Origin of the sequence: Corynebacterium sp. ES2794-CONJ1, assembly GCF_025660615.1 — a bacterium.
GTDB lineage: Bacteria > Actinomycetota > Actinomycetes > Mycobacteriales > Mycobacteriaceae > Corynebacterium.
In genome coordinates, this window is record NZ_JAOTIM010000004.1 from 1 (window position 1) to 115,343 (window position 115,343).

Sequence of the window (115,343 nt, forward strand, 5' to 3'; positions counted from 1 at the left end):
CATACAACCTAACACCACACAGCGTCAAATCGCACCAAGCTCATGCACCACCACGACCAACCCTGGCCGCAACGACCCACATAAAACTACACACCCCACACCAAACACACAAATCCCCAGCACACAACGGGTAAATGCTAGTTACCTACGCGTTGTATTTCAGCTCCCAACCTTTGGAGGTTCTCTACAAACTGAGGGTAACCACGATCAATATGGTGCACGTCGCGAACCTCCGTCGTTCCCTCGGCACACAACGCAGCTAGGACAAGGCCAGCGCCAGCACGGATATCCGAAGACCACACAGTCGTTGAACTTAGTTGCTTTACTCCGCGCAGAACCACATGGTGGCCATCTACTGTGGCATCTGCACCCAGGCGCAGTAATTCGTCGACAAAACGGAAACGCGATTCGAAGATATTCTCGGTAATGACGCTCGTTCCATCAGCGACGGTAGATAAACCAATTGCCATGGGCTGAAGGTCGGTGGGGAACCCAGGAAAAGGGAGAGTCTGATAATCAACTGCGCTGGGTCGGCGGTTCATGGTCACTCTAAAGCCGTGTTCATAGGATTCGACCACAGCTCCCGCACCTTTCAACTTTTCCAAGGCAAGGTGAAGATTTTTGGGATCAATGCCTTCTACAGTGATATCGCCTTGAGTCATGGCTGCTGCGTACGCCCAGGTTCCTGCCACTATGCGGTCGCCAATAACGATATGGTCAGCAGGCTGCAGCCGCTCGACCCCAGTAATGGTGATGGTTGAGGTACCTTCTCCGGTAATATCCGCACCCATTTCACTTAACATGCGGCATAAGTCGACAATTTCGGGCTCGCGGGCAGCGTTATGCAATATCGTCGTGCCTTTGGCTAAGACGGCCGCAGTCAGGATATTTTCAGTCGCACCCACGGAGGGGAAATCCAGGCGGATATCAGCTCCGTGCAGACCACCAGCTTCGGCGACTACAGCACCGTGTTTGATAAAGGTTCGTGCGCCCATCTTTTCCAGCCCAGACTGATGCATATCCAGAGGTCGCGATCCAATGGCATCCCCTCCAGGTAGTGCCACTACGGCGCGACCACACCTGGCGGTGAGAGGACCCAGGACGCATACTGACGCGCGAAAATGTCGCACCGCGTCGAAGTCGGCCTCGGACGACAGTGTAGCGGGAGTAGTGATACTCACCGTGGAGCCGTCAATACTGAGGGTGCAGCCCAGCCCCTCGAGAACCTCGCCCATGAGGGGAACATCGAGGATTTCAGGGCAATTTCTAAGCACGGTGGTCCCCTCAGCGAGCAATGCTGCCGCCATAAGTTTGAGTACGCTGTTCTTCGCACCGCTGACGCTCACTGATCCACGGAGAGTTGCGCCACCTTTTACCAAAAATCGATCGCTCACAAGGCCTAAGCATACTTAATTTGCGGGTACTGTGGAGATATGGCTGTTCACTTGACAAAAATATATACCCGCACCGGCGATGACGGTACGACTGGTCTGTCAGACTTCTCGCGGGTACCAAAAAATGATCCGCGATTGGTGGCCTATGCCGAGTGCGACGAACTCAACGCACACCTAGGTCATGTGGTGGCGCTCGCCTCCCTCGACGAGAAGATTCTGGACATAGTCAGACGTATTCAGAATGAGCTTTTCGACGCTGGCGCTGATCTGGCTACACCTATAAAGGAGGATTTAGGCTACGAGCCTTTGCGAATAACGCCCGACTATATCAGCCGTTTAGAGGCTGATTGCGATCACTTCAACGAATTGCTTGCACCCTTAGATTCTTTTATTCTGCCGGGAGGAACTCAGCAGGCAGCACTTATGCATATCGCACGAACTGTATGCCGACGAGCTGAGCGCTCTGCATGGGAGGCGGTGGAGGCCTATCCTGACACCACATCCGTCATGCCCGCGAAATACCTCAATAGGCTCTCAGATTTGCTGTTCATCTTGTGCCGATTGGCCAATCCCGACGGCGACGTGAAGTGGGTCCCTGGCGGCAAGCGCGAGGGCGCATAACAAAAAATGCCACCCCAAATCCTTTTCGGGGTGGCTTCATTGTGTCTTGCTTTAAGGTAGAGCACCGATGCGCCGAGCCGCGTTGACGGCCTCATAGCGGGTGTGTGCACCGAGTTTGCGCATAACAGAACGCAGATAGCTCTTGACCGTTTCGGCACCAATACCCATTTCCTCAGCGGCCTCAACATTTGTATGCCCTAAGGCCACGCACGAGAGTACGTCTATTTCACGCGCAGACAGTTTCGTCGTTTGCTTCACTCGCACGGGAGCAACCATTTGATCGCATAATTCCTCTAATTCGGCCCGTAGAGTCTCATCGTCTAGACGGTTAGCGAGCATTCGTAATTTCGAATGGGTCGCACGGATTTGCTCCCACTCCGCACCATTCATCATGCGTCCCTTGGTAGCGCCTCCACGCAATCCCTCAGCGCGCCTTGAGGATGTATTAATAGCAAATTCTTGCTCGAGGCAGCGAGCTGTCATTGTCACCTCTTCGATGACCTTATCGCCCAGTCGCACCGGTGAATGCACACCGACATAGAGCACGCCGCGTACCTCACGGTTAACAATGACTGGTACTGCCACCACAGAATGCAGGCCTTCGTCGTAGATAAGGGCATCAAGCTCGTGGGAAATGACCGTCGCACGCGTGTAGTCCGAAACTCCAACCGGACGCTTTGTGGTCAAGACCCGACCGCCCACTCCAACACCAGGCTCAATGACGAGATTCTGAAGCGCAGGCGTTCGCAGACCAACCCACTGAGTGATTTGAAGTCGATTGTCCGGCGTAAGCGCCGCAAACATTGTAACGGGAATGCCAGTTGCAGTCTTCAGCGAGGCAAGTGCCGAACGAACGGCATCTTCATCGTCTTTCAGTCGCTGGGTATCCACTGCTAACCTCCGGTCTTTCTTGAGAGATAAGGAATTTTTCCTTAGCTGATCTATTAACCGTTCTCGAACGCCCAAGCGGTCGGGGGTAAAAACGAACCGCTCACTGTACCGCCGGGATCGGCCATAGATATGGACATCCAACCACCCCCGCAGCGCGCGGGTTAGAGCCGCTTTTCTTCGAAGACTGGAAAGAAGTCCAGCGAAATTATACCAATGTGGTGGGGGTGAGGTAAAGGCACCCGCATGTCCGAAATTTTCCGATGCGCGGAGAAAATTCACAAAATGGGGGTAGAGATTGCCGCCTAACTGTGTCCATTCGCCCCTTAATGGGTGCCTTTTTCTAAGTTTTCTTTAAGCCTAAATATCATTAGTTTTTGTCATATATTCGGCTGTATTACTTGACACTCACGAGCAAAATGGCTGAGAACTGAGAATTTAATCCAGATTTACCCACCCCCGCCCAGAACTCACTATGCCCTCTTTGCCGCGTCAATTCCCTTGATAACAGTCGGAAGGGAACGGGGGTAGATTTTGTTTAAGTTTCTCCTAAAAAACGGACATTTTTACTTTTATTTAACGATAGCAGTTCTGATTATTGAGATAATTTGCACATTCTCCCAATGAAAATAAATGCCTTAGCAGATTTCATAACTGTCTAAACTAAGCGTATTTATCGAATGCAATAACTACCGCCACAACCTTCTCCTGGCATGAATCAGCAATATCAGCGTTGACAATCGCGTTCAATGAATTAATCTCTACACTGGTAGCTGTCTAATTTACTAGATGATCGAAAGTATACGGTAGACACAGCGGTCTATTGATTTGCTATAGTGGAGCCCTATGAAGACGTCGTTCTTTTAAAAATTTAGATAACAGTACAACCGAAATTTAAGGACTAGCACGCAATGGCTAAAATTCTGAACTCAATTCTCGACACCATCGGTGACACACCACTTGTACGACTAAACCGATTGGATAAAGATCTGCCAGGTAACGTCCTCGTCAAGCTCGAATTTTTCGGGCCTGCACATTCTGTTAAGGATCGAATCGGCAAGGCTATTATCGACGCTGCGGAAAAAGACGGTGCCCTGAAGCCAGGGGGCACAATCGTTGAGGCAACGTCGGGTAATACTGGTATAGCACTCGCCATGGTTGGCGCGGCTCGCGGCTATAATGTCGTGCTCACAATGCCAGAAACAATGTCTAACGAACGCCGCGTTCTCCTTCGCGCCTACGGCGCCGAGATCATCCTCACTCCTGGTGCTGCTGGCATGCAAGGGGCGGTAGATAAGGCCAACGAAATCGTTAAGGAACGTGAGGGGACGATACTAGCCCGCCAGTTCGCCAACGCCGCCAACCCTGAGGTTCACCGCCGCACTACTGGCGAGGAGATTTGGCGCGACACCGATGGCAACGTCGATATTTTTGTGGCCGGCGTCGGTACTGGCGGTACCGTTACAGGCGCGGGCGAAACTCTGCGCAAGCATAAGCCGGACATTCAAATATACGCGGTCGAACCTGCTGCTTCGCCCCTGCTGTCTACTGGTAAAGCCGGCCCCCACAAAATTCAGGGATTGGGCGCCAACTTCATCCCGGAGATTCTCAATCAGAAAATCTACGATGACGTCCTAACAGTCAGCAATGAAGACGCTATCGCCGCCTCCCGCGAGCTCAGTGCTAAGGAAGGAATACTCGGCGGAATCTCCGCAGGCGCAAACGTGAAAGCCGCCCTCGAACTAGCCGCGCGCGAGGAAAATCGCGACAAGACCATTGTGACTATTATATGCGACTTCGGTGAGCGTTATGTCTCCACCGTCCTCTACGACGATATCCGCGACTAATAACGATCCGTCGCCCCCGCCCCACGGTCTACACGTGGGGCTTTTTATATCATCTTATCGCGGGCACTGCTAGGCTCTTATTTACTATGCTAATTACGCTCATATCCCGGGTTCGAGAGGATCTTCGCAATGCGCGCGAACATGATCCGGCAACCCGAGGCGATATCGAAAACGCCCTAGTTTATTCGGGACTCCACGCCATCTGGTCGCATCGGATTGCGCACTGGCTGTGGGTGCGAGACATCAAGGGTCCTGCTCGCGTCTTGGCGCAGCTAACCCGGTTCGCAACCGGGGTCGAGATTCATCCAGGAGCGACTATCGGCCGTCGATTTTTCATCGATCACGGCATGGGTGTCGTAATCGGTGAAACCACAGAAATCGGAGAGGGCGTCATGCTCTATCACGGCGTAACTCTCGGAGGGCAGGTACTCACTCAGACCAAACGCCATCCCACAATCGAAGATAATGTCACGATCGGCGCTGGGGCGAAGGTTCTCGGACCTATCACGATCGGAGAAGGTTCGGCGATTGGCGCCAACGCGGTGGTAACTAAGGACGTGCCAGCTAAGCATATTGCCGTGGGAATCCCAGCGGTAGCACGGGCTCGTCGCGATGAGGAGTGCATAAAACTCGTCGACCCAGACACTTATGTTAAAGGCGGCAATTTTGTGATTTAAAGGTGGTCGTTCAGCTCGTAGCCGAACGACCATTGTCACTAATTCACGTGATCAGCGTAGGTTTCCCGATTCTTGGAAACAAAATGGGCAACCGCAGAGCAGCTCGGCCTAATGGTGAAACCTTGGGCGATCGAATCATCCAGTGCACCCTTGATCAGCACCTGAGACAGACCGCGCCCTTGGAAGTCAGGGAAAATCTCCGTATGGTGGAAATTTCTCCGCTCGGCGATCTGCCGGTAATCAGCCAGACCGATGAGCGTCGTGCCCTCCATGAGGTGATACGAAGAATTCTGAGAGTCGTGAACAACGGTGAGGTTTGTATTATTAGTCATACGCCTATCCTAACCAAAATGATCCCCGAGCGCTTTTGCACTCGGGGATCTCATGGTGGCACGGACCAGGATCGAACTGGTGACCTTCCACTTTTCAGGCGGACGCTCTACCGACTGAGCTACCGCGCCACTCCTCATATTTCTATGAGAGCGACCCTGACGGGACTCGAACCCGCGACCTCCGCCGTGACAGGGCGGCGCGCTAACCAACTGCGCCACAGGGCCAAATATATGACGTTGCCCAAACAGCGTGGAGACTGTCTGTGCAACGTCTAAGTACTTTACAGGGGTCTTTGATAAGCAACAAATCAGCACTACACAACCCTTTTTTTCAGCAATACAGCCTTAACCATCCTGCGCTTCCTAGGCTAGCACCAAAGCAAGATCATGGTTTCGGAATTCCAGTGCTCCAGCTAATAAGGTTCTACGTTCCTTAATGCCAATAGCGGCTCGTCCATCGCTGGCATTGAACTTCAAGGGCTTATGAGACCTTCAATCTGAGGGCAACCGAGCACAAAAAAGAGAACACTCAATGAGTGTTCTCTTTTTTATCCTGCGACCCTGACGGGACTCGAACCCGCGACCTCCGCCGTGACAGGGCGGCGCGCTAACCAACTGCGCCACAGGGCCGTAGAGCAATCCTAGGTTGATAAAATATGCTCTGGTACTCCCAACGGGATTCGAACCCGTGTCGCCGCCGTGAAAGGGCGGTGTCCTAGGCCCCTAGACGATGGGAGCATAGCTAGAAACTGATTCGACATAAAGCCGATTCGCTGTTGCCAGCTCCAACAGCTTAAACGATATTGTTACGGCAGTGCAAACTCGCACGCCAGATAGCGTTTTATCGCGTTGCTTGCCTGGCGTTGATCTCACTCAAACTACCCCTGCCGACAAGAGCAACACAATGATCGCAGCCCAAACTGGGAAGCCCTACTACCACTCACCCACCTCTTCTCATAGCACTTAAATCGGAAGACTACGATTTTCACGCGCCACAAACCCTTCCTCTACAACCTGGATTGCTCCCTCCACATCGGCGGGTTCGGATAGCTCGTCGAGATACTTGTCTTGAGGTCTTGGATTCCATATCGTTACGTATGCGGCCACACGTGGATCTCGTTGGATCTCAGAGTAGCCCTTACAACTCCACATTAGTCGTGTCATACAATTCCCCCAGGATATAGGCGGAACCGCCCGATCCCCATCTCTCACTAGCGCAACTTTCCGTCACCATCCCGATTCCGCGTTGCGCGCAGTCAAACTTTTACCCCCCAAAATGCCTAATTAAGGCGACAAAGATTCTTCAAACTCTGCGCATCGACCTCTTAACGGTTAAGGTAACTGTCATGAGTAAACGAACTAAACTAGTGTCGCTGCTGGTCGGCACTAGCCTCGTGATGGCGAACATTCCTGTAGCCGCAGCTACGGGCCAAACATTTGAGGTAACCGCCCAAAGCACGGTAGCTGACATACAAGCCGCTATTGGCAACCCCGATTACGATCTTGTTAAGTTCGTTGAGGATGCCAACTTCACCCAGGGCATCGTAATTAACCGCGCGGTCGATCTTGAGGTCGAGGATGGAGTCACTCTGAACTTCAATCTCGCATCGGGTACAGGACTCACCTTCCAAAAAAGCTCTACTTTCACCAACAACGGCGTGGTCAACTTATCTTCAGGATCCGGCTACGGAATTCAAATCAAAAACTCGCCAGGAGACATCGTCACGTTTGTCGGGGACGGCAGGGACGACTCCAGTATTAATATCGGCCCTACATCCGGATATGGAGTCGATGGGCAATTTATGCAAGGCAGCCTGGTCATGCAAGGAACCACGTTAGACATTGCTCCAGGTTCCGCTGCAAGAGAGGGCGCCATGATATTCACCTCATTCAGCGGAAATTCTGTTCACTTCGAAGATTCCAATGTCACGCTGGCCCACACCAACCCAGATTCCGCTGAGCGAGCAGCCCTTCAAAGCACAGTTCCTGTCACTTTCAGGGATTCTGTGCTCGTTTCTGACACAGCGAAAGACTACAACCTTTCGGTGTATAATGGGTGCAGTTCGCCGACCGACTGCAACGTATCCCTAAATTTCGAGCGGTCCGATGTGGAGCTAACCACCCTTGAGAATGCTAAGTCCGCAGGATTTTGGATATTTTCGAAACCTTTCGTATCTATAAACACAGCTAATAGTACTGTCAACATCACAGATAGCTCAGTGAAGAGCACTTTGCTACCTAAGGGCAGACTCAAGCGCTCTTATCAAGACTTCCAATTTCAAGATGCACTCTATAACATCTCGAACAGCACTGTTATTGGTGGCTCTTTCGGCGAGGATGATAAAAAGTCAGGTAACTCATCCCTCAACATTTCAGGTGACTCATTGGTGAGTGTTCCAGGATTTTCCAGTGATGCTTCTGACAACGCCGGCAACATCAACAACGCTATAGACACCATCATCGACGGTGGAAATAATCGTTTACCTGCAGGCCTGAGAGCTAGAAATTCTAAAGGCCAGGAGCTCACAGAGTTCGTCTCAACAGGAAGCACGACCGACGGTTTAGGCATGAACTGCTCGGCTGACTCCTACTGGTATGAGGTCAGTACCGAGAATACTGATGGCAAGAAGCACGTCTGGGCCCCCAAAGTGACTGTAGAGTACTACGAGTCTGAAACGAGCCCGACCGTCCTAGCAACGAAAAATATGATTGCAGGGTCCATCGTTGAAGAAACTCTCAATTCTTCCGAAACTGACGAAAAAGCCGATGGCACACCGGTTCCCATCCCTGACACTGCTCCTACGGGCTTCGAGAACGAGTTCTACATCTTCGATCCGGTGACTCCAGAGCCAAGTACCTTCATCCAATCAGGCGACGATGCCACCGCAGTGTGCCAAAATACAAAAGTTGCTTTGCGAGTCAAGGCCCTCGACATCATACCTATCATGGATGTTGACACCGAAGACTTAACTGTAAATGTCGGCCACGTATTCGATCCAGCTGAGGGCCTCCTAAACGTCCCCGATGGAGCGACTGTCGAAGTTATCAGCGAAGCTGATACCAGCAAGCCCGACCAGGTAACCCGCACTGTAAAGGTGACGTTCAAAGACGGATCCTCCGTAGTGAAAGTAATCAACGTCACCGTCATTGGCGACGACCCAGTAGATCCTCCCACGGATCCGACCGGAAGCTCAACCGGAGAAATCGTGGGCCTCGTGATCGGAATTATCAGTGCGATCATTCTGCTTATCAATATTCCAGCGATCATCAATTTCTTCCAAAGTCTCTTCCAGGTGCCAGAACCCGCCCCGGCTCCTGAAAAGCCCATGAAGCCTGGTACGCCCAAGGGTAAAGGCATCCTAAAACCTGGTCTCGCAAAGTAGACACTATCCACTACTGAGTTCCTGGCTCGAACGAAACATAACTAAGTGCTCCTCTCCTTCTACGGAGTGGAGCACTTAGTTTTAGTTTTGATCTAGTGTTATTGGCGATCATGGATACCGTGACGCACCACTCGGGCTCCGCATATACTGATGATCTATGGCCCGTCGAAGGGATTCGCGCAACGTAACTGGAACTGTCCAAAAAATGCCGCAAGCGTGAAAATAAAATATCCAGCTACCATATGGTAGCTGGATATTTTGTGGGCCCTCCGGGGCTCGAACCCGGGACCTGCGGATTAAAAGTCCGTAGCTCTACCAGCTGAGCTAAAGGCCCAAAGCACTAGGCAACCCTAGCGACTCGAATATTATAACGCATCACTTCAATTAAAAGAAACCGCTGCTTAAGCTATAAGAACGCCCCTTCCCCACGCAATTGGGAAGGGGCGTTCTTATAGGAATTATTTGCGCATAGTGCCGGTTTCAATGAAACGCTCGTGGAAGGATAGAGCAGTCTTGAGATCATGCGGGGTTTGCATGGTCTTGCGCTCCTTAGCCACGCGTAGAGCACGCTCGTAGTATTCCTCGAGCAGCGGACGATAATCCGGGTGCGCAATGGCAATAACCTTGCGCGCCCGCTCGGTTGGGGCTAGACCTCTCAGATCAGCGTAGCCATATTCGGTGATGAGAACCTTCACATCTTGCTCGGTGTGGTCCACGTGCGAAACAAATGGCACGATTGCCGAAATAGCCCCACCCTTGGCATCCGATGGGGTGATAAAGGAGGAAATAAAGGCATTGCGGGTGAAGTCTGCGGATCCGCCAACACCGTTCATGATGCGAGATCCGGCCACGTTGGTGGAGTTAACATTGCCGTAGATATCGGCTTCGATTAAACCATTGGTGGCGATGAGGCCAAGACGGCGCACAACTTCAGGGTGGTTGGAAATCTGCTGCGGGCGCAGGATGAGGTTCTTCGCGTAGTTCGACGCTTGCTCATTCATCTTGTGCGCATATTCTGGCGACAGCGAGAAGGAAGTAGCGGAGGCGATCGTCATCTTGCCGGCGTCGATAAGATCGACCATGCCGTCCTGGATCACCTCGGTGTAGGCCTGAATATTTTCAAACTTGGAATCGAGCAGGCCTGCCATCACGGCATTCGGCACATTACCCACACCCGACTGCATGATATAGCCGTCATAGCTGAGTCGACCAGCCGCTACCTCGCCCTCGAGGAAGTCCAAAAAGTGGCCGGCAATCTGACGCGATTGATCATCGATGGGCTTGAACGGAGCATTGCGATCTGCGTGGTTAGTCTCTACAACCGCGACCACCTTATCGAGGTCGATATCGATATAGGTGGTACCAACGCGCTGACCAGCCTCGGTAATAGGGATAGGCTGGCGGTTCGGCAATTTGTTGATGCGGTAGATATCGGCCATACCCTCGAGTTCGAGGGACTGCCAGGAGTTCACCTCAATGATAATGCGGGCAGCATTATCGAGGTATTCAACATTATTACCCACCGACGAGGACGGGACGATATGTCCTTCCTCGGTGATGCGTACGGCTTCGACGATGGCCACATCCATGGGCCCAAAGAAGCCCTGCTCAACATACATTCCAGACTCGGAGAGATGATAGTCTGCATAAAGGGTAGTGCCGTCATTAATCTTGCTGCGCAAGATGGGATCGGACTGGTAAGGGGTGCGGAATCGCAGTGCATTGGCCTCGGCCAGAACACCGTCGCAATCGTCGGCGGTGGATGCGCCCGTGAAGAGATCAATCATGAATTCATCGCCGCGCTCGTGGGCTTCTTTCGCGCGACGGGCAATGGCACCAGGGAGAGCCTTAGGGTAGCCGGCACCAGTGAATCCGGAGATGCCCACGTGGTCGCCGTGGTTCACGAATTGTGCAGCCTCATCAGCTGTCATGACCTTGCTAGCCAACTTGGCATTAGCAATACGTTCGTTCATTACAATCCTCCTGTGTACCCCCATACCCATCATGAGCACGGGGGATAAAATAGGTGGCACCCCTTCACGCTAAATGCAACATTTTTCAATAAAGGTGACGCCAGTTACCCGTCCTACTTTACCCCTAAATGGAGAGCAATTCGCGAAACCCGCCCCCCAACCCCCAACGGTGGTTAAGCCTGAAGCGTTTATGACAAGATAGCTGCTGTGACTCTCTCAATCGGATCCATTACGCTCAATTCTCCCGTTATCCTCGCACCCATGGCGGGGGTAACCAATATAGCCTTTCGCACCCTATGCCGCGAACAGGAGCTAGCTCGCACTGGAACCGTAGCTGGGCTGTATATATGCGAGATGATCACCGCACGCGCACTCGTTGAGCGTAACGAAAAAACGCTCCATATGACCACCTTCGGACCCGATGAGAGCCCCCGCTCCATGCAGCTGTACACCACCGATCCACACGACACCTACCGTGCGGCACGAATGATCGCCGATGAAAACCTCGCCGACCATATTGATATGAATTTCGGCTGTCCGGTCCCCAAAGTGACCAGGCGCGGTGGTGGATCTGCCCTCCCCTATAAGCGGCGACTCTTTGGTAATATCGTCGCGGCTGCGGTTAAAGGAGTCGAAGGAACCGATATTCCCGTGACGGTGAAATTCCGGATCGGCATCGATGATGAGCACCACACCCATATCGACGCAGGACGCATTGCCTACTCTGAGGGCGCTCAAGCCGTGGCTTTACATGCCCGCACAGCAGCGGAACGCTATTCGGGCCATGCTCACTGGGATGAGATCGCCAGACTAAAAGAATCGCTTCCCGAAATTCCTGTCTTAGGTAACGGTGATATCTTTAAGGCTCATGACGCGCAGGCCATGATGGAGCAAACGGGCTGTGACGGCGTGGTGGTGGGCCGTGGCTGCCTCGGACGCCCCTGGCTCTTCGCCGAATTATCGGCCGCTTTAAATAATAAGCCCATCCCACTCAGCCCTACTCTCGGCGAGGTAACCGAGATCATTACCCGCCATGCAGAATTACTCATAGCCCACGACGGAGAAACAAAGGGGTGCCGTGACCTGCGCAAACATATGGGCTGGTATTTCCGAGGCTTTCCGGTGGGCGGCGAGGCTCGCGCAGAACTGTCGCGCATTAGTACGCTGGCGGAGTTGCATAGCGCTCTCGAACCCTTCGCGGATTCTCCTGCACGAGCCCTCGACTCGGAGGGGCCACGGGGGCGCCAGGGATCACCGGCGAAGGTGGTGCTCCCTGAAGGCTGGCTCGATGATCCCGAGGACGAATCAGTACCCGAGGGCGCAGATATTATGCACTCTGGCGGTTAAGTTAAGGCTTTAGTCCTCCCCTCGGTCTGGCGATAGACTACGTGACGTTCGATAATCTCAAAGCCCATTTCCCGGTAGCGCCGGACCGCGGGCTCATTATCACTTTCAACATAAAGGATCACTCGTTGGGCTCCCTGGGACACGAGGTGCTGCAGACCCGCTGCGACTAGTGGCCCACCGAGGCCACGCCCGCGCCCAGCGGTGGCGAGGCCTACCACATAAATTTCTCCCGGAGCACCCTCATCGAGGTTGCCGTGGCGCTTGAGCCAGTGGAAGCCGATGAGCTCGCTCCCCTTTTTGAGCAGCAATACGTCTTCGTACCGAAACCACGCCGCCGATCGCGCGGAATCGAGGCGGGTCTGATCCCATCCACCCTGTTCGGGGTGCCAGTCAAAGGCCTCATTATTAACGCGTAGGAATTCTAAGTCACCGAGGGGATCATTGGGCTGCATATGCTCAAAGCGAAGTCCGTGCTCAAGCTTAAAGGAAACCGCGCCAGCCAAATTTTCGCCATCGATTTCCATCACCAGCAGCTCTCTGGTTTTGTTCAAATTAAGTCGCGCTGCGATCTTCTGGGCGGGGGCTAGATCTCCATGAGCCCACATTTCGTGTATACCTCTAGCGATCTGTTGCCCCACACCTCGGTTGCGAAAGACAGGTGCGACGAAAAACTCGGCGACCCCCTCCTCATCGGTGATCACTAGCCCGGCGCGCTGATCGTCCACCCGAATTTCTTCCAAGTCACCGGGCGCTTTACCCTCAAGAATGCGCATATACCCCTCTGAGATGGGGGCAATATGATCGTGGGCATAGACTTCTTCAATGAGGTCTTTCAGCGCCGAGTGATCGGCTTCTGTATGGACACGGTGTACGAGGTTTTCGTTGTGGGTCATAGACCCTACCTTAATTGGTGTGGCGCGCTCTGTGTCATTCTGTCATGATGATGAGGTGCGTGCTCGTTATCTTTTCCTCATCAGCGTGGTAGCAGCTGTGCTTTTAGCATGGGCCGGTGACACAGCGTTGGCGGCACGGACTGAGCGGCGGCTAGCGGAACACCTTCCCGCCGGCACGGAGGTTTATGTTGGCGGCTTTCCCTTCGTGGGCAACTATGTCAGGGAAGATATCCCCGATATGTATATCGCTTTTAATGATATTAATTATCCGCCGTGGGGGTTGCTGCGCATTAGTCAGAATTTTCTTGGGGTTAACACCACCGTTGAGCGCCTAAATCAGGGTGAGCTTGCGGGAAGTATGGCCAAGCAAGTGCGTACTCGGATCAACGTGGATGCGGTGAGTATTGGAGCTGCGCTGGGTATTCCCGATGTGGAGCTCATGCATCCTTACGATATTTCGCCGAGAGGCGGAGACAGTGCCGAAGTGGTGTTACGTGGCACGCCTGAGCAGATCGGCCAGCGCTACGCGGTGCTGGCGCACATTCGTTTGGATAATGGAGTTTTTCAACTGATTCCGCATCACCTTATCGACGCCCCTCCTGGGGTGGATGCGGAGCTTCTCGCACCCTTTAGATGGTCTTTTGATACCCGGGAGTTACCTTTACCGCAGCAAGCGGATGCTGTCGCCTACTCTGGGGGCTCCCTCGTTTTTGAATGCACACAGCGAAGTGTACCCGTTGAGGTTGGGCCTTTATACCCGAATATCGAAAAAGCGCAGTACTAACCGCACCGCCGACTCGGGGCTAGCGGGAATTTTCTTCGGTGGAGAGTAGATATCGAGGGCGCTGGGGACGACGCCGAGGTGTACGTGATCGTATTCGCCCGCAAATTCGCCATCAACTTGAAAACTTTGCGGGGCATCGCAGTGAATATCTACGGAATCAACGTTGTCAGTGACAAAAATACGGCTGTTAATCCAGCGCTTTATTGCCCCTGGGAGCGCGATCCCGAGCATCCTCATCACAGCAAAGACACCGACTACTCCATCGAGGCTACGAGCTCCGAAAAGACCAATTCCTAGCGCGAAAGAGGTACGCGGATTGGTTACCACGGGGAGGGGGCCTAGATAAGTCCATGGGTGTGTATTGGACGCCATCACAAAGGGCAACCGTTCACTGTATATAGCCCCGTCCAAGGTGCTGGCTTTTAGTTTGATACTCGGAGGATAGCGGCGAGTGGTATTCCACACGTGGAAGGCGGCGCGTAGATAGCGCAGCGGGGTGGCGGCGAATCCGCTCCTGCGCACTCGCTCCATTTTCTCGATCACATCAGCGTCTAATCCGAAACCAGCGTTGACTACAAACCATTGATCGTTCCAGGTCCCTAGATTGAGTTTTTCACAGGCTACCGCGCGATCATGGGCGAGTAATTCGGCTAAGACCTCAGCAGCCTGGATCGATTCTGGTGGGAATCCCAGGGCGCGGACGAAGACGTTGGCAGAACCAGTGGGGATCATTGCGACAGCTGGTAGCTGCTCTGGAGGGCGTTGACTACCAACTGGGCCTAAGAGGCCGTTGACTAATTCGTTGACAGTCCCGTCGCCGCCGACGCCAATGACGACGTCGGCATCCTCCCGCGTGAGGCCGGAGCAAATATCTCGGGCATGTCCTGGGTGGTGAGTGAAACGCGCCTTAAGCTGGAGTCCTGGAACCGCGAGTAACTTAGGAATAATATGGCGAAATATTTCCGAGTTTTGAGTCGTGGAATTAGGGTTGACAATGATCAGCGCCTTCATGACCACCACAATAGTCTTCAGCACCCGATTTGGTAGGCTAATGCCTTATGAATAACCCAGATCAATCTGCATCTATGTCTCTGTCTGGATCCGAGGCGGTCGATCGCGCCGCCGAGCAGTGGAAAGATTGCGCCCACCGCAATATTCCAGGACTTGGGGATCTTCCTATCCCAGACGATACCGCCAACCTCCGCGAAGGCCCCAGCCTTAACGATGGATTGCTCGCACTGCTGCCACTGGTCGGGGTATGGCGTGGCACTGGGAAGGGCATCGACGAGACTGGAACTCATTTTGAATTCGGCCAGCAGCTCGTCTTCTCCCATGATGGCGAGAATTATCTCGGGGTTGAATCTAAGATGTGGAAAACCGATGACATGGGCGAATCTTTGGGGATTTTCGCTCGTGAATCTGGATTTTGGCGCATTAATCTTCAAGACGAAATTGAAGTAATTCTCACTCATAGTCTCGGCGCCGTGGAGATATTCTATGGTGAGCCCCTCAATGAGCGAGCCTGGCAGATCGAATCCGCTTCCACGATGGTAACCGCCACGGGGCCGGGAAAAATGGGGCCTGGAAAACGCCTCTATGGACTTATGCCCAATAACAATCTGGGTTGGGTAGATGAGCGCCATGTCAATGGTGAGCTCACCCCTCGTATGTCCGCGGAACTAGCCCGCGTCATCGGCTAACGCCGCGTGGCCTTCTCGATGAGTTTGCGCACCTCGGCCTCGTTGTCGGGGGCTACAAGCTCATCACCGTTGAGCGAGCGAATGCGCGCTCCGCGGCGGACTGAACTGATGAGCCACACGCTATCAGCCTTATAGAGATCGTCGAGGGTGATCTCGCGCTCCCCGCAGCGCCACCCTTTTTCTGTCGCGTATTCAAAAAGCGCCTGTTGGGTAGTGCCAGGCAGAACATTGGGGTTAGAGCTTGGGGTGCGAATCTTATTTCCGCGCACTGTTATTAGATTGCTCGTGGCACCCTCCAGCACGATATCCCCATCTGTATACAGCACATCGTCGTAGCCATGAGCCCTAGCCCACCGTAGCGCCGCCATAGTTGCGGCATAACTGAGTGTTTTTGCTCCACCGGCTAGCCACGGGGCATTCTCAGGATTGGTGATCACAAAACCTCGCGGAGTGGTCAGCACTGCCACACCCTGCTCGCGCTGCATAATGACCTGCTCAGAAACTGGGTTGACGGTCAGCCATGCACTCGGGATCCCCGTGCTCGCGCGCCCCCGGCTGAGGGTCCAAGTAATAGTGCCTTCGACCTCCGTGCCCCATAATTCGGCGGCCTCTTCGGTTGCTCGACGCCAATCTTTTTCAATCGGATGGGGCAAGTCAAGGAGTTCTGCCGAGCGGGTGAAGCGGCTAAAATGCCGATCGAAATTGCGCGGTTTTCCTTTACGCAGCAGCACTGTTTCAAAGATGCCATCGCCGCGGGTGACGGCGGCATCATCGGCGTAAATAAAGGGGAGATTGATATTATGGTTGCGGATCGAACCTCCGAAGGGTTCGATCGCGAGCATCAATGGAGCGGGAATTGTTGCCATGAATGTCACTTTAATCGCTACCATGGGTTTATATGAGTCTTTCTTCCCCTCTACTTTCCCTCCCTGGCGCCCAAGAGTTGCCCGATGCCCATCCAAGCTGGGCGCACGTTGCCTGGCATTACGGAGATCCGCTGTCTGAGCAGCGCTATTTGGAATCTCAAGCCTTCGTCGATCGCTGGCAGCGCGGGGTCGTAGAAGTTGCGGGGCCTGATGCGAATGAATTTCTCAATAATTTATTATCCCAAGAATTTCTCAACCCCACCCCCGATACCTACCTTAGTGCGCTCGATCTTTCCGCCCAGGGCCGCATTATCAACCAGATGGATGTGCTCTATCACGGGGGTGTTTTCTACCTCGATTCCGCGCTCGCCGAACAGCTCTACGACTATTTACACTCCATGATCTTTTGGTCTCAGGTAGAGGTCACCATGAGTGACAAGAAAGTACTTTCCGTCTTCGGCGGTTATGCTGGCGCGCATCCGCACCGCCAAGGACCATTCGGGCGCACCGATGTGCTTATCGACTCCGCCCTTTACCGCGACGTGGTCGACGAGGAGCTGCGTGGCCGGGGCTACCAGCCTGTTGGACTCATGGCCTATGAGGCGTGGCGGGTGCGCCACGTCATGCCCGACGTCGCCCAGGACCTCGATGCAACATCCATTCCCCATGAGTCTCCTCACCTCATTGAATATGCCGTTCACCTCAACAAAGGCTGCTATCGAGGGCAGGAAACTGTCGCTCGGGTGGAGAATCTAGGCCGAAGCCCTCGAGTCATTGTCATGGTTCACCTCGATGGTTCGGCACCCGAGCTACCCGCCCCAGGTATGGATATTGCAGGCAGCAGGCGCACGGTGGGCCGAATCGGTACTGTTGTGCACGATTGCGACTATGGTCCCATTGCTTTAGCTGCGATCAAGCGTTCGGCTTTAGATGGTCCCCTCAAGGCTGGCGAGTGCGCATTGTCAGTTGATCCAGATAGCATTCCGCCAGAAAATAACGACCAGGCGGGCAGGCGCGCAATCGAGCGCTTACGCAACCCTTTTTAAGCAGGTCGGGGGCTTAGCGGGACAAAGCGCGATAAAAAGGCTATTCTATGTGAATAGGACACACGTTTTTTTAAAGCCAATGGAGCTCTCCCCACCCCGGGGATTCTTGCTCCGCTTATACCAAGGGGGTCATGCCATGGGTCGCGGTCGCGCGAAGGCAAAGCAGACCAAGGTTGCACGTCAGTTAAAATACAGCACTCCAGAAATGGATCTGGATTCTCTCCAGCGGGAGCTGGCGCGAAAGCGGGAAGAGCGCAGAAATAACGGGGACTACTCCGATTATCCTGATGATCCCGAGTGGACCGAGAGATAGACTAAAAAACCCTCAGCGCTCCCTTTATGCTAGAAAGGGAGCGCTGAGGGTTTTTTAGTGCTCGCCACTTAAGATAACGTAGCGATCATCATCGGCAGGACGGATCTGTCCGAGCACCCATGCATCGATGTGACGGGCTGCGAGAATTGCGAGAGCGCGGTCAAGATCTTCTGGCGCCACCACGGCCACCATTCCTACGCCCATATTGAAGGTTTTCTCCATCTCAGCGACCGACACCTTACCCACTCGTTGGATGAGGCGGAAGATGGGGCCAGGAGTCCAGGTGGCGCGACTTAATTCAGCGACGAGGCCGTGCGGGATGACCCTCTCGAGGTTCGCTGCGAGGCCCCCTCCAGTGACATGGCAGAAGGTGCGGATCTCACATTCGTCAATAAGCGCGAGGCAGTCTTTGGCATAAATACGGGTGGGCTCTAATAGCTCCTCGCCTAAGGTGCGATCGAGTTCCTCAACGAAACCGTCAAGCGGTAGCCCGGCTTTATCGAGCAAGACGTGACGCGCGAGCGAGTAGCCATTGGAATGCAGCCCCGAGGCTGCCATTGCTATCACCTGATCGCCGGCGCGCACGCGATCTGGCCCCAACAGATCGCGGGCTTCAACGACCCCAACTGCGGTCGCCGAGACATCATATTCCCCAGGTTCCATCAACCCGGGATGCTCGGCGGTTTCACCACCTAGAAGAGCACAACCAGCCTGCACGCAGCCCTCCGCGATCCCCTCAACAATTTGGGCTACATGCTCCGGCACTACTTGGCCAACGGCGATATAGTCTTGTAAAAAGAGCGGCTCTGCTCCACAGACGACGAGGTCATCGACGCACATAGCCACAAGATCAATACCGATCGTATTGTGGATATCGAGAGCTTGAGCAATAGCTACCTTGGTTCCTACTCCATCTGAGCCGGCCGCTAAGATAGGCTCCTCATATTTTCCTAAGGCAAAAAGCCCCGCAAAACCGCCAAGGCCGCCGCGCACTTCGGGGCGCGTGGCCCGCTTGGCCAGCGGGGCGAAAAGCTCAACGGCTTGATCTCCTGCCTCGATGCTGACTCCCGCTGCTGCGTAGGACATATTATCGTCGCTCATTATTCTCCTCTATCTTCGGTGCCACCACACGAACCCCGTTTAATGGCAGATACTAATTCAGCATTAATATTTCCCTTGGGCAAACCCAAAGAATAGTTCCCATCGAAACAGGCTATACATAGATCCTGCGACGGCTGATGCGTCGCCGCCACCATCCCCTCCTGGGAAACAAAACCCAGAGAATCTGCCCCTATAGCCTGACAGACGCTAGTGACCATTTCGTCAACACCGGATACCACATTGGCGATTAATTCCCCGGGGCTCGCGAAGTCAATGCCATAGAAACAGGGCCATTTCACCGGCGGTGACGCGATACGCACATGCACCTCGCTCGCGCCTGCCTCGCGGAGCATGCGAATGAGGGCACGCTGGGTATTCCCGCGCACGATTGAATCATCCACCACGATTAGTCGCTTGCCTTCGAGAACCTCACGGAGAGGGTTCAATTTGAGTCGAATTCCTAGCTGGCGCAGAGTTTGGGAGGGCTGAATGAACGTTCGGCCCACATAGGCGTTTTTAACGAGGCCCTGACCAAAGGGGATGCCAGAGGCTTGGGCATAACCCACGGCAGCTGGTACCCCCGATTCTGGAACAGGAATCACTAGATCCCCATCAGCGGGCCATTCTTTAGCCAGTCTTCGCCCGATCTCAAGGCGTGCGGCATTCACGGAGCGGCCATTGATCACTGAGTCAGGGCGAGCTAGGTACACGTACTCAAAGACACAGGACTTTCTCTCCCCCTGGGCAAAGCGCTCGGAGTGAATTCCACTGGCGTCAATGGCTAGCAGTTCTCCGGGCTCGATATCGCGAACAAACGACGCACCCACGATATCGAGCGCACACGTTTCAGAGGCCACGACCCAACCGGCATCCAACCGCCCTAAACACAGCGGCCTAACCCCCTGCGGATCGCGGGCGGCATAGAGCGTTGTGCCATCGGTGAAGGTTAAACAAAAAGCACCCTTGAGCCTAGGCAAAAGGGTGCGTGCAGATTCCAGAAGGCTGGTGCGCTGGGAAATACTATGCGCTAATAAACCCGTGATGACATCGGAGTCGGAGGGTTGCGTCGCCTTATCAACCAACCTCATCGCGTGGGCTTGATCGAGCAGGTCTAGGTAGTTGACGATATTGCCGTTGTGCGCCAGTGCGATATCGGTGCCATCGGGGGCAACCCGAAACATGGGCTGAGAATTTGCCCACGTCACCCCGCCTGCGGTGGAATAACGGGTATGCCCGATGGCCACATCACCGTGGAGGGACTCTAAGGTTTGTTCATCGAAAATCTGCGAGACGAGTCCGAGATCTTTGAATACTACTACTTGTTGGCCATCGCCGACCGCAATGCCCGCGGCTTCTTGGCCGCGATGTTGTAGGGCAAAAAGCCCGAAATACGTGAGTTTTGATACTTCTTCGCCTGGGGCCCAGACTCCGAATACCCCACACTCTTCGCGAGGTGCGGATTCTGATAAATCATCATAAGCGCTCATAGGCGTCTTTTTATCTGCCACTTAGACAATGGTAGCCGATGCAGACGCCTTGCACGGTCACCTAGCAGAAACTTTCACAATGGGTAGGTACCCACTGATTTCTTGTGCCCGTGTGCCTGAGGCGGAAATCCTCGGATTATCTGCGAATTCTTCTAAACCGCACGCCAATCTTAACCACGTCTTGGGGTCCATTTCTACAATATTTGGTGGTGTGCCACGGGTATGGGCAGGGCCTGGGATGCACTGGATAGCAGCAAAGGGCGGCACCCTCACTTCCACCGATGCCCCGGGGGCGATGGTCTCAAGCGTATACAGTGTGGCACGGCAGGCTGCTGCTAGCGCGGCTCGTGGCGGCTGTTGGTCAGTGGCTTCGATAATCCACGAGTAAATAGCCATGACGGCCTCACGAGGAGGTGGGAGTTTTCTTGCCATCTCTAGGCCACCAAGATCCACACGGCAATCAGGTGCAAGGTAGCGGCGATTACGGTTGCAAGATGAAAATGCTCGTGATAGCCGAAAAGTTTTGCCTTCCTACCGGGCCACTTAAGCGCATAGAAGAGCGCACCTAAGGTATATACCACTCCCCCTGCGGCGAGGAGCCATATGACCGTGGGGCCGGCAAAATCTAAAATCGCCGGAATGATTGGGACAGCCGCCCAGCCTAGTCCGAGATACACTACCACGTCGAATACCTTGTAGTGCGGAATAAAAGTCAGCAGCACACTGATGAGCGCCGCTGCCCAAATTCCATAAAGCATCCAGTGCCCGGGCAGCGTAATGACGACAACGGGGGTATAGGTCGCGGCGATAAATAAGGCGATCGTTGCATGATCGGCGGTCTGCCAGTAACTCACCGCCCGAGCGCTGCGCCACGGACCTCGATGGTATGCGGCCGAAATTCCGAATAAAGCGACGACCCCAACCGAATAAATTGTGACGGCTAGGCCAATCGGCCATGGGTGGTTGATCCATGTATAAGTGGTGAGAACGGTAACAGCAATACTGAAGGCATACGCGGCATAAAAATGATAGAGGCCACGCGCGGCGGGACGATCCCCGCGGTCTAATCGCCATGTAGTGATGGGCACCAGATTATCGGCCGACATGAGTCCTGCTTTCTTCTTTTAAACTACCTCCTTCGATTAAAGCCGCCACCACGGCATAAAAACAAGGCACCGGCAGAAAAAACCGGTGCCTTATCTTTAATTAGGCTACAACCGAGTTAGCCCCAACTGCGTGGCCGAAAAGCCGTGGCAGTGTGTCAGACCACGCCTCTTTAAGCTCAGCAACAGGGATGGAGAATTCCACATCATGCTGGCGAATATTAAGAGAACCGCACCCGCAAGTATGACCAATCTTCACGCAAGGAATGCCTAATTCACTCGCCCGCTGTTCCACGTCCTCACCCCGCGAGGTAGCGACCACTACGCGCGACGCCGATTCCGAGAATAGCGCCGTGAATAGATCCAACTCCACAGCACTTAAATCAATATTAAGACACTTTGGGGAGTGAATGGCTAGTTCGGCGAGGCTGGTGCCCAATCCGCCTTCCGAAAGATCATGCGCGGCAGTAACAAGGGAAGTATCGGCGAAGAACTCTACCAATTTTTCCTCATTTCGCAGATCAATATGAGGGGGAAGTCCATTAAGGCCCGCACCTGAAAGCTGCTGCCATATCGAGCCACCGAATTCATCGAAAGTTTCCCCCAACAGATAGATCTCTTCCACCTGATCAGTAGGGCCTAAACGATTGGGGATAGAGTGCTCGACATTGTCAATCACTCCTAAAACACCCACGACGGGGGTAGGCAGGATGGCTTCCGAGCCGGTTTGGTTATAGAAGGAGACGTTGCCGCCGGAAACGGGAACTCCCAGCTCCTGAGCACCATCGGCTAGGCCATGCACTGCCTCTCGGAATTGCCACATAACTTCGGGATCCTCGGGCGAACCGAAATTTAGGCAGTTTGTGACTGCTACCGGTCGAGCACCAGTAACTGCGACGTTGCGATACGCTTCAGCGAGAGCAAGGCGAGCACCTGTATTCGGGTCAAGCTTGGTATAACGCCCAGAGGCGTCAGTAGAGATAGCCACACCGCGCTTTGTTGCTTCGTCAATACGCAGCACTCCAGCATTGGCGTGCTGGGCCTGCACGGTATTGCCGCGCACATAGCGATCGTACTGTTCAGTGATAAAAGCTCTCGAACACAAAGCCGGCGAGGCGATCATATCCAGCAAAACCTGGCGCATCTCGGCAGCCTCGCTCGGCTTTTTCACCCCGGTGAAGCGCTGGATATCGTCCTGGTCGGCGGGGCGGGAGAAGGGCCGCTCATAGACCGGGCCTTCGTGGGCGATCGTATGAGCTGGTGCGTCCACCACCACCTCGCCGCGATGACGGATGATGAGGTGTTCGCCATCTGTCACCTCACCGATCTCGGCACAGGTGACATCCCAGTGAGCACAGATCTCGCGGAAGCGCTCCACATCCTCGGGACGCACCACGGCACACATACGCTCCTGAGACTCCGAGCACAGAATCTCGGCGGCAAGCATATTGGCCGCCCGTAGCGGCACTGCATCGAGGTTGATCTCCATTCCACCATCTCCGGCGGCCGCTAGCTCTGAGGTCGCGCAGGACAACCCCGCACCGCCAAGATCCTGGATGCCCACAACCACACCTGCCCGGTATAGGTCGAGGCAGCATTCGATCAGCACCTTCTCTGCGAAGGGGTCCCCCACCTGAACGGCCGGCAATTTCCGCTCAGCCCCCTCCTCAAAGGTATCGGAGGCTAAAACTGAGACACCTCCAATGCCGTCGAGCCCGGTGCGCGAGCCAAAGAGCATCACTTTATTGCCTAAGCCCGAGGCGAAGGCAAGTTTTAATTCATCTACCTTGAGAGTACCCACGCACAGGGCATTGACTAAAGGATTGCCAGCATAGGATTCATCGAAGACGGTTTCTCCACCAATATTGGGTAAACCCAAACAGTTGCCATAATGGGAAATACCGTCCACTACACCTGGTAGCACCCGCGAGGTATCAGGGGCATCGGCGGGGCCGAAGCGAAGCTGATCCATCACTGCAATGGGGCGCGCTCCCATGGCCATAATATCGCGGACGATACCTCCAACCCCCGTCGCTGCACCCTGATGCGGCTCCACATAGGAGGGGTGATTATGAGATTCGACGCGGAAAGTCACGGCGTTACCATCACCGATATCAACCACACCGGCGTTCTCCCCGATGCCGGCGAGAATCTTCTCGCTCATTTGTTTCGTGGTGGTTTCCCCGAAGTAGCGCAGGTGCACCTTTGATGATTTATACGAGCAGTGCTCCGACCACATCACCGAATACATTGCTAATTCGGCATCGGTGGGGCGCCGCCCCAGAATCTCTTTGATTCGGGCGTACTCATCATCTTTGAGACCCAGCGAGGCGTAGGGCTGCTCGAGATCTGGGGTGGAAAGGGCATGGTCCACGGTGTCATTAAAAGTAGTCATGAAATTCTCCTCAATATTCTTAAGCACCAATGGATCCAACAGCGGAGAGGAATAATTCCAATCCGTCGACCGAGGGGCCTGTTAACGTTTCGATGGCGTGCTCTGGGTGAGGCATCAACCCCACCACGCGCCCATTGGCACTCGTGATACCGGCAATGGCATTGATGGAGCCGTTGAAGTTATCGGTATAGCGGAAGACAACTCGGCCCTCTCCTTCGAGCATGTCTACGGTGTCCTGTGACGCTTGGAAGCGACCTTCGCCGTGCTTAGCAGGGACGAGGATGCGGGAGCCTTCGGAGAGTGTATTCGTCCACGCAGTATCTGCACGCACGACCTCGAGGTAGGTATCAACGCAATGGAAATGCAATCCTTGGTTTCTCGTCAGTGCGCCAGGGAGGAGGTGAGCCTCGGTGAGGATTTGGAATCCATTGCAAATTCCCAGCACAGGCATGCCCTTAGCAGCCTGTTCGATGACTGATTGCATCACAGGCGCCAATGCCGAGATCGCTCCACTACGCAGGTAGTCTCCATAAGAAAAGCCTCCAGGCACAACCACCGCATCGACTCCCTTGAGATCGTGGTCTGCGTGCCAGAGGCTTATGGCTTCTGCGCCGGCATATCTCACCGCGCGTGCTGCATCGACATCGTCGAGTGTGCCAGGAAAAGTAATAACTCCGATCTTCGCGCTCATTACTGGGCTGCTCCCGTGGCTGCTTCGAAAACGATATCGAATTCTTCGATCACAGTATTGGCCAGCAAGGTTTCGGCCATATGCTCAAGCTCTTCAGTACTAATATTCTCGTCTACCTCAATTTCGAAGCGCTTGCCTTGTCGCACATCTGTGATTCCCTTTATGTTCAGGCGTCCTAGCGCTCGAACAACGGCTTGGCCCTGGGGATCGAGAATCTCCGCTTTGGGCATAACATTTACTACTACACGGGCCACCTTGCACGCTCCTTGGCTATCGGCGTTCAGTACTATTTTCCAAGGTGTGCCAGAGCGCACACCACGGGTGAAACTTTACCCTGTGCGCTGGAAGTATGAGCCATTTTTTCCCAAAGATCCTCACGCCCCCTATTCACCATGTCACAAGCGAACGAAGAAAACTCTTCCAGTGGCGATCTTGGGAGATGAGTTGGCTACCGCAGCGAGGGTAAAACGGATACCTGTTCACCCCACCGCGAATGAGCTATTAACAAACTTTTAGCCAACCACAACCCAACCACAATCAAACCCAGTTTCTGTCATTTTTATGACCAGCTTGAAAAATATGCGGATTCTGGAAGATCTGGGCATTATAGGCAGCGTGGGATAACGCACTTTCTATATCCAGATAAGACCTACAAACTGGGCCTCTACCCACAATTACGCTCACCTCGTGGTGGGCCACCTCGTTGCCAGCATCAGTATGGAGAATATCAGCCTCGTCATTAACTCCCCATATGGTGCCAAAGCCCTTTTTCGCGCCCTTGATCAGAACCTTCTGAAGGAACGGTCAGTACCGACGATTGAGCAAAAAAGTACCCGCACTCTTAATGAGTACGGGTACGTTCAACTATTTTTCGAGGCCGGTGGCCTGATTAATAAGCCAAGCGTATTCGAAGGCGGATTGCCGCCATGATTCATAGCGGCCGGAGACGCCTCCGTGGCCGGCCACCATCTCAGTTTTCAACAAGAAGGTGCCACCGGTCGCGGTCTCGCGCAGCCGGGCGATCCATTTCGCAGGCTCCACGTAAAACACTCGGGTGTCGTTAAGTGAGGTGGTAGCTAGAATATTGGGGTATTTTTGGGGCGCGATATTCTCATATGGCGCATAGGAAGCCATATATTCATAGACTTCTTGGCTCTCCAAGGGATTACCCCACTCTTCCCACTCTCCCACCGTTAAAGGTAGCTCCGGCTTCAACATGGAGGTCAGGGGATCAACAAATGGCACATCGGCCTCTATGGCGCAAAAGCGATCGGGAGCCATATTTGCCACAGCGCCCATGAGAAGACCGCCAGCGGAACCACCATTAGCTACCAGCATCTCTGGCTGAGTAATACCCTGTTCAATGAGGGCATCGGCTACCGCAATGAAGTCCGTAAAAGTATTCATCTTGTGCAGGATTTTGCCGGTGTTATACCACTCGCGACCCATTTCACCACCGCCACGGATATGGGCGACCGCGAAAATCATGCCTCGATCGAGCAGTGATAGGCGGAGCACGCTAAAGCCGGGCTCCATGCTCGCCTCATACGAGCCGTATCCGTAAAGCAAGGTGGGGTTTGGGCGGCTGATATCCATATCGGCACGGTGGACAATGGAAACGGGAATGGCAACTCCATCTGCAGCTTCGACCCACATCCGCTTGGAAATATAGTTGCTGCGATCATAGCCGCCCTCGATCTCCTGTTCTTTCAAGAGAGTGAAGTTTCTACTTGCTACGTGGTAGTCGAAAAGCCTAGAAGGGGTGGTAAAGGAGGTATAGCTCACCCGCACGACGGGAGCCTCCCATTGAGGATTACCTCCGATGCCGACGGAGTAGAGTTCTTCATCAAAGGTGAGCTCTCGAAGTTCACCAAAACTAGTGTCACTGATCTCCATAACCCCGGCGCGTCCTATACCACCTGAGCGGTAGCCCACAAAGAGGAAATCGCGGTAGCAATCCACCCCATCGATGCGAGCGCTATCATTATGAGCAATCAATTCCCTGGCTGTGCCGAAGTCTAGGGGTTGGCCGACTGGACTATACGCTAGGGAGAAATTGGGGCCGAAAGCATTGTGCGTGACCACCCACATATCGTCACCAGCTACGACGGCGTGGTCAACTTCGTATTCGATATCGGCTTCGCGGGGTCGAATGCATACAAATCCCCCCTCGGGTTCGTGGGAATCGAGGTACCAGGTCTCAGAGCTAGTACGCGAGCTCACTCCGATAATGAGATATTTTTCGCTGCGCACTGAGCCAATACCGACACTAAAACGTTCGTCATCCTCGTAAAATACGCGAACGTCTTCGTCTACAGGGCTTCCGATCTTGTGGCGCCAGATGGAATCTGCACGCCACGCCTCATCCACGCGGGTATAGAAGATATACTCCTCGCCAATCCAGGTAGCGCCATAGTGAATGTCACTCAGAGTATCCTCGAGCAGCGTCCCAGTTTTTAAATCTTTAATGCGCAGCGTAAAGCGCTCGTCTCCCTGGGTGTCGGTGGAGTATGCAAGGTAGCGGCCACTCTTGGTGATGCTGGTGGCACCGAGAGCAAAAAACTCCTGTCCGTCTGCGAGCTCATTCAGGTCCAGCAAGACTTCCTCGCCTGGCACCTCTCCGGTATCTGGAATCACGGGTGGCGTCCAGGTGTCGGCACCGGGGGTTACGCGGACTCGGCAGGAAATGCCGTAACTTTTTCCTTCTTCGGTGCGCGAATAATACCAATGTTCACCCATGCGCTGGGGCACCGACATATCGGTTTCTTTCACTCGCGCCTTGAGCTCGGAAAAGATAGCTTCGCTCAAGGGAGTCAGATGCTCGGTGTGCTGTGCAGTATAAGCGTTTTCAGCCTCGAGATAGCTAATGGTCTCAGGATCTTCTTTTGCCCGCAGCCATTCATAGTTATCAACAAAATCGATTCCATGAACAGTGCGGACTATGGGTTTTTTCTTAGCAACAGGGGCATTCATAGCCCACATAGTACTGCCCTGAGAGCTGGAGATGAATTTATCAGGCGCTCTCGCCCAACCACTCGCTAAACTTCCGGCCCGTAATCCGCTCAAAGGCCTCGACGTAGCGTTCCCGCGTTGCCTCTATAACCGAGCCGGGCAAGGATGGCGGAGCCTGGTTGGAGTCGGTGGACCACCCCGATTTAGGCCCGGTGAGCCAATTGCGCACAAATTGCTTATCAAAACTAGGCTGCGCTTGACCCTCTTGGTAGGTGCTGGCTGGCCAATAGCGAGAAGAATCAGGGGTGAGTACTTCGTCGGCCAGCACTACGTTGCCATCGGCATCGAGACCGAATTCAAATTTAGTATCGGCGAGAATAAGTCCCTTTTCCAAGGCTAATTCCGCGGCACGTTGATAGATCGATATTGAGGCGTCGCGCAGTTCTGTGGCGCGCTCAATGCCCAAACGAGCTACCACGCGATCGAAGGACACATTTTCGTCGTGGTCGCCCTTTTCCGCCTTCGTCGCTGGGGTGAAGATGGGTTCCGGCAGGTGGGAGGCCTCGACAAGCCCTGCAGGCAATTCAACGTCACATATTGAACCGGCATTCTTATATTCGCTTAAGCCCGAGCCGGTGAGATACCCGCGCACAATACATTCAAAGGGAAGCATCTCAAGTTTGCGACATATCATAGCCCGACCCAGAACATCTTCAGGGATTCTCTCATCATCGATAGCTCCCACCACGTGATTGGGGAAGTCAATATTGTCGAAGAAGTACATGCTCATCGCTGTGAGCACCCGGCCCTTATCAGGGATCTCCGAGTCCAAGACGTGGTCATAAGCGGAGATACGATCAGAGGCGACAAGCAATAAGGTCGCCTCATCGATCTCGTAGATTTCACGTACTTTACCTGCGGAAAGGTGCTTATACTGAGAAAGTTCAGGGCGCATGTAGATTGAGTTTAGACCCTTTCGAGCGCCGCTGCTAGTTAACCTGGAAAGATTCAGATTATCTTATACTCAAGCTATCCCTTGGTATCCTAAGCGATCCCGCCAATGGCCTCGTATCCATTAAAACCGGGGATGTGTCATTCTTAAAATCTCACCATAGGCCTAGTGCAACACCGCAATAGTAGCGCGAGGCCTGGCATCGTAAAGATCCCAAATGCTTGATTCAGCCAGCTACATAATTCTGTAACCGCACCGGTGAAACTAGATGGTCAATAGATATAAAAAGCATAGGAGGTACACCCTATTTTATTTCTAGGGGCACCTCCCTGCAGCTAGTGTGCGGCCTATAGGATTTCTGCTGGTTGGTATTGCCGCGAATCCGGGTATCGCGCAACGAGCTCATTCACCCGCGCTATCACCCGAGCTGTTTGCGATTGCGACGCTCCTATGAAGGCATGACGGTCAGCTAGAGCCTCCTCTAAGGCTTTGACATCGAGAGGGAAACGCGGATCCTTCGCTAAGCGTTGCACGAGGTCCTGTTCGCCTCCGTGTTCTCTCATATTGAGAGCTACAGCCACGGCGTGCTCCTTGATGAGCTCGTGTGCTTCCTCTCTACCAAAGCCAGTTTTCACCGCTGCCATGAGGATCCGAGTGGTGGCTAGGAAAGGAAGGTAGCGTTCAAGTTCTCGATCGAGCATCGCTGGAAAGGCTCCGAACTCTTCGAGGATTGTTAAGAAGGTTTCGAACATCCCGTCGAGAGCGAAGAATGCGTCAGGGAGTGCAACCCTTCGCACTACAGAGCAGAACACATCTCCCTCGTTCCACTGCTGGCCCGATAAGTCCGCGACCATGGTGAGATATCCGCGAAGGATCACCTGAAGTCCGCATACTCTCTCACATGAGCGGGCGTTCATCTTGTGGGGCATCGCAGAGGAGCCTACTTGTCCCTCCTTGAAACCCTCGGTTACGGTCTCGTTGCCAGCCATTAACCTAATGGTATGGGCAAAGGACGAAGGTCCAGCCCCTAGATGCACCAGCGTAGAGACGGCGTCGAAGTCGAGGGAGCGAGGGTAGACCTGACCGACCGAGTCGCACGTGCGCGAGAAGCCCAAATAATCGGCGATGGTGATCTCAAGAGAGGTAAGTTTGGCCTCGTCGCCTCCCACCAGGTCGAGCATATCTTGCGCCGTTCCCATGGGGCCTTTTATGCCCCGTAAAGGATAGGTATCTAGGAAATTCTCGGCTCGCTCAATGGCAATCAGCATTTCCTCCGCTGCGGTTGCAAACCGTTTTCCGAGAGTGGTGGCTTGAGCAGCGACGTTGTGGGAGCGTCCAGCCATAACAAGACCAGCATATTGTTCTGCCCGCTGGGCCAAACGGTGGGCAACAGCCACCGCCTTAGACAGCACAATTTCGAAGGAGCGATAGACCTGTAGCTGTTCGACATTCTCGGTGAGATCTCGGGAAGTCATCCCTTTATGAATATGCTCATATCCCGCTAGAGCATTAAATTCCTCGATCCGCGCTTTGACATCATGGCGTGTTTTCCGCTCACGGGCTGCGATCGACTCAAGATCAACGTTGTCAAGGACACCCTCGTAGGCGGCAATTGCCACTGCTGGGATATCTACGCCCAGGTCGCGTTGGGCTTGCATCACGGTGATCCACAGCTGTCGCTCCATGATGATTTTTGCCTCAGGGCTCCACAGATCAACCAGCTCTGCGGAAGCATATCGGTTGGATAGGACGTTTACAATATTTGTTTTTTCAGCCACCCCATCATGATATTAGATCGTCGATAGGGATGTACGACGAAACCTAAAAGTCACCAAATAAGCACAATTAGTATGTGGTAATGGCACAATACAGAAACCCAGAAGGCCTCCGCTTAATGAAGCGGAGGCCTTCTATCTATCGGAACAGGAGAACAAAATTTTAGCTACTGATTCTCTCCTAGTTTCGACGACGGCGTGCTACCAGTAGGGCACTTGCCCCTAAGAGAAGGAGCACGAGTGCAATACCGAGGAGCCAGAACACAGAGGCGCCAGTCTGAGCCAAGGCGGACATCCCTCCCTTGCTTTCACCATTTTTATCACCTGGGTGGGTTTTCTCAATGCCCTTCTTAGTATCCTTGTCGATACCCTTACCTGGCGTTCCCGGCTCCGCTGGGGGATTGGGTTTGCCAGGTATCCCTGGAATAAACGGCAAGAACGGAATCAGCGGTGTTGTTCCCGGCTCGCTTGGCACTCTGTCATTGGCGATATCGCCGAGATCAACATTCTTAGCTTCAGTGCCGATCGTTATCGGAACGGAATTGTTTGCTAGGACGAAGCCACTCGGCGCCTTTACCTCAACGAGCTCGTAGTCACCTGGCTTGACGGCGGTAAACGAAATCAACCCTTGTGAATCGGAGGTCGCTTCAGCGATCACCGAGGCCCCTTGGCGTAATTCGAATTCCGCCCCCTCAAGTGGCTTCTTGGTATCAGCGGCGATCTTCCTCGCTGTCACCATTGTTGGATCGTTCTGTACCGGATCTAGCTCGATAGGGTCACCCTTTTCAGAAATCGTCACCGTGATGGCCTGTGCAGATGCGCGCCATCCAGCAGGTGGGGCGATTTCCTTGATCGTGTACTCACCGTATGGAATGGCCTCGAAGATTACTTCTCCAGCGTCATTGGAGACGGCGGTTCGGATGAGCTCGCCCTTTGCATCATGGATTCCGAATTCGGCACCAGCTAGTGGTGCGCCATTCGTCGAGTCAACCTTCATGAACTTAATTGACCGAGTGATTTGTTCGTTCGCAATATTGCCCAGATCCACAACCTGGCCATGCTCAACTATAGAGAAGGTGTACTTCTCTTGAGACGTTAACCAGCCTTCAGGGGCCTTGGTCTCACGCAACTCATAGTCACCATAAGGAAGCTCAGCGAATTCGATATTGCCATCGTTATCACTTGTGGACTTATCGATAACATCATCGATAACCACACCATCCTCGATCTTGCGTAGCTCGAACTCAGCTCCGCTCAAAACGCGGTTCTGATCAACTGCATCGACCTTTTTGGCTCTGAAGCCTCCGCGAATGAGGTCATTGACAATTTTCCCGTTGACGCCCAGTTTCACTATTTCGCCCTGTTCGGTGATGCTCACTGGCCAAGCATTCCTTTCCTCTTCTGGAAGAAGGTAGCCAATGGCGGGTGTGATTTCTTTGACTAGGTAGTCACCGTAGAGCAAATTATTGAAGGAAACTTCACCTCGTTCGTTGCTCCGTTGAGTATCCACAGGTTGATCTTCGCGAATACCGTCTTGGTCCTTCTTGTAAATACCGAAGGTCGCACCAGAAATTACCTTCTCAGTTTCGGCCTCTACCTTGGTGAAGGAAGCAGATCCGCGAATCTGGTTGTTGGTGAGTTCGCCGTAATCTATTGGATCTCCAACCTCAGTCACATTGACCACCAACGGTTCTTTCAGAGGTTCGTACCCTTCCAATGGCTCCTTTTCAACCAGAAGGTAAGTTCCGAATAGTACGTCCGGGAAGGTAATTTTTCCGTCAGCTTGCGAGGTGGCGGTATAGGACGGTTGCTTTTCATAATTCTCACGCGATGTGTTGCTTTCAGCGCCGTCCAGATTTTTGTACAGTTCGAAGACGACTCCCTCTAGCGGTACCCCTGAATCAGACACCTTAGTGGCGGTGATAGTACGGGTGATTGGGTTGTTTACAATATCGCCGACTTCGTATTCGAGTCTTTCCGAGTTGATTTCTACTGCCTCGTGAACAATATTCGGATCTGGAATCCTGTAGCCAAGAGGAGCGCGAGTTTCGAGGAGCTGATATTCTCCCCACTCCACGTTGTCGAATGTGGCGACTCCCTCGGCATTGGTCACCGCAGTCTGTGCGGGGTCAGCATAGGATCCATCCTCAAGCTTCTTGGCGAGCTTAAATACAGCTCCCTTCAGCGGATTCGCAGGCGATGCGTTGTCGACCTTGCGCACGGTCACGGTACCAGGAAGCCGGTCATTGCTGACCTCTTTAATGATCGGATCAATCGTATTATCGAGTCCAACGATCACTTCAGTATTGTCGAGTTTCTTATATCCACGTGGAGCTTCAACTTCTTCCAACGCGTAGGTGCCAACGAGGACATCCTTGAAGATGAGCTTACCATTAGCGTCGGTGCGGCCATTCACTTGAGGGTAGCTCTTGTGAACTAGATTAAACTCCACGCCTTCAAGTAGAGCTCTTGAGGTCGCGTCAGTTTTGATTATCTTCACGTCACGTCTCGCGGCCAAACCAGCATTGCGAACCGCCGTACGTGATTGAGGATTCAGACTAAATTCTGCCGTCGCTCCCTCGAGATTGACGTCACTGCAGGTCTTTTCTTTTGCAGTAAGGCAAACATCTTGAGCATCTTGAGTCCAATACTGTGCAGGGTCGCCCTTCTCGAAGACGATATACCGACCGTCACCTCGGTTAAAGATGTCGTGCGAGTACTCACCCTGTTCGTTCGTCGAGCCCTCGATGCGCTGACCGTTAGGATCAAGTGCGTCTTCTCCGTTCGCTTCTTTCAAAACCCAACGAAGGTTGGCAACGCCCGGTTCGCCGTCATCTTGGACTCCGTTAGCGTTCACATCGTTGAATACCTTGCCGGACACTATATATTTCAGTGCTTCCACATAGACTTGGTTTGCTTCAACATAGTTATTCCCAGCGCCCGAGAGTGCCACCGACATGACAGCGCGATCGCCGTAGTTGAGAGCCTTAGTTGCTTCACTGAAGGGGATCGTCACTGGAAGGTTGAAGTACACCCTCTCGTTACTCGCGATCACTTGGCCAGCCTTCAGGACGGCCTTGACGGCGGTAACCTTTGCCCATTCATCGGGTCCAATATCTTCGGCCATCTTCCAGACAGCAACGTCCTGGCCACCTGGATACCCACCGATGGGCTGCCGTGGGTTTTGAGGCTGTTCTGTCATTGTGTAGTAGATATCGAACATATCGATGGCTGGATTCTTAGTACCGTCGGGGGCGATCTTCTCTACCGTGGTTACAGGCCCAGTTAGAGGAGTACGGAAAGCGGAGTGATCTCCGGTAGTTTTGTTGCCGTTCTCATCCCTAGACTCCCAGGTCCGGTCGAGGTACTCCCCCTTTTCGTTAGCAACAATCGTGTAGTCTTCTTCACCGGGCAGAAGCGCCAGGATGGACACCGTTTGGGCAGGGATTAGGGTGTTATTAGTCAGACTCATCTGGTAGGTAAATGTACTGCCGATTTCGTGAGCAGTTTCTAACACCAAATTCTCTGAAGGACTAGCGACTTCAACTTTACTACTAATCTCCAGAGGTGCAGCGAGAGCGATAACACGTTGTGCTGTAGCAAAGCTTTCATCCGTATTGCCGTCCTTGTCGAGATCGAGGGTATCGACGTAGGGCGTTCCTCCGTCCCTAGGGGTTGCGGCTTTAATTTCATCGGCATTGTCCCATACAGAATAAGTCTGTACCGTGTTGGGTCCAAAATTGGCATTTTTGGTCGTATCCACCGTGAGATAGATATCGATATTAGCGTTCGAGCTTCCTAGTGCGGGCGCTTCGTAATCGATGTCACCGAATGCGTAGACCAGAGCCGTTAAGCCTGTATTCTTGTAATTGGGGATAACCTGTGGTTCTGCAGGAGATTTATCTACCTTGCCCGATCCCGCAGCGTGGATTCCTAGGGTATTCACGTAATCCACCCCAGGAGGTAGAAGCACAATCTGACGAAGATTCCTTACCGTATTTTTAGTTACACCCCAGTTTCCAACCGCTTGGACTCTCACGTTTAGAGCCGCGACGCGGTCGCAGTTAGCAGGGGTCAATTTATCAAGACCAGCACACTCGGATAGGGCGGTACGGGTATCTGTGGGATTAAAGGCCCCGTAGGCCTCTCTAAGTTCCCACCCGTCTTTGGAGAAGAATTCTCTATCAAGAGTGGTGCTAATCGAAGTCTTCAGACGTGGTCGATGACCCTTCACAAGGATAGGATTATTACCAGTTCCATCAAACTTAGTTTCATCAAATTTCACACCATCGACGCGTTCGTGCCGCACGTCAGCTGTTGCGCGATTGGAATACGACTTTGATAGTTCTGCGATTTGTTCAGCTGGAGTTTGAGCAAGCTCCTGCTTCCACCACGCCAGCTCCGCATCTGTTGGGTAAGCCCAAACGTTGAATGGAAGCCCGATATTATCTAGCTCCAAGGGCGGATCGAATACAAGCTTAAGCTCTTTATACTCTCGGTCGGTGTCATTGATGGCAACAAAATCCCCTGGCATGAGATCCGCTGCCAGCTCGATGCGAGAATCGTCATCGCGAACTCCATATAGTTTGACTTTTGAATCTCGAATTCGCTGATAGATTTCGCTCTTGCTAAAGGTCGAGCTATTGCTTAAGAATTTGCTGTTGAACTGGAACTTTTGGTAATAAAGACCCGGATCAAGGTCCCTGTCCGTCACCTCATAAAGGAAATCGTGAATACCACCGGTTCTATCGTCGTAGCCTGAACCGTTATTCGATTGATTGACGTTAATACGCCACTTCATACCGCCAAGAGATGCTAGGAGCTTCGGGTCTCGTGTCTTGCCCTTCTGAGAATCGTCCAGGCTGATTGGTCGGTAGTATCGCGGCGGGCGGCTGCCATACTTATAAGAAAGTGCCTCACCGTCCGTGACCCAATCGGTGTACTGCGGTAAACCGACCTGGTACTCGTCTGAGAGTGCGTACATACGCACTTTGTCGACCTTTACCACGCTCCCCCTCTGGAAGGGTACGACTTCTTCTTTGAAGGCCGTTCCGACCGAGGTTTCCTCTGCATAGACTTCCTCTTTAGTTCCCTTGTCGACCCAACTCTTTAGGAAAATGGGGAAGATCTTCTTCGAGCCGTCAGGGTTTACAATGTCGGCATCGTAGCGGAGAGTTAGTGGAATGCCGTCAGACCAGTAGGCTGAAATACTTTTGTTTCTCGCGTAAGGAAGGGAATAGGTGAGCGTACGAGCTACTGGATCCCAAACCCAGTAGTTCTCGGTTTTATCAACTTTCGCACCCTCGGGAACAGTAACTTGGTAGGTTACAGTCTTGCCGTCATAAAGGCCTTTACCACTTGGCGCACCAGAGGGGCGAACTTGATTAATTCTCACCTTATATCTAAAGGTTTTATCCTTTGGCGCACGATCGGTTTTGGTTTCGCTTTTGAATTTATAAATTCCAACCTGTGGATCATTGATAGGTTTTTTTTCGGTGAAACCTCCATCGAGCAAAATGCGACTTTTGTACTGAGAAATCGACTGTGCGGTGAACGTGATGTTTTCCGTACGGCTTGGTAATTCATCGGAACTAAACGTCGCCTGCGGAGTGACCTCTACGCCACTGGGGGTGAGTCTATTCTTAAAGGCAAAAGCGAGTGGGAACTGGAAAATCTGTCCACTCTTCAGCTTTTTGAACGTATATTCAACATAGAAAGCATCGTCATTTTCGCCGATTTCCGAGGAGTCTGCTGACTCGAGACGAGCAAAGTCTGGTTTCTCATTGTACACTACCGAACCGTCAGAACTGCGGGTCTTTGGTACGGTGATCGTTACTTTCGCATTATTTAACTCAACATCTGCACCTGAGACCGCGAGCGTAACTATGGGATCAATGCGCTCACCAGACCAGTAGTCGAGTCTATCGTCGGTACTATTAACGAGCCCTTCCTTGGTCCTGATATCAAAGCGCACCAGACTCTTATCATCTGGAGCGGCCACTGATATCGGAGCATCGTTATTTTCTATTATCGGCGCAGTCGCGTCGGATGCTTCCGCCGGAGCGGGTTGATCGTCAGGGACTGCGCTGGGGGTCGTAACTATGTCATCGGGAGCCACCGATGTTGTGGCTCTATCATCTTGGGCCCACGCAGGAATCGCCATCTGGGCAGAGGTTAGCCCGAGGATTACTGCGAGGACCATGAGCGCTCGTGTGATGAGCGATCTGGTCTCTGCAAACTTAAACATGTGATGATATTAACAGTTATCACAAATAAGGGTTGGGCCATTTAATTTTTTCTGGAAAAGGGTGCCCCCGAAGCCACAGATCACCGATTCTGGGGCGTTCAAGCCGCTGGCAGACGGTGACGTATGCCAGCAGATCTCGCGGAGAAGAAGCAAGTTGAGCTTTGATACACATATGTGCCAGGTTATAGAAACCTGCGATTTGCCTTAACTTAAGCCAAATTTTAGCTCACTGCTCCGAAGGCACTGGGCTTATCATTTCAACCATCAACTGACCAGGTGACCTCACGATTATGTCCAGCATGATTCGCTTATGCGAAGAGAATCACGCCTTCCCCCCAGCGGCGCTAAGTAATGTCGAGATCTACGGAATCTTAATTTTTCCCTCTATCGCGGCCGTAGCTATATCGCGACGGTAGTGCGAACCATCAAGGGAGACAGTTCTCAAGATTTCATAGGCCTCCCGCTGCGCTTCAGCTAGAGTGTCTCCGGTTGCCACAACATTAATCACCCGTCCCCCCGCAGCTACCGTCTCTCCCGCTGCATTTAGAGCGGTACCAGCGTGCAAGATATGCGGATGATCGACACCGCTCACCACTCCACCAAGCTGTGGGGCAGTCGGATAACCTGGGGCCGCGAGCACGACCGTCAGAGCCGCGCCGTCATCCCACTCCAAGGCGGGGTGCTGGGCCAATTTCTCCGTGGCTACTGCATGCAGCAGCGTTCCGAGAGGGGTCTTTAATAAAGCCAGCACCGCCTGGGTCTCGGGATCGCCGAAACGACAGTTAAATTCCACTACGGCTGGACCCTCCGCACCCCAGGCGATCCCAGCGTAGAGCAGACCTGAATAGCTGCAACCACGGGCCACCATTTCCTTAGCTACCGGTATGCACACCTCATCGACAATGCGCTGCACCCCGTCATCGGGTAGCCACGGTAGGGGACAATACGCGCCCATGCCGCCGGTATTGGGGCCTGTATCCCCCTCCCCCACACGCTTATGATCTTGGGCAGGTAGGAGGGGAATAACAGTCTCGCCATCAACGAGACAAAAGAGGGTAACCTCCGGCCCATCCAGGAAGGATTCCAATAGTACTGGGTTTCCAGCACCTAAAACGGTGTGCACATGATCAAGGGCCGCCGTGCGATCATCGGTGACAACCACACCCTTGCCGCCAGCTAGTCCATCATCTTTAACAACGAAATGTGGGCCGAATCTATTCAACGCCGCATCTATGTCGGCATCCGTCGAGCCTGGGGAGAGCTGCTCCGCGCGTGCGGTTCGCACACCGGCTTTGGCCATTACATCCTTGGCAAAGGCTTTTGATCCCTCAATGTGAGCGGCTTGCTGATTAGGGCCAAAGACCGCAAATCCTTGAGCACGAAGCGCATCCGCAACACCAGCGACAAGGGGTATCTCGGGCCCAATCACAACCAAATCCGCAGCAACTTCCTGTGCCGCTTGAAGCATCTGTGACGGAGAATCAACCTGCGAGAATTCGGGGTGGATCTCAGCTACTGGAGCCATTCCCACATTCCCGGGAGCCACATGGATCGTCGTGACAGCTGGATCGTGGGATAAAGCTAGAACAAGGGCGTGCTCGCGGGCGCCCGACCCGATAACTAGAATGCGCATGGGCATTAGTTTAGCCCCAAAAAATAGCTCATCTACTAGTGTTGATGATATGACGAGCGTATTTAGCAAGATTATTAATGGTGAGTTGCCCGGCCGCTTTGTTTACCGCGATGAGGACGTGGTGGCTTTCCTCACCATCGAGCCTCTCTCTTATGGCCACACCCTGGTGGTTCCGGTCCAAGAAGTAGATAAGTGGACAGATCTTGAGCCTGAGGTGTGGGCCAAATTAACCGCTGTAGCCCAACGGGTGGGTCAGGCTATCGTGAGTACTTTTGATGCTCCACGGGCCGGATTTGTCATCGCTGGCTTCGATGTACCCCATACCCATATTCACGTATTTCCTGCCACGGATATGGGCGATTATGATTTCCGCACTGCCCTGAAGATGAATGAGACAGACCCTAAACTCATGGATGAGGCGGCGCTGAAGATAAGCCTAGCGCTCTCCGCCCAGAACTAGACCTCTTTGAAGGGGTGATATCGGGGCAAAATCACCCTAAATATTGTGCCCTCACCAGGTGCGGTCTTCACAGAGACTGCACCTTTATGTGCCTCTACTATGGACTTCACTATAGCCAGACCGAGACCGGAGCCTCCGGTTGAGCGGGTACGTGAGGTATCTGCACGGTAAAATCGCTCGAAAATATGATCGGCATCTTCCTTTTCGATGCCCACGCCATCATCGGCCACATCGATGAAGAAGGCAGACTCATTCTCTCCAATCACAACGCGCACCGTGGCCTCGTCGCCAGCATGTTTCAACGCATTGACCATAAGGTTCATAATCACTCGGCGTAACCGGGCCTTATCACCTAAGACGACGGGGAGGGTTTGTGCGGAATTTTCCACCTTGATATCGCGCTGCGGATAGGCTCCCCGCAAGGAATCGAGTACCGATAGTGCTATCTCTAAAAGATCCACCGGCTGTTCTTCAAAGTGCTTTTCCTCCGCGCGAGTCAAGCTAAGGAGATCTTCCACCAGCAGCGACATCCGTGAAGATTCCTCCTCGATTTTGTCTAAGACCATACAGGCATCCTGAGTAGCGCCCGAGCGATATAACTCCGCATAACCGCGCACGCTGGTCAACGGAGTGCGTAACTCATGGGAAGCATCGCCGACGAAGCGGCGCATCTGCACTTCCTTGGCCTTTAGTTCCACAATCAGCGTCTGTAGCTGCTCCATCATCACGTTAATGGAACGGCTGAGGGCTCCCACCTCGGTATTCTCTGGTAAGACCGGAGCTCGGCGATCGAGGTCCCCGGTGGTGATTGCCTTGGCCGTATCCTCGACCAAACGCAGCGGTTGCAGGGTGCGTTGAATGATGACGTGTGCGAAGATCCCCACCATGGCCAGCACAATAAACCCAATGGATATTTGCCCTGCGGCGAGTCGGCTGAGAAATTCTTTATCACTACTAATTTCCTTAGCCACGATAACAATGAAGTCCGCGCGCTGAGTGGCAATAACGCGCCATTCCCCCTTATCTTCGCGATTCCACGAACGCACAGTCCGGGGAACTCCGTCGAATCGTATATCGCGGGTATCGGGAATCTCATCCGCCTGCTGGCTCACAAAGGCCAAGGTTCCATCTCGGTAATACCGAGCCACAAAATAATCGGAAGGGAGGGAGAATAAATTGCGCTGTGGGTGGTTATAAAGCGCATCACGCTGAGCCCAGGTCTCTAAACCCTGGCTCAATTCGTTATCCACTCGCGTTAAAGCCTCCGCCTCCATGGATCGCTGGATTGCAATACCCGAAGCCAACAGCCCGAAGCCGGTCATAAAGATAGTGACAAAGACGAGTATAAAACGCAAGGGGATGCCCACCCGTGGATCGCGTGCAGCCCGCGTAATCCGTGAGGTTCGAGAGGATTTTTCCATCACCGCATCATGCACAGCTACACCCCGTTACTGCCGCGGCCGACGCAGAACATATCCGACGCCGCGCACTGTATGAATAAGCGGCACATCGCCGGTATCGACTTTGCGGCGCAAATAGGAGATATAACTCTCCACCACATTGCCGTCGCCGCCAAAATCGTAGTGCCACACATTGTCCAGGATTTTAGCCTTCGACAGCACCACTTCCGCGTTAAGAAGCAGGTACCGGAGAAGATTGAACTCTGTGGGCGAGAGATCAATAACGTTCCCGGCGCGCTTGACCTCGTGTGTGAGATCATTCAGCTCCAGATCAGCGTATTTTAAAACACTGGAACTATCCTCGGCCTCCATGGCGGGCGTCCCGCGCCTTAAGATAACGCGGAGTCTCGTGATCACCTCTTCTAAGCTAAAAGGCTTGGTGACATAGTCGTCGGCGCCGATGGTTAAACCGTGAATACGGTGCTCAACTGCATCCTTAGCCGTGAGAAATAGAACGGGCCCATCAAAACCTTCGTCGCGCAGCCGCGGGAGTAGTTCGAAACCATCCATATGCGGCATCATCACATCTAGTATGAACGCATCGGGGTGGAAATCTCGAGCCACCACGAGGGCCTCCTTGCCGGACTGAGCAGTGGCCACATTAAAACCTTGGAAACGCAAGCTAACACTTAACAGTTCAACGATATTAGGTTCATCATCGACAACGAGAATTCTCGTCTCTTCTTCCTTCATCGTTCCACCCTTTCCTAGCTGCTCCGGTTATCAGGAAAGCCGCCTTCTATCAATATATGTGTCTTCAGCTTAGCGAGCTAGTTGAGCTAGAGGAACGGATGTACAATCAGGAGCCATGCCGCAGTCGATACATTCCGATTCTATTTCTACTACGCCAGCCAAGCGGTGGGGTTTTCTCGCCGTCATTTCTCTCGGGCTTTTTATGGTGGGAGCAGATAATTCAATTCTCTATACTGCGCTTCCCACACTGCGTCACGAATTAGGTCCGAGTGAGGTGCAGGCTTTGTGGATTATCAATGCCTACCCACTGGTGCTCGCGAGCCTTCTGTTGGGTACGGGCACATTGGGAGACAAAATTGGTCACCGCCGAATGTTTGAAATAGGTCTAATCTTTTTCGGACTCTCCTCTCTCGCAGCAGCCTTCGCCCCAACGCCGGCTTATCTTATTGCCGCTCGGGCCTTTCTTGGCGCTGGGGCAGCAACTATGATGCCCGCAACATTGGCTCTACTGCGCTTAACCTTTAGTGATATCAAAGAACGCAATACTGCCATCGGTGTGTGGGGCTCTGTGGCCACCTTGGGGGCTGCGTCGGGGCCGATTATGGGCGGCTTTCTCCTGGAGCACTTTTGGTGGGGCTCAGCCTTCTTAGTCAATATTCCGGTCGTCGTCATTGCCTTCCTCGCTACTTTTGCGCTGGCACCTAAAAATATCGCTGATCCCTCTCGGCACTGGGATGCGCCCTCCTCACTGTGGGCGGGGCTAACCATGGCGAGTGCGGTCGTGATTATTAAGGATCTCGCCCACAACGCCGATCTAACTGTTTTACTCCCCGCATCGATAGTGCTCATTGGCAGCGGCTACCTTTTCCACCAGCGCCAGGGCTCTTTAAGCGAGCCCGTTATTGCCTGGGGCATTTTTGCTAATCCGGTGCTTTCCGCTGGAGTACTGGGAGCTGGCATAGCAATGTTCATCATCTCTGGCACAGAACTCACCACCACGCAGCGCGCACAATTGGTCTTGGGGTTCAGCCCTCTCGAGGCAGGGCTTTTAACGGCAGCCGCGGCGGCCGCGGCCGTCCCCACGTCAGTTATCGGTGGAGCCTTTTTACACCGCATCGGTTTTCGACCTCTCATCGCCGGAGGTTTTGGCGTCATGAGTCTAGGTTTGCTCACGATGGTCTTGAGCCTCACGAAGCTCCTCGGTGATCGCGACTTCGCTATCTTAGTCCTGGGTCTGGTATTCGTTGGATTGGGCGGTGGCTTAGTGATGAGCGTGACGTCCACCGCTATTATTGGTTCAGCGCCCAAACGCCGGTTGGGAATGGCGAGTGCGGTGGAAGAGGTGTCCTATGAATTTGGAACCTTATTAGCGGTTGCCGTACTCGGGTCGCTGTTTCCGCTTTTCTTCTCTCTGGCATTCGGAGAGGGCGGCCGTGAAGCGTATGCCCATATCATCTCCGGCGACACTTCACCCCTAGCTTCCTTAATTGCGCTCGATCAGGCCTATCAAGGTGTCTTGAGTGTAGCTTTGATCGTTGCGATGGGAACGGGAATAATTACTTATATACTATTGCGCGGCAATCCTAAGGAAACCCTCTACGCCCACGAGTAGCAGGCAAAATACCCCCTAGGATTGTCCGGGGCGACCGCCTTGGATAGGGCAGTTATCGATTGCTGAGGGAAAAATCTGCTATCTAAAATGAGGTCGAGGGTTTAAAGTTGTTTCTATGACCCCGACAACGCCGGTCGCTGCCAAACCACTTCAGGCAGCCCCTGATTTTGCCGCCGCGACCCGAACCGATAAGAAAACTATCACCACGTGGGCGCTGTGGGACTTAGGATCCGCAGCCTTTAACGCCGTTCTCATCACCTTCGTATTCTCGGTTTATCTCACCGAGTCCGTGGGCAAAAATATCGACTCCCGCTTTTCCGCCACTTCATGGTTCGGCTGGGCAATCGCTGCCGGAGGCGTCCTCATTGCCTTGATAGCCCCCGTTATAGGCCAGCGTTCCGATGCCCGGGGCACGAGACGCCGCAGCGTCCGCTTCTGGAGCATTATCACTGTAGCTTTGATGTTTTCGCTGTTCTTCATCCGCAATGATGCCCCGATTTATTTCTGGCTAGGTATAGGCATCCTTGCCATCGCCTCGGTCACCTTTGAACTCGGTGAAGTCAGTTATTTCGCCATGTTGAACCAGATCTCCACGCCAGATAATGTCGGACGGGTTTCTGGCTTCGGCTGGGCAGCCGGCTACTTCGGCGGCATTATCCTCCTTGCTAGCTGCTATTTTGGTTTTATTGCCGGCGACGGCGGGCTGCTGGGAATATCCACCGAGGCCGGTTTTAATATCCGACTTGTCGCAGCCCTTTCCGCCCTCTGGTTCCTCATCTTCGCAGTTCCTGTCATGCTGAGAGTCCCCGAGATCCCCCCGAATCCACAAATCGCCACAGGGGGAATCCGCACGAGTTATGCACAACTGTTCAATACTTTAAAAACTTTATGGCGCACTGACCGTTCTGCGGTGTACTTCCTCATTTCCTCTGCCCTTTTCCGTGACGGCGTTGCAGCCGTCTTTACTTTTGGCGCGATCCTCGCTGTGTCCGTGTACGAACTCTCCCCTGGCGATGTCCTCCTCTTCGGCATTGCTGCCAATGTGGTTGCTGGACTCGGCGCCATCGGCTGCGGCTTTCTCGACGATCGCTTTGGACCCAAACCTGTCATTTTAGGATCGCTCTTTCTCATGGTTGCCGATTCCGTCGTCCTGTATTTCGTCTCGGGGCCGAAGAATTTCTGGATCTTTGGGCTCATCCTGTGCCTCTTCGTTGGCCCCATCCAATCATCCTCTCGAACCTTCCTCTCTCGCATGGCTCCTCAAGGTCATGAAGGGGAAATGTTCGGCCTCTACGCCACCACCGGCCGAGCAGTCAGCTGGCTTGCCCCCATGGCATTCTCGGCTGCCGTTGTGCACTTTGGCTCTGATCGCGCCGGAATCTTTGGTATTGGAATTGTGCTGCTCATGGGCGCTTTAGTGCTGCTCTTTGTCAAAGAGCCACGGCAATCTATGCTGGACTAATGGCACTTTTGGCTGCAGTACGCTCACTCTTCCAAACCCCTTACCGGGTAGCAACTATCGACGTTGCCAGAGCGACCCCACTGGCGCCGCTGGCACCTGTTGATTTTAGCGACCAAGTGCAGGTCAGCGCGGTACTCGATGTAGCCGCGCGCATTGGTGATATTCTCATTGCGGCCGGGACTACGCATACCGACGCCACCTATCAAGTCAAGGCTATCCTAGAGACCTTCGGATTATGGGACGCCCACGTTGATTTTACCAATAGTCGCATTCGTATCTTCGCCCGTATAAGCGGCGACTATAACGAACCCATCAATATCATTCGCGTCATCAGCAGCCCTCCCAATGATTACCACCGTCTTCGGCGGGTCGATGCCCTCATTCGAGATATCCACGCTCGCCGAGTCGATGTGGACACTGCCGATCGAATCTTGACCGAGATTATAACTGCTCCACCCACGGTAGGTATTTGGGGCATCATGGCCTCGTGGGCTGTTCTCGGCGGGGCTGTAACCGTGCTCATTGGCGGCGATATTTGGGTAGCTTTAACGTCTATGATTGCGGCCTTTGCGGTGGTGTGGGTGGCCACTGAGTTATCAAAGAAGGGAATGCCGCTTTTTCTTTTCAATGCCATTGGTGGCTTGATTGTGTCTATACTGGCGGCCCTGGCCTACCACGCAGGTGCTGAGCTGGGATTGATATTGCGCCCATCTATGGTGATTGCTACCGGAATTATTGCCTTGGCTGCTGGTCTCACCCTCTTTCAGGCCATTCAAAATGGTATATCCAACTCCCCAGTCACTGGAAGTGCTCGATTTTTTGACACAATGATCGCCACCGGCGGCATCGTGGCAGGCGTAGCGATGGGTATTGCACTGTCCAATTACCTCGGTATTCCCTTGCCACCCATGCAAACCCAACCAAATCCCAATTTTGCCTCGATGACCTTGAGGATTGTCGCGGGCGCTTTTGCCGCGGCGGGATTCGCACGTGGCTGTTTCGCAGATTGGTCCTCGGTTTGGGTGGCCAGCATCGTTAGTCTTTTTTCCACCAGTATCTTTTATCTCACCGTGATGCCCTTAGGTTTAGGCGGTATTACGAGCTCGGCTATAGCTGCAACTTTTATTGGGCTCATTGGCGGTTTATTAGCGCGCGGCTACGGGGTCCCACCACTGATCGTCTCGGCCTCAGCCGCGACCCCTCTGCTACCTGGTTTGGCAATTTATCGGGGTCTGTATGCCTTGACCCACGAGCAAATTCTCACCGGTTTTTCTAATCTCACGATCGCTCTTGCTATTGCTGCAGCTCTAAGCGCAGGGGTTTACTTAGGTGAATGGATAGCCAGGCGCATCAAGCGCCCTCGAGGTTTGCGTCGCTATATGCGCTTTAAGCGCATGCGGGCACGCGAAACATCGTATTTCACCGAAGATTAAACCAGCATTTATACCCCCTCAGTTCCCCCCACTCTTCGAGCACCGCTTAGCGCCAGGGACAGAGCGAAATCTGTTGTCCCTCTACTTTTTATTGCCCTGAGAAAGGGGCGCGTACAGCGCCACTTAAAAGCACGCTCGTGAAGGCTATTAGGTGTGCTGTCAGAGAAATTAGTGGGCGGGGAGGTATATAAATCCCAAGGAAAGGCCGGCCCGTCTCCTCCGAAGGACTTCGCTCCGCACGTGTCCGCTCAGCCCCCATGCCTTAACTTTCAGTACTTTAGTTCTGGCCTTTTAAGCCTACGCCTCACGTGTAAAACTCCAGCTCCACCACTTAAAGCGAACCTCCTGGGATGCTACCTGTCCGCGAAAATTAACGGTAAAGGCCCCATCCGCAATCACGGGTGGGGCCTTAAGTGAGCTGGAGACGAGACTTGAACTCGCAACCACCGGTTTACAAGACCGGTGCGCTACCAATTGCGCCACTCCAGCACTGCTGTGAAATACTACCTAATCTTCCCCAAGAATTTCAATGCGCGGGTTTACCGATAGCGTTGCAGCGGGCTATCTTGGGGTAGAACTGATGTACTGTACTCAACGAATTCTAAGGCTCAAGTGTGTTTAATCCACTCGTGTGGTTGAAAACTGTCGCAATGCAAGGCGGCAGATATTCCACGATCGATACCGCGAAGGCAGCGCCGCCGCCTTCGCCGCTCGCCCCTATTGATCTCACCAACCCCGTAGAGGTGGCCGGGGTCATGGATCTGGCAGCGCGCATCGGTGATATTTTTCTCTCTGCGGGGACATCGAATCGCGATACCGTCGCCTATATTCAAGCAGTGACCACCTCCTACGGGCTGCACTACACCCACGTAGACATCACTCTTAATACGATCACTATCTTCTCCACTATTGGGGTAGAGAAAAAGGTGCCACTGAGTGTTTTCAGAGTGGTCAGCCGCATGAATGTAGATTTCTCGAAACTCAGCGAGATCGACCGCCTCATCCGATCGATCCGCGGTGGCGCTACTCCGCCACAGGTTGCCGAGAAGATCCTCAACGAACTTTTTCAGACTCCCTCGCGGCGCACCTTCCGGCGTAGCCTCTTAGGGTGGGGTGGCATGGGAGCGGCCGTTGCAGTAGGCGCAGGGGGTGGATTCGCGGCAGCAGTGATCAGTTTTATTATCGCCGTGCTCATTCAATGGAGCTCCGCTGTGCTGGCCCGGCATAATCTGCCTACCTTTTTCCAGATGCTACTCGGGGGGTTCATCACCACCGTTCCAGCTGCCTTGACCTATCAAATCACCTTAAATAACGCCTCGCCGATCTTTCCTTCGCATATTATCGCAGCGGGCATTGTGGTGATGCTCGCCTCGCTCTCACTCGTGCAATCCATGCAAGACGGAATGATGGGGGCTCCTGTGACCGCGAGTGCCCGTTTCTTTGAAACGATGCTCTCTACCGGTGCCATCGTGGCAGGCGTGGGTGCCGGACTCCAGGTGAGTGAATTTTTAGGGATTACTCTCCCTCCGCTGGAAAATCTGAGCCTCTTAAGTTTTACTTCAGCCACGGTCAAGCTGCTGGCCGGAGGGTTTGCTGCCTTCTCGTTCGCGGTTGCATGCCGAGCGGAGTTCTCGAGTACTGTGGCGGCGGCTTTTAACTCTATGCTTGGGCTTTTTGTTTATTATTTCCTGGTTCTACCCTTTGGCCTCAGCGAGATTATCGGAGCTGCCATCGCTGCCTCTGTTATTGGTTTGGCTGGAGGTTTAATTGCCAGGCGTTTTCTCATCCCCCCGCTCATTACCGCGGTCTCGGGTATCACTCCGTTACTTCCTGGCCTGGCTATTTATCGGGGAATGTACGCAGCCTTGAATGAACAGGTACTGCTGAGTTTCACCAATATTTCCGTAGCTCTCTCGGTAGCGGCAGCACTTGCCAGTGGCGTTGTATTTGGTGAATGGATGGCACGAAGGATACGCCGGAAACCACGATTGAATTTCTACGGATCTTTCAAAACCTATGGTAAGCCGGTGGCACGCAGTAAAAAACCGCCGCTAAAAAATAAAGACAAGAAGTGACCGTGTCACCCTTGACGCTTTCACAAGCTTAAAAGCTCTGCTAGAATGTGTCTTTTGCATGATTGTGAACAAAATATATTCTCACAAAGGAGAAGGCTTTGCCACCGAAGGTCACTGATACCAGAACCCCTGCGGAGTCCCTGCACGCGGTGGAAGCGGAAACTGCAGCAGCTGCTCGGAAAGTAGTGGCTTCTTATGCTCACGATTTCTTCGACGGCGTCACCTTAATGTGCATGCTGGGGATCGAAACTGAGGGCCTCAACTACCAAAAGGTTGCCGCCGACCACGAGGCAGCTCTCGCCCCGAAGAAGGTTACTAAGAAGGCTAAAGCAACTAAGAAGGCCTCAAAAAAGACCACCACTAAGAAGGCCTCAAAAAAGACCACCACTAAGAAGACAACGAAGAAAACCACCGCTAAAAAGACAGCGGCTAAAAAAACCACTGCTAAAAAGGCAACAAAGAAAGCGACGAAGAAGACTACCAAGGCTACTCAGGCCTAAGGCCCGCACGAAGGTATCGCGGTAGCATTATTACACCACCTTCTCCTCCAAACTTTTTGGGGGAGATTTTTTAAGAGGACTAAGATGCATGAATTCCCCTCACGCGCCCACAGGCACCCATGATTTCGTGGTGGTGGCTAACCGACTACCGGTAGATTTGACTATTGATAACCTTGGGGCCTCCACGTGGAGCCCGAGCCCAGGTGGACTGGTTAGTGCCTTGTCCCCCATCTTAAGCAAACACTCCGGGTGTTGGGTGGGATGGCCCGGAGCCATCGTAGAAAAACTAGAACCCTTTCATACCGATAACGGCATTCTCCTCCATCCTGTGGAGTTGACTCGCGTCGATTACGAGAATTTCTATGAGGGCTTTTCTAATGCCACGCTATGGCCGCTGTACCACGACCTTATTGTAAGCCCAGAATATCGCTACGATTGGTGGCAGTCGTATCACGCGGTGAATGTGAAATTTGCCGAAGAGGCTGCCAGTGTTGCAGCCCCCGGGGCTACGGTATGGGTCCAAGATTATCAGCTCCAGCTCGTACCTGGCCTCTTGCGGGAGCTGCGCCCTGATCTGACTATTGGGCTGTTTTTACATATTCCGTTCCCAGCCCCGGATCTTTTTCGCCAGCTGCCGTGGCGCACCGATATCCTGGCGGGCATGTTGGGCGCTGACCTCATCGGTTTCCACCTGATATCCAATGCCCAAAATTTCCTCGATATTGTCGATCGCTACCATCCAGAGCGAGTCAGTGGATCCGTAAAGGTCCGCCAGCCAAACGCTACAATTCACACCGATGATGATCGCGTAGTTAAAGTGGCCGCCTTTCCAATCTCTATTGATCCTGAGCCCTTTGTATCAGCCCACGTAGACAGAACTCGTGTACGTAGGGAGATGGGTAATCCCGAGACACTCATTTTGGGAGTTGACCGCCTAGACTATACGAAGGGGATTTTACAGCGACTGGAGGCCTTGGAAAGTTTACTCGAGGAGGGGTTGATTGATCACCGCACCAGCTTTGTTCAGATCGCCACTCCTTCCAGAGAGCGCATCGACCACTATCAGGCCACGCGCAGCAAAGTTGAAGAGGCCGTTGGTCGCATCAATGGGCGCTTTGGGGCGCTAGGTAAGCCTGTGGTGAGCTACCATCATGCATCGCTGTCGAAGGAGCGTCTGATCGAGCTCTATAGCGCCGCCGATATTATGCTGGTCACCCCATTCAAGGACGGCATGAATTTGGTGGCTAAAGAGTATGTTGCTTGCCACGGAGACGGGTCTGGGGCGTTGGTGCTCAGCGAATTTGCTGGCGCAGCCACCGAGCTCGTCGACGCATATTTGTGCAATCCCTTCGATAGTGAATCTATTAAGGCTGAGATTCATAATGCGATGATGGCACTAGCAACGCAACCGGAAATCCCCCAGAAACGGATGCTCACCATGTACCAGCAGGTTATAACGCATGATGTTGATCTGTGGGCTCGCTCCTATCTCGACGCTTTGAAGGAATCTTCCCGATGAAACAACGTCTCTTACTCGTGGGTATTCTTGCGCTATCCGCGTGCGCACCCACCCCCACCCTAGTAGGCACCACATGGCAAGTCACCGATGTGTTTAGTAGCGCAGATCTGCCCTCGACCCTTCCAGATGATAATGCAACGAAGGTGACTATCAGTTTTGGTAATTCCACCATTGTGGGCTTCAGCGGATGTTCGCAGTTTACAGCAACAGCTAACTATAAAAAGGATTCCGCTCCGGCGCTCATCGATGAGGCTACAACTGTGAGCTTCTCGGACTTTTCCATTTCCCCCCAAGATGAGCTCGTATGCACAGCTAAGACACGCTATATCCACGATGCACTACAGGATATTCTCACGACGGGCCCGCTCGAGATTACCCGCCCGCAGCCCGCTAGCATGGTGCTGCGTGAACCGCTGACAGCATCGGTGGAACCGAGAGCTATTGGATTGGCACTCCCATGATCGCCGAAGCCCCTTCCCTTCTGGTCATCTCTGATTTCGACGGAACTTTGGCAGAATTCTCTCCTGACCCCACCCATGTTCCCGTGAACCAGCGCGCCATGGCAGCCTTGAAGAATTTAAGTGTTCTGCGTGATACCACGGTTGCCATTCTCTCCGGGCGCGATCGCCGCGGCCTGGCGAGCGTATCTGGGCTAGATCCACGCGGTGATATCATTCTGGCCGGCTCCCATGGGGCCGAGTCCGAGCTCCTCGCCACCACGATGAGCCCCGAACGAGCCACGGCACTCGATAAGGTCACGGAGCGATTTGAAGAACTTATTGCAGATCTACCTGGCGCCTTTGTTGAATACAAGCCCTTTCATCGCGTTCTCCACCTCATGGCCGCCGATCAGCACAAGTCTGCCGATATTGCGGCCTTAGCCCAAGCCGTCGATATTCCAGGGGTTACTATTGCGCCTGGCAAAAATATAGTCGAAGCTGGGGTCTTAGATATCAACAAAGGTTCATGGATCCGCATAGCCACCTCGGTGTACCAACCCGATGCTGTCATTTTCTTAGGCGATGATACGACCGACGAAGATGGCTTTGACGTCTTGCGCCCGTGCGATCTATCAGTCAAGGTAGGTGAAGGATTCACCCACGCCAGGAAACGCGTGGCCGATTGTGCAGCAGTAGCAGACCTCCTCGAGGACCTATACCTCCAGCGTCAGGAGTTTTTATCCTCATCTGGGGAAGCGACTGTTTGACCAGGATTATATCCCACCTCAAGAAGAGTTCGCTGACTGATCTCTTTTCCCTGCAGTTGCTGAAAAAGAATGCGCCCAGCCCACTCCCCCTTGAGCTTATTGGGTTGGATGACGGTGCTGAGATCCTTTATCAGTGCTGTGCTCGTGCCGTCAAAACCGGTCAGAGAGAGCTGTGCTGGAATGGACATACCGTGATCTCGGGCGTAGGCCATTACTCCCAAAGCCATAGTGTCAGTGGTGCATAAAATGGCGGTCAGATGGGGATGGCTTCCTAGCAACTCAGCAGCTGCCTGGTAGTTATTCTCCATATCGTTGAGATGGCGCTCGATGATGGGCACGTGCTGCGGATCAATTCCGGCTGCCGCGAAGACCTCAAGGGCACCGAGCACGCGATCACGTTGCACATGATGCTTGGCCTGGCGGAGCCGATCGGGAAGAACTGGCCCATTATTTGGCTGTGGTGAAAGGCGGATACACAATATTCCGATTGATCGGTGGCCAGCATGGATAAGCGCCTGGGCTGCGGGAGCAATAGCTTTTTTATCGTCTATTCCCACAAAGGGAAAGCGCAGATCACCCTTGGGTTGATCGCAGATGACCCCAGGTAATCCGCGGCGCTCCACAGCGCGAAGAAAGGGTTCATCCGCTGCCACCGAGTAGATGACAAAACCATCGACCACAGCCTGGTTGAGTAAATCCACGGAATCATTCTCTGCGTGGGGACCTACAGGTATGAGAGTTAAGGAGGTTTGGCTTCCCGTCGAAGCAGTGGCCATACCCGCGAGGAAATCAACCGAAGCCATATCCTCAAATGCGTAGGTCATATGCTCGGTGAGTAGCACCCCCACGCTCCCAACCTCTTTGGTGCGCAATCCGCGTGCCATGGGGTCCGGGCCTGGGTAGCCGCGCTTGGCTGCGGTGGCTAGGATTTTCCTCCGCAATTGTGGGGATAACTCTTCGGGGCGGTTATAGGCATTGGAGACTGTGGTGCGCGAGACTCCAAGTTCGGCTGCAAGGGAGGCGAGGGAACTTCTGCGGACACGCTTTTTCTCCATACTCTTTAGGCTACTGCCTAAAATAGGACAGTATGAGTATAGAGCGGGCCGTATTTCACACCTCAACCGGCCAAGAGCGCCAGTACCTTTTCAACCCAGCGGCGCAACCTAGTGGAGATATCTTCATCTTTCTTCACGGATCCACGCAATCAGCGCAGGTAATCCGCCACTTCAGTGGCAACCAGTGGGACCGGCTCAACGATTACGGCCTCCACGTTATTTACCCCGAGGGAATCGGACGGCACTGGAATGACGGAAGAAAATACTTCGCTGAGCGCACCCGACTCCTCGAAACTGACGATGCTGCCTTTATCAACGAACTAGCCCGATCCATAGCCCCCAACGGGCGAGTATTCTGCGGCGGATTTTCCAATGGCGGCCATATGGTCTTTCGGTTGCTCCACGAATACCCAGGGCTAATATCTGGCGCTCTCATAATCGGTGCCACGCAACCGGTGGCGGAAGAATTCTTGTGTAGCGCACACGGCTATATCCCTACGCCGACACTTTTGATGCACGGCACCGATGATCCCATCATTCCCTTCGCTGGTGGCGATATTCAGTTGGTATCCCGCAATAATCGCGGGCGCGTCCTGGGCTTAGAGGACACCGCCCACTATTATGCAGTCTTGAATCGAGAAAACCGCCCAGCCACACGGGTGACGGGCTTAAGCGGCTATCAGTATCTCGATTATGGCAGTGTAGTGGCCTATATTCTCGAGGGCGTCGGCCACCATATTCCTACGGCACAACCAGTTGAATCAACGGTGCTAGGCCCTGGAACTGATCGCTTTGAGGCCGTTGACGCAGCGATAGATTTCTTCGGTTTTCAGCGCGCTTAACGACGACGCTGACGAGCGAATTCGCTGAGTACGACACCTGCGGCCACGGAGGCATTGAGGCTTTCTACCCAGCTGGCCATGGGAATACTCATCAGTTCATCACAGTTTTCCCGCACGAGGCGCGAAATCCCTTTTCCTTCGGACCCCACCACGATGACCACATTATCGGTGCCATCATAGTTATCTAGCGTGGCATTGCCGCCGGTATCGAGCCCGACCACTTGGTAGCCACTACGTTGGAATTCTTTAATCGTACGGGTGATATTCGTGGCTTTAGCAACGGGCATTCTCGCAGCGGTACCGGCGGAGGTACGCCAAGCCACTGCGGTCACGGACGCGGACCGGCGCTCAGGGATGACCACTCCGTGGCCTCCAAAGGCTGCAACGGATCGGATCACCGCACCCAAGTTACGCGGATCGGTGATATTGTCGAGCACCACAATCATGCCTTTTTCCCCAGATTCGCGCACCTTAGTGATGAGATCGTTCACGTCAGCGTATTTATATGGGGGGATTTCTAAACCGATGCCTTGATGCATCCCATTCCCGGTCATCCGGTCCAACTCGTGGCGAGCTACTTCAATCAGCGGAATCGAACGCGCGTGGGCTATCTGGACCGCCTCACTGAGACGGTTATCATTCCGCGTCCCTTCACTGATATACAAGGCCGTGGCTGGTACCCGTGCGTGTAGGCATTCAACCACAGGATTGCGTCCTACGACGAGTTCATGCTGATCATCTTTTTGGTGCCGGCCACTATTGCGACGCTCGCGCTCTAGTTTGCGCTTATGGGCCTGATGGTAGACCCGGTCTTCGGCCTTAGGGGTAGGACCTTTTCCGGCTAAGCCACGGCGTCTGACTCCGCCCGATCCTTTTTGAGCGCCCTTCTTATTTGTTTTCCGCAAACCGGGACGATTAGGTTGATTACCTGCCATTATTTTGGTCCTTTTGTGTAGTTAAAAAGCGCGCTTAGAGCGACCACTCGGGTCCGTCGGGTGTATCAGTGACGGTGATACCCGCTTGGGCGAGGCGGTCGCGGACTTCGTCGGCAAGCGCAAAATTCTTATCCTGCCGCGCCTGAGTGCGGCGCTGCAATTCGGCCTCGATGAGAACCTCGAGAGCATGGTGGGCGGCAGCAGAGTGCTGGTTTTCGCCACGCCACTGCTCACTGAGTGGATCGATGCCCAATACGGAGGTCATAGCGCGAACGGTGGCGGCGATTGCGCGTGCGCGTTCGGGGTTTTTCTCTGCCAGCGCCTTATTGCCAGCCCGGACCTGGTTGTGAATATCGGCAAGTGCACGCGGAACCGCGAGATCCTCATTCATAGCGGCTTCAAATTCTTCGGTCCACTCTCCAATCTCCACATCGGGGAAGCGGTGGATGAATGTCTCGATTCGTCGGTAGCCGCTGGCCGCCTCGACAAGTGCCGCTTCTGAGTATTCCAATACGGAGCGGTAGTGTGCGGATCCTAAATAGTAGCGCAGTTCCACGGGTCGCACTGTGCTGAGGATCTCAGGAACGCTCAGGATATTGCCTAGGGATTTACTCATTTTCTCGCCCGCTAAGGTCACCCAATGATTATGCATCCAATACTGGGCAAAGCCATCGCCTGCGGCGTGAGATTGAGCAATCTCATTCTCGTGGTGCGGGAATTGTAAATCGAGGCCACCTGCGTGGATATCAAATTTTTCTCCGAGATACCAGGTGGCCATCGCGGAGCACTCTAGGTGCCACCCGGGACGCCCGTCGCCCCACGGGGTCGGCCAGCTCGGCTCACCAGGTTTGCTCGCTTTCCACAGAGCGAAGTCGAGTGGCGATTTCTTGCCTGGATGCTCGGATTCGCACATGTCCATATCTGCTACTTTATTGCCAGATAGGGAACCATAATCCGAGCCTGCGGCGCTAACCCATGCAGTGACATCGAAATAGACCGAACCTGCGACCGCATAAGCAAAGCCGCGGTCGATCAGGCGCTGCATATAATCAATCATCTGGGTGATATGTCCGGTTGCGCGCGGCTCTACAGATGGAGGAAGCACACCCAGTTGCTGGTACGCGGAGGTGAATTCGCGCTCGTAGGTGCTCACCCATTCCCACCACGGCCGATTATTCTCTGCCGCTTTGGTGAGAATTTTATCGTCGATATCAGTGACGTTGCGTACAAAAGCTACATCGAGCCCTTGGGCTATGAGCCAGCGGCGCAGAATATCGAAGGCAACCCCAGAGCGCACGTGGCCGATATGGGGTTGGCTTTGGGGAGTGGCACCACACAGGTAGATCGTGGCGTGCCCTGGTTGAAGGGGCTCGAAGTCTCTTAACGTTCGGGTACCTGTGTCAAAGATGCGTAAATTCACACCATCAGTCTAGATTATCCACCCCATAACCGCATGTATCAGATCGTTCGATAAAAATTCCCCTAGCGCTTATACGCTAGGGGAAGGGCCTTTATTAATGTTAGGCAAGGGAAACAGTTGCGATCTCGTCCTGGGCCGAGGCTCTGTTGGCATTTACTACCACAGATTTGACCTGCTTCTTATTGGTCATTACCACAGGCGTCACAAGGTCTTTCCCAGCGGCGCGCACTGCTGCGGCATCCACTCGAATAATAGGTTGACCAGCAGTAACTTTGTCGCCCTTTGCGGCTAATTGGCTAAAGCCTTCGCCCTTGAGCTCCACCGTATCGAGGCCAATATGGACCAGCACCTCGAGGCCTTCATCAGTTTTGAGTGCGAAGGCATGCAGGGTTTTGAACAAGGTTGCAATGGTACCGGTGACGGGGCTGAGAACTTCAAAGGTTTCGATATTCTCATCGGGGACCACGGCGAAGCCTTCGCCCAACATGCCGCCTGCAAAAACCGCATCCGGCACTTGGTCGATGGGTATGACTGCACCAGAAAATGGAGCGCTGAGCTTAACTTTCTTCTTGCCGAATCCAAACACTAGATTTCCTTTTCTCCTTCGAGAGCCACCTGATGGCCCTTGAGTTGGCGGGCTACCTCGTCGTAGACGAATTGCACCTTCGGCCCAATGATCACCTGAACATTTTTCTGCGATGGGCGGATAACTCCCGCGACCCCGGCGCGCTTAATAACTTGTTCGGACACCTGGGTATTATCTTTAACAACTACACGTAGACGGGTTGCACAGTAGTCGATATTCTCCACATTGGAGCCACCACCGAGGCCATCGATGATGATGCGGGAGGCCGTTGCAACTTCTTCGTCGGTGTCCATGGTAGCTTCCGAAACCTCGGTATCTTCATCTTCGCGGCCAGGAGTGCGCATATTGAGCCATCCGATGAGGGCGTAGAAGACGAAATAGTACACCGCGAAATAGACCACACCCATAACGAGTAGCATCCACCACTCGTTGGCCAGCGGGTTCTGCGAGGAGAGCGCCATATCCACAGCGCCTGCGGAGAAGCCGAAACCGGCGGTCCAGTTCATCGAGGCGGCGATAGCCACCGAGATGCCGGTGAGTAATGCGTGGACTAAGAAGAGCAACGGGGCCACGAACATAAAGGAGAATTCAAGAGGCTCGGTCACCCCGGTAAAGAAGGAAGCAAGAGCGCCTGCCATCATCAGGGAACCGACGACTTTACGACGCTCAGGGCGAGCGCGCAGCGTGATAGCAAGAGCAGCACCTGGCAAGCCGAACATCATGACTGGGAAGAAACCAGCCTGGTAACGACCAACGTATCCGACCGCTTCGCAGACGGTACCGGTCCAATTGCCCGGGCAGGAGGCAGCGTCGGTGGCGCTAGCGGCAGCGGCGATTGTTTCTCCACCCTTAAGGAAGTTGCCGATATCGTTGATACCAATGACGTCGAACCAGAAGATCGAGTTCAAAGCGTGATGCAAACCGGTGGGGATCAGAAGCCGGTTAGCAAAACCGTAGATGCCGGCGCCAAGTGCGCCGAGACTTTGAATGGACTCACCGAAGTCGAAGAGGATGTGATAGACGAAAGGCCAGACGATATAGAGAATGCCGGCGAGCACGATAGAGAAGATCGAAGTGAGGATCGGCACTAAGCGACGGCCGGAGAAAAAGGCCAGGTAATCGGGAAGTTTGGTGTTGTGGAAACGGTTATAGACCCACGAGGCGAGGATGCCGACGATAATGCCAAAGAGGACATTTTTATTTCCTACCGCACCCCACCCGTAGGAGAGCCATTCGAGTTTGCCTGCCCCGTCAAGAGAATCAACATCGATGCCCTTATAGCCAGCGACGGCGCTGGCATTGAGCAAACTTGTTACTGTCATAAACCCGATAAAGCCGGAGAGGGCGGCGGCGCCATTGGAATCCTTGGCGAGGCCGTAGGAAATAGCCACGGCGAAGATGAGGCCGAGGTTATCAAGCACGGCTGCCCCGGATTTGATGAGGATGGCGGCTGCAAGGCTGTTTTCTCCCCACCCATTCGGGTCAATCCAATAACCGATACCCATAAGCAGAGCGGCGACCGGCAGGACGGCGACAGCTCCCATCAAAGCTTTACCGAGTTTCTGCAGACCGGTAAAGACTGCGTCTTTCATGATCTGTCCTTTCTATAGTTGAGGTGCCGACATATGATGATCCTGCATCAGCCCGTGGAGGAAAACCGCGAGATAAGCAGCTTCTCCACCGGCTGTGGGAGGAAAATCAGGGCTACCGAGAATACGGCAGATAAGCTGCCGTGCGAGGGAATATTCTGTATGCAATTGTTGGGCAATCACGGGTTGAGCTGCATTGCTGCGTACTATTCCCCCGCGAAGTCGACGAATCAGGCGAGCGATGGTGGGCTCGAGCCCGGAATCGAAATGGTCAAGATCATAAGCCGATAGATTCAAACCTTCGCGAATAAATCGAAGATATGAGGCGAGTTCATTAGCGGCGGCTAGGGAATTACGCACACTGGTTCCGCTGAGGGCGGCATTGAGGTGCAGCGCAATAAAGCCAGCTTCGCTCTTGGGCAGGGGTGTCCCGTCCAGCTGAGAATTGATATATTGCAACATCACCTCAGCGGCGGAGTACTCCAAGGGGAAAACCGCTCGAATTTCCCCGGTAATACCATTGCTGAGTAATTCATCTCGTTGCGCTCGTTCTAGGGCGAAGACGAGGTGCTCAACTAACAGAACATAGACGCTGGGATGAAGGGGCCCTAAAATATCGGTGGCGAGATCCAAGGCTTGGGAAAAATGTTCGATGAACTCGGTATCTATGGCATTTAATGATTCGAAGAATTGCGCTTGCTCTGGGCTGAGGTGGACGAAGCGTTGGTGCTGCGCTGAGAATGTGATGATATCGCCTGATTTGGCTTGGAAACCCACACCCTTAGCCACGAGGACCTGAGGGATCGTGCCCACGGTGACGAGGACAGCGTTATTACTCAGTACGCGCTTGATTTGGGCGGACTCAGTGGGGTTTAGGGTATCACTCACGGTAGAAACGCCTTCAATAGAGACTTAGCTAAAGGTATGCCAAGTGCTGGGAAACGTTCGCTTACCTCGGTTATGCCTGATCCAGCTATGCTGCTATCTGGTCAGTGACACCCAAAGTTGTTTGTATTATGTATCGATAAATGAATAAAACTCAAGGGAGGGGTGTTAGATTTTGCGGACTTTTACCCCCAACTGTGACCTATACGCAGAAATGCCTTTATCTGAGCGTCCATTTAACTGCCTTTAGTTATTAAAGTACTTAAATCTTTAGGTAACCATGCTTGATAGCCACTGGATGAAGGCTAGCGCCCCATCGCTGGCTCTTATCGCCGACTGCTCTTAGCGCACATGTCCCACCAGCGAGCGCACTCGATTCGCCGCTTCCTTTCCGGCGCAGATATCAACCCACCTAGAATCGTTCGGCTTCTCGATCAGTCTGCTACCCATACCACCGCGGTTGCGATGGCTGCCCGACCCTCGCCGCGTCCGGTAAAGCCCATATGGTCGGTGGTGGTGGCCGATAACGACACTGGGGCGCCTACGATCGTCGACATTTTCGCTTCGGCTTCTTCGCGCCTGGGCCCCATCTTCGGGGTCTGTCCCACTAATTGCACAGCGGCGTTACCGATCACGAAACCCTTAGACTCAAGCAGCTCACGGCATTCTTTCAACAATCTAGCACCGGAGACATTGTCATATTCTTTGCGGCCTACTCCAACGAAGGATCCAAGATCGCCAAGATTCGCCGCTGAGAGGAGGGCGTCGACAAGAGCGTGCGCCACGACATCACCATCGGAATGTCCCTCGCAGCCGGATTCGTGGGGGAATAACAGACAGGCTATCCAGCATGGTTGAGCGGAATCGATCTGGTGGGCGTCGGTTGCGATTCCAACACGGGGGATTATGGGCTTAGTCATCGGGGACCTCAAATATTGTCGGTTCCGCCTCATCAGTGACGGCTTTGGCCAGCATATAGTCGATGGGAGTGGTGATTTTAAAGGCCATGGGGTCACCCGCCACACAACTAATAGGCACCCCAAACCACTCCATGAGGGAGGCATCATCGGTGGCCTGGAAGTGCGGTGGCCCAGAAAAGTAGGCTGCATTCGCCGCGCGAGCTGTTTGAAGGTCGAGACCTTGCGGGGTTTGCACTGCTCGTAAGCTCTCGCGGTCGAGGGTGCGCTCCACGGTATCGCCTTCAACCACCTTGATGGTATCTGTTACAGGCAGCACCGGGATTACTGCTTTATACCCTTGCAAAACGGCCCGCGCCACCCTGGCAATCATGCCGGGCGGTGTGAGAGCGCGCGCTGCGTCGTGGACGAGCACAACCGCTTCTGGGTACGCGATCGCTTGGATCCCCTCCCACACTGAATCAGCCCGTTCACCACCGCCAAAAACTAAGCGCACGGGTATTTCAGCGTGAAGCAGACCAGCTCGCTCCAGAATCGCATGAGCATGTGCTTCCATCGCTGGGCTAATGATAACGATGACTTCATCGACAACACCAGAGTAAATCATGGCGCGTACTGAGCGCTCGATGAGGGTTTTCCCCCGTAGTGCCACATAGGCTTTGGGAAGATCAGCGCCAAGACGTGAGCCCTTGCCCGCCGCTGCGATAAGAGCCACCACAGGACGGGCAGGAAGCTGAGTTACCTGATCTACACGACCACCCATCGTTATATTTTGGGGTCCTAGTCTTTATCGTCGAAGCTCAGATCGTCGAGTTCCACGGGTGTGTCATCGAGATCTTTGGACTCTTGATCGGCCTGGGGGGATACCATCTGGTGGCGGATGATCGTGGCATCCACGTCAGCGAGGATATCTTCTGCCTGTTTCTCATCTTTAATCTGCGCAAGCGCTAATTCACCTACCAGAACCTGGCGCGCCTTTGCCAACATCCGCTTCTCGCCAGCGGATAGGCCCTTCCCCTGATCGCGGCGCCATAAATCGCGCACAACTTCGGCTACCTTATTAACATCACCCGAGGCCAGGCGTTCCTGATTGGCTTTAAAGCGCCTGGACCAGTTACCTGCTTCCTCGACGTCGGTTTCACGCAGGAAACCAAAGACTTTTTGCAGTCCAGCATCGTCGACTACATCTCTGACCCCGACACGCTCGGTATTCTTGGATGGTACGCGCACGACTAAATCAGACTGATGAATCTGCAGGACGAGATATTCAACGGTTTCACCGTTCATCTCGCGCTCTTCGATCGCCTCAATGACGGCTGCACCGTGGTGCGGATAAACTACGGTATCGCCGACTTTGAAATCCATAACCAAGTCTCCTTTATGAGCAAATTTACTTCGGGCTACAATCTTTTCCACATCATCTCAGCTGTCAACCCAGCATTATTGCTAAGCGGTGGCGATTGAAAAAGCGCGCAGTGACCAAATCTTTTCATATACTAACACGTCACAACAACGGGAAATGGATACGAGGAGGTGGCCTTTGCTCGCGGGCTACTGGATATCTCTTCTCAGAGAAGATCAGAATATTATTTAGCTCACAGTTTTTCTGTCTATTCCGTCTTTCCATTGACCCCACATCACACCTTTTAACCACAAAAGTGAAGGCGTCGTCCTAGCTACCGGCTAAAGTGGTAGAGAATCACTATAATTTTCTACCAGCTCAAGAATTTTGTAGCTCCACAGCCATGAACATACCTTTAATTGGAGGACGCGTACCGTGAAGCCTTTTAAATCCACTCGCCGGCTTAGTGCCGCTCTTGTACTTGCCAGCGCTTCGGCCATGGTTCTATCCGCTTGCTCGGCAGGTCAGATCTCTCAGACCTCCAGTCAGGTAGCGGCGGTTGATGGTGCTTCAGCTGAATCCTCCAACGGCGCTATCGCGGTGCGCGACGTGACCGTTCAGGTTGCCCCCGATGGCACCGCTGGGGTGAAATTTACTGCTATTAACCAAGACGACACCAATGCTGATCACACCCTGAAATCCGTCAGCATCGATGGTGTGGAGGCAAGCCTTAAAGGCGATAGCTCTTTAAAGCACGGGTGTAGCTTGGTAGCTAATATCCCCTCTGAAATGAAGAAATTGGTCGAACCTAAGGGCGCTTGCGTCAACCATATCAGCACCACCATTGCTAACCCGGGCTTTTCCTACGGCGGCACCAAAGAGGTGACTTTCGTCTTCGACGATTCCACGATCGTGGTTGATGCCACCACTGCGGCCCCCGTACTCGAATCTGGCCAGCACGACCGCGAACACAGCCATACCGAGCACTAATATTCTTTCCTTTGCTGCGCTGATCGCTTCGATGAGCGCAGTGTTTTTTTGACCTTTGTAAGGTAGAGGCTATGGCGAAGAAAGTACGGAGCACTCATATCTGCGCGGAATGTGGCTATTCCTGCCCCAAGTGGCTAGGACGGTGCCCCGAATGCGGTACCTGGGGATCCATGGAAGAGAGAATGGTCCAACCCGTAGCCCACCAGGTCCCTTCCGCAGGCACAGCTCTCACGCCAACATCCCCCGCTACCTCGATCACTCGCATCAATCCTGAAGATGCGCCCTCGGTGAGTACCGGAATCGGAGAACTCGACCGAGTTCTAGGAGCCGGAATCGTCGCCGGATCTGTTATTCTGCTGGCTGGCGAACCTGGGGTTGGTAAATCCACGCTCCTTTTAGAAGTGGCCTCGAAGTGGGCTAAGGAAAAAAATCCCGATGGATCTCCTCGTATCGCCCTATACGCTACCGCCGAGGAATCTGCTGGCCAGGTGCGTATGCGCGCGGAGCGCACCCACGCTTTAGAGGAAAGCCTCTACCTCGCAGCCGAATCCAATGTGGATATTCTCTTTGGCCATATTGAAAAGTTGCAACCAAGTCTGCTCATAGTCGATTCTGTGCAGACTATGTCTCTTAGTGGTGTTGAGGGCGTATCTGGTGGGGTGGCGCAATCACGCGCAGTCACCGCAGCGTTAACAACTGTGGCTAAACGCTCTGGAATACCTATTATTTTGGTAGGTCACGTCACCAAGGACGGCACTGTGGCCGGCCCGCGCGTTCTCGAGCATCTCGTCGATGTGGTTTTGAATTTTGAAGGTGACCGGCACTCTAGTTTGCGTTTTCTGCGTAGTATTAAAAATCGCTTCGGGGCCACCGATGAGGTGGGATGTTTTGAGCAGCAATCCGACGGTATCAAGGAGGTCGCAGATCCCTCGGGGCTCTTCCTCTCCCATCGAGATTCCACCCCCGATGGCACTGCTGTCACGGTAGCCATGGATGGTGTGCGTCCAATTTTGGCAGAAGTGCAGTCACTAGTGGTACCTACTGAATCCAAAAACCCCCGGCGCGCCGTTACTGGGTTGGATGCCACCAGGGTTCCCATGGTGCTCGCTGTATTATCAGCGCGCGCGGGCAAACGGACCCACGACAAGGAAGTCTATGTGGCGACCGTTGGAGGGATGAAGGTGGGTGAACCCGCAACCGATCTGGCAATCGCTTTAGCGACTGCCTCAGCAATGGCGAGGAAATCGCTTCCGCCTCAAACTGTGGTTTTAGGAGAGGTGGGTTTAGCTGGCGAGATTCGACGGGTCCCCCATCTTGCACGTCGCTTAGCAGAGGCTAAACGGCTGGGTTATCAGCAGGCGATTATTCCGCGCACGGAGGAAAAAATAGAGGGCATCACCGTCTTTACGGTTGATACCCTCCTCGATGCGCTGAGACTTTTTCTATAGCCTCCTATCCCAGTTTGAAATCGAAAGGCTGGGAAGCATTGGAGCCCATGACGGTGTGCAAATAGTAGGCTCCGGCTGGTACTGGTTGTCTATTGGCACAGCTTTCAGGGGTTGAGGTAGTCCGAGACCAGCGCGCTTCAAATTTGCGCTCTTTGCCTGCCGGGAATATTTGAGTACCGAGCCCCACGGGGGCGTTGCAATCAATATCTGCCCACATGCGGCTATTATTCGCCAGCTGGTAAACCTCGAAGCGTAAAACATCAGAAGTAAGATCAATGGAACAGTCCGCTTCGGTGGGATTCTTCACCGTCATGAAGAAGCTCGGGAGCTCCTTATCGTTATAGAAAATCTTGTCAGCTGAGGCGGTGATCATCAGGTCAGCTAATTCGCAGGTCTTTTTCACTTCAGGTGCTTGCTCGTTTGCCGGGTTTTCCGGTGGAAGAGTGGGATCGACTTCTTTTGCTGGTTGGTCCGCGCTTTCATCCGAGGGCTCGAGGGTGATTGTGACACTCGGTACGCTCGTCTTTTCAGGCTCGTCCAAGGCGATGACCGCCTTTGTTGAGGTACTGGTGACAGTCGATGCGACGGGGGCAGAATTATCGCTACCCCGAGTTGTTAGTAGGAAGATGAGCGGCAGCGCGATGGCCGCAACGATAATGATGGCGGCCCAACGACGGCGTCGATAATAAATCTCGGGGAGCCTTTTCGGCCCAGCATGATCAGCATGGTCGGTACCCCGCCGTCGGGGAGCTCCTGGTGCAGGTGACTGCGGGCGGGAATAACTGGAATGATTATCTCGGCGATCCACACCCTAAGCCTAAAGCGAAACTACCTAACAAGCGCGCTTAACCGGCGGTGTGTTGCCAGTATTTTCTCTCAGTCCCGTCAAAAACCTGCGGTTTTCACGGTATCTACATGGCCATCGACGATACTGTAGTGGGCAGCTACCATTGCGGTCTCACCCTTTTCAACGGCAGCGTTAATCACCGACGATAATTGAGTTATTTTGCGCATAATCGCCGAAGCATGTTCCCGCTCGAAGTCTGCCGAGCTGTGAAAACCATGACTCTTTGCCTCCAAGATGGACGGGGCAATTTGCTCCACGATGGCTCGCTGATGGCCAGTGGGCACTTGTGCTCCCTCAAGAACCACCTGGGCAGCAGCTTCAACGGCACCACAGGAAGCGTGTCCAAGGACCACAACCAATTCCACTCCGAGATTGGCCACCGCAAATTCGAGGGAGGCTAGTACCGCGGTATCGACGACTTCGCCAGCGGTACGAACCACAAAGGTATCACCCAAGCCGACGTCAAAAAGCAATTCAACCGGAACTCTCGAGTCGCCACACGTGAGTACAGCGGCGCGAGGCTCTTGCTTCAAAGATAATTCAGCGCGTCGGCTCACTGATTGATTGGGGTGCTCCGGGGCGCCTTCGGCGAAGCGGCGATTGCCCTCAAGCAATCCCTTCCACACGGCTTGCGGGTCCCGCGATAAACCTGTCATAGTGAGTATTTTTACACGGCGGTAGCGCTGGTGGAAATAGGCACGATAGAATAGAGCGTTCTCATGCACACATCACCATCACCTCAGCTCCTCCCTCCAGAAGATTTAGCGCATATTCAGAATACTGTTATTCAGTGGTATTCCCATAACGCCCGGGAGATAATTTGGCGCACGCCAGCGACGAGCGCGTGGGGCATCTTGGTCAGTGAAGTGATGAGCCAGCAAACCCCGGTGGCTCGTGTGGAACCTCTCTGGCAGGCGTGGATGCATCGGTGGCCGGAGCCGCGCGATCTGGCCCATGCTCCCACCGCCGATATCTTAAAAGCATGGGACCGTCTCGGCTATCCGCGACGAGCATTACGGCTAAAAGAATGCGCTACCGTCATTGCCCATGAGTATGGCAATGAAGTGCCCAGTGATCTGGGCTCATTATTGTCGTTGCCAGGAATTGGCACCTATACAGCCGCTGCGGTTGCGGCTTTTGCCTTCGGCCAACGAGTACCGGTACTAGATACCAATGTGCGTAGGGTACTCTCGCGTCTCATTTACGCCCGCTATCTTAATCCTAAAAGCTCTACCAGCAAGCGTGAATTACGTGAGCTCGAGGATTTGCTTCCCGCTAGCGACGCTCCTCAATTCTCCGTTGGACTTATGGAGTTGGGGGCACTCGTTTGCAAGACCATTCCCGCCTGTGATCGATGCCCCTTAACTGGCCTATGTGCGTGGCAACGAGCTGGATGCCCCGAGCCGAGCACTCAAGAACGGGAGATAGCACGTCACAGAGTACAAAAATTCAGTGGAACCGACCGCGAGGTCCGCGGCAAAATTATGGCTGTGTTGCGCCACGCCGAGCACCCAGTCAGTGCGATGGATTTGGCCACGATATGGCCTGACAGTGAGCAGTACACGCGCGCCCTGGAGGGGCTTATACGAGACAAACTGGCCCAAGAAAGCAATGGGTTCTTCCATCTTCCCCACTAGAATCTATTATTTTTTCATCAGACTCGGTTAGATTGGTGGTATGAAAAGTAGACAACGCCTTATCGGGGCCATTTCAGCTATTGCTCTCAGCGTGGGAAGTTGTGTTCTTGCAGTACCCGCAGTAGCCCAATCCTCAGTCAATGATGTAATTGCGGGTGTTGATTGGGCCGGGACACACCGAACTGATGCGTGGGTTGAATCGCCTATCGACGATGCTTTTTACGCTACTCCTGAGGTTATGGATCCGCGCCCGGGTGCAGTCTTAAGAACTCAGCCGGCTCCCCATCTCCTCAATACTTTCGGCCCGCGATTTCCCGCATATGCACAGAAGATCCTCTATACGTCCACCACTCAGGATGGCCGCCCAGTTCCAGTCAGTGGCTATATTATGGAGCCTCGGAACCCATGGCGCGGACCGGGCCCTGTGCCCACAGTGATCTTTGCCCCCGGCACCCGTGGTCAAGCAGATATTTGCGCTCCCTCGCGCGGTGCATACCTTCTGGGATCCTATTCACGCCCTGATAAGGCGCTGGGAATCAACTACGAGATTATCGTGCAATATCATCTCCTGGAGCTCGGGATGAGGGTAGTGAACACGGACTATATAGGTTTGGGAACTGAGGGGGTGCACACCTATGTCAATAATATTGAAGAGGCTCACGCGGTTCTGGATGCTGCCCGCGCAGCACTATCTGTAGCCAACGTAGACCCGCGCTCCCCCATTGCCTTCTACGGTTATAGCCAAGGTGGTGGCGCTGCTGCAGCAGCCGCGGAATTTGCCTCGAGCTATGCCCCCGAACTCAATGTTAAGGGGACCTACGCCGGTGCGGTACCAGCTGATCTCCCCCAGGTCATCAAGGCGATCGACGGCTCGAGCATTTCCGGTGTCCTGGGAATGTCTATCAATAGCTATGCGGCACGCGATCCGGAATTTAGATCGATCGTAAAGGAATATCTCAATGAAGCTGGTGAGGAATTCTTAAGGCGCTCAGCACGTAGCTGCCTAGCAGATGCCGCCGTCGACGATGGACTCAAAACTACAAGGTTCTTTACCAAAGATGGGCGCACACTAAGCGAAAGTCTCGGCAGCGATCCGCGGATTATTAAGATTCTCGACCGCCAAAAACTGGGAAGAAAGAAGCCAAGCGCTCCCATTATGGTGGGCTCGGCAATTCACGACGATCTCGTTCCTAATGCGCAAGTGCGCCAACTAAGTCGCGACTACTGTCAGCTAGGCGCTGAGGTCTACTACTTCGAATCATCACTTCCGGTCATAACCCCGAGCATTCCTTCCGGGCTTAATCACGCGGCGCAGGCCTTTGGTGATCTGCCTGAGGCTGCACGCTACCTATACGATCGCTTCCTGGATCGCCCGGCTTTGAATAATTGCCCAGCAACATAGTCACCCGAAAATAAATGACCTCCCCGCAGACTGGGGAGGTCATTTACTTAGAAGGGGAATGTTTTCCACCAAGGGGTTTGGGTTCGAGGGCGTGGCTTCGGGCGCCGCCGGCGCGGTCGCTTCGGTTGCTTCGGCTGCTCAGGTCGTTCTGGGCGCCGCGGCCGGGAGGGGACTACCTGAAGCGAGCTTGAGAATGGTTGACCAACAACAAACTCCTGGGAAAAAACCTCATAATAATCGTTGTGATCGGTACTAAGCTGTGCGGTTGCTAGAAGTCGTAGCCCTGTTGCAGGCTCACCGGTCCACTGCAGTTCGAAGATCGATGTCACCTGTGGCGAGATGGCTTCTGGCAGGCGGAAATTCCACACGCCATCTTCAGATTTGAAGCCGTGGTCACCTTCGAGAGCTGGAATGGCCTGGGAAGCCATACCAATAAGTCCAGCTGAATCCAGCTGGCGTGCATTCATGCGGATATTCACTGCATCCAGCACCATATCTGTCGGATTGGATATCACGAGGTAACGCGGTAGACCAGCGGGATTTAGTTCAGCGAAATCAAGAGTAATAAGCTCCGTTTGCGCTTGCCCATGAGGGCGCGCTGCTGCAGGTAGCGCACTGGATGCGACCATAACGGCACCAGTTACGGCTATCGATGTCATAAAATCACGGCGAGAGAGCATCTCTACTGCCCCTTTCGAGAGATTCGGAAAATGCCACCAATGGTGCCCTGCCACCAGGTTCCATAGGAGTCGATGGTGCCCACCATCTGAAGGGTGTCAGTACCCAAAAGAGTGACTAGCCCTGGTAGGCGTTGAGAATATACGGTTTGGCCGGTCTCAATATCGATGGCAACGGCGTTGACGGTAATCCCATTAGCAAGACCGGCAGGTCCTCGAGGGCGTTCGCAGGTATAAATCAACCCATCTGCGGCTGAGTATCGCGGGACGGCGGAGGAATAGATATCTTCTCGCCTCCACACCTGCTTGAGACCGCGAGCGCCTAGATCCCAGCGCTCAAATCCAGGGGAGAAGAGATCGTGAGCTGGCATGGAGGGGCCGGCCCCCTCTGGATAGCGAGGATAGGGATAACCATAGGTGCAGGCGGCAATAATCGTATGACCGATGCCGATCATGGAATTCTCGCTGCCAGACTTAAATGGCATGAAAAGCCCCGCTCGCCCCAGCTCCTTGGCAGTTGCTGTCTCGTAGACTACGACGGACTCCTGGATATCCCCGTTATCGGTGAGCATGAGGTAGTCGCTGCCATTTGGCCCAAAGAACGTGGGCGAAGCCCCGGAGCCGTACGCCAATTTTCCGGGTTTACGGTGTGAGCCGTAATCGTAGCCCACAGACCAAACGACCTCCGGCCGACCGCTGCGCCAATCAAGCAGATACATCCCGCGGTTGGTGATGACCGAGACACCCTCGGGGGCCGAGGAAATGGAGTTATCTACTCGCTCCCCGGTGGGATCGAAGTGGTTGAGGGTGATGCCGCGCACCTCGCGGAGATTTTCATCCATGACGGCCACCCGGCCGTTACGCGAGGCCAGCCAGACACGACCTGACCAATCGGGGGTCAATCCCACGATCTGGTCTCCAGGCTGCTGAGAGAGAAAACTTGATAGATCAGCACGCTGATCAACATAAAGAGCAGACCCAGATGCATCGTGTGCGACGCGAATTAGTGTTCCGGTACCGTCGGTGACCACCATGCGATTGCGGTGGTCGATATAGGCGTATACAGCCCCAAGCAAGGCGCCCTTAGGAATTTCCAGCGAGCTGAGAAGAGATCCATTGGGGTGGAGGAGGGAGATCTTTGGTTGCAGAAACGTGAGGTCGCTGCCAAAGCGCTGGGTGGTGAGGACCTGAATGAAATCATCGTGGCCTACCAAGACTGTGGGGCAGGCTCCACCCAAGTTGAGGGCTTGTATATCCCAAGGTCCTGCGCCCGGCCCGGGCAATGGGGTGCAGTCCGAGGCCTGGGCGTCGCCATGCATAGTGGCGGTTCCCAATGGCCCCAGAAATGGGTTGGGTTGCGCGTTGTAATGTAATTGCGTATTCATTGTCTAAGGGAGATATCTTTCAGTAATCTTCGAAACTATTCGAAGCTGCCTAAGTTGAACCTCAGCAATTATAGGTGTCATATCAACGTCTACCGATTCGTGCCCGCCGCACCCCAGGCCGGCCTCAAATCGGCTCCAAAATATTCAAAAAATACTTAAGATCGCTTAGCATTTTCACATAAAAAGCTCTCCGCACCCCCTCGGGGGTATGGAGAGCTATCTCTTAGTTCTGCGGAGCAATAACCCGCCGCCTTGCTACGCCAGCCCTCCCCCCATATTGGGCCACCACAGCCCGTTCGTCCGCTGACTAATGGGCGGTATGGTGATTAATTTCACAATTAACCCGCCAAAATCTCTTTATAGCCACAGCCAAAAACCGCCCCCACACCTTTACGCGGGGGCGGTTTTTCAACACTAAAACAGTGGACTTATCTTAAGACTCGCGATCCTCATCCTCGGGGGAATCTTCTGCTGTCAAAAAATGTCGGCCTCGCTCTCCATCAGCGGTAGCGCTTTCAGATTCCTCCTCCGGGGTAGGAGCTTCACTAGCCTCAATAACTTTTTCTTGGGCTTGTTCCGCGGGGCTGAGCCCAGGCAAGTCAGGCAGTGGCTTTGGGCGGGGGCTAAAGGTGAAAGTTGCATCCGCAATATTCTTAGATTCACCATCCCAGCCGTCAACATCCACGGTCACAATCTCACCGGCACCTATTTCACCGAAGAGGATCTTCTCGCTCAAGGCATCTTCGATCTCCCGCTGAATGGTGCGGCGCAAAGGACGAGCACCTAGCACTGGATCGAAGCCGCGTTTGGCCAGAAGATTCTTAGCCTTTGTAGATAGCTCAATACCCATATCCTTGGCAGCAAGTGCCTTCTCCACGCGAGCGATGAGCAGATCCACCATCTCCACAATCTCGCTTTGGGTGAGCTGGTGGAAGACTACAATATCGTCGATGCGGTTGAGGAATTCGGGCCTGAAGTGCTTCTTAAGCTCGTCGTGGACCTTATTCTTCATCCGCTCGTACTGGCCCTCGACGCCGTTATCGTCAGAAGAGCTAAAGCCGATACCGACTGCCTTAGAAATATCTCTCGTGCCTAGGTTCGACGTGAAAATCAAAACAGTATTCTTGAAATCCACCACTCGCCCTTGACCATCGGTCAGCCGGCCATCTTCGAGCACCTGCAGCAGGGTATTGTAAATTTCCTTGTGCGCCTTTTCGATCTCGTCAAAAAGTACCACGGAGAATGGTTTGCGGCGAACCTTCTCGGTTAATTGGCCGCCTTCTTCATAGCCCACATATCCTGGAGGGGCACCGAAGAGACGGGAGGCTGTAAAGCGATCGTGGAATTCACCCATATCGATCTGGATCAGCGCGTCATCTTCCCCAAAGAGGAAATTCGCGAGTGCTTTTGATAGCTCCGTTTTACCCACACCTGATGGGCCGGCAAAGATGAAGGAACCGGAGGGGCGACGCGGATCCTTAAGGCCGGCTCGTGTGCGCCTAATGGCACGCGCTACCGCCTTGACGGCATCGTTTTGGCCGATAATGCGCTTGTGCAGCTCGTCTTCCATATGAAGCAGGCGAGAGGATTCTTCCTCGGTGAGCTTGAATACGGGGATGCCTGTCCAATTAGCAAGCACCTCAGCAATCTGCTCTTCGCCTACCTCGGCAATATCCTCGAGATCACCGTTACGCCATTGCTTTTCCTTCTCATCGCGTTCTTCACCGAGTGTGCGCTCTTGATCGCGCAGACCCGCAGCTTTCTCGAAATCTTGGGCATCAATGGCGGCTTCTTTTTGTTTGCGCACTTCAGCAATGCGCTCATCAACTTCGCGCAGGGATTCCGGCGCAGTCATTCTCTTGATGCGCATCCGGGCACCCGCTTCGTCGATAAGATCGACAGCTTTATCGGGCAAGAAGCGATCATTGATATACCGTGAGCTCAAATTCGCTGCGGCGGCCAAAGCTGTATCCGTGATAGAGACTCGGTGGTGAGCCTCGTAGCGGTCGCGCAGACCCTTCAAGATCTCGATGGTATCTTCCACCGATGGCTCAGGAACATTGACAGGCTGGAAACGGCGCTCGAGCGCAGCATCTTTTTCAATATGCTTGCGGTACTCATCAAGTGTAGTTGCACCTATAGTTTGTAGTTCACCACGTGCCAGCTTCGGCTTGAGCAGGGATGCAGCATCGATGGCACCTTCAGCAGCACCAGCACCAACAAGAGTGTGAATCTCATCAATGAAGAGGATAATATCGCCGCGCTGGTTGATTTCCTTGAGCACCTTCTTCAGGCGCTCCTCGAAATCACCACGATAACGAGAACCTGCGACCAGCGAGCCTAAGTCGAGGGAGTAAACCTGCTTATCCTTGAGGGTCTCGGGAACCTTGCCATTGACAATATCTAAAGCTAATCCCTCGACAACAGCAGTTTTGCCGACGCCTGGTTCACCGATGAGCACTGGATTATTCTTCGTACGACGCGAGAGCACCTGCATAATGCGTTCAATCTCTTGCTCACGGCCCACAACGGGATCCAGCTTACCTTCACGCGCTGCCTGGGTAAGGTTTCGGCCGAACTGATCTAAAACTAGGGAATTGGAGCGGTCCTGGCCGCCGCGGCCCCCGCGCGGGCTGGAATTGCCTACGGTACTGCCGGCACCCACTGCCTCTGGCCCCTCGGGATTATCCTTATTCTCCCCCTCGTAGCCGGAAAGTAACTGAATAACCTGTTGACGCACCCGAGGTAGATCAGCGCCGAGTTTCACTAATACTTGAGCTGCTACCCCATCGCCTTCGCGAATGAGCCCAAGGAGTAGAAATTCGGTGCCGATATATTTGTGCCCCATCTGCAGTCCCTCACGAAGGGAGAGTTCGAGAACTTTCTTAGCTCGAGGCGTAAAGGGAATATGACCAACGGGAGCCTCGGAACCTTTGCCGATAATATCTTCCACCTCTTGGCGCACGGCCTTGAGTGAGATGCCCATAGACTCAAGGGCTTTGGCGGCAACACCTTCACCTTCGTGGATAAGACCTAAGAGAATGTGTTCGGTACCAATATAGTTGTGGTTAAGAGTGCGTGCCTCTTCTTGAGCCAGCACGATAACGCGCCTAGCTCGGTCGGTAAAACGCTCGAACATGGTATAAGTGATCTCCTTTTGTCTCTACAGCTAATAGCCCTTATGTTATCGCAGGAAAAAACACTCTCGGCGATCAACGTTCGATCCAACAGTCATCAAGGCGGTGTTTTTCCAGTCCACGGGTAGTTTTTAGAGCTGTACGCCTGTAGCGAACACCTAGACAATCGCCCTTTTCAGACCCATTTCCCCAGTGGCTTCTATTGGCGGCGGAGCAGTGCTAGCGTAAAAAAGTGATATCACTTTTTATCCCCTCAACGCCTAGGAGAGCTCTATGGACGCCCCGCTCCAAGTCCCAACCGCAAGCAATACCAATATATCCATCAATGAAGTACCAGCTCAGTCCTTCCGGGGTGCCACAGCAGTAGCAATTATGCTCACCTCCTTCATCCTCGTAATCCTCGCGGCCCTAACCGCCTTTGTTATCCCCGACGTCTGGGCGGACGGCCTCGTAGGGTTTTTCGTAGTAGTGCTAGGTTTCATTCTTCTTCATATTCGCATCATTTCTCCTGGACAAACGCTCATTGTGCAGTTTTTTGGTTCCTACAAGGGCACTCTTCGCGCTGATGGCTTACACCTGATTTACCCCTTGCATATGTCCAGGAAAATCAGCGTCAGGGTTCGTAATTTCGAGACTGCGACGACCAAGGTCAACGATCTCAACAGCAACCCGATTACGATCGGTGCTATTGTCGTCTGGCAGATCACCGATACCGCGAAAGCACACTTCGCCGTAGAGGAGGTGGAAGACTTTATCCAATCCCAGGCTGAATCAGCATTGCGCCACGTCGCCACCACACACCCCTATGATTCCCAAGATGTTGACCATATTCCATCACTAAGCGGCAGTACCGATCTCGTCAGTGAGGAATTAGCTCGAGAAGTTGCGGCACGTGCCGTCGTTGCCGGTATTGATATTATCGAGGCGCGAATTTCTTCACTCTCCTATTCCCCAGAGATCGCTCAAGCAATGCTGAGGCGGCAGCAAGCCTCTGCCATTGTCGATGCCCGCGAAACTATCGTGGAGGGTGCGGTCTCGATGGTTGACTCAGCGCTGGAACAAATCGAACGCCGCAATATTGTCGACCTAGATCCTGAGCGTCGCGCCGCGATGGTATCCAACCTCTTAGTGGTGCTGTGCTCGGATACCTCGACTCAACCTGTGGTTAACGCCGGTAGTCTATATAGCTAGTGGCACCGCGTAAAGCCCTCCCCCTCAGACTCGATCCCGCTATTCACCGCGCTGTTAAGCAATTAGCTGACGATAGTTTTATCAGCGTCAACGCTCAAATCGAGATTCTTTTGCGGGAGGCACTTAAGAACCGAGGGCGCCTGCCTCGCGATATTGGTGATATCCCGAGACCGGGTCGACCTAAAAAGACCGAAGGATAAATAAAGGGAGCCGCCTTTTCCACGTAATGGAATAGGCGGCTCCGAGTGGCGTTGAGCTAAAAGCCAAGAATTTCTTTGAGCTCTATCTTGAGAGCGTCGAGGCGCTCATCTGCATTCTTATGAGAATCCGATACTACTTCGAGGTAGCATTTCAGCTTCGGTTCGGTACCGCTCGGGCGCACCACAATGCGGTCCTTGGCGCTGGTGGCAATCCAGAAACCCGGGGTACCTGGTAGCCCACGGAAGCCATCCGAAAGGTTACTAAATTCTGTCACCTCGGCGCCACCTAGAGTTTTCGGCGCCGTGGTCTCCAAATTGTGCAGACCTTGTTGGATCAAGCTGGTATCTGCCACGCGGAACGTTAGAGGACTGGTCTTATACAGGCCGTATGCCTGTGCAATCTCGTCGAGAAGATCTTGGATATTCTTACCTTCCGCGACCAAGCGCTTATTAAGATCGGCTACCCGCAGGCAGGCAGTGATACCGTCTTTGTCACGCACCGCTTGCGGATCCGAGCAATACCCTAATGCTTCTTCGTATCCAAAGATGAGGTTGGGGGTGCGCCCAATCCACTTGAATCCCGTGAGAGTATTGGCAAATTTCAGTCCATGACCACGAGCGATCTCACCCAAAAGTTGAGAAGAAACGATACTGCAGGCCAGAGTGGCATCATCATCGCCGTGGTGGGCACGGGCAATATCCTCACCTAGAAGAGCACCGACCTCGTCGCCTGAGAGCTGACGCCAGGTGCCCTTGTGTTTGATAGCCACTGAGCACCGATCCGCGTCGGGATCGAGAGCCAAGATCAGCTCGGCTCCACGACGATCTGCTTCTTGGTAGGACAGATCAAGTGCGCCCGCTTCCTCTGGGTTAGGGAAAGCGACGGTTGGGAAATCAGGATCTGGTTCCTGCTGCTCGGGGCAAGGGAAAGCATGGCTAAACCCGGCGCGCTTGAGAGCTTCACCTAACGTTGCTCCACCCACGCCATGCATGGCGGTGAAGACCATGGGAATATCACACGTCGTCGCTGGTGCCTGAGGGAGCTCCAGGGCTCTAGCAAAATACGGTTCCAAGACTTCTTCGGCAGCAATATCGCGGATACGTTCGCGGTTGCGGGCTATCTCATCGGCGAAGGGAGCCGCATCGATCTGAGCGGAAATTTCTGCATCTGCTGGGGAGATGAGCTGTACGCCCTGTTCCGCTTCACCGTGGACCACGCGACCGCCGAGGTAGACCTTGTAGCCATTATCTTGAGGTGGATTATGCGAAGCAGTGACCATAATGCCTGCATCGCAATCGAAATAACGCACGCTGAAGGCGGTAATCGGGGTAGGGAGTTGCTGTGGGAGAGCCAGCACCTCAATACCAAGAGCACTCAAGATCTCGCAGGTTGCTTGATAAAAGTCAGCGGAACCGTGGCGAGCGTCGCAGCCCACAACCACTTTAGGGCTATCGATGAGGTCCACGAGATATTTACCAACACCGTAGGTAGCGCGAGATACAGTTGCGACATTCATGCGGGATTCACCCGCCGCTACCGCGCCACGAAGACCCGCGGTACCAAAACTCAAAGGTCCTTGAAAGCGCTCCGCTAAGGCTTCATGGTCACCAGCGTCGAGGAGGGCTTGTAATTCCTTCTGGGTTGCGGGGTCGGGATCATGAGCGATCCACTGCGTGACCTTCTCGTTGAGGGTGCTCATGATTATTCAAGACCCTCGACAATAGCCTTAGAGGCGGAGCAGCCTAGTCGGGTGGCACCAGCGTCAATCATGGCTAATGCAGTTTCGGTGTCGCGGATGCCGCCGGAGGCCTTCACGCCGAGGCGATCACCCACGGTTTTCGCCATCAAGGAAACCGCATGAGTGGAGGCTCCGCCTGATGGGTGGAAGCCCGTGGAGGTTTTGACATAATCAGCACCAGCCTTTTCGGCTGCCTCACAGCAGGCCACGATTTGCTCGTCGCTGAGCGCGGCCGATTCGATGATGACCTTAAGGAGGGCATCGGGAATAGCTTCGCGCACGGTACGAATATCGTGTTCGACTTTTTCAAAGTGGTTTTCTACGGCATCGGAAATATTGATGACCATATCTACCTCATCTGCACCGTGAGAGACGGCGAGTTTGGCCTCAAAAGCCTTGACCTCTGGGTGGTGATTACCGGACGGGAAGCCCACCACAGTGGCTACCTTGACGTGCTCAGGGGTCTCCAGCGGAAGCTGGGAAGGAGAGACGCACACTGAGAAGGTGCCGAGTTCACTAGCTTCGTGCACGAGTTCCTCAACCTGGGCGCGGGTGGCTTCGGGCTTGAGGATGGTGTGGTCGATATAGTGCGCGAGTTCTTGGCGGGAAAGAGTCATGATTCTCCTTGTCAATATTGGGTGTTCTAGTTACGAGGTTATGGCGCCGAATTGGTGGATAGTAAGGTGCTGGCCCCACTATCCACCAGTGCGCTCGACGCGGGCGCTATCGATTATTGGCCGATCGTTTAGAAAACCTTATCCAAGATGATGCGGCGTTCAGCTGGCTTAGTGGCACCGATTTCGATACCTGGCAGGATCGAGTCAAGAGCACGCTCGAAACGATCCGGGGTTTCGGTATGCAGGGTCAAAAGTTTTTGCCCCTTCTTGATTTCTTGACCGTAGTCGGCGTGAATCTCGATGCCAGCGGTCAGTTGTACGGGTTCGTCCTTTCGGGCTCGGCCAGCACCCAGGCGCCAGCTACCAACGCCGAGTGCCAAGGCATCAAGCTTGGTGAGGTAGCCGTCTTGTTCGGCGAAAACTTCATGGGTATGAGGAGCGCGGGCGAGCTGTGCATCAGGGTCGCCGCCCTGGGCGCGGATCATCTTGCGCCACGAATCCATGGCGCGGCCATCCTTGAGGGCCTCCTCGACGTCGGCATCAGGGATACCCGCCATATCGAGCATATGGCGTGCGAGCTCGCAGGTGATCTCGATGAGATCTTGAGGGCCACCGCCGGCTAGAACCTCGATGCTCTCTTCCACTTCGAGACCATTACCGATTTTCCTTCCCAGCGGAATATTCATATCGGTTAGGAGGGCGCGGGTATTGACTCCCGCATCCTTGCCTAACTGCACCATGGTTTCTGCCAGCTGGCGGGCTTTATCAAGATCTTTCATAAAGGCGCCGGAGCCTACCTTCACATCGAGAACGAGGGAGGCGGTTCCTTCGGCGATCTTTTTACTCATAATGGACGAGGCGATTAGCGGAATGCAGTCCACGGTGGCAGTGATATCGCGCAGTGCGTAGATCTTCTTATCCGCTGGGGCAAGTCCGGCACCAGCTGCGGCAACGACGGCTCCGGAATCTTCCAAGATAGCCATCATGCGGTCGTTCGGCACATCTGCCTGCCAACCGGGGATTGCTTCGAGCTTATCGAGGGTTCCACCGGTGTGGCCAAGTCCGCGTCCGGACAGCTGTGGGACAGCAACCCCGTAGGAGGATACGAGCGGCCCGAGAGGGAGGGTGACCTTATCGCCGACTCCGCCAGTGGAGTGCTTGTCAGTGGTGGGCTTGCTGAGAGAATCGAAATTCATGCGCTCACCGGAGTTGATCATTGCTTGGGTCCAGTCCACGATCTCTCGGCGGCCCATATCGCGAATAAAGATCGCCATATTCAATGCTGCCATTTGCTCATCGCCAACTGCGCCGCGGGTATAGGCGTCGATGACCCAGTTGATTTGATCGGTGCTGAGCTCTCCACCGTCCCGTTTGGTGCGGATGATATCGACGACATCGAATTGTTCAGCCATGCCTTGCTTCCTTTCCTTTGCTGCACTGAGCTATCCCACCCTGATTGTGAAGCGGAACACAAAATGCGTGGAGCGTTATTTTAATCTCTTGCTTTCAGTTATGACTCTGATTATTATCATGCCCAGAACAATTGTCAAGGGTTGATTTTTCATTTGTTCCACCGCTCACAGTGTCTCCCCCTTGCCTTAATTACAGAAAGAAGGCCCACATTATGACCATGAGCCCTCAAGAGCTCATTGCCGCAGCTAAAGAGGCTGCCCATCACGCCTACGCCCCGTATAGCAATTTCGAAGTGGGCGCCGCCATACTCACCACCGACGGCACAGTATTTACCGGATGCAATGTTGAAAATGCTAGCTACGGTCTCACCCTCTGCGCCGAGCGCAATGCCGCAACAACAATGATTGCTACCACCAAACCCGACAGCCCCCGACAGATCCACAGCGTCGCCATCGTGGGTCTGAAGGCCAGCCCTTGCTGGCCGTGTGGATCCTGCCGCCAAGTACTGCGTGAATTTGGCTGCCAAGAAGTCTTCGTCGAAGGCCCTACAGGCGAGGTGCACAGCTTGAGCTTCACAGAACTCCTCCCCCACTCTTTCGGCCCTGAACACCTCGATACTTAAATATCTCCCCATACCCTTCATAGGAGGTCCAACTGATGGAACGTCTGCAAGGACTCATCGGTGTGATCGCAATCTTTGCGGTCATCTTCAGCTTGTCTAATGCCAAGCGGCAGATCAACTGGCGTACCCTCGGCGTGGGTTTCGCCCTACAAATCGGCTTCGCACTCCTGGTGCTCAAATGGGAACCAGGCTTCCACGCTCTCAAGGCAGTATCTGGAGCGGTAGAAAAACTCATCGACTTCACCAACCACGGGACCTCCTTTGTCTTTGGCGGGCTCTTCGGTGAAGATAACGGATTCATCTTCGCCCTAAATGTTCTTCCCGTTATTATCTTCCTTGGTGCCCTCATCGGCGCCTTGTATTACCTGCGCATCTTGCAGTGGTTCGTCGAAATCGTCGGTACTGCTCTCAATAAGATCATGGGCACCTCCAAGGTAGAGTCCGTATGGGCCTCTACCGTCATCTTCTTGGGCCAATCGGAGGCTCCCCTGGTCATTCGCCCGTGGATACCGCAATTGACACGCAGTGAATTATTCGCTTGTATGAGCGGCGGCTTCGCGTCCGTCGCGGGCTCCACCCTCGTGGGCTACTCCCTCCTAGGCGCGCCACTGCCCTATCTACTCGCAGCTTCAGTCATGAATGCCCCAGCTTCCCTGATGGTAGCCAAAGCGCTGGTACCAGAAACCGAAGTGCCCAAAGCTAATGCAAATGTCCGCAATATGCGCGACGAGCACTCCAAAAACGTCATCGATGCCATTGGTGCGGGCGCGCTCTCTGGCGGTCGTATCGCGGTAACCGTTGCTTGCCTTCTCATTGCCTTTATTGCCACCATTGCTATGCTCTCCGCAGTCTTGGGAGGTATCGGTTCCATTTTTGGCCAGGACAATTGGTCGCTTGAAGGACTCTTCGGCGTCATATTCTCACCTTTAGCGTGGGCTATTGGCGTTCCGTGGGAAGAAGCTTCCCTCGTGGGTAATTTCATTGGCCAAAAGACTATTCTCAATGAATTCGTGGGCTATACCGCGTTCTCCGAGCACGTCGATACCCTCAGTGAGAAGTCCATCCTCATCTCATCATTCGCTCTCGCAGGCTTTGCTAATCTCTCATCCATCGCGATCCAGATTGGTGCCTTTGGCGCACTCGCCCCAGAGCGTCGCTCAGAAGTGGCATCCATGGGGCTCAAGGCGCTCCTTGCCGGTTTCTGCACAAATATGCTCAACGCTGCAGTCGTGGGCATTATTGTTTTCTAAGTTAACTTTTAAGTAAGCACTATAAGAATTACCCCCGAATCAGTGGCATTCAGGGGGTAATTTTTATGCGTCCTCCCACAGCGCAATAAGGGCGAGAGCGGTCGCCCCATCAATGACTAGATGCGAAGCCAGACCCATGACAAGCGCCGTATTGATAGCTCTGAGCTTCGACGCTCCTCCTGCTACCAAAATGCGAACCGGGCGTGAAGCGAGATCCTCAAGTGAGATCCCTACGGTGCGTTCATCCACACTTGGTACCGCTACCTGCCCATATTCGTCGAAAAAACGGGAACAAGCATCACCGACCGCGCGCGTTGAAATCAGCTGCTTTTCGGTATCACTCAAATAGCCTAAGGTCAGTGGAAGAGAATCCCCGCTGGTGGAGCCAACGGTAAATATAACCACATCGGTGTGGCGGCCCATATCCAGAATATGGGAGATATGCCGATCGCTCTCCACCGTGCGTTTAACCTCAACGTTGTCAAAAATCACTGGCAAGGGGAGCGTGCGCGCATAAGCATCGAAGGCACGGCAGAATCTGTTAATAGTCTCAATATCGTTGGTAGAACGCTTGGTATAGCTCAGTCCACCTTTGAGTTGCACAATCTCTACACCAGTATGGGGATTATGCCGTAGCGCTTTGGCAACGGCATACATGGTATTTCCCCAACTCACGCCCACCATATGACCGTCCTGCACCTGTTCTTCGAGAACCAAGGCGCCCACTCGTCCAAGCTCTTTTAAGATCTCCTCCGGGGTCTGCCGGGCCGCTTGCACAATGCGCGCTTCTTCCAGGCCGTAGGGACTAAAAATTTCTACCAGCTTTTCCGCTAGGAAACTTCCCTTGTCACGGGGATCTCTAATTTCTATAACCACGAAGCCACGCTGTCTGGCATAGGCCAAGAGCTTAGCGACGGTCGGCCGTGACACCCCGATTTCGGCCGCGACTTCGGCCTGACTCAGGCCCTTTTGATAGTACAGTTTGGCGGCCTGCAATGATTGTTCATCTCGCAGCAGCATATAGAACAGGGTAGCAAAGATGGGCGCTTTTTCTGAGCTGGGGAGGGAAGCGAGTAATCAAGAAAATAATAAGAAAATCTCATCTGCGCAGCTCGCATTTATACCATTCGAGCTGGGAAAACGTCTATCTTAGAACTTTTGCTTTTAGCTGCGAAAGCGATTAGCGTTCATTGCACCTCTGCACCCATAAACCTCTGCACCCACATACCTCTGCACACCTATACCTCTACACTCATCTACCCGGGTACCCGCGCAGACTTCCCGCATCGTATTAGGAGAATATTGACCATGGATCGTCTGCAAGGCCTCATAGGAATTATCGCCATCATGGTGATACTGCTCTGCCTTTCTAATGCCAAACGCAGTATAAACTGGCGCACCCTCGGAGTAGGTTTCGCCTTGCAGATTAGCTTCGCGCTGCTCGTGCTCAAATGGGAACCAGGATTTTTAGTGCTCAAGAAAGTATCTGAGGGTCTAGAAAAACTTATTGGCTTTAGCAATGCTGGGACCTCTTTTGTATTCGGAGGTCTGTTTGGAGAAAAGAATGGCTTTGTCTTTGCCCTCAACGTTCTCCCCGTTGTTATCTTCCTCGGTGCTATTATCGGCGCCCTTTATTATTTACGAGTCCTGCAGTGGTTTGTGGAGATAGTCGGCTCGGCGCTCAACAAAATTCTAGGCACGTCCAAGGTAGAATCTGTGTGGGCTTCCACTGTCATTTTCCTCGGTATGGCCGAGGCCCCTTTGGTGATACGCCCGTGGATTCCCCAATTAACCCGCAGTGAACTATTCGCCTGCATGAGCGGTGGCTTCGCCTCCGTCGCAGGCTCCACCCTCGTAGGTTACTCCCTTCTGGGCGCCCCACTTCCCTACCTCCTTGCCGCGTCGGTGATGAACGCCCCTGGGTCGTTGATCGTAGCAAAAGCCCTAATGCCGGAAACCGAAGAATCTCGCGCAAACGCCAATATTCGCACCATGCGTGATGAGCACTCCGAGAATCTCATTGACGCTATCGGTGCCGGGGCGCTTTCCGGTGGACGGATCGCTGTGACCATTGGATGTTTACTTATCGCTTTTATCGCCACCATTACTATGCTTTCGGCAGTATTGGGCGGAGTTGGCTCCGTATTTGGTCAGGAGAACTGGTCGCTGGAAGGCCTTTTTGGCCTCATCTTTGCTCCTTTGGCGTGGGCTATTGGGGTACCGTGGGACGAAGCCTCATTGGTAGGTAATTTCATCGGCCAGAAGACGATCCTCAATGAATTTGTGGGGTATACAGCTTTTTCCGAATACGTGGATACCTTGAGTGAAAAGTCCATACTTATCTCATCTTTTGCACTCGCGGGTTTTGCCAACCTCGGATCTATTGCCATTCAAATTGGTGCCTTTGGGGCGCTCGCCCCCGAGCGGCGCGCGGAGGTGGCGTCGCTAGGACTCAAAGCCCTCTTTGCTGGTTTTTGTACCAATATGCTCAACGCTGCCATCGTGGGCGTTATCGTTTTTTAGATTCGGTGAAAGCGCATTTCCCCCCTACCTGCCGCCGAGTAGGGAATGGGTTCGTCACATGGGTGATTACTGCGAAAAAAGTGGGTGAAAGAGGTCTTCTCTCTCACCCACCCGGCCGATATTGCACCTAATCTTAGTGCTCGGGCTTGACCATCGGGAATAGCACAGTTTCCCTAATACCTAAACCGGTCAAAGCCATGAGCAAGCGATCAATACCCATGCCACACCCGGCGGTTGGGGGCATACCCTGCTCCATGGCGGCAAGGAAATCTTCATCGAGAACCATAGCCTCCTCATCGCCGCCAGCGGCGAGACGTGCTTGATCCTCGAAGCGTTCCCGTTGAATCACGGGATCAATGAGCTCAGAATAGCCGGTGGCTAATTCGAAGCCGCGGACATAGAGATCCCATTTTTCAGTGACACCCTCTTGTTCGCGATGTTGCCTGGTCAAGGGTGAGGTTTCCACCGGGAAATTGCGCACGAAGATCGGCCCGTCGAGCTGATCTTCGCACAGAACTTCCCATATCTCCTCAACCAATTTGCCATGCCCCCAACCAGCATTCGAAGGGACGTCCAGGCCGATCACTGCTGCTACCTCTTTCAGTTCCTCCACGCTGGATTTGGTAGTGACTTCCTGGGTGCCTGGGAATTTACGGCGCAGCGCCTCATTAAGGGAAGGATACATTTCAATCTCCTTCCACTCGCCTCCGAAATCATAGGTGGATCCGTCGGCTAGCGTCACGGTCGTGGATCCGAATACATCCTGGGCGACATATTGGATGAGTTCCCGGATCATTGTGGCGCCATCGTCATAGGTACCCCACGCCTGATATGTTTCGAGCATGGCAAATTCTGGGGAGTGCGAAGAATCCACGCCCTCGTTGCGGAAATTGCGGTTAACCTCAAAGACGCGCTCAATTCCGCCCACCACACAGCGCTTGAGATAAAGCTCAGGCGCGATGCGCAGATAGAGATCAATATCGAGGGCATTGGAGTGGGTCTCGAATGGGCGCGCTGCCGCACCGCCGTGCAGGGTTTGCAGCATGGGAGTTTCTACTTCTACAAACTCTTGCGATTCGAGATAATTCCGCAGTGCTCGCATCACCTTGATGCGCGTCATCGCATTTTCACGCGCTTTTTCCCGCATAATCAAATCGGTATAGCGATGACGCACTCGAGAATCTTCACTCATATCCGCAAAAGCCACGGGCAGAGGACGCAAAGACTTTGATGCCATGGAGAAACGTTGCACCATAATGGATAGTTCACCGCGTTTGGACGAGACTATTCGACCGCGAATGGAGACAATATCACCGAGGTCAACCTCTGTTTTCCACGCTGCGAGCGCCTCTTCGCCTACTTCAGCCAGTGAGAGCATCGCTTGGATATGCGCGCCATTGCCCTCTTGGAGCGCAGCGAAACACAGCTTGCCGGTATTGCGAATAAACATGACGCGCCCGGCGATAGCTACCTCGTCGGACGTTTCTTCGCCAGCTTCCAGGTAGATGCGCCCTGGAATCTTCTCCGTATCGGGATCAATACTTTGGTACTTCTTTTTGATCTCTGTAATCGAGTGGGTGCGATCAACTTCTACAGGATAGGGATCGCGACCAGATTCGATGAGCCTAGCGCGCTTCTCACGGCGGATGCGTAGTTGCTCAGGGACGTCTTGTACGGGGGCTTTCTTTGCGTTCGTCACAGCACAAACAATAGCCCAGACCCCACGAAAAATCTAAGCCCCATTACCCTTAGCCACTGCCCAATAGGGAGCTCACAACGCCCCGTGTCAAAATTACCTAGTCGAGATTTTTAATGCCGATGCCCAAGGGAATCTCCGCTCCATCTATTAAGTGCGTGTGGGCAAAACGCGCGGCGATAAAAAGCCTGGCCGGTTTTTTCTCTACCGCAGGTGATAGGTCAAGCGCAGTGAGTTTTTTATATATCACATCCACTCCAGCCGCCTGAAGCACGTCCGAGACGACTGCCAGTACTTGAGCACTCCCCATCTCTGCTGCATGAAGTCCCGCAGTAACCGCAGCCGACAGGGCTAGAGCTTGGTCTCGCTCACGAGCCAGGAGCGCATCATTTCGACCGCTTATAGCAAGCCCCTGCGCATTGCGTACCGTGGGTATTCGGTGAATTTTTACGGGAGAATGGAACACTCGGATCGCTTCGGCGAGGTGAGCTAAGAGTTCATAGTTCTTTTCCCCCACGATGAGATCTGTCGGCGCCACGGCACCAAGCAGGGCCAGGATTTCCAGCAGATCGGTTGCAAGTAGCTGCGGAGACTGCATCTTATGGTCGGGGATGTTAAGGCCGAGCGTGGGCGGGCGTGACCATAGTTGCTCTTTGCTATACGGAATATAGAGATCAATATGCTCGGCTTCCACAACCGCACGGTCGATCGGGTGAAGGCTCACTACCACGACTACAGCACCAGGGATGCGGCGTGCTGCCCGCATGAGTGCGATATGCCCGGCGTGCAGTGGGCTCCGCAGGAAAACTGCCACCACAGGTTTACCTTGCGTTTTAAATACTTTGGAGAAGGCGGCTGCTTGGCTAAGCACAATCTCATGAGCGGTGCGGGGTTGAAATCTCTGTGGTGTCACGCCCGGTTATCCTTCCGTTGATAGTGCTTCCACTGCCTGCCGATACAACTGTTGGTTGTGGGGGAAATGTCGAGCCAGAAAGTGCAGAAGACTATTCTCTTCGCCCGGTCCTTCTTGCAGGGTTACGCAGCGTTTAACTAAAGGCCATTGCTGAAAAGCAAGGGCCTCAGGCGCTGGATCGAGGGCTGATATGAGTGCTCGGTGAGCAATGAGCGCTCGAGTTTTCTCCCATTCTGCAGGTTTGATGAAGGTGTAATTTTGGTTGAGTTCAGTAAAGAGGAGCTCCGCAATGGTAATCCCCACCTGACTCGTCGATGACAGAGCGAAGCCTCGAGCAAGAGGGAGTACTCCTAGTGAAATACCGGGGAATTGCCGGTAATCACTGGTATAGCTGTGGCTGAAAACAATAGTCCGATCAGAAAAGATACCTGGATAGCGCTTGGAAATATGTGCTACCTCGTGATCAGGGCAGCCCACAAGATGTAGTTCTGCGAGCCGTGGATCGCTCGTTCTGGTGTGCTGGTGGTTCTCCAGAATGTCGCGCAAGGGCGATGTTCCCCACAGGTAGAAGCTAAGTCGAGGGCTCCTATTCACGTTCGCGTGCCTTTTTGAGTAATTCCTCGACACTGATACCACCGTCGATGGCTTCTCTGCGGCGCCGGCCACCTGAATGGTGTGGCGCGATTTCGGGAGAGCGTTCCGTATTCGGGGTGGACTCTGGTTTCCGGCGGCGTCCGCCTGTTCGACCGGACGTGCTCGCCGGGTGATCCACCTGGGCTCGCATATGCCGTGCGTAGTCAATCGGTGCCTCGGTGTCCTCCCGGATCAGCCACGGATAATCGGTGGGCCGAGATTCAGGCGCACTCGCTCCATGCTTATTGGTTGGCTGCGTTAAAGTCTCGTGGCTGAAAGTAATGGCAACTTCATCAGCTTCACTGGAACTCTCTTTGATCGGTGGTGTGGATCGAAATGACCTCGTGATCGGTTCCGCTGGGGCGCTCGCTGCTGATTCTTCGTGGTTCTCTTGATCGCGAACGGGCTCAGGGCTCTGGACTGTCTCAGGTTCTTTATGAGGTTGCTCATCGAAGGGCTGGACTGCCTCGAATTCCTCAGTATGATCCCACGGAGTTCGAGAAAATGAGGTGGGATCGAAGCTGGGGCGGTATGAGGGTTCATAGTGGGGATCCTCATGCTTAGATTCCAGTTTTTCAGCTGCTTCTTCTATTTCTTTAACTCGAACTGCCTCAGCTTGTAGCACATTGGTATTTGTGGAATAGATAGCGCCACTTAATTGCTCCAGTTGGCTCATAACGGCCTGCAGCTGAGAATTAATTTCACCCAAGGCGCTTTCCGCTTGGATATCCACTCGCTCGTTGATACGGCGTTCAAATTCCGCTTCGGAGCGTCGCTTCTCCGCTAGATAGCGTTTTTCATTGGCGAGCAGTTGCGCTCGATATAACCTCGTCTGACTGCCCATATCGCGTTGGTAGCGAAAGACGAGGAAGGCTCCGATGAGGGCGGCCCATAAAGCCAAGACCATGGCGACTTTGAGTGAGCTAATACTGGAGGTAACCAGCATGATGACGCTCGCAATCACCGCAAGTGATACCAAGATGACTAGCAAAACGGGGCTCAGATCCCGATTTTTATCCACTGGCCTGAGGGTATCTTTGTCTTCGGCTTTCATATATACGAACTTACCTCATATTTATCGATCTCGAATGTGCCCCTCAGGTTCTAGCGAGGCTGGAATACTCCTAGGCAGGCTCCCCTTCGGCTGGCGGCGGAGCCTGCAATCCGCGTTCCAACCACAACGCGGCGAGCATGACACCACAACTGGTCACGACGCACGCGATGACGCGTGGACCATCATAGCTAGCAGCAACAAGAAGGTCCCACCGGGGAAGAATATAGGCAGCAAATCCTGCGTAAACCCCAAAGAAGAGTGCTCCCGCCCACGCGCAAGATTGTGCGAGCACGAGGAAACTCGCCGCGCGAGTGGGGTCTAATTGGCTGCGGTCGAATCCAATTTGATTCTGCCCGATACGCCGGCGTGAGATGAGTCCAAGTCCGAGCAGTAGACACGCTAACGCGCCCAGGGTAATAGCAACCGAACTAGGGATGGGAGGGAAATAGGTATAAAAGCGCGAAACCACAATATAGCTCGCACTAGCACTAAAACCTGCGAGCGCGATGAGATTGATCAGCGCAGTAGGTTTCATATATTAACTCTTCCGTTTTCTAGGAATGTATAGGCGATGAGGAGAGGCTCGTGCTGTGACCATCGATAGCCTCCACTGCTTCGATATCGCGGGCATCGAGACGTGATAGGAGCACCGCCAATGGAATCCCCTTTAGCTTGGCTTGCGGATCGGCCTCTAACCAAGGGACGAGGACAAAAGCGCGATCGTGGGCCCAAGGGTGGGGCAAAATGAGTTCGGGATCATCTTGCACAAGCTCAACACCGTTACTGAAAACCTGCACTATATCCACATCGAGAGTGCGCGGCCCCCAGCGTTTGGTGCGGACTCGCGCGGCATTATTTTCAAGCTGTTGAGCCCTGCGGAGGAGTTCCCGGGGGCTCGACTCCACTTCTACAATAATGACGGCGTTGAGGAATTCTTCCTGATCGATCACTCCCCATGGTGGGGTGGAATAAATCTGTGAAGATGCTATTGTTTCCGCCGCAAAATCCTCGATCACTGAGTGGATAAGATGATAGCGGTCGTCCATATTGGATCCGATAGAGAGTACGGCGCGAATCATCAGCGGCGACTCCGGCGAATGACAACAGCAATATCATCGAAGATATAGGCTACCGGGGCGCTGGGCTTGTGCACCGTGATCTCCACCGCGAACAACTGGGGATATGTGGCCATAAAATCATCGGCAAGAAACCCACCCACCTTTTCAATCAGGTTAAATCTCTTCGAGGTGATGACCTCATGGGCGCGCTGTGCTAACTCAGCGTAATTGATGGTATCGGCCACATCATCGCTTTTCGACGCCGCTTTAAGGTCCAACCAACACACGATATCGATGCTGAATTCCTGCCCAATGTCACGCTCGTGGGCTAAGACTCCATGATAACCATGGGCCTTCATACCCTTAATCTCAATACGATCAGCCATATACTATTGTGCTCCTGTCCATTGGGCAGCCACTTTTATGGCCGCTACCGTAGGGGCGATTGCATGAACTCGGAAACCCCAGGCACCTTGCGCTGCGGCAAGTGCTGATACCGCTGCCGTTGCTTGATCCAGATCGGTACCCAAAGCGGCGAGGAAACGCTTGCGGGAGGCGCCGATGAGAACCGGATAGCCCAGAGCTTGAAGCTCTCCGATATGGTGCAGCAAACTCCAATTATTCTCCGGTGTTTTGGCAAAGCCTAGGCCTGGATCAATGCAAATATTGTCCGCTCGAATACCTGCGGCCTGTGCTGCACGTACGCGCTCTCTCAGGGCGGAACTAACCTCAAGGGCGATATCCGAGCTATCACTATGGGCGGTGCCAGCGGCATCTCCAAAGCGCTCCGTTTTCCAGTGCATCAAACAGATGGGAACCCCTGCCTCGGCCACGATCTCAAACATATGAGAATCGGCGAGGCCTGCAGAGACGTCGTTGATCATATGTGCACCTGAAGCGATAGCTGCCTGGGCTATATCTGCGCGCATAGTATCAACCGAGATGGTAAAGTCACGGCGCGCTAATTCTTCGACGACAGGAATGACACGGTGATATTCTTCATCGGCAGACACTCTCGTAGCACCTGGTCTGGTGGACTCGCCTCCGATATCGACGATATCAGCACCGTGAGCACGCATATTTTCCGCGTGGGCAAGCGCGGACTCTATATCGAGGTAGTGACCGCCGTCGGAGAAACTATCCCGGGTGATATTGAGAATGCCCATCACTGCTGTAGGGAATTGCTGGAAAATATTAGCCATGGATAAGACTCAGCACCTCAGCTCGTGAAGCCGCGTTCTTCTTAAATCCACCCCGCACAGCCGATGTGGTAGTAGATGCACCCGGTTTTCTAATTCCTCGCATGGACATACAGAGATGCTCACATTCTAAGACCACAATGACCGATTGGGCTCCGAGTTTGTCCACCAGGGCATCGGCTACCTGGCTGGTGAGACGTTCTTGAACTTGCGGGCGCTTGGCGTAAAGATCCACTAATCGGGCCAGCTTCGATAGGCCAGTCACTTTGCCTGACTCCCCTGGAATATACCCTATATGGGCCCGTCCAAAGAAGGGAACGAGGTGATGTTCACAGGTGGAGTAGATAGGGATATCTTTGACTAAGACAATTTCCCGATGGTCCTCGCTGAAGGATTTTTCTAAAACTACTGTGGGATCCTCATACAGCCCCTGAAAAATCTCCTCATAGGCGCGCGCCACTCGTGCAGGTGTTTCTTTAAGTCCTTCGCGATCAGGGTCTTCCCCGACCGCAATAAGTAATTCTCTCACCGCCTTCTCCGCGCGTATACGGTCGAATGAACTCATGGGAGTGGTTCACCTTCATCACGGGTGGTATCCGGCTCTTTATAATGTCGTCCCGAGGTGCTTGGTTGCGCAATTTCAGTGGCCCGAGAAACCGGGTATTCCTCGTCTGGAGTTTCATCGTGGGCCTCATTATCGTCCCATGAATTCTCGGGGCGTTCTCGTTCCGGCAACCTAAAACCAATCTCTACTTCGGTCTTCTTTGCCTCTTCTAGGCCGTAATGATCCAAACCAGGGTGGCGTCCAATCTCGTTGTCGTCCGCTGTCAGTTGACCGCTTACCGATTCACCATTTTGGGCAGGCTGGTTCTCTCGATCCGGTGCAGCGGCTGCAGCATAAGGATTATGGGCAATATCGCCTGGGATGACCCAATCAGCTGGTGGAGGCGTCCCCCCATAACGTCGTGGCAGATGATTCTCATCCTGAGCTAGGTTGTTATCGCTATGGGGTGCTTTATCCCAGGGACGCACGGGGACGGAATTTCTCTCCGGGTTAAAACCTTCGGCTTTTCTCTTTGCGGCGCGCTCGGCCCGAGCCTTTTTTGAGGCATCCACGATACGGAAGGGTTTCGGAGGTTCTTCCCCGCGCTCGAGAGCTATCTCGGTGGGTGTTTTAACGGGTTCACGGCCTAGCTGACGGGGGAAGCGATCGTCTTCACCGGGGAAGACCTCCCCCACATCGCGCGGAGTGATGCCGCTGAAAAGAGCCTCAAGATCGGGGCGCCTGAGTGTTTCCTTTTCGAGCAATTTCTCCGCGAGCTTGTCCAAGTAGTCTCGGTACTCACGCAGAATTCCATAGGCTTCAGCGTGAGCCTTATCCATAAGATATTTCATCTCTTCATCGATCAGCGCTGCTGTTGCCGGTGAATATTCAAGGGATCCTTGGCCAGGGCGGCCGGAGAAGGGGTCGCCTTGTTCGTCTCCGTATTTCACTAGTCCCAGTTTCGGACTCATACCGTATTCCACCAACATCGATTTAGCGATTTTGGTAGCCATCTCTATATCAGCGGATGCACCCGTCGTGGGTTCCCCAAAAACTAATTCTTCGGCTGCACGACCGCCCATAGCAAAGACCAGACGGGCATAAAGTTCATCACGGTTGTACATGCCCTTGTCATCTTCTTGGGCTGTCATTGCATGTCCCCCGGTCTTGCCGCGGGCCAAAATTGTCACCTTATAGACGCGCTCGATATTCTTGAGCGCCCACGCGGCGAGCGTATGTCCACCCTCGTGGTAGGCAGTCACCTTCTTTTCCTTCTCGGAAATAATCTTCGAGGAGCGGCGAGGCCCCCCTATGACGCGGTCGGTCGCTTCTTCCAGCGCATCTGCAGTGATCACATTGCCGCCCACACGAGCGGTCAAAAGGGCTGCTTCGTTTAAGACATTGGCGAGATCAGCGCCTGACATTCCAGCGGTTCGACGAGCCAAGGCTTTGACATCGGCGTCATCTGCAAAAGGTTTTCCTTTGGCGTGAACGGCAAGGATCTGTTCGCGACCCTTGAGATCCGGATTAGTCACCGGAATCTGCCTATCAAAGCGGCCGGGGCGTAAAAGAGCGGGATCTAAGATATCGGGTCGGTTGGTTGCCGCCATAATAATGACACCTTCGCGGTCCCCGAAACCATCCATTTCTACGAGCAGTTGGTTGAGTGTTTGTTCTCGTTCATCGTGGCCCCCTCCCATGCCAGAACCACGCTGGCGGCCTACGGCGTCAATCTCATCGACAAAGATAATACAGGGGGAATTTTCCCGTGCTTGTTTGAACAGGTCCCGTACCCTTGAGGCACCAACACCCACGAACATCTCAACAAAATCGGAGCCTGAGATGGAGTAGAAGGGTACGCCAGCTTCGCCAGCGACAGCGCGCGCTAAGAGGGTTTTACCAGTGCCCGGTGGGCCGTAGAGCAAGACTCCGCGCGGAATCTTTGCGCCCACTTGCTCGTAGATCGAGGGGTCTTGCAGAAAATCCTTGATTTCTTGCAGTTCATCCACGGCTTCTTCGGCGCCTGCCACATCATCGAAGGTATTGGTTGGCATATCCTTAGTGAGCTCTTTGGCCTTAGAGTTGCCGATCCCAAATAAGCCCCCGCCGCCTTGCATCCGGCCCATCATCCAGATGATGAGGCCGAAGACGATCACCATCGGTAGGATATAGCCCAACATTTGCAGGAGAATGCTGTCTTGAGTGACATTGGTGGTGAATTTCTCAGCACCACTTTGATCCACCGCCTTAAAGATCTCGGGGCTGGTACGCGCAGGGTACTGCGTCAGGATCTTGGTAACGTCTTTTTTGCCCTCATATTCAATGGGCTCAACTAACTCGAGGCGTAGGCGCTGTTCGCGATCATCGATAGTGACCTCTTTGACATTCTTCTCAGTAAGCTGTGCCAATGCCACTGAGGTCTCCACTTTTTGGAAACCTTGGGTACTGGAGCCAAATAGGGTCAGAAGATACAGCATGATCAATGCCACTGCGGCGAGAGATCCAAAGCGGAGGAATTTCTTGGTGTTCATAGATGCATCGGTTGATCACTCAGCCATGAGCCAGGTGCTGTGAGCTGATGGGAAGTGGTGAAAAACCGATCCCTTTCTTGTGGTGTGCGGTCCTTAGAAAAAATTCTTGCTCGCTATCGTCTGGGAGATAGCAGATGCCCGTCTATCAATAGGTATAACGTTAAAAAGTAGCCTAATAGTTCCAGACACTTCACAGGCACCCGCGAGTACTCACAAGCACTTGAGTTAGCTGGAAGTGAGATCGCTCCCCTGAGCGAAATTCCCTTTGGGAACGTTTAACAGGCGTGGGTACCCAGTATGCCCTTTTGACAGGGAAGTTTTAGGACTGATCGCCACCGTTATCGGGGAATAGTCGAGGCTGCAAGGTGCCCACATAGGGTAGATCTCGATAGCGCTCAGCAAAATCGAGGCCGTATCCGATAACAAACTCATTGGGTATATCGAAGCCAACGTCGAAAAGCGAAATATCGACCTTCACAGCTTCGGGCTTGCGCAGCAGGGTGACTACTTCGAGGGATTTAGGCTTGCGATTATTCAGATTGCGCAGCAGCCATTTAAGGGTCAGCCCGGAGTCAATGATGTCCTCGACGATCACTACATCGCGGCCTTCTATATTGCGGTCTAGATCTTTTAAGATGCGCACCACTCCGGAGGATGTGGTGGAATTTCCATAAGAGGACACCGCCATAAATTCACACTGAGCGGGAATTGAGAGCGCCCGAGCGAAGTCGGTAAGGAAAAAAACGGCACCTTTGAGCACGCAAATCAGGACGATATCTTGGTCACTATCTCGGTAGTGCTCTGAGACTTTATCGGCCATCTCTTGGATTCGAGTTTTCAGCTGTTCTTCGCTGATTAACACCGCTTCGACATCGGCACCATAGCGGTGAGCTGGGACGTTAAAGTCCTTGATCAGTTGCATAGACACTTTCCTACATTCTGCAAATAAAAGGCGATACTACCTTTACAAAGTGTGCCACGTTTAGCGTGAGTATTCCATTCTTTTATACGTGCTCGATAATCAGATCAGCGCCGCGCCGGCGAATCTGGATTGCACCGCACGCAACCGCCCCTTGACCATGCCAGCGCATGATGAGGGCGTTTATAGCCTCCACAGTTGTGGCATTGACGGTGCCTCCATATTCATAAACCAAGCCCCGAATGCTAGCGAGGCGCACTGGGGTAGCCAAATTTTGCAGCGTGGAAATATCTGTGGTCACAACCGCCTGCTGACGAATAAACTCGTGGTTCACAGCCACGTGGTGTGCAGCGTGAGCGAGATTGTCAATCACTCGATCGCCTGCAAGATCTTTAAATAGCGGCAGCAGCTGATAGCGCAACCGGGTACGTAATAATGTTGAGTCGTGGTTCATCGGGTCTTCCCAATACTCCAACCCCAGTTCGCGACAGGCCCCTTCGGTTTCTTCTCGACGCAGACTTAAGAAGGGCCGGCGTACCTCTCCGTCAGGGAGCATTCCGGAGGCATGTCCACGAATCAGTGCCATCAGCAGAGTTTCGGCTTGGTCGTTGGCGGTGTGGGCCACCCAAATTTCGGTGCCGTATTCTCTTAGAGCCTGATAACGCGCGGCTCGGGCTTGGGCTTCAATATTTCCGGGTGCAACAACGACACGGCGCACCTCCGCGGGGATGCCCAGGGCTTCAGCTTGGGTGGCGGCGCGGGCAGCTTGAGTATCGGAATTGAGCTGCAGACCGTGATCGATGCAGATGGCTCTTGCTGCTACTCCCTCCGCTGCCGCCGCAGCTACTAGTGCCAGACTATCTGCACCACCCGATAATCCGATGACGGGCTTGAGATCTTTAAAGGGTCGCACCGCTTTGCGGCAGAGCAGAAAATGGGGACTCTTATCAGGCCAAAAGGGCGTAGACACAATCTGGGCTATCCTTGCGCCCGCAGATCGCTCAACAGCTCATCCATGGCGAGGCGTCCTTCTAATACGTCGATATCATTGCCAATAATGGCGAAAGAGTACACGGTATTTGATGCACCCTGAACGATCCCCGCCAGGGAGGCAACGTGATCGAGCGTACCTGTTTTAGCACGTACCCATCCCCGCCCGGCTAAATTCTCATAGCGCGTCGCGAGGGTGCCGGTCCCACCGGCGACGGGGAGGGTAGATAGTAGGGGCCGTAATTGTTCCAAATCCGTGGCGGCACGGAAGACGATATCCTCAAGCAGCGCACTCGGAATGCGGTTATCCACCGATAGCCCCGAATTGTCTACGAGCCTTATACCGTCCAGATTGAAATAAGGCGCGAGGACCTCTTGGGTCTTTTCCACTGGCCTTACAGGATCGATTTCTCGGGCAATGGCTTCAGCCATGACATTATCCGAATCCTCCATCATTCTCTCGAGACGTTGCTCTAGGGGCGCGGACTCGTGGCGGAAAATCTCCGGCAGAGTGTCGACGTTTGTTAGCGTGGTTAGGCCAAAGGTGTCCACCCCTACCCGGGCGGCCACTTCTTGGGCTACGTCGAGCGCAGGAGTGTGACTCCTCGGTACGTAGCCACTTTCTGCCCCTAATCGCCCTTCATTGATCATGACCGATTGGATGGGGGCTACAAATCCGCCATCAATATCCCTTGGATCCCAGCCTGGCATGAATTCTGGTGCTCTAAAGGCGGAATTATCCACCAAGATGGCCCGCACCTCAGGCAACTGTGAGGTAATCGCTTGGGCCATCTCATCCAAGTCTGCAGCCCTTAAACTAACATCACCCGCTCCTTTGATGACCGCGGTATGTTGGTCTTGGGCTACTACGGAGGTGCTGATTGTTTTCTCCGGTCCGAGTGCGATAAGAGCTGCCGCCGCGGTGAGCATCTTCGCGGTGGACGCAGGTTTGAGAGCCAAAGCAGCGTTTTTATCCACAACTACATCACCTGTTGCTGTATTACGCACCTTGAAACTGGCTGTACCCAAGCGAGGATCGTTGAGGAATCTATCGACAAGGCGCAGCTTCGCTGGGTCGTATGTGGAGTCACTTAGGGCTGAGATGGGGATAACTTTAGGGTTTTCTAAAGGATTGGCGTGCGTGGGGGCGTCATAGTAAAGCTTATTGCGCTCGTTGACGATGACTGCCGTACCAGCGGTTGCTCCCACTACCACGGTTGCTGTTATTGTTGCGATCCACCATTGTGCTTTTTTCATTTGTTCTCAAATATAGTCCACTGGCTGTGACATCGGGTAGATTTGTTGTGCTCACTGAACCGTCGCCTGCCACCCTGATGCTCAGGCGTGGGGTAGAATATCGGTCGTTGTCATATTCGTTGAGACTAAGGTCTTTACATAAGGAGTGGAGAACTCTATGAGCGTGGAAGTAACCATCGAGATTCCTAAGGGATCGCGTAATAAATACGAAGTCGACCACGAGACCGGCAAGGTCTACCTCGACCGCTACCTATTTACCCCTATGGCCTACCCACTAGATTATGGCTTTATTGACCACACGCTGGGCGAGGACGGCGATCCTCTTGACGCCCTAGTAATCCTCCCTGAGCCGGTATTCCCTGGCGTTATCGTTACTGCCCGCCCCGTAGGCGTATTTAAGATGACCGACGAAGCTGGTGGCGACGACAAGTTGCTGTGCGTAATCGATGATCCCCGCTGGGCCCACATTCAAGATATTGACGATGTGAGCACCTCGCTGAAGGATGAGATCGAGCACTTCTTTGTGCACTATAAGGATCTGGAGCCTAATAAAGACGTCACTGGTTCTGGTTGGGGCAATAAAGCTGAGGCCGAGAAAATCCATCACGAAGCTATCGAGCGCTTCAAATAATCTCACCTCATAAGGCTTGCACTAAGGGGCCTTATCTCTTCGACTCCGAAGGGATAGGGCCCCTCGTGCTTGGTAAAGGAGGTAGCATCAAATTATGCGTGAAATTACCGTGAGGGAAGTCCCTCAGAACTGCCAGCTTATCGACGTCCGCGAGGCCGATGAATTTGCGGAAGTCCGCGCCCGAGGCGCGGTGAATATTCCTATGTCTGCGATTAAGGAGCGATGTGAGGAGATCGATAAAACAAGTGAGGTTTATGTGATCTGCAAGGCCGGCGGACGGTCCGCTCGGGTGGGTGCATTCTTAGAAGCACAAGGATTCGATGTTATCAATATCGCTGGTGGCACAGACGCATGGCTTGCCGCCGGACTGGATATCGCATCTTAATCTTCGCTACAGTTACCTACTAGGACCTGAGCCCCGCGTGGCTCAGGTTTTTTGTTGGAAAAACAGACATTCGGACATATATCGGGCATATCAACGCCCAAGTCTCAACGCTGTTATGAAAATCACACTGGCCTATCCTTTGACTATTATCACACTAATCAAGTAGTCAGTAACCCATATTTCTTCATACTATTAGATACCAACAGGTGTTTTAGCTGAAAAATTATGCAAGGGTGGAATTTATTCCGTTCTTGTGCCCTAGCCGCACACGCTCAATGGCACCCCTTCCGATTAGTTTTGTTTTGCCCTTGCTTTCCCTCCACAGAAGGTGCACTATAGGTCTTAACGGCAGCAGAAAGGCTGCGGCCGGGAAAACAAAAACTACTCTTAATACTCGAAGGAATGAGTTAAAAAATCATGAGCAACGGCAACGGATTCCTCGCAAACTTGATATCCGGCCTTCCATTTGTATCCTCGCACTCTGATGACGAGGGTTCGGCTCCAAGCATTCACAATACGATGGCCACCTCTGCTGCCACCATGCAGCATATGTTCTAATTTAAAAAGTTAAGCCCCAGATAAAACATAGTTTTATCTGGGGCTTTTTTCGTCCACTGACCGGTCAATAGTATCCACATATAGTATTAGGCTAAAAAATAGCAACACTCCCAGCATGCTCACAGTATGATAGGTGTCATGCCCACATTCGAAATCCCCACCGCGCTGCTCGAGTCACCCTCGTTCCAGCTGGAACGACTGCGTCGACGCACTCGCGATATCATCGAAGCCGGCCTCGTGGACAAAGAAGTAAGCCTACGCGAGTTTTGGGTCCTTTCGTGTTTGATGAACACCAATGCCACCAGTCAGACCGCGCTGTGTGAGTTACTAGCAGTAGATGCTTCCGATATGGTTCGTCTCATCGATGCCCTGGAAAAGAAGAAGTGGGTCAAAAGAGAACGAGACGCAAAGGATCGCCGCCGCCAAATTGTTAGGGCGACGAAAAAAGGTCGTAAAGCCCAAGAAGAATTGGCCACCATTGTTAGTCAGGCCGAACACACCGCTTTGTATGAGTCCACACATAAGCAGTTAAAGCACTTGCGGCGCCTGGCCCACGCCATCATTGATGCTGAGCTCAGCGACGCACAGAGCACTCTGGATGAGAACAGTCTTCATTAGTCGCCAATGCGATCTCGCCCCCGCATAACGATCAGGGGGTCTGGTTCACCAACCACGTCATAATCCTTGTTGGTATATTCAAATTTGCTCAAGATATAACGCATGGCGTTTAAGCGAGCCCGCTTCTTGTCATTCGAGCGAATAGTAATCCATGGGGACTCATCGGTGTCGGTATACCTAAACTGCTCTTCCTTCGCTTGGGTATAGTCGTCCCAGCGATCTAAGGAAGCGAGATCCATAGGCGAGAGCTTCCATTGACGCACGGGGTCAACTTGGCGAATAGCGAAGCGCGTGCGCTGCTCTTTTTGTGATACGGAGAACCAAAACTTCGTTAGTGATATGCCAGAGCCGAGAATCATATTTTCCAGCATTGGAACTTCGCGCAGAAATTCTGCGTGCTGCGACTCGGTACAAAACCCCATGACGCGTTCTACTCCCGAGCGGTTGTACCACGAACGGTCAAAAAAGACGATCTCGCCGGCACTAGGAAAGTGCTCAATATACCGTTGGAAATACCAGGAGGTCGATTCCCTCGGGGATGGCTTCTCTAGGGCCACCGTGCGTGCACCACGGGGATTGAGATGCTCGTTAAAGCGCTTAATGGTTCCACCCTTGCCGGCGGCATCCCGCCCCTCAAAAAGAATGATATGGCGCTGACCCGTATCCTTGGTCCAGTTCTGCCATTTGAGGAGCTCAATCTGTAATTGGCGCTTTTCATGTTCGTATTCTTCGCGGGTAAGACGCTCGGAATAGGGATAACCTTGACGCCACGTATCAACGGGTGTTCCATCCGGTGCTAGGAGGACCGGATCATCCTCATCGGTATCGTCAACGATATAACCCTCGGTGGCAGCGAGGTCGATGACGGGCAGGTCATTATCGTTATCAGCCATATACAAAGCATACCCCGCACGCTCAAATATTGCCCATGATTACTAGCCTGATAATCGATAATATACGCATAAAAGAAGTCCGCATTCTCACGAATGCGGACTTCTTTTATTTAAAGATATTAGCTGCTCTATAAGTCAGCCCATTCAGCTTACTTGAGGAAGCTGAGCAGATCGCTAACGCGACCGAGGTGCTTAGCGAGAGCCAAGAAGATGTCGATGAGGCCACCGATGAGGCCTTCGTTGGAAAGGCCGGTCCACTGCGTGATGGCCTCGGTGAAACCTTCGTATGCCTTTACTGATGCTTCGCTCTTGTTCATTTAATTCTCCTGAAATTTTGAGAGGTGAAAGATTTATTTATGAGGCAGGATGCCTAGCTACTATTCAGCAGCAGCCTTGGTAGGAACCTCGAAGTAGCCCTTGGTCTCACCAGCGAGGCTCTCGATGTTGTAGAAGAAAGAACCGAGGCTCTTGAGGAAGCCTGGGAAATCCTTGAAGAGGTTACCGAGGGCTTCGACGAACTTCTTGAAGTTGTTGAACTGATCGACGATCATAGAAACATCCATGAAAATCTCCTTGTGTTGAAACTGACCGTGAGTCAGTTTGTGAAGCGGATATGTCGTACACCCCTGATGAAGCGGTGTCTCTGAAACTATTGTGCCACAGGATGAGCAATCTACAAATCAAGTTGGTCATAAAGTTTATCCAGCCTGCAAAGATCTCGGTAGGTTCACCTACGTCTCACCGATTAGGCTAAAACTTTATCGACCCGAACATATTGGGTCTCAACTGGGTTTATAAGGTTTACTCACGCAATGATTATAAAGATTTACTCCCCCAACCGTAACGCAGAAGATGCTGGCCACGATAACGCTCCACACTGTGGCTCACCGCGAAAAATTAGTATGAATATTATTCTCCAATACCCCTTAGCGGGGGTGCAATATCCCAGCTAGACGTTCCACACTAGCTCCATCACGTCGCCGAGAATATGAGCAGATTGCTGGGACAATAGGGGGAAATTGCCGGCGTCTAGCACCTGCCTTACCCTTAACTGCAAGAGATGCGAAATCTAAGAGCACTACACGAGTGCATTCCTTGGGGTTTGACAGCACAAAAAGACGCCGTAGAGTCAACCCCTACGGCGTCAAAAGAGCTTTCTAGAACTTAGAAGCCCATGCCACCCATCTCATCGGCACCTGGCATTGCAGGCGCACCAGCAGGCTCAGGCTTATCCGCCACCACAGCCTCAGTGGTGAGGAAGAGTGCTGCGATAGAAGCAGCATTCTGCAGTGCGGAACGGGTTACCTTTACCGGATCGTTAATACCGGCTTCCATGAGGTCAACGTATTCACCGGTAGCAGCGTTCAGACCCTGACCGGAAGGTAGACCAGCAACCTTATCAGCCACCACACCTGGCTCTAAGCCGGCATTGTGGGCGATTTGCTTGAGCGGAGAAGAAAGCGCCTCACGCACAATCTTCACACCTGTAGCTTCATCGCCCTCGAGGCCCATATCAGCATCGAGAACATGCGCTGCCTGCAGCAAGGCTACGCCGCCACCGGCAACGATACCTTCTTCGACGGCTGCCTTCGCATTGCGAACGGCATCCTCAATGCGGTGCTTGCGCTCCTTCAGCTCAACCTCGGTAGCAGCGCCAACCTTAATAACAGCCACGCCACCAGCGAGCTTAGCCAAACGCTCCTGCAACTTCTCACGATCATATTCGGAGTCGGAGTTCTCAATCTCAGCGCGGATTTGGTTGACCCGGCCTTCGATCTGCTCCGCAGAACCAGCGCCCTCAATAATGGTGGTCTCGTCCTTGGTAACTACCACCTTGCGTGCGCGACCCAACAGCGGCAGATCAGCGGTTTCGAGGGACAGACCCACCTCTTCAGCGATAACCTGACCACCGGTGAGAATAGCCATATCTTGCAGGTTGGCCTTCCTGCGATCGCCGAAGCCGGGGGCCTTGACGGCTACCGACTTGAAGGTACCGCGAATCTTATTGACCACGAGGGTCTGGAGAGCCTCACCCTCGACGTCCTCTGCAATGATCAGCAGTGGCTTGCTGGCGCCCATAACCTTTTCCAGCAAGGGGAGAAGATCCTTAATATTGGAGATCTTGCCAGATACCAACAAGATATATGGGTCCTCCAATACTGCTTCCAAGCGCTCCATATCAGTAGCAAAATATCCGGAGATATAGCCCTTATCAAAGCGCATACCCTCGGTTACTTCTAGGTCCACACCGAAGGTATTGGACTCTTCAACAGTGATAACCGATTCTTTGTTGAGCTTGCCGCCGCCCACTGCGTACATTGCCTTAGCGATCTGGGCACCAATTGCAGGATCAGCAGCGGAGATACCAGCGGTAGCAGCGATCTGCTCTTCGGTCTCTACTTCCTTGGCGTTCTCCAACAGTTTCTTGGTCACCGCATCGACGGCCTTCTCGATGCCGCGCTTAATACCCATGGGGTTGGATCCAGCTGCAACATTGCGCAGACCTTCGCGCACCAGGGCCTGGGCCAGCACGGTGGCAGTGGTGGTGCCGTCGCCAGCGACGTCGTCAGTCTTCTTAGCTACTTCTTTAACGAGCTCAGCGCCGATTTTCTCATAGGGATCTTCGAGCTCGATCTCACGAGCAATGGAGACACCATCGTTGGTGATGGTAGGGGCACCCCAGCTCTTCTCGAGCACGACATTGCGGCCCTTGGGCCCCAAGGTAACCTTGACAGCATCAGCGAGGGTATTGAGACCCTTTTCAAGGCCGCGACGGGCTTCTTCATTGAAGGCAATAATCTTTGCCATAGTGCTTGTTCTCCTTAGAAACGCTTACGTTTTTCGAACCTTTATCTAGCACTCGTGGTAGCTAAGTGCTAATTACGTTCTAGCAGTCAAACTACCACGAGTGCAAGAAAATTCGCTCGCAGCGAAGTCCAAGTTAAGTCCAATCGACTCATATCTATACTCCTACACGGATAAGCGCCGGATGGAAGGTACGTACCTTTCATCCGGCGAGTGACTAGAATGACCCCCATGATAGAAAAATCCACCATTGCACGCGTTCGCACCTATATTGAAGGTCAACGCGAACTCATCTGGGCTGACCTCAAAGCCCTCACCTCTTTCAATTCCGTCCACGGCATCACCGATCTAGCTGCCGATCACGCCCACGCCGGCCAATGGGTGCGCGAACAATTGGAATCCCTCGGCTTGGAAGTCACCGCCTATAAAGAGGAAACGCACTCCCCCATATTTATTGGCACCAAGGAGGCGCACGATGGTGCGCCTACCGTGCTGCTCTACAGCCACTACGATATTGTCCCAGCCGGTAATCGGGAACACTGGGACTCGGATCCTTTCTCCCTCACCGACCGGGATGGCCGCTGGTATGCTCGCGGCGCCGCGGACTGCAAAGGCAATATAGCCATGCATTTGGCCGCGCTACGCGCCGTCCGGGAATTCGGTGGGACCAACGCGGGTCTGATCGTTTTGCTTGAAGGGTCAGAGGAGCAAGGTGGTGCTGAGCTTTCAGCTCTCTTAAGCGAACGCCCCGACCTCGTCACTTCCGACGTGATCCTCATTGCCGATTCAGGTAATGCCAGCGTTGGTGAACCGACATTGACTACCTCACTTCGCGGCGGTGGCCAGATCGATCTACGGGTGGATACTCTGAAAACTCCCGTCCACTCCGGCTCTTTCGGCGGTGCCGCCCCAGATGCCACCGCTGCATTGATCAGAATTATTGATTCCTTCCGCGATGAGTTTGGGCGCACCACGATTGATGGTGTGGACTGTACCGCCACATGGTCAGGCGCTAGCTATGATAAAGATACTTTCCGCTCCGATGCGGGCCTCCTTGAGGGCCTTGAGGTCATGGGCACCGAGGACGACAACCCAGCCGATATGGTGTGGGCGCGCCCTGCAATTTCAGTGACCGGATTCAGCTCCACGGAGGTAGCTGAGGCCGTTAATGCTGTACCTGCTACTGCCGCCGCGCGCCTGAATCTTCGTGTGCCCCCGGGACTCGACGCTCACGACGTGGCCGAAGCCGTAGCTGCTCATGCCCGCGCGCACGCTCCGTGGGGAGTCCACCTTGACGTGGAAATCAGTGATATCAACCAGCCGTTCTCCGCGTCGGTCGACGGGCCCGCAGTTAAGGAATTCAGCCAAGCTCTCTCTGGCGCCTACGGAGATCGGAAAGTCAGCTATATCGGCTCGGGTGGCTCCATTCCGCTATGTACGGAACTCATGGAGATTAACCCCCATGCCGAGCTCACACTCTTCGGTGTAGAAGAGCCGCTGTGCACCATCCACTCCCCCAATGAATCAGTCGATCCCAATGAAATTCGCGATATTGCGATCGCCGAAGCAAGTTTCCTCCTAAGCTACGGGAAGAATTAGGATAAAGGCCTTGAAGAGCCACTCTCTTCAAGGCCTCTTTCGTTTGCTCTTAGGAGTTCGAACTTAGCAGCGCGAGCAACTCAGCGTCATCGTTGACCTGGTGGAAAGCAATTTGGGTAGGAATCACAGCCTTGTCGCGGAATATAAACCTCGGCAGTTTTAAGAGCTGAGACGGGTAATGATAGATATATAACTCCCGGAAGCGCTCCGGGGAGCGCTCCTTCAAAAGCTGAGCTAAAAATCCGCTCAAGCCGCGGGCTACTATATGGATCTCTCCGCGCACTTCGTGTTTATCCAAGAAACGCTCGACCGCGCGGGCTTGTTCGCGTAGGGGGCCAGGGCTAATGGGAGCGATTTTGATAGGGTGCAGCTTTTGTACCAGATCAGTAAAAATATCTGGTCGCTCACGTGGATCGTGCAGGAGGAGAAACATTTAGACCGGTTTTGGTGATTGGTGCGGTTGGTGTAATTCGGCTACGACCATATCCATCGCCGCATCCCAGGAACCGGTGCGTTGGTAGAGCTTTCGTTGGCGTTGATAAGAAGCTCCCGTCGCTATGATCGTGCGGATCCCTAGCAGCTCTTGGTCACACTGTAACTCACGAGCCAGTGGTAACAGCTCCGTCACTAGGGCTTCTAATTCCTCGGTCACTGGGCGTACTGAGGCGTCTTCATCAACGATCAACTCGGCCTCTAAGCCGAAACGCGCAGCACGCCATTTATTGTCTGCCACCTGCCACGACTTCAGAGAAGGTAAGGTCTCGCCGCGCTCAATCATGCGGTCGAAGTGCACGACGAGGCAGTGCGCTAAAGCCACGGTTGCAGCCAACTCAGGGAAATTAGTAGGGGCATCGCACGCCCGAATCTCAATGGTCCCCCATTTACCCGAGGGACGGATATCAAGATGCATGGTACCGGTTAATTCAGTTACCCCAGCCCGCTCTTGGTCGTTCATAAACAGTTCCCATTCCGACCAGTTAGCAAACTGATAGGGCAGACCTGCAGTTGGTAGTTGCTGATATAACATGGTGCGATTGGACGCATAACCAGTATCGCAGCCTTCCCACCCTGGACTCGATGCAGTAAGCGCCAAAAGATGAGAGTACTTAGTCATGAGCGCGTTAATAATGGGCCACACGCGCTCCTTATCGGATATTCCCACATGTACGTGGAGACCCCAGATAAGCATCTGTTTGCCCCAGAATTGGGTGTATTCCACCATCTCGCCGTAACGGCCCTTGGTACTTACTTCCTGATCTAAATAGTGAGCGATGGGGTGTGAGCCAGCAGCCCACAATTCGAGCCCCCGCTCGGTAGCGGCTTCACGCACCGCACGCAGACCTACATCCAGATAGTTCACGGCCTCACCAACGGTTTGGCAAACGGGCGTGACAATCTCGACCGTATTTTGGAGGTATTCCAGCTCGAAACGAACGTCGGTACAGCGCTCACGAGCCTGCTCGGCGATTTCTTCAGCTATAGGCACCAGCTGGTAGGTCTGTGGATCCATGAGAGCAAGCTCCCATTCGACCCCGAGAGTGGGGTGCGCCGAGGCATTGAAACGTTGCTGCATATACCTAGCGTATTTCCTGAGTCAGGACCACAGTGAGCGAACCAGGATCCTTGTATTCTTGAGGTAGATCAGCGGGAGCAGGTGCCGCGTTAGCACCCAGCTTTTGAGCAAGCTCGCGGGCTCCGGCCTCATTGTCGGTGTAGTAAACCGTATTCTGCGGGGCTACGAGCTGGCTCTCGGGAAGATTTCCCACTTCACCAACTTTGAATCCAACGTCATTGACTCGTATTTCCACACGGCCCGCCAACCCTGGTATGAGAGAGTTATTCAACACATTTACTGGCGCGGCTGGAGCGGGCGCCGGTGCAGGAGCTGCGGGCGCTGGTGCTGCTGGAGGAGCAGCTGGGGTTCCGGGGTCCACGGCTCCAGCAGTCCCACCCCGTGGGGTGGCCGGGGCTGGGGTTGCTGGTGCAGCCTCTCCTATATTTTCAGCCCAAGGAACCGGGGCTGGGGTTGCCTCAGACTTCTCCTTGTAAGACGTGTCAGTCTTTTTTACTGGAGCAGGGGTGGTTGTTTCCTTTCGGGCTACGGGTTTCCCGGCAGTCTTATCGGTGTCCGCGACGGGGTATGGAGCTGCCCAGTTATCTAAAGAATCCGAGCGATTGAGCTGGAATACTCCCCACGATGCGAGGAGAAGTGCCACTGCAATCAAAATCATGGCCATTCCGCGCAGGGGAAGCGTCTGACTGGTCTCTTTGTCCATCACATTCATATCCTAACTCGTTGTACCTGAACGCTTGAATCTCTCTTCATCCCTAGTATCCCTTAACCTGCGCAGGCGCGCAGTCAGGAGTGGATATTCTTGCATCATGGCTGGCTGATCAATAATTTTATTCAAAAGTTGATAATACCTAATCGGGCTCATTCCCAATTGCTTTCTAATCGCTTCTTCTTTGGCCCCAAGACTCCGCGGTGCTTGTTGCTCGAAAGCAAGTAGATTACGTGCCTCATCCATGTAATACACTGTATTGCATGACTGTTCGACCTATCGTTATATATGGTACCCCCGTCCTGCACGCTCCCACGGAAACTGTTACCGAACCCGTCTCTGAACTGCAGGAATTAATCGCCGATATGTATGAAACCATGGCGGTTGCACGAGGAGTAGGCCTAGCAGCGAACCAGATCGGTGTGAATAAACGCATCTTCGTATTCGACTGCCCCGATGACCAAGGTGTCTACCACCGTGGGTGCTTTATCAATCCTGTGCTGGAAACCTCCGATATTCCTCTCGGCATGCCAGAAACTGATGGGTCGGATGATGAGGGATGCCTGTCGCTGCCGGGTCTGGGCTTTCCTACTGGCCGCGCCTCATGGGCAAAAGTCACTGGTCTTAACGAACAGGGCGAAGAGGTCAGTATGGAGGCCACTGGTTTCCTAGCGCGGTGTTTCCAACACGAAGTGGGCCACCTCGATGGCTTCGTCTACGCCGATGTACTCGTCGGGCGTTGGAAGCGTGCCGCTAAAAAAGCTATCAAGGCTGAGGGTTGGGGTGCTCCCGGCTCCACATGGATGCCTGGCGAAGATGTCGATCCCTTTGGACACGATGATCTCGACGAGGAATGTGACGAGAACTAATGTCTTTTATCTTTAGGTCCGACTCCCCTGCGGTAGGCGAACGCATCGTCTTGCGTCGTGCTGTGGCCGGGTCTTCGGAGTTAGAGGCTCAAAAAGCGCATACCGATATCATTGGCCATGTCGTCGAGATCAACCAGGGGCACTCAATCACGGTGCGCCCCCAAAAGGTTGGCGGTTATATTTCCTCCAAACCGGTCATCACAGTGCCGTGGGAGGAAGTGCATATTATCAAGAAGTTATCCCCACGTACCGTAAGAAATGCAGATATCCGCGCTCTGGAGTCAGCTTATGCACACAGCGTTGCTTGCGAATATCACACCTGGTCTACCAACAGACAATGGCTCATGCGCGCGGGGAGCCACCACGGCTTAGCCTTCGAATCGGCCATCCCCCTTGGCCCGTCAGCAGCTTTTGGCGAGGTCCCCGTGGCGGACATCCAGGCCTTCTCCCAACACCACGGGGTGCCGCCTCGCGTGTGGCTACCAGAACGGATAGGCAGGCCCGCCGAGCGCATGGTGAAAGATGTCGGACCAGAGATTATCGCCTTAGTACAATCGCTGCACCCGCTCAACGCGGATCGCGCAGCACCCGAGGAGTCTGCGCCTATTCGGCACACCGTGAGGATCGAAACGGCGGACAGTGAACTAGATCTTTGTGCCACTGGGGTGGTCGTCCATGGTTATTTGGGTATTTTCCTCCCCGAAGTAGCGCCACACGACCTAGCTAAAAGCCAGGTGGACGCGGCGATAGCAGCTATCATATCGTGGGGCTCGAGCGTGCAGGCGCATACGGCCTATTATTATATGCACCCAGGTTACGAAGCCCTGCTATCGGTCTTCGAATCCCTGGGTTTTTATGAGCATCACCGGTCGCGGGTGGGAGTTTTGGGCTAGCAGCGCATATCCCTCGTAGAAGGGTTAAACTCTTGGTTATGCGAGTTGCTAATTGGAATATAAATTCGGTGCGTACTCGGACCGAGCGGGCACGCCAGTTCCTAGACCGTCACGATATTGATATCTGCCTGCTGCAGGAAACGAAGTGCACGGACGAGCAATTCCCCTATGATGCTTTCCCCGACTATGAAATCGCCCACTGTGGTTTTGGCCAATGGAATGGGGTAGCCATTCTCTCACGGGTCGGTTTGGATGATATCCAATATCATTTCCCTCATCAGCCCGGCTTTGCCAAAGACCCCCTTGCAGCTCAAGAGGTTGAAGCACGCGCTATTGGCGCCACCTGCCAAGGAGTTGAGGTGTGGAGTCTCTATACACCTCACGGTCGAAGCATCGCCGATGCCCACTATGACTACAAACTGCGATGGCTTTTTGGGTTACGCAACTATGTCGACACTACCTCGGGACCGCTTATTTTGGGTGGCGATTTTAATGTGATCCCCCGCGATGAGAATGTTTGGTCCGTTGCTGCTTTTGCTGGTAAGACCCATATTACGGAACCCGAACGACAAGCCTTCTTTGCGCTAATCGACGCCGGTCTCGAGATAGCCTCGCCCCAAACGGGTTATTCGAATTTTGATTACAAAGACTTCCGATTTGAACGCAACGAGGGTTTGCTCATTGATTTCCAGCTCAGCCGAGATTTAACTATTGGCGATAGCTTTATTGACTTAGACGAACGGCGTGGCAAGGGGGCTTCTGATCATACCCCGGTGGTAGTTGATTATCGGTGAATCTAGACCTCGGATCGTGGCAGACCATCCTGCTCATTATTGATTATTCGATCAAAATTATCGCCATTGGTTTCGTACCCGAGGGTCGGCGCCCCTCATCCTCGACTGCATGGTTGCTTGCAATTCTTGTGCTGCCCTATATCGGGTTGCCGCTCTTTCTCTTAATGGGCTCACCCTATATCAATAGGCGACGCCACGCCGTACTCGAAGAGGCAAATAAGCGCTTCTCACAGCGAAAACACATCAGTACTGTTCCCACCTTGATCCCCGAATTGGCATCTATAGTTAGCCTGAATAAGCATCTCACCTCCATGCCCTTGGCGACAGGGATCAATTATGGGGTGCACTCTTCTTTCCACGACAGTTTGAAACGCATGACCAAAGCGGTCGATAATGCGCGCGAAAGTGTGCACGTAGAAATCTATATTGTCGCCTGGGACGAGGAAACTGATGCGTTTTTCCAGGCACTCAGGCGCGCAGTCGAGCGCGGGGTTACCGTCCGACTCCTCTTTGACCACGTGGGGTCGTGGAAATATCCAGGTTATTTCTCTTTAGGCAAACGCCTCGACGCTATAGGCGTGAGATGGCATGTCATGTTGCCGCTGCGCCCGTGGCGGTGGCGATTCCGGCGCCCCGATCTACGCAATCACCGCAAAATTCTCATCGTTGATGGTCACCGCGCCTTCTTAGGGTCGCAAAACCTTATTGCACCGCACTATTTATTGCGCAAGAATCGCCGTGACGGGCGCGAATGGGTAGATATCATGGTGGAAATGGGTGGGCCCATCGTTACTGATATCAACCATATCTTCGCGGTGGATTGGTATCTTGAAACTGAAGAATTATTAGAACTGCCCGAGAACCCCGCTCCAACCCCCGGCGCGGATCACGTCAATATTATGCAGTTAGTGCCCTCCGGCCCAGGTTATGAAACCGAACCTAATCTGCGGATGTTCAACTCGATTATCCACCAAGCAGTGGACCACATTGTTATGTGCTCCCCCTATTTCATTCCCGACGAATCCCTCCTCGAAGCGGTCACATCAGCATGCTACCGCGGGGTCACCGTCGATCTCTTGGTTAGTGAAAAAGGGGATCAATTTATGGTGGCGCACGCTCAATCCTCCTATTACCAGGCTTTATTGGAGGCGGGAGTCAATATTTACCAATATCCAGCGCCCTTTGTGCTGCACAGTAAATTTCTCCTAGCTGACCCATTATCCGAGAATTCCTTGGGGGTATTCGGCTCCTCAAATATGGATATGCGCAGTTTTGGCCTTAACTACGAGATCTCAGTAATGCTCACTCACGGCGATATGATCGAGGATCTCCACGAGATCGCCGTACAGTACCGAGATGCATCTATACCCCTGACCCTGGACGAATGGAATACTCGGTCTCTAGGCAGGCGCTATATTGATAATATTATGCGCTTGAGTTCAGCTCTTCAGTAGCAAATAAGAATAAGCATGATTAATGTGCACGTAGGTATTACGCGCTGATTGAGCGACGTCCCAAACTAGATAGGCACAACGCTCCCGTTGCACACACCGCCATAGACGCCACCATCATAGCGGGTGGATAGCTCCCAAGAGGCGCAATGGCGGAGACAAGCCCTGCCATAAGAAATTGCCCGCACCCTAAAAGCGCACTGGCTGAACCAGCTCGAGCACGCACCGCACCGAGGGCGATGGTCGTGGCATTACCCATCACCACCGAAAGTGGAGCGATAGCGAAAAACAGCGCTGCAAAAAGCACAAAATGATGAGCCCTAACCAATCCTGCAGTGCTGAGAACCCCCACAGCGAGGAGCACAACCACGAGGGCGCCTCGCAGAATTGAGCTCGGAGGATAGCGATCAAGCAATTTAGTGTTGATGAAGCCACCTGACATAAGGCCAAGGGAATTTATGGCAAAAACCAAGGCGAAGATCTTAGGGGAATATCCCATGATCTGCTGGATAATGATGGAGGCGCTGGAGATATAGCTAAAAAGAGTACCAAAGCCGAGAGCAAAGCTCCCGCAGAAGAAGAGGAAAGTTCGGTTACGCGCCACTTCGCTGAAGGCGCTGATATTAAAGGGTGTGCGGGCACTAGGGGGTCGGGTTTCGGGTATGAAGAAAATAACCACCATCATTTGTAGAAAGGCTATAGCCACGAGCACGAGGAAGATCCCGCGCCACGACATGAAATCGATAAGAAAGGCACCTACTACGGGAGCCAGGGCGGGTGCGATCCCACCAACGATCATCATCCAGCTAAAGGCCTTCGCGGCGGCAACCCCTTCCATCAGATCAGGAATGACAGAGCGGGCGAGGACTACGCACATTCCGGCACCGATACCCTGGAAAAATCTGGCGGAGATAAGCATTCCAATGGAAGGGGCGAATGCACAACCTATAGCGGCAACGAGGGCTATACCAGCGCCGGCGATCAGAAAGCGCTTGCGGCCGTAGGTGTCACTTAGGGCTCCTACACCCAGTTGACCACAAGCCATCCCAAGCATGAAGGAGGAGAGAGTCCATTGCACTTTTGAGGTGGCCAGCTCCGCGGCCACCTGGGGCAGCCCGGGCAAATAGAGGTCAATAGAAAAGGGGCCTGACGCTGTTAATAGTGCCAGGGCAAACAGCAAACCGAGAGAAATCGTAGACGTTTTTTGCATCAAAGCCTCAAATTTTCAAGTTGAAGGGATACCGCTGGAAGTGAGAATCTCTATATAACCCTGTGTAAATCTCAGCTGATACTAGGGAAGGGTACCCTACCAAAATTATAAAGCCAGCCCCTGGTGGAAAAGGGGCTGGCTGAGTTTGGGGCTACGAATCGTACTAGGCGTCTCGCAGCTTCACCATAACGGTGCCAAGGATGAGGATGGCGAGCGACCATACCGCAAAATAAAGACCCGAACCTTGGTAGCCCCACACGATATCCTGAATATCCGTGCGCTGTACAAAGGCCTGCATATTCGACATGGGACCGTATTTAACGACCCACGGACCGATTTTCGGCAGCAGCCCCACAATATTCTCCAAGGCAAGGATCCACATCGACATGAGCGCAACCGCGCCCGCAGTTTGGCGCACGATAAGGGCAACGCCCTGAGAGAAGGTCACCATGAGAACGATAACTAACGGCAATACCCACATGAGACGAAGGGCATTATCATCCGACCACACAATGAGCGTTTTGCTCGCCTCTTCACTCGCAGCCCACTTGGCGATATAGAAACAGCTGATAGTGGTGATAAAGGTCATCACAGCCGCAAAGAAGCTGTAGACGAGCCACTTAGCTACAACCACTTGGATGCGCTGCGGGGTGGCGGCAAAGGTGACCGAGGCATAATTGTGGCGGTACTCAGCGGTAAACACCATAATTGCTTGGATACTCACGATGAATAAACCAAAGGTATTAACAGCTAATACTGCGGCGCTGGCGTAGAGAATGGGAATATTAAATAGTTGTGGCTGTGGGACGGTATTCCATCCCATCAACGCAGCTGTTCCTGCACAGAGTGCAAAAAAGAGCGCAGTAGTCCAGTAGATGGCTTTGGTGCTTATTAGTTTGGTCCACTCTGAAAAAATCGTTTTGAGCATAATCTTTTCCTATGATCCTTCCGTTTGCTGAACGGTCACGGTGGACTGATACTGCACAGCGTCGCCCGTCATGCCCATAAATGCTTCTTCCAGGGATGCCCGCTGCTGGGTGAGTTCCTGGATGAGGTGCCCGTAGGAAAAAGCCACAGCACCGATATAGTCGGTAGTCTGATCTGGAACCAGGAAGATATCGCGACCTTCTTCGTCCTTGCTTTGCATATATTTGATTCCCTCCTCATCGAGATTGGAAGCAAATTCCTCGCTGCGTTCGGTGCGAATTTTCACTGAGGCTGCGGAGTGGCTCTTAATAAAGTCATAGGTAGATTGATCCGCGACCAATTTACCCTTGCCAATGACAATGAGGTGATCGGCGGTTTGTGCCATCTCGCTGAGTAAGTGCGAAGACACCAGAACGGAACGTCCCTGCGCAGCAAGCGAACGCAATAATTCGCGTACCCAGTGGATGCCCTCGGGGTCGAGACCGTTAACAGGCTCATCAAGAATTAGAATCTCGGGGTCACCCAGGAGTGCCCCGGCAAGGCCCAGGCGCTGCCCCATACCTAGGGAAAAACCGCCGGCTTTTTTCTTCGCCACGCCACCCAGGCCCACAATATCGAGGACCTCTTGAACGCGTGCAGTAGGAATACCATTCGCTTGGGCGATCCACTTGAGGTGATTATAGGCCGAACGATTGGGGTGCACAGCCTTAGCGTCGAGAAGCGCACCGACAGTCCCCAAGGGGTTCCTCATAGACCGGTAGGGCTTACCATTTATCAGCGCGGAGCCCGAGGTGGGATTATCAAGCCCGAGGATCATCCGCATTGTGGTGGATTTACCGGCACCGTTGGGTCCGAGAAAGCCGGTTATGATCCCCGGCTGGACGTCGAAGGATAAATCGTCGACAGCAAGGACATCACCATATTTTTTGGTTAATCCGCGAACTTCAATCATTCTTGCCATTCTTTCATACTCTCGCGCACCGCGTCCCAACTCCCCTCAAAAGGCGGGGGATAGGTGCGGTGTGCGACCTTTATCAAGGGAATAATTCTAGCGCCTGGGCGCCAATGTGGGGAATAAGACCTCGGCATTCAGGGAAATGACGATCCACTCAGTTGTACTGCCTCCTCGCACAAGCCAAGAGATTCTGTCCTTACCTGCCTGTGGAGGGAGGAGTCAGCAATCGTGTTAAGAAGGGTCGAAACTTAGCTACGAGGGTGGATGCGCGACGACGGATGTCGTGCCGCGAAAGAAATGCGAAGACGCCCAGGGAGTTGTTGATCCGGAAAATGGTGATAGAAAACCGCTGAGATCGCTGTGGGAATTTAAGACAATTAAATCGGGGAGTAGCGCTCTACGAGAAACAGATTCCGATTTGGAGTTAACGACTAGAGGGGGCTAGAGCCGGATATGATCAGCACAGTCACCGGTTCAAAGCTAGCTAAAGTTGTTGCGTGGTAACGTCACCAATTTTGTGACTTTTACACTATAAACTTCTCTCACCATCCCTGAAGTCGAATTTCTCAGACAACAAGCATATTCTCGACAAATCTATCCACATGGTCGCAAAGTATGAATACAGAGGCCATCAAGCGCATTCTGGGGTTATTGAATACCTGCTGCTGAAGGTGGCTCTACACTGGCCATCGTTAGGTACCGAAATTGCAAACGATAGGTTCATCGGAGTCCCCAGTATCCACTGTGGCGACCGAAAAGGATTTTCTGAAATCGCCGAGTCAACGACGATTTGTGTGACGTATCTATATCGCAGCGAATTATGAGGATATCATGGTAGCCGCAGATCAGTTCAAGGCCAGGGAAATGGGAGAGGTACTCGTCGCTGGGAAAAGTTCAGCAGGTGCTTGGAAGAGTTCCGTGCCATCTTTTGATTCTGCCTATGGCCGGAAAGGTAGTGGGTGCCACAATATCCGTCTAGTCTAGAAACAGCATGACATACAAAATCTCCCCGCAACCTCAGGACACTCCCCAAACAGTTACTGCAGCGATTAAAACTCTACCGACAGCGACCTTCAACATCGATCACCGTTGGGCATCCTGACGAGCAAAGAAGTCAAAGCTACAGCTTTAACTACATAGCTTGTCGAAGGAACTGAGATCAGTAACGAGATCAACGCCACCACTCAGCTTTCGATCACCTAAGCACAGCGATTTATTCTTCATCGATCCATCAGCCTCGGATACAGAGTTTCTGGCATCCTCGTTGGACTACCTTAGAAAACCCAGAGTCCTTGCACACCCCAACATATCCCAATGATGAATCCGCTGTGCACCTCGTAGGTAAAAGCCCGATTGACCAAAAAGTTAGTAGTGCGGCGACAGCCGTCGCCACGTTTCAGGGATCTCCATACAGAAGCAAACTAATATGCTCTCCCGAGAATACGATTGGGTTCAGCACCTACACCCCGAGTCCGATGTCTGCCCTAACTGCAAACCCTTTTGATCTCTCATTAACGAAAGCTGGTAGGCCCTAATTCACCGTTATGCAGCGAGGAGACTTCACCAATCCAATTCGGATTAACCACGTGGAAGCCTCTCTACTCATACTTGATAAATATATCCAGGGCTAACAACCTGGATATTTAGGTGCCCGATGTTTAGCATTGCATGACTTGCTCTTTGTGTCCTGTCCTTTTCGACTTAGTCATAGGGTAGCTAATTACCCTTGTCCACCTAAGGTTTTGTGGGCCCAACTGCGCTACCCTTCCGACGGAAAAGCGGTGATCTAACGTTACGCTGTCCACCAAGGATAATGAGCATTAGCTCCCACCCACTCGTTGAACGCATCCTGTGCCAGTGGAGTCTGACTAACACTGTTGGCGTTGGGAGTGAAAGTTGAGTAATCAACCGGAAGTGGCTCATTTATATCATTGAGAACCTGGCCGAAGAAATCGGAGCGGATTTGATCCAAGCAGATCTCTAGCTGTTTTTTATCGGCCTCAACAGGAAAGTTAGGTGTTCTCCTCTCCGGGTAGGGAATTCCATAAGTTGTTCTCACTTCTCGTTCGACTTTCTCGCGGGCAGCACGAAGGCTCTTCACAGCCGCATATTTTTCGGTTTGGGCCTCTACAGTGAGTTCTTTTGCCTCGCCTAGTTGCGCGTCTACCATATCGAGTTTAGCAACCACATTCTTTAATTCAGCGCGAGATTCCTCTCGCAGCTGCTGGAGTGCCCTATCCGCCGCATTTTTAACCACTACAGCCGTTATGAGGGAAGCGGCTACTAAGACCAAAAGTGCGACCCCAAGGATGACAACCAACGCTGTCAACGTCAGAGACCACGGACCGATCAGTACAACGAAAATACCGAGAATCACTGTTGCTATCGCGGCTGGGACGCCTAGCCTGTTACCAAAAAATGCACTCCTCAAGTCCATCTCTTTGTTCTCTGCTTGTGCGAGAATATCCTCGAGCTCAGCTTTTTCGCTTCTCAAGTCTTGGTATGCGCTGGTCACTTCGATCTCGTTCTGCTCTGCACGTGCGGCGAGACTTTCGCCAGCCTCCTCTGCCTTAATCAACGCGGGAAGATTATACGCTTCCTCAATCTTAGCGAGCTTTTGCTGCCAAATATGCTGCCACGACAGTTTAAGCTCATCATAATCGTCAATAAAGCCTTCCAGCTGCCCAATCTGCTGACGCTGGTCCAGACGAGAATCGAGACGCTGCTCAATCAATTGGCGAAGATCTTCGCGATAAGCCCGTCGTTGCGATTTCCATTCATCGACAAACTTAGCAATTTCTTTATCTAAGGTCCTGGCACTTAATGGAACCTTCGCCGCCTCCCGCTTGGCTACTGTGCACTCCTTTTTAGCCTCGCGAAGATCCTCCTTAAGATCCGTCCGCTGAGCCCTCATCCGTTCTATCGCATTTTTCAGATCGACCAGACTATATTCAATTGAATTGATAGCCTCCTCAATTTCCTGAGCTTTACTGGAGTGCCAGATTGTTAATCCAGTATTAACAAAGGTACTCATCTTTCCTGCAGTTTTTAGCTCAGCTTCGTAGCGACTGCCCCGCATAGCGCGTTTAGCTAAATTAAACTCAGTTCTCAGCCGCGATTTTTTGATCTTCAGATGTGCGATCTTCTCCCGTGCTAACTCGATATCTTCGTTGACCTTATCAATCTCACCCTGCAGCGAGTGGATATAACCCTTCACTTGTTTCAACTCTGCCTCGGCTTCGCGCTGAGGATCCAACTCTTCGTAAAGCTGATCATTTAACTCGTCAAGTTTCTTCTGATTTGCACCCTCCCAATCGCCGTATTGGTCAGTGTAAAGGATGTCTAACAAAGCGGTAAAGGTATTGGAATCAATATCAGGGAAAGGCATCTTGTCTCCATTCAAACAGCGGGTCTAGCGATAGCATCTTTCTAGATCGGCTTTGGGCAATATGTGTACGAGATTATCACTAGCCTGAAGGGCGGAGTAAAATAGGAATTTTTCTAAAAATATGCCTTTTCATAATTCTTTAATAACCGAACTTAGTTTCCGCTGCTCAATTTTTTCCCGTGAGTTGCGGCAACTAAGGGCCTGTGGACACGATATCCTACTCGAATCGACACCTGATTGAATGTCTCAACCTATATTCCCCTCGGATCCTGCTATCGATCGCCACTAAAGAGATAAATGGTGCATACTGGTCGAATCTAATAAACAGAATTACAAATACCCTAGGTGCCCATCTAGTAATTATCCGTGACAAAAACGGTGTACGCCCCTCACCTTTTCAAAGGAATACTGGGGATATTAGTTACCAGACTCGGCTTCTACCCGTCTCTGAAGACCTTCTGTTTTACGTCCGAGATCGGTGACCCTAATCAGCTCCAGCGGAAGATAAACCCCGTGCGCAGTCCTGACTTCCACCGACAATAAAGGCCCTCGCCTGCATTGGCGAACCGTTTATCACCCGAATAAACAGATTTTTCACCAATAACTTTGCTATGGGCTGGGTCTCAACCTCGGCAGTGGTATCCCGCTTTGTGAGCTACGTGCCGGCCTTCGCCCTGCTCTCACGGGCAGAGCCCAGAGCAGTTACGTGATACCAAAAATTTTACAGATTCCAGTTAATCCCAGGATCACGAAATAGGGATCTATGCCCGTAGTTAGCCCCCTGGTAGATGCCAGATAACTCGTTTTTCACAATTAAAGGG

99 protein-coding genes, 6 tRNA genes and 1 pseudogene are annotated in these 115,343 nt (G+C 53.3%); 37 read left to right on the forward strand and 69 right to left on the reverse strand.

Annotated elements, in window-relative coordinates:
• Window positions 1–137 precede the first annotated feature (137 nt).
• Entirely contained in the window at window positions 138–1,394 is a 1,257-nt protein-coding gene (gene murA, locus N7326_RS05750; RefSeq protein ID WP_259289477.1) for a UDP-N-acetylglucosamine 1-carboxyvinyltransferase, read from the reverse strand.
• 39 nt (window positions 1,395–1,433) lie between these two features.
• On the opposite strand from murA, the gene N7326_RS05755 reads away from it, so the two are divergent.
• Window positions 1,434–2,015: a cob(I)yrinic acid a,c-diamide adenosyltransferase gene (locus tag N7326_RS05755; RefSeq protein ID WP_259158377.1), complete on the forward strand. Its 582-nt coding sequence runs from the start codon at window positions 1,434–1,436 to the stop codon at window positions 2,013–2,015.
• Window positions 2,016–2,066: 51 nt separating this feature from the next.
• Here N7326_RS05755 and ramA read toward each other — a convergent pair whose 3' ends face one another.
• Complete coding sequence (gene ramA / locus N7326_RS05760) at window positions 2,067–2,906, reverse strand: acetate metabolism transcriptional regulator RamA (protein ID WP_259078983.1); 840 nt, start codon at window positions 2,904–2,906, stop codon at window positions 2,067–2,069.
• 908 nt (window positions 2,907–3,814) lie between these two features.
• On the opposite strand from ramA, the gene cysK reads away from it, so the two are divergent.
• Window positions 3,815–4,750 carry a cysteine synthase A gene (cysK, locus tag N7326_RS05765; RefSeq protein WP_259158378.1) on the forward strand — a complete coding sequence of 312 codons (936 nt, stop codon included), beginning with the start codon at window positions 3,815–3,817 and terminating at the stop codon, window positions 4,748–4,750.
• An 86-nt stretch (window positions 4,751–4,836) separates the two neighbouring features.
• The gene (epsC, locus tag N7326_RS05770; RefSeq protein WP_259078972.1) at window positions 4,837–5,427 is read left to right on the forward strand and encodes a serine O-acetyltransferase EpsC; all 591 of its coding nucleotides are present in this window, start codon (window positions 4,837–4,839) and stop codon (window positions 5,425–5,427) included.
• 38 nt (window positions 5,428–5,465) lie between these two features.
• Here the strand turns inward: epsC and N7326_RS05775 are convergent, their stop codons facing one another.
• The 5 genes from N7326_RS05775 to N7326_RS05795 form a co-directional block, all read right to left on the reverse strand.
• The gene (locus N7326_RS05775) at window positions 5,466–5,759 is read right to left on the reverse strand and encodes a GNAT family N-acetyltransferase (protein ID WP_259078971.1); all 294 of its coding nucleotides are present in this window, start codon (window positions 5,757–5,759) and stop codon (window positions 5,466–5,468) included.
• A 53-nt stretch (window positions 5,760–5,812) separates the two neighbouring features.
• A tRNA-Phe gene (locus N7326_RS05780) sits at window positions 5,813–5,888 on the reverse strand.
• A gap of 22 nt (window positions 5,889–5,910) precedes the next feature.
• Window positions 5,911–5,984 (reverse strand) — tRNA-Asp (locus tag N7326_RS05785).
• A gap of 331 nt (window positions 5,985–6,315) precedes the next feature.
• Window positions 6,316–6,389, reverse strand: a tRNA-Asp gene (locus tag N7326_RS05790).
• Window positions 6,390–6,421: 32 nt separating this feature from the next.
• Window positions 6,422–6,497, reverse strand: a tRNA-Glu gene (locus N7326_RS05795).
• 608 nt (window positions 6,498–7,105) lie between these two features.
• On the opposite strand from N7326_RS05795, the gene N7326_RS05800 reads away from it, so the two are divergent.
• Window positions 7,106–9,142 carry a Rib/alpha-like domain-containing protein gene (locus tag N7326_RS05800; protein ID WP_259158381.1) on the forward strand — a complete coding sequence of 679 codons (2,037 nt, stop codon included), beginning with the start codon at window positions 7,106–7,108 and terminating at the stop codon, window positions 9,140–9,142.
• A gap of 261 nt (window positions 9,143–9,403) precedes the next feature.
• On the opposite strand, the gene N7326_RS05805 is transcribed toward N7326_RS05800, so the two are convergent.
• A tRNA-Lys gene (locus N7326_RS05805) sits at window positions 9,404–9,476 on the reverse strand.
• Between the two features lie 124 nt (window positions 9,477–9,600).
• Entirely contained in the window at window positions 9,601–11,115 is a 1,515-nt protein-coding gene (locus N7326_RS05810) for an acetyl-CoA hydrolase/transferase family protein (RefSeq protein ID WP_259158382.1), read from the reverse strand.
• A gap of 207 nt (window positions 11,116–11,322) precedes the next feature.
• On the opposite strand from N7326_RS05810, the gene dusB reads away from it, so the two are divergent.
• Window positions 11,323–12,462: a tRNA dihydrouridine synthase DusB gene (gene dusB, locus N7326_RS05815; protein WP_263088307.1), complete on the forward strand. Its 1,140-nt coding sequence runs from the start codon at window positions 11,323–11,325 to the stop codon at window positions 12,460–12,462.
• Here the strand turns inward: dusB and mshD are convergent.
• Window positions 12,459–13,355, reverse strand: a complete 897-nt coding sequence (mshD, locus tag N7326_RS05820) for a mycothiol synthase (protein WP_263088308.1) — start codon at window positions 13,353–13,355, stop codon at window positions 12,459–12,461. The genes dusB and mshD overlap by 4 nt on opposite strands.
• A gap of 19 nt (window positions 13,356–13,374) precedes the next feature.
• Between mshD and N7326_RS05825 the strand changes: the two genes are divergently transcribed.
• Window positions 13,375–14,139, forward strand: a complete 765-nt coding sequence (locus N7326_RS05825) for a DUF2993 domain-containing protein (protein WP_263088309.1) — start codon at window positions 13,375–13,377, stop codon at window positions 14,137–14,139.
• On the opposite strand, the gene N7326_RS05830 is transcribed toward N7326_RS05825, so the two are convergent.
• Window positions 14,107–15,150: a diacylglycerol/lipid kinase family protein gene (locus N7326_RS05830; RefSeq protein ID WP_259158507.1), complete on the reverse strand. Its 1,044-nt coding sequence runs from the start codon at window positions 15,148–15,150 to the stop codon at window positions 14,107–14,109. The two genes, N7326_RS05825 and N7326_RS05830, sit on opposite strands and share 33 nt — an antisense overlap.
• 47 nt (window positions 15,151–15,197) lie before the next feature.
• Between N7326_RS05830 and N7326_RS05835 the strand changes: the two genes are divergently transcribed.
• Window positions 15,198–15,839, forward strand: a complete 642-nt coding sequence (locus N7326_RS05835; RefSeq protein ID WP_259158389.1) for an FABP family protein — start codon at window positions 15,198–15,200, stop codon at window positions 15,837–15,839.
• Here the strand turns inward: N7326_RS05835 and N7326_RS05840 are convergent.
• On the reverse strand, window positions 15,836–16,705 hold the full coding sequence (locus N7326_RS05840) for an aminodeoxychorismate lyase (RefSeq protein WP_263088310.1): 870 nt from the start codon (window positions 16,703–16,705) through the stop codon (window positions 15,836–15,838). The genes N7326_RS05835 and N7326_RS05840 overlap by 4 nt on opposite strands.
• A 32-nt stretch (window positions 16,706–16,737) precedes the next feature.
• On the opposite strand from N7326_RS05840, the gene ygfZ reads away from it, so the two are divergent.
• Window positions 16,738–17,751, forward strand: coding sequence for a CAF17-like 4Fe-4S cluster assembly/insertion protein YgfZ (ygfZ, locus tag N7326_RS05845; RefSeq protein WP_259078960.1), 1,014 nt, complete (start codon window positions 16,738–16,740; stop codon window positions 17,749–17,751).
• A gap of 136 nt (window positions 17,752–17,887) precedes the next feature.
• On the forward strand, window positions 17,888–18,064 hold the full coding sequence (locus tag N7326_RS05850) for a DUF3073 domain-containing protein (RefSeq protein ID WP_259078958.1): 177 nt from the start codon (window positions 17,888–17,890) through the stop codon (window positions 18,062–18,064).
• 54 nt (window positions 18,065–18,118) lie between these two features.
• On the opposite strand, the gene purM is transcribed toward N7326_RS05850, so the two are convergent.
• From purM to purD, 12 genes are all read right to left on the reverse strand, one after another.
• Complete coding sequence (gene purM, locus N7326_RS05855; RefSeq protein WP_259078956.1) at window positions 18,119–19,165, reverse strand: phosphoribosylformylglycinamidine cyclo-ligase; 1,047 nt, start codon at window positions 19,163–19,165, stop codon at window positions 18,119–18,121.
• Window positions 19,165–20,652, reverse strand: a complete 1,488-nt coding sequence (gene purF, locus N7326_RS05860; RefSeq protein WP_259078954.1) for an amidophosphoribosyltransferase — start codon at window positions 20,650–20,652, stop codon at window positions 19,165–19,167. Before purF ends, purM begins: the two co-directional genes overlap by 1 nt.
• Before the next feature lie 57 nt (window positions 20,653–20,709).
• On the reverse strand, window positions 20,710–21,084 hold the full coding sequence (locus N7326_RS05865) for a sterol carrier family protein (protein ID WP_259078952.1): 375 nt from the start codon (window positions 21,082–21,084) through the stop codon (window positions 20,710–20,712).
• 2 nt (window positions 21,085–21,086) lie between these two features.
• Window positions 21,087–21,758: a PAQR family membrane homeostasis protein TrhA gene (gene trhA, locus N7326_RS05870; RefSeq protein ID WP_259078946.1), complete on the reverse strand. Its 672-nt coding sequence runs from the start codon at window positions 21,756–21,758 to the stop codon at window positions 21,087–21,089.
• A 100-nt stretch (window positions 21,759–21,858) separates the two neighbouring features.
• Complete coding sequence (purL, locus tag N7326_RS05875) at window positions 21,859–24,150, reverse strand: phosphoribosylformylglycinamidine synthase subunit PurL (protein ID WP_263088311.1); 2,292 nt, start codon at window positions 24,148–24,150, stop codon at window positions 21,859–21,861.
• Between the two features lie 19 nt (window positions 24,151–24,169).
• On the reverse strand, window positions 24,170–24,841 hold the full coding sequence (purQ, locus tag N7326_RS05880; RefSeq protein WP_259078939.1) for a phosphoribosylformylglycinamidine synthase subunit PurQ: 672 nt from the start codon (window positions 24,839–24,841) through the stop codon (window positions 24,170–24,172).
• Window positions 24,841–25,095: a phosphoribosylformylglycinamidine synthase subunit PurS gene (gene purS / locus N7326_RS05885; protein ID WP_259158396.1), complete on the reverse strand. Its 255-nt coding sequence runs from the start codon at window positions 25,093–25,095 to the stop codon at window positions 24,841–24,843. Before purS ends, purQ begins: the two co-directional genes overlap by 1 nt.
• 610 nt (window positions 25,096–25,705) lie before the next feature.
• Window positions 25,706–27,814 (reverse strand): S9 family peptidase, encoded by a 2,109-nt coding sequence (locus N7326_RS05890; RefSeq protein ID WP_263088312.1) that lies wholly within the window; start codon window positions 27,812–27,814, stop codon window positions 25,706–25,708.
• A gap of 40 nt (window positions 27,815–27,854) precedes the next feature.
• Window positions 27,855–28,748, reverse strand: coding sequence for a phosphoribosylaminoimidazolesuccinocarboxamide synthase (locus N7326_RS05895; protein ID WP_259078931.1), 894 nt, complete (start codon window positions 28,746–28,748; stop codon window positions 27,855–27,857).
• 344 nt (window positions 28,749–29,092) lie between these two features.
• A complete protein-coding gene (purB, locus tag N7326_RS05900; RefSeq protein WP_259078929.1) occupies window positions 29,093–30,523 on the reverse strand; it encodes an adenylosuccinate lyase in 1,431 nt (476 codons plus the stop codon).
• Between the two features lie 178 nt (window positions 30,524–30,701).
• A complete protein-coding gene (locus tag N7326_RS05905) occupies window positions 30,702–36,767 on the reverse strand; it encodes an MSCRAMM family protein (RefSeq protein ID WP_263088313.1) in 6,066 nt (2,021 codons plus the stop codon).
• A gap of 361 nt (window positions 36,768–37,128) precedes the next feature.
• Window positions 37,129–38,400, reverse strand: coding sequence for a phosphoribosylamine--glycine ligase (gene purD, locus N7326_RS05910; RefSeq protein WP_259078913.1), 1,272 nt, complete (start codon window positions 38,398–38,400; stop codon window positions 37,129–37,131).
• A 49-nt stretch (window positions 38,401–38,449) separates the two neighbouring features.
• On the opposite strand from purD, the gene N7326_RS05915 reads away from it, so the two are divergent.
• Entirely contained in the window at window positions 38,450–38,860 is a 411-nt protein-coding gene (locus N7326_RS05915) for an HIT family protein (RefSeq protein WP_259078910.1), read from the forward strand.
• Here N7326_RS05915 and N7326_RS05920 read toward each other — a convergent pair.
• Window positions 38,857–40,296, reverse strand: a complete 1,440-nt coding sequence (locus N7326_RS05920) for a sensor histidine kinase (protein WP_259078908.1) — start codon at window positions 40,294–40,296, stop codon at window positions 38,857–38,859. The genes N7326_RS05915 and N7326_RS05920 overlap by 4 nt on opposite strands.
• Before the next feature lie 12 nt (window positions 40,297–40,308).
• Window positions 40,309–41,013 carry a response regulator transcription factor gene (locus N7326_RS05925; RefSeq protein ID WP_259078907.1) on the reverse strand — a complete coding sequence of 235 codons (705 nt, stop codon included), beginning with the start codon at window positions 41,011–41,013 and terminating at the stop codon, window positions 40,309–40,311.
• A 115-nt stretch (window positions 41,014–41,128) separates the two neighbouring features.
• Between N7326_RS05925 and N7326_RS05930 the strand changes: the two genes are divergently transcribed.
• The 3 genes from N7326_RS05930 to N7326_RS05940 all read left to right on the forward strand — a co-directional run bounded on the left by N7326_RS05930 (window position 41,129) and on the right by N7326_RS05940 (window position 45,520).
• Window positions 41,129–42,625: an MFS transporter gene (locus N7326_RS05930; RefSeq protein ID WP_259078906.1), complete on the forward strand. Its 1,497-nt coding sequence runs from the start codon at window positions 41,129–41,131 to the stop codon at window positions 42,623–42,625.
• A 115-nt stretch (window positions 42,626–42,740) separates the two neighbouring features.
• The gene (locus N7326_RS05935) at window positions 42,741–44,087 is read left to right on the forward strand and encodes an MFS transporter (protein WP_259078904.1); all 1,347 of its coding nucleotides are present in this window, start codon (window positions 42,741–42,743) and stop codon (window positions 44,085–44,087) included.
• Complete coding sequence (locus tag N7326_RS05940; protein ID WP_259078903.1) at window positions 44,087–45,520, forward strand: threonine/serine ThrE exporter family protein; 1,434 nt, start codon at window positions 44,087–44,089, stop codon at window positions 45,518–45,520. Before N7326_RS05935 ends, N7326_RS05940 begins: the two co-directional genes overlap by 1 nt.
• A gap of 416 nt (window positions 45,521–45,936) precedes the next feature.
• On the opposite strand, the gene N7326_RS05945 is transcribed toward N7326_RS05940, so the two are convergent.
• Window positions 45,937–46,009 (reverse strand) — tRNA-Thr (locus N7326_RS05945).
• Between the two features lie 161 nt (window positions 46,010–46,170).
• Here N7326_RS05945 and thrE point away from each other — a divergent pair.
• The 5 genes from thrE to otsB all read left to right on the forward strand — a co-directional run bounded on the left by thrE (window position 46,171) and on the right by otsB (window position 50,821).
• Window positions 46,171–47,595, forward strand: coding sequence for a threonine/serine exporter ThrE (thrE, locus tag N7326_RS05950; protein ID WP_259079004.1), 1,425 nt, complete (start codon window positions 46,171–46,173; stop codon window positions 47,593–47,595).
• A 98-nt stretch (window positions 47,596–47,693) separates the two neighbouring features.
• Complete coding sequence (locus N7326_RS05955) at window positions 47,694–48,095, forward strand: hypothetical protein (protein WP_263088314.1); 402 nt, start codon at window positions 47,694–47,696, stop codon at window positions 48,093–48,095.
• 88 nt (window positions 48,096–48,183) lie between these two features.
• The gene (locus N7326_RS05960; RefSeq protein WP_259078899.1) at window positions 48,184–49,614 is read left to right on the forward strand and encodes an alpha,alpha-trehalose-phosphate synthase (UDP-forming); all 1,431 of its coding nucleotides are present in this window, start codon (window positions 48,184–48,186) and stop codon (window positions 49,612–49,614) included.
• Window positions 49,611–50,075 (forward strand): META domain-containing protein, encoded by a 465-nt coding sequence (locus N7326_RS05965; protein ID WP_263088315.1) that lies wholly within the window; start codon window positions 49,611–49,613, stop codon window positions 50,073–50,075. The genes N7326_RS05960 and N7326_RS05965 overlap by 4 nt, the downstream gene beginning before the upstream one ends.
• Window positions 50,072–50,821, forward strand: a complete 750-nt coding sequence (otsB, locus tag N7326_RS05970; protein ID WP_259078894.1) for a trehalose-phosphatase — start codon at window positions 50,072–50,074, stop codon at window positions 50,819–50,821. Before N7326_RS05965 ends, otsB begins: the two co-directional genes overlap by 4 nt.
• Here the strand turns inward: otsB and N7326_RS05975 are convergent.
• Window positions 50,782–51,876, reverse strand: coding sequence for a LacI family DNA-binding transcriptional regulator (locus tag N7326_RS05975; RefSeq protein ID WP_259078892.1), 1,095 nt, complete (start codon window positions 51,874–51,876; stop codon window positions 50,782–50,784). The two genes, otsB and N7326_RS05975, sit on opposite strands and share 40 nt — an antisense overlap.
• Before the next feature lie 32 nt (window positions 51,877–51,908).
• On the opposite strand from N7326_RS05975, the gene N7326_RS05980 reads away from it, so the two are divergent.
• The gene (locus N7326_RS05980) at window positions 51,909–52,718 is read left to right on the forward strand and encodes an alpha/beta hydrolase family esterase (protein WP_259289486.1); all 810 of its coding nucleotides are present in this window, start codon (window positions 51,909–51,911) and stop codon (window positions 52,716–52,718) included.
• Here the strand turns inward: N7326_RS05980 and rlmB are convergent.
• The 7 genes and pseudogenes from rlmB to N7326_RS06020 all read right to left on the reverse strand — a co-directional run bounded on the left by rlmB (window position 52,715) and on the right by N7326_RS06020 (window position 60,415).
• Window positions 52,715–53,653, reverse strand: coding sequence for a 23S rRNA (guanosine(2251)-2'-O)-methyltransferase RlmB (rlmB, locus tag N7326_RS05985; protein WP_259078886.1), 939 nt, complete (start codon window positions 53,651–53,653; stop codon window positions 52,715–52,717). The two genes, N7326_RS05980 and rlmB, sit on opposite strands and share 4 nt — an antisense overlap.
• Before the next feature lie 34 nt (window positions 53,654–53,687).
• Window positions 53,688–55,073, reverse strand: a complete 1,386-nt coding sequence (gene cysS / locus N7326_RS05990; RefSeq protein ID WP_259078885.1) for a cysteine--tRNA ligase — start codon at window positions 55,071–55,073, stop codon at window positions 53,688–53,690.
• A gap of 100 nt (window positions 55,074–55,173) precedes the next feature.
• Window positions 55,174–57,251 (reverse strand): annotated as a pseudogene (gene nagE / locus N7326_RS06000) (N-acetylglucosamine-specific PTS transporter subunit IIBC).
• A gap of 12 nt (window positions 57,252–57,263) precedes the next feature.
• The gene (locus tag N7326_RS06005) at window positions 57,264–58,136 is read right to left on the reverse strand and encodes a PRD domain-containing protein (protein ID WP_259078879.1); all 873 of its coding nucleotides are present in this window, start codon (window positions 58,134–58,136) and stop codon (window positions 57,264–57,266) included.
• A 431-nt stretch (window positions 58,137–58,567) separates the two neighbouring features.
• On the reverse strand, window positions 58,568–59,053 hold the full coding sequence (gene ispF / locus N7326_RS06010; RefSeq protein WP_259078878.1) for a 2-C-methyl-D-erythritol 2,4-cyclodiphosphate synthase: 486 nt from the start codon (window positions 59,051–59,053) through the stop codon (window positions 58,568–58,570).
• Complete coding sequence (gene ispD, locus N7326_RS06015) at window positions 59,046–59,813, reverse strand: 2-C-methyl-D-erythritol 4-phosphate cytidylyltransferase (protein WP_259158405.1); 768 nt, start codon at window positions 59,811–59,813, stop codon at window positions 59,046–59,048. Before ispD ends, ispF begins: the two co-directional genes overlap by 8 nt.
• Window positions 59,814–59,830: 17 nt before the next feature.
• Entirely contained in the window at window positions 59,831–60,415 is a 585-nt protein-coding gene (locus N7326_RS06020; RefSeq protein WP_259289487.1) for a CarD family transcriptional regulator, read from the reverse strand.
• A gap of 412 nt (window positions 60,416–60,827) precedes the next feature.
• On the opposite strand from N7326_RS06020, the gene N7326_RS06025 reads away from it, so the two are divergent.
• Window positions 60,828–61,382: a hypothetical protein gene (locus N7326_RS06025; protein WP_396125070.1), complete on the forward strand. Its 555-nt coding sequence runs from the start codon at window positions 60,828–60,830 to the stop codon at window positions 61,380–61,382.
• A 71-nt stretch (window positions 61,383–61,453) separates the two neighbouring features.
• Window positions 61,454–62,830: a DNA repair protein RadA gene (gene radA / locus N7326_RS06030; protein ID WP_259078875.1), complete on the forward strand. Its 1,377-nt coding sequence runs from the start codon at window positions 61,454–61,456 to the stop codon at window positions 62,828–62,830.
• Window positions 62,831–62,834: 4 nt separating this feature from the next.
• Here radA and N7326_RS06035 read toward each other — a convergent pair whose 3' ends face one another.
• On the reverse strand, window positions 62,835–63,638 hold the full coding sequence (locus N7326_RS06035; RefSeq protein ID WP_259078874.1) for a hypothetical protein: 804 nt from the start codon (window positions 63,636–63,638) through the stop codon (window positions 62,835–62,837).
• Between the two features lie 77 nt (window positions 63,639–63,715).
• On the reverse strand, window positions 63,716–64,333 hold the full coding sequence (locus N7326_RS06040) for a carbonic anhydrase (RefSeq protein WP_310470433.1): 618 nt from the start codon (window positions 64,331–64,333) through the stop codon (window positions 63,716–63,718).
• Between the two features lie 63 nt (window positions 64,334–64,396).
• On the opposite strand from N7326_RS06040, the gene N7326_RS06045 reads away from it, so the two are divergent.
• Both N7326_RS06045 and N7326_RS06050 read left to right on the forward strand, forming a co-directional pair.
• Window positions 64,397–65,314: an A/G-specific adenine glycosylase gene (locus N7326_RS06045; RefSeq protein WP_259078872.1), complete on the forward strand. Its 918-nt coding sequence runs from the start codon at window positions 64,397–64,399 to the stop codon at window positions 65,312–65,314.
• Window positions 65,315–65,354: 40 nt separating this feature from the next.
• Entirely contained in the window at window positions 65,355–66,716 is a 1,362-nt protein-coding gene (locus N7326_RS06050) for a lipase family protein (RefSeq protein WP_259158409.1), read from the forward strand.
• Between the two features lie 47 nt (window positions 66,717–66,763).
• On the opposite strand, the gene N7326_RS06055 is transcribed toward N7326_RS06050, so the two are convergent.
• The 3 genes from N7326_RS06055 to N7326_RS06065 all read right to left on the reverse strand — a co-directional run bounded on the left by N7326_RS06055 (window position 66,764) and on the right by N7326_RS06065 (window position 71,917).
• A complete protein-coding gene (locus N7326_RS06055; protein ID WP_259078869.1) occupies window positions 66,764–67,396 on the reverse strand; it encodes a twin-arginine translocation signal domain-containing protein in 633 nt (210 codons plus the stop codon).
• Between the two features lie 2 nt (window positions 67,397–67,398).
• Entirely contained in the window at window positions 67,399–68,778 is a 1,380-nt protein-coding gene (locus tag N7326_RS06060; protein ID WP_263088316.1) for a 6-pyruvoyl tetrahydrobiopterin synthase, read from the reverse strand.
• A 433-nt stretch (window positions 68,779–69,211) separates the two neighbouring features.
• Complete coding sequence (locus N7326_RS06065; protein WP_263088317.1) at window positions 69,212–71,917, reverse strand: ATP-dependent Clp protease ATP-binding subunit; 2,706 nt, start codon at window positions 71,915–71,917, stop codon at window positions 69,212–69,214.
• Window positions 71,918–72,188: 271 nt separating this feature from the next.
• On the opposite strand from N7326_RS06065, the gene N7326_RS06070 reads away from it, so the two are divergent.
• On the forward strand, window positions 72,189–73,106 hold the full coding sequence (locus tag N7326_RS06070) for an SPFH domain-containing protein (protein ID WP_396124937.1): 918 nt from the start codon (window positions 72,189–72,191) through the stop codon (window positions 73,104–73,106).
• Window positions 73,106–73,306, forward strand: coding sequence for a hypothetical protein (locus N7326_RS06075; RefSeq protein WP_259078864.1), 201 nt, complete (start codon window positions 73,106–73,108; stop codon window positions 73,304–73,306). The genes N7326_RS06070 and N7326_RS06075 overlap by 1 nt, the downstream gene beginning before the upstream one ends.
• A 56-nt stretch (window positions 73,307–73,362) precedes the next feature.
• On the opposite strand, the gene N7326_RS06080 is transcribed toward N7326_RS06075, so the two are convergent.
• The 3 genes from N7326_RS06080 to N7326_RS06090 all read right to left on the reverse strand — a co-directional run bounded on the left by N7326_RS06080 (window position 73,363) and on the right by N7326_RS06090 (window position 77,074).
• Complete coding sequence (locus tag N7326_RS06080) at window positions 73,363–75,006, reverse strand: phospho-sugar mutase (RefSeq protein ID WP_259158410.1); 1,644 nt, start codon at window positions 75,004–75,006, stop codon at window positions 73,363–73,365.
• Between the two features lie 2 nt (window positions 75,007–75,008).
• Window positions 75,009–75,662 (reverse strand): deoxyribose-phosphate aldolase, encoded by a 654-nt coding sequence (gene deoC, locus N7326_RS06085; RefSeq protein ID WP_259078861.1) that lies wholly within the window; start codon window positions 75,660–75,662, stop codon window positions 75,009–75,011.
• 128 nt (window positions 75,663–75,790) lie between these two features.
• Window positions 75,791–77,074 carry a thymidine phosphorylase gene (locus N7326_RS06090; RefSeq protein WP_259078859.1) on the reverse strand — a complete coding sequence of 428 codons (1,284 nt, stop codon included), beginning with the start codon at window positions 77,072–77,074 and terminating at the stop codon, window positions 75,791–75,793.
• Window positions 77,075–77,244: 170 nt separating this feature from the next.
• Here N7326_RS06090 and N7326_RS06095 point away from each other — a divergent pair, with 170 nt between their 5' ends.
• Window positions 77,245–77,697, forward strand: a complete 453-nt coding sequence (locus N7326_RS06095) for a cytidine deaminase (RefSeq protein ID WP_396124758.1) — start codon at window positions 77,245–77,247, stop codon at window positions 77,695–77,697.
• A 35-nt stretch (window positions 77,698–77,732) separates the two neighbouring features.
• Complete coding sequence (locus N7326_RS06100; protein ID WP_259078841.1) at window positions 77,733–78,947, forward strand: NupC/NupG family nucleoside CNT transporter; 1,215 nt, start codon at window positions 77,733–77,735, stop codon at window positions 78,945–78,947.
• A 63-nt stretch (window positions 78,948–79,010) separates the two neighbouring features.
• Here the strand turns inward: N7326_RS06100 and N7326_RS06105 are convergent, their stop codons facing one another.
• A complete protein-coding gene (locus N7326_RS06105) occupies window positions 79,011–79,967 on the reverse strand; it encodes a sugar-binding transcriptional regulator (protein ID WP_259078839.1) in 957 nt (318 codons plus the stop codon).
• A 288-nt stretch (window positions 79,968–80,255) separates the two neighbouring features.
• Here N7326_RS06105 and N7326_RS06110 point away from each other — a divergent pair, with 288 nt between their 5' ends.
• Window positions 80,256–81,470, forward strand: a complete 1,215-nt coding sequence (locus N7326_RS06110) for a NupC/NupG family nucleoside CNT transporter (protein ID WP_259158411.1) — start codon at window positions 80,256–80,258, stop codon at window positions 81,468–81,470.
• A 133-nt stretch (window positions 81,471–81,603) separates the two neighbouring features.
• Here the strand turns inward: N7326_RS06110 and lysS are convergent, their stop codons facing one another.
• The 13 genes from lysS to dacB all read right to left on the reverse strand — a co-directional run bounded on the left by lysS (window position 81,604) and on the right by dacB (window position 94,264).
• Window positions 81,604–83,169 (reverse strand): lysine--tRNA ligase, encoded by a 1,566-nt coding sequence (gene lysS / locus N7326_RS06115; RefSeq protein WP_259289489.1) that lies wholly within the window; start codon window positions 83,167–83,169, stop codon window positions 81,604–81,606.
• A 97-nt stretch (window positions 83,170–83,266) separates the two neighbouring features.
• Window positions 83,267–84,079, reverse strand: coding sequence for a pantoate--beta-alanine ligase (locus N7326_RS06120; RefSeq protein WP_259078826.1), 813 nt, complete (start codon window positions 84,077–84,079; stop codon window positions 83,267–83,269).
• A gap of 6 nt (window positions 84,080–84,085) precedes the next feature.
• Complete coding sequence (locus N7326_RS06125; protein ID WP_263088318.1) at window positions 84,086–84,673, reverse strand: hypothetical protein; 588 nt, start codon at window positions 84,671–84,673, stop codon at window positions 84,086–84,088.
• On the reverse strand, window positions 84,666–85,766 hold the full coding sequence (locus N7326_RS06130; RefSeq protein ID WP_263088319.1) for a DUF6779 domain-containing protein: 1,101 nt from the start codon (window positions 85,764–85,766) through the stop codon (window positions 84,666–84,668). Before N7326_RS06130 ends, N7326_RS06125 begins: the two co-directional genes overlap by 8 nt.
• A gap of 70 nt (window positions 85,767–85,836) precedes the next feature.
• Window positions 85,837–86,301 (reverse strand): DUF3180 domain-containing protein, encoded by a 465-nt coding sequence (locus tag N7326_RS06135; RefSeq protein ID WP_259078816.1) that lies wholly within the window; start codon window positions 86,299–86,301, stop codon window positions 85,837–85,839.
• A gap of 19 nt (window positions 86,302–86,320) precedes the next feature.
• Window positions 86,321–86,842: a 2-amino-4-hydroxy-6-hydroxymethyldihydropteridine diphosphokinase gene (gene folK, locus N7326_RS06140; RefSeq protein ID WP_259079001.1), complete on the reverse strand. Its 522-nt coding sequence runs from the start codon at window positions 86,840–86,842 to the stop codon at window positions 86,321–86,323.
• 2 nt (window positions 86,843–86,844) lie between these two features.
• Window positions 86,845–87,210, reverse strand: a complete 366-nt coding sequence (gene folB, locus N7326_RS06145; protein WP_259078815.1) for a dihydroneopterin aldolase — start codon at window positions 87,208–87,210, stop codon at window positions 86,845–86,847.
• Window positions 87,211–87,213: 3 nt separating this feature from the next.
• The gene (gene folP / locus N7326_RS06150; protein WP_259078812.1) at window positions 87,214–88,026 is read right to left on the reverse strand and encodes a dihydropteroate synthase; all 813 of its coding nucleotides are present in this window, start codon (window positions 88,024–88,026) and stop codon (window positions 87,214–87,216) included.
• Window positions 88,019–88,588, reverse strand: coding sequence for a GTP cyclohydrolase I FolE (gene folE / locus N7326_RS06155; protein WP_259078809.1), 570 nt, complete (start codon window positions 88,586–88,588; stop codon window positions 88,019–88,021). Before folE ends, folP begins: the two co-directional genes overlap by 8 nt.
• On the reverse strand, window positions 88,585–91,098 hold the full coding sequence (ftsH, locus tag N7326_RS06160; protein WP_259078807.1) for an ATP-dependent zinc metalloprotease FtsH: 2,514 nt from the start codon (window positions 91,096–91,098) through the stop codon (window positions 88,585–88,587). The genes folE and ftsH overlap by 4 nt, the downstream gene beginning before the upstream one ends.
• Before the next feature lie 319 nt (window positions 91,099–91,417).
• A complete protein-coding gene (gene hpt / locus N7326_RS06165) occupies window positions 91,418–92,020 on the reverse strand; it encodes a hypoxanthine phosphoribosyltransferase (protein WP_259078801.1) in 603 nt (200 codons plus the stop codon).
• An 82-nt stretch (window positions 92,021–92,102) separates the two neighbouring features.
• On the reverse strand, window positions 92,103–92,987 hold the full coding sequence (gene tilS / locus N7326_RS06170; RefSeq protein ID WP_259078796.1) for a tRNA lysidine(34) synthetase TilS: 885 nt from the start codon (window positions 92,985–92,987) through the stop codon (window positions 92,103–92,105).
• A gap of 8 nt (window positions 92,988–92,995) precedes the next feature.
• Window positions 92,996–94,264 carry a D-alanyl-D-alanine carboxypeptidase/D-alanyl-D-alanine endopeptidase gene (dacB, locus tag N7326_RS06175; protein ID WP_259289492.1) on the reverse strand — a complete coding sequence of 423 codons (1,269 nt, stop codon included), beginning with the start codon at window positions 94,262–94,264 and terminating at the stop codon, window positions 92,996–92,998.
• A gap of 157 nt (window positions 94,265–94,421) precedes the next feature.
• Here dacB and N7326_RS06180 point away from each other — a divergent pair, with 157 nt between their 5' ends.
• From N7326_RS06180 to N7326_RS06195, 4 genes are all read left to right on the forward strand, one after another.
• Window positions 94,422–94,895, forward strand: a complete 474-nt coding sequence (locus N7326_RS06180; protein WP_259078791.1) for an inorganic diphosphatase — start codon at window positions 94,422–94,424, stop codon at window positions 94,893–94,895.
• Window positions 94,896–94,989: 94 nt separating this feature from the next.
• Window positions 94,990–95,280 (forward strand): rhodanese-like domain-containing protein, encoded by a 291-nt coding sequence (locus tag N7326_RS06185; protein ID WP_259158415.1) that lies wholly within the window; start codon window positions 94,990–94,992, stop codon window positions 95,278–95,280.
• A gap of 417 nt (window positions 95,281–95,697) precedes the next feature.
• Window positions 95,698–95,838, forward strand: coding sequence for a hypothetical protein (locus N7326_RS06190; protein WP_259078789.1), 141 nt, complete (start codon window positions 95,698–95,700; stop codon window positions 95,836–95,838).
• A gap of 138 nt (window positions 95,839–95,976) precedes the next feature.
• On the forward strand, window positions 95,977–96,456 hold the full coding sequence (locus N7326_RS06195; protein ID WP_259078788.1) for a MarR family winged helix-turn-helix transcriptional regulator: 480 nt from the start codon (window positions 95,977–95,979) through the stop codon (window positions 96,454–96,456).
• On the opposite strand, the gene ppk2 is transcribed toward N7326_RS06195, so the two are convergent.
• The 4 genes from ppk2 to groL all read right to left on the reverse strand — a co-directional run bounded on the left by ppk2 (window position 96,453) and on the right by groL (window position 100,157).
• Window positions 96,453–97,349 carry a polyphosphate kinase 2 gene (gene ppk2, locus N7326_RS06200; RefSeq protein WP_259078784.1) on the reverse strand — a complete coding sequence of 299 codons (897 nt, stop codon included), beginning with the start codon at window positions 97,347–97,349 and terminating at the stop codon, window positions 96,453–96,455. The two genes, N7326_RS06195 and ppk2, sit on opposite strands and share 4 nt — an antisense overlap.
• Window positions 97,350–97,498: 149 nt before the next feature.
• Complete coding sequence (locus N7326_RS06205) at window positions 97,499–97,666, reverse strand: hypothetical protein (RefSeq protein ID WP_259078780.1); 168 nt, start codon at window positions 97,664–97,666, stop codon at window positions 97,499–97,501.
• Window positions 97,667–97,726: 60 nt separating this feature from the next.
• Window positions 97,727–97,912 carry a PorH family porin gene (locus N7326_RS06210; RefSeq protein ID WP_259078778.1) on the reverse strand — a complete coding sequence of 62 codons (186 nt, stop codon included), beginning with the start codon at window positions 97,910–97,912 and terminating at the stop codon, window positions 97,727–97,729.
• Between the two features lie 601 nt (window positions 97,913–98,513).
• The gene (groL, locus tag N7326_RS06215) at window positions 98,514–100,157 is read right to left on the reverse strand and encodes a chaperonin GroEL (RefSeq protein ID WP_259078775.1); all 1,644 of its coding nucleotides are present in this window, start codon (window positions 100,155–100,157) and stop codon (window positions 98,514–98,516) included.
• A 219-nt stretch (window positions 100,158–100,376) separates the two neighbouring features.
• Between groL and N7326_RS06220 the strand changes: the two genes are divergently transcribed.
• Window positions 100,377–101,753, forward strand: a complete 1,377-nt coding sequence (locus N7326_RS06220; RefSeq protein WP_259078773.1) for a dipeptidase — start codon at window positions 100,377–100,379, stop codon at window positions 101,751–101,753.
• A gap of 49 nt (window positions 101,754–101,802) precedes the next feature.
• On the opposite strand, the gene N7326_RS06225 is transcribed toward N7326_RS06220, so the two are convergent.
• From N7326_RS06225 to N7326_RS06240, 4 genes are read right to left on the reverse strand one after another with little or no spacing between them, the layout of a single operon-like run.
• On the reverse strand, window positions 101,803–102,186 hold the full coding sequence (locus N7326_RS06225; RefSeq protein WP_259078772.1) for a hypothetical protein: 384 nt from the start codon (window positions 102,184–102,186) through the stop codon (window positions 101,803–101,805).
• Complete coding sequence (locus tag N7326_RS06230) at window positions 102,187–103,326, reverse strand: glutamate--cysteine ligase (protein WP_259078771.1); 1,140 nt, start codon at window positions 103,324–103,326, stop codon at window positions 102,187–102,189.
• A 4-nt stretch (window positions 103,327–103,330) separates the two neighbouring features.
• The gene (locus tag N7326_RS06235; RefSeq protein WP_263088348.1) at window positions 103,331–104,029 is read right to left on the reverse strand and encodes a LytR C-terminal domain-containing protein; all 699 of its coding nucleotides are present in this window, start codon (window positions 104,027–104,029) and stop codon (window positions 103,331–103,333) included.
• A 12-nt stretch (window positions 104,030–104,041) separates the two neighbouring features.
• Window positions 104,042–104,281 (reverse strand): DUF3263 domain-containing protein, encoded by a 240-nt coding sequence (locus N7326_RS06240; RefSeq protein WP_259078769.1) that lies wholly within the window; start codon window positions 104,279–104,281, stop codon window positions 104,042–104,044.
• A gap of 17 nt (window positions 104,282–104,298) precedes the next feature.
• Between N7326_RS06240 and N7326_RS06245 the strand changes: the two genes are divergently transcribed.
• Genes N7326_RS06245 through N7326_RS06260 form a run of 4 tightly spaced genes read left to right on the forward strand, consistent with a single transcriptional unit; the run spans window position 104,299 to window position 108,045 of the window.
• Complete coding sequence (locus N7326_RS06245) at window positions 104,299–104,904, forward strand: peptide deformylase (RefSeq protein ID WP_259078768.1); 606 nt, start codon at window positions 104,299–104,301, stop codon at window positions 104,902–104,904.
• Window positions 104,904–105,797 carry a GNAT family N-acetyltransferase, cg3035/Rv0428c family gene (locus tag N7326_RS06250; protein WP_259078767.1) on the forward strand — a complete coding sequence of 298 codons (894 nt, stop codon included), beginning with the start codon at window positions 104,904–104,906 and terminating at the stop codon, window positions 105,795–105,797. Before N7326_RS06245 ends, N7326_RS06250 begins: the two co-directional genes overlap by 1 nt.
• Before the next feature lie 38 nt (window positions 105,798–105,835).
• Window positions 105,836–106,591, forward strand: a complete 756-nt coding sequence (locus N7326_RS06255) for an exodeoxyribonuclease III (RefSeq protein WP_259078766.1) — start codon at window positions 105,836–105,838, stop codon at window positions 106,589–106,591.
• Window positions 106,588–108,045 carry a phospholipase D-like domain-containing protein gene (locus N7326_RS06260; RefSeq protein WP_259078765.1) on the forward strand — a complete coding sequence of 486 codons (1,458 nt, stop codon included), beginning with the start codon at window positions 106,588–106,590 and terminating at the stop codon, window positions 108,043–108,045. Before N7326_RS06255 ends, N7326_RS06260 begins: the two co-directional genes overlap by 4 nt.
• Window positions 108,046–108,082: 37 nt before the next feature.
• Here the strand turns inward: N7326_RS06260 and N7326_RS06265 are convergent, their stop codons facing one another.
• From N7326_RS06265 to N7326_RS06280, 4 genes are all read right to left on the reverse strand, one after another.
• Window positions 108,083–109,252 carry a multidrug effflux MFS transporter gene (locus tag N7326_RS06265; RefSeq protein WP_259078764.1) on the reverse strand — a complete coding sequence of 390 codons (1,170 nt, stop codon included), beginning with the start codon at window positions 109,250–109,252 and terminating at the stop codon, window positions 108,083–108,085.
• A gap of 163 nt (window positions 109,253–109,415) precedes the next feature.
• Window positions 109,416–110,183, reverse strand: a complete 768-nt coding sequence (locus N7326_RS06270) for a multidrug ABC transporter permease (protein WP_396125072.1) — start codon at window positions 110,181–110,183, stop codon at window positions 109,416–109,418.
• A gap of 6 nt (window positions 110,184–110,189) precedes the next feature.
• Window positions 110,190–111,131, reverse strand: a complete 942-nt coding sequence (locus tag N7326_RS06275; protein WP_259079000.1) for an ABC transporter ATP-binding protein — start codon at window positions 111,129–111,131, stop codon at window positions 110,190–110,192.
• 1,795 nt (window positions 111,132–112,926) lie between these two features.
• The gene (locus N7326_RS06280; RefSeq protein ID WP_259289496.1) at window positions 112,927–114,522 is read right to left on the reverse strand and encodes a hypothetical protein; all 1,596 of its coding nucleotides are present in this window, start codon (window positions 114,520–114,522) and stop codon (window positions 112,927–112,929) included.
• Window positions 114,523–115,343 lie beyond the last annotated feature (821 nt).

Coding starts and splice junctions, on each gene's coding strand:
- trhA (WP_259078946.1), bottom strand. CDS start 21,758: ATGTCGGCCGATAATCTGGTGCCCATCACTACATGGCGATTAGACCGC.
- N7326_RS05755 (WP_259158377.1), top strand. CDS start 1,434: ATGGCTGTTCACTTGACAAAAATATATACCCGCACCGGCGATGACGGT.
- mshD (WP_263088308.1), bottom strand. CDS start 13,355: ATGACCCACAACGAAAACCTCGTACACCGTGTCCATACAGAAGCCGAT.
- N7326_RS06065 (WP_263088317.1), bottom strand. CDS start 71,917: ATGTTCGAGCGTTTTACCGACCGAGCTAGGCGCGTTATCGTGCTGGCT.
- dacB (WP_259289492.1), bottom strand. CDS start 94,264: ATGAAAAAAGCACAATGGTGGATCGCAACAATAACAGCAACCGTGGTA.
- N7326_RS06265 (WP_259078764.1), bottom strand. CDS start 109,252: ATGCAAAAAACGTCTACGATTTCTCTCGGTTTGCTGTTTGCCCTGGCA.
- N7326_RS06205 (WP_259078780.1), bottom strand. CDS start 97,666: ATGAACAAGAGCGAAGCATCAGTAAAGGCATACGAAGGTTTCACCGAG.
- rlmB (WP_259078886.1), bottom strand. CDS start 53,653: ATGGCAGGTAATCAACCTAATCGTCCCGGTTTGCGGAAAACAAATAAG.
- N7326_RS05890 (WP_263088312.1), bottom strand. CDS start 27,814: ATGAATGCCCCTGTTGCTAAGAAAAAACCCATAGTCCGCACTGTTCAT.
- N7326_RS05835 (WP_259158389.1), top strand. CDS start 15,198: ATGAATAACCCAGATCAATCTGCATCTATGTCTCTGTCTGGATCCGAG.
- ftsH (WP_259078807.1), bottom strand. CDS start 91,098: ATGAACACCAAGAAATTCCTCCGCTTTGGATCTCTCGCCGCAGTGGCA.
- N7326_RS05960 (WP_259078899.1), top strand. CDS start 48,184: ATGAATTCCCCTCACGCGCCCACAGGCACCCATGATTTCGTGGTGGTG.
- N7326_RS06230 (WP_259078771.1), bottom strand. CDS start 103,326: ATGCAGCAACGTTTCAATGCCTCGGCGCACCCCACTCTCGGGGTCGAA.
- N7326_RS06020 (WP_259289487.1), bottom strand. CDS start 60,415: ATGGATTTCAAAGTCGGCGATACCGTAGTTTATCCGCACCACGGTGCA.
- N7326_RS05830 (WP_259158507.1), bottom strand. CDS start 15,150: ATGAAGGCGCTGATCATTGTCAACCCTAATTCCACGACTCAAAACTCG.
- N7326_RS06130 (WP_263088319.1), bottom strand. CDS start 85,766: ATGAAAGCCGAAGACAAAGATACCCTCAGGCCAGTGGATAAAAATCGG.
- N7326_RS05800 (WP_259158381.1), top strand. CDS start 7,106: ATGAGTAAACGAACTAAACTAGTGTCGCTGCTGGTCGGCACTAGCCTC.
- N7326_RS06220 (WP_259078773.1), top strand. CDS start 100,377: ATGACCCCCATGATAGAAAAATCCACCATTGCACGCGTTCGCACCTAT.
- N7326_RS05850 (WP_259078958.1), top strand. CDS start 17,888: ATGGGTCGCGGTCGCGCGAAGGCAAAGCAGACCAAGGTTGCACGTCAG.
- ispD (WP_259158405.1), bottom strand. CDS start 59,813: ATGGGTGGTCGTGTAGATCAGGTAACTCAGCTTCCTGCCCGTCCTGTG.
- N7326_RS06280 (WP_259289496.1), bottom strand. CDS start 114,522: ATGCCTTTCCCTGATATTGATTCCAATACCTTTACCGCTTTGTTAGAC.
- deoC (WP_259078861.1), bottom strand. CDS start 75,662: ATGACTCTTTCCCGCCAAGAACTCGCGCACTATATCGACCACACCATC.
- epsC (WP_259078972.1), top strand. CDS start 4,837: ATGCTAATTACGCTCATATCCCGGGTTCGAGAGGATCTTCGCAATGCG.
- N7326_RS06235 (WP_263088348.1), bottom strand. CDS start 104,029: ATGGACAAAGAGACCAGTCAGACGCTTCCCCTGCGCGGAATGGCCATG.
- folE (WP_259078809.1), bottom strand. CDS start 88,588: ATGAGTTCATTCGACCGTATACGCGCGGAGAAGGCGGTGAGAGAATTA.
- folP (WP_259078812.1), bottom strand. CDS start 88,026: ATGGCTAATATTTTCCAGCAATTCCCTACAGCAGTGATGGGCATTCTC.
- N7326_RS05810 (WP_259158382.1), bottom strand. CDS start 11,115: ATGAACGAACGTATTGCTAATGCCAAGTTGGCTAGCAAGGTCATGACA.
- N7326_RS06080 (WP_259158410.1), bottom strand. CDS start 75,006: ATGAGCACCCTCAACGAGAAGGTCACGCAGTGGATCGCTCATGATCCC.
- N7326_RS06135 (WP_259078816.1), bottom strand. CDS start 86,301: ATGAAACCTACTGCGCTGATCAATCTCATCGCGCTCGCAGGTTTTAGT.
- purL (WP_263088311.1), bottom strand. CDS start 24,150: ATGACTACTTTTAATGACACCGTGGACCATGCCCTTTCCACCCCAGAT.
- N7326_RS05935 (WP_259078904.1), top strand. CDS start 42,741: ATGACCCCGACAACGCCGGTCGCTGCCAAACCACTTCAGGCAGCCCCT.
- N7326_RS05840 (WP_263088310.1), bottom strand. CDS start 16,705: ATGGCAACAATTCCCGCTCCATTGATGCTCGCGATCGAACCCTTCGGA.
- ispF (WP_259078878.1), bottom strand. CDS start 59,053: ATGACTAAGCCCATAATCCCCCGTGTTGGAATCGCAACCGACGCCCAC.
- radA (WP_259078875.1), top strand. CDS start 61,454: ATGGCGAAGAAAGTACGGAGCACTCATATCTGCGCGGAATGTGGCTAT.
- N7326_RS06105 (WP_259078839.1), bottom strand. CDS start 79,967: ATGCTGCTGCGAGATGAACAATCATTGCAGGCCGCCAAACTGTACTAT.
- N7326_RS05895 (WP_259078931.1), bottom strand. CDS start 28,748: ATGCGCCCTGAACTTTCTCAGTATAAGCACCTTTCCGCAGGTAAAGTA.
- N7326_RS05980 (WP_259289486.1), top strand. CDS start 51,909: ATGAGTATAGAGCGGGCCGTATTTCACACCTCAACCGGCCAAGAGCGC.
- N7326_RS06255 (WP_259078766.1), top strand. CDS start 105,836: ATGCGAGTTGCTAATTGGAATATAAATTCGGTGCGTACTCGGACCGAG.
- N7326_RS05905 (WP_263088313.1), bottom strand. CDS start 36,767: ATGTTTAAGTTTGCAGAGACCAGATCGCTCATCACACGAGCGCTCATG.
- N7326_RS06210 (WP_259078778.1), bottom strand. CDS start 97,912: ATGGATGTTTCTATGATCGTCGATCAGTTCAACAACTTCAAGAAGTTC.
- N7326_RS06190 (WP_259078789.1), top strand. CDS start 95,698: ATGAGCAACGGCAACGGATTCCTCGCAAACTTGATATCCGGCCTTCCA.
- N7326_RS06180 (WP_259078791.1), top strand. CDS start 94,422: ATGAGCGTGGAAGTAACCATCGAGATTCCTAAGGGATCGCGTAATAAA.
- purM (WP_259078956.1), bottom strand. CDS start 19,165: ATGAGCGACGATAATATGTCCTACGCAGCAGCGGGAGTCAGCATCGAG.
- otsB (WP_259078894.1), top strand. CDS start 50,072: ATGATCGCCGAAGCCCCTTCCCTTCTGGTCATCTCTGATTTCGACGGA.
- N7326_RS06250 (WP_259078767.1), top strand. CDS start 104,904: ATGTCTTTTATCTTTAGGTCCGACTCCCCTGCGGTAGGCGAACGCATC.
- N7326_RS06070 (WP_396124937.1), top strand. CDS start 72,189: ATGGACGCCCCGCTCCAAGTCCCAACCGCAAGCAATACCAATATATCC.
- N7326_RS06225 (WP_259078772.1), bottom strand. CDS start 102,186: ATGTTTCTCCTCCTGCACGATCCACGTGAGCGACCAGATATTTTTACT.
- N7326_RS06195 (WP_259078788.1), top strand. CDS start 95,977: ATGCCCACATTCGAAATCCCCACCGCGCTGCTCGAGTCACCCTCGTTC.
- N7326_RS05775 (WP_259078971.1), bottom strand. CDS start 5,759: ATGACTAATAATACAAACCTCACCGTTGTTCACGACTCTCAGAATTCT.
- N7326_RS06110 (WP_259158411.1), top strand. CDS start 80,256: ATGGATCGTCTGCAAGGCCTCATAGGAATTATCGCCATCATGGTGATA.
- N7326_RS06100 (WP_259078841.1), top strand. CDS start 77,733: ATGGAACGTCTGCAAGGACTCATCGGTGTGATCGCAATCTTTGCGGTC.
- N7326_RS05925 (WP_259078907.1), bottom strand. CDS start 41,013: ATGAAGGAAGAAGAGACGAGAATTCTCGTTGTCGATGATGAACCTAAT.
- N7326_RS06090 (WP_259078859.1), bottom strand. CDS start 77,074: ATGGCTGAACAATTCGATGTCGTCGATATCATCCGCACCAAACGGGAC.
- N7326_RS06040 (WP_310470433.1), bottom strand. CDS start 64,333: ATGACAGGTTTATCGCGGGACCCGCAAGCCGTGTGGAAGGGATTGCTT.
- purQ (WP_259078939.1), bottom strand. CDS start 24,841: ATGAGCGCGAAGATCGGAGTTATTACTTTTCCTGGCACACTCGACGAT.
- N7326_RS05965 (WP_263088315.1), top strand. CDS start 49,611: ATGAAACAACGTCTCTTACTCGTGGGTATTCTTGCGCTATCCGCGTGC.
- ygfZ (WP_259078960.1), top strand. CDS start 16,738: ATGAGTCTTTCTTCCCCTCTACTTTCCCTCCCTGGCGCCCAAGAGTTG.
- folB (WP_259078815.1), bottom strand. CDS start 87,210: ATGGCTGATCGTATTGAGATTAAGGGTATGAAGGCCCATGGTTATCAT.
- N7326_RS05915 (WP_259078910.1), top strand. CDS start 38,450: ATGACGAGCGTATTTAGCAAGATTATTAATGGTGAGTTGCCCGGCCGC.
- N7326_RS06055 (WP_259078869.1), bottom strand. CDS start 67,396: ATGCTCTCTCGCCGTGATTTTATGACATCGATAGCCGTAACTGGTGCC.
- N7326_RS06185 (WP_259158415.1), top strand. CDS start 94,990: ATGCGTGAAATTACCGTGAGGGAAGTCCCTCAGAACTGCCAGCTTATC.
- purD (WP_259078913.1), bottom strand. CDS start 38,400: ATGCGCATTCTAGTTATCGGGTCGGGCGCCCGCGAGCACGCCCTTGTT.
- N7326_RS06045 (WP_259078872.1), top strand. CDS start 64,397: ATGCACACATCACCATCACCTCAGCTCCTCCCTCCAGAAGATTTAGCG.
- N7326_RS06050 (WP_259158409.1), top strand. CDS start 65,355: ATGAAAAGTAGACAACGCCTTATCGGGGCCATTTCAGCTATTGCTCTC.
- ppk2 (WP_259078784.1), bottom strand. CDS start 97,349: ATGGCTGATAACGATAATGACCTGCCCGTCATCGACCTCGCTGCCACC.
- N7326_RS06245 (WP_259078768.1), top strand. CDS start 104,299: ATGACTGTTCGACCTATCGTTATATATGGTACCCCCGTCCTGCACGCT.
- hpt (WP_259078801.1), bottom strand. CDS start 92,020: ATGCAACTGATCAAGGACTTTAACGTCCCAGCTCACCGCTATGGTGCC.
- N7326_RS05940 (WP_259078903.1), top strand. CDS start 44,087: ATGGCACTTTTGGCTGCAGTACGCTCACTCTTCCAAACCCCTTACCGG.
- N7326_RS06060 (WP_263088316.1), bottom strand. CDS start 68,778: ATGAATACGCAATTACATTACAACGCGCAACCCAACCCATTTCTGGGG.
- N7326_RS05865 (WP_259078952.1), bottom strand. CDS start 21,084: ATGGCAAGAAAACTCCCACCTCCTCGTGAGGCCGTCATGGCTATTTAC.
- thrE (WP_259079004.1), top strand. CDS start 46,171: ATGCAAGGCGGCAGATATTCCACGATCGATACCGCGAAGGCAGCGCCG.
- groL (WP_259078775.1), bottom strand. CDS start 100,157: ATGGCAAAGATTATTGCCTTCAATGAAGAAGCCCGTCGCGGCCTTGAA.
- N7326_RS05930 (WP_259078906.1), top strand. CDS start 41,129: ATGCCGCAGTCGATACATTCCGATTCTATTTCTACTACGCCAGCCAAG.
- cysK (WP_259158378.1), top strand. CDS start 3,815: ATGGCTAAAATTCTGAACTCAATTCTCGACACCATCGGTGACACACCA.
- N7326_RS06275 (WP_259079000.1), bottom strand. CDS start 111,131: ATGATTGAAGTTCGCGGATTAACCAAAAAATATGGTGATGTCCTTGCT.
- purF (WP_259078954.1), bottom strand. CDS start 20,652: ATGAGCGCTTATGATGATTTATCAGAATCCGCACCTCGCGAAGAGTGT.
- N7326_RS05975 (WP_259078892.1), bottom strand. CDS start 51,876: ATGGAGAAAAAGCGTGTCCGCAGAAGTTCCCTCGCCTCCCTTGCAGCC.
- N7326_RS06240 (WP_259078769.1), bottom strand. CDS start 104,281: ATGGATGAGGCACGTAATCTACTTGCTTTCGAGCAACAAGCACCGCGG.